This is a genomic window from Gordonia sp. CPCC 205515, assembly GCF_048537925.1.
Lineage (GTDB): Bacteria > Actinomycetota > Actinomycetes > Mycobacteriales > Mycobacteriaceae > Gordonia.
The window spans coordinates 627,243-741,972 of the sequence record NZ_JBCLVJ010000002.1 but is presented as its reverse complement, the minus strand read 5'-3'; the positions used below and the strand labels follow the sequence as shown (position 1 = coordinate 741,972).

The following is a 114,730-nucleotide window of genomic DNA, read 5'->3' as shown; positions in this document are numbered from 1 at the left end:
GGAAAGTGGTTGCCGTCGGCGGGAAAGTGGTTGCCGTCGGCGGAAAAGTGGTTGCTGTCAGCGAGAGGCAGGGGCAGTGCGGGCGTCGTGGCGGAATGTCTGGAACGCACGCTCACCCCACCACACGGTCAGCAGCGCGGCGGCCGACGCCCACATGGTGACCTGACCGGAACCGGTGACGACGAATGCGAGCAGCGCGACAAGGACCGCGGCGGCGACGGCGTGTGCCTTGTGCATCGGCCAGCGAACACCCGCGACGTCCACCGTCGGCGTGGCCGTCGACGAGCCACGGCGCGCAGAGTTCGACTCGATCAGTGCTGGCACGATGGCTGCGGTCACGGTCGACTCCCGAGGTGAGACGGTACTGACCGGCGGACGTTTCGTCTGCCGTGATCCTCAGTGTAGCGGGTACTGAATGAAAATGTTCGGGGTGCCGAAAACTTTCGCTCAGATCACACGAAGTCGCGGTGCGGCGGACAAAGTCAGCCACCCATGCAGGTGGGGCCGAGGAGTGCCTTCAGGTCGCCCATCAGCGCCGAACTCGGGGTGACGCGCAGCGCCTCGGTGAGGCGTAGCTGCGTCTGGCGCTGCTCGCTGATCAGGGTGACGTGCACGTCCGCGGTGCCCGGATGTCGGGTGAGGACCTGCTTCAGAGCCTGCACCCGGTCGGGGGTGCAGGAGCGTGCGGTCAACGTCAGCGCCACCGGTTTGGCGGTGCCGACCGCCGCGAGGTCGGGGACGGCGAGGTCGTTGGCCGAGATCATGGTGCTGTCGTCGCGGGCATTGACCCGGGCTTTGACGAGCACGATGTTGTCGGCGACGATGTCGAGCCCGTACACCTGGTAGGCGCGGGGGAAGAAGTAGACCTCGACACCACCGACCATGTCCTCGAGGGTGACCACCGCGTACGGTTCACCCTTCTTGTTCACGCGCCGGTTGACCGACGAGATGATGCCGCCGATGGTGATCTGCGCGCCGTCGGGCACCGTGCCCTCGAGCAGCTGGGTGATAGAGGTGTCGGTCTGCGAGGCGATCGCGTGCGCGACTCCGGCCAGCGGATGGTCGGAGACGTAGAGTCCCAACATCTCTCGCTCGAGCGCGAGTTTGTGTTTGGAGTCCCACTCCTCGTCAGGCACCTTGACCGCGAACACCTCGGCCATGCTGTCGTCGGCTCCGCCTGCATCGCCGAACAGGTCGAACTGTCCGATGGCCTCGGCCTTCTTGGTGCCGATGACCGATTCGACGGCATCGGTGTGTACCAGGAACAGGCCCTTGCGCGGATGGCTGAGCGAGTCGAAGGCGCCGGCCTTGATCAGCGATTCGGTGACCTTCTTGTTGCAGGCTGTCACGTCGATCTTGCCGAGGTAGTCGGAGAAGCTGGTGTACTTCCCCTTCTCGTCGCGGGCGGCCAGGATCGACGACACGACGCCGGTGCCGACGTTGCGGATGGCGGCCAGGCCGAAGCGGATGTCGGCGCCGACGGCGGCGAAGTTGCGTTGCGATTCGTTGACGTCGGGCGGCAGCACGGTGATGCCGAGCTTGCGACAGTCGGCCAGGTAGATCGCGGCCTTGTCCTTGTCGTCGCCGACCGAGGTGAGCAGGCCGGCCATGTACTCGGCGGGATAGTTGGCCTTGAGGTAGGCGGTCCAGAAGGAGACGAGCCCATAGCCTGCCGCGTGCGACTTGTTGAACGCGTAGCCGGCGAACGGCAGCACGGTGTCCCACAGTGCGGTGATCGCGGCCTGGGAGAACCCGTTGTTCCGCATGCCTTCGGCGAAGCCGTCGTAGGCCTCGTCGAGGATCTCTTTCTTCTTCTTACCCATCGCGCGGCGGAGCAGGTCGGCCTGTCCGAGCGAGTAGCCGGCGACCTTCTGCGCGATCTGCATGATCTGCTCTTGGTAGACGATCAGGCCGAAGGTCTCCGACAGGATCTCCTTGAGCGGTTCCTCGAGCTCCGGATGGATCGGCTTGATGTCCTGCAGACCGTTCTTGCGCTTGGCGTAGTCGGTGTGCGCGTTCACGCCCATCGGACCCGGGCGGTACAGCGCGAGCACCGCGACGATGTCCTCGAAGCCGGTGGGCTGCATCAGTTTCAGCAGTTCGCGCATGGCCCCGCCGTCGAGCTGGAACACGCCGAGGGTGTCACCGCGGGCGAGCAGCTCGTAGGTCTTGGGGTCCTCGAGCGGCAGGGTGTCGAGGTCGATGTCGACGCCGCGGTTGTTCTTGATGTTCTCCAGGGCATCACCGATGACGGTGAGGTTGCGCAGACCCAGGAAGTCCATCTTGAGCAGGCCGATGGCCTCGCACGACGGGTAGTCCCAGCCGGTGATGATCGCGCCGTCCTGCGCGCGTTTCCACACCGGGATGGCGTCGGTCAGCGGCTCCGACGACATGATCACCGCGCAGGCGTGCACGCCGGCGTTGCGGATCAGGCCCTCGAGACCGAGGGCGGTGTCGTAGATCTTCTTGACGTCGGGGTCGGTCTCGATGAGCGTGCGGACCTCGGAGGCCTCGGCGAACCGCTCGTGCTCACTGTTGGTGATGCCCCAGACCGGGATGTCCTTGGCCATGATCGGCGGCGGCAGTGCCTTGGTGATGCGGTCGGCGATGGCGAAGCCGGGCTGGCCGAACTGGACGCGGGCGGAGTCCTTGATGGCCGCCTTGGTCTTGATGGTGCCGAAGGTGATGACCTGGGCGACCTTCTCGCTGCCCCAGCGTTCGGTGGCGTAGCGCACCATCTCGCCGCGGCGGCGGTCGTCGAAGTCGATGTCGATATCGGGCATCGACACACGTTCGGGGTTGAGGAATCGCTCGAAGAGCAGTCCGTGCGGGATCGGGTCGATGTTGGTGATCCCCAGCGCCCACGCGACCAGCGACCCGGCGGCCGAACCACGGCCCGGGCCGACGCGGATACCGACCTCGAGGGCATGCCGGATGAGGTCGCCGACCACCAGGAAGTAGGCGGGGAAGCCCATCTGGATGATGACGTCGAGCTCGTAGTTGGCGCGCTCGAGGTACTCCTGCGGTACCTCGGTACCGGCGAACCGGCGCTCGGTGAGTCCCTTGGCGACCTCTTTGCGCAGGAAGGTGTCCTGCGACTCGCCCTCGGGCACCGGGAAGATCGGCATCCGGTCGCGATGGGTGAAGACGTCGGCGTAGGACTCGACCCGCTCCCCGATCTCCAGGGTGTTGTCGCAAGCGCCGGGCACCACCGAATCCCATTGCGCGCGCATCTCTTCGGCGGACTTGAGGTAGTAACCGTCGCCGTCGAACTTGAAGCGCGTCGGATCGGTCAGCGTCTTGCCGGTCTGGACGCAGAGCAGCGCCTCGTGGCTGGCGGCGTGATCCTTGGTGACGTAGTGGCAGTCGTTGGTGACGATGGGTTTGATGCCGAGTTTGCGGCCGATCTCGAGGAGCCCGTCGCGGACCCGGCGTTCGATCTCGAGTCCGTGCTCCATGAGCTCGAGATAGAAGTTGTCCTTGCCGAAGATCTCCTGCCACTTGGCTGCGGCCTCGAGCGCCTCACGCTCGTGACCGAGCCGCAGCCGGGTCTGCACCTCACCCGACGGGCAACCGGTGGTCGCGATGATGCCCTCGGCGTGTTCGGCGATGATCTCGGCGTCCATCCGCGACCACTTGCCCAGCTGACCCTCGATGGAGGCCCGCGAGGACAGCTTGAACAGGTTGCGCAGACCGGTGGCGTTCTCCGCGACCATGGTCATGTGGGTGTAAGCACCGCTACCGGAGACGTCGTCGCTCTTCTGATCGCGGGTGCCCCACTGGACACGCTTGGTGTTGAACCGGGAGTCCGGCGCGATGTAGGCCTCGATGCCGATGATCGGTTTGATGTCGTTCTTGATGGCCGTGTTGTAGAACTCGCTGGCTCCGAACATGTTGCCGTGGTCGGTCATGCCGATCGCGGTCATCTCGAGCCGTTTGGCCTCGGCGAACAGCGGCGACACCTTCGCGGCACCGTCGAGCATCGAGTACTCGGTGTGGTTGTGCAGGTGAACGAACGACGAGGTCGAGGACATCGGCAGGCTCTGGTCACTTTCGATGGGCGGATGGGGATCTGTTGGCTGGGATTCACTGTATGACGGGGTACCGACAGCGTCGGGCACGCACACGCCGCGTGTGACAGATGAGGCGTTCGGTCCCGGCGTGTCCCCGGCGCGTCGCCGCACCGGCCGCGGGCGTCAGCTCACGTTCGACACGATCAGCACGAGGATGATCACCGCGATGACGACAAGCGCCAGCAACGCTGCGACCAGTCCCGCGTACGACGACCCGGTGTCGGGACCGTGCGGCCCGGTCGAGGGCGGAGCCGGTCCGCGGTGCGTCGGCGCGACCGGGTGCGCGGCCCCGTACTGCACCGGCTGATGCCCGGGTTGCCCGCCGACGCCGACGGGCACGGCGTGCGGTCCGGACCGGCCATGCACCGGCGGCCCCGACACCGGTCCGGAGGTCCCGCCGGAATGTCGACCGTGGGGTGTCACCGAGGATTGTGGGTGGCCCGTGCCGCTCGACGACGAGGTGCGCAGCGCCATGGTGAGTGCGTCGGCGAACTCCCGGCACGAACCGAAGCGGTCGGCCGGTGCCTTGGCCATCGCCTTGGCGATCACCGCGTCGACCGCCGGCGACAGCCCGGCGACCTCGGCCGAGACCCGCGGCACCGGCTCGCTCAGGTGCGCCCGGATGACCGCGGAGGCGGACCGGTCAGCGAACGGGACATGCCCGGTCAGCATGTGAAAAGCGGTGGCGGCCAGCGAGTACTGGTCGGTGCGACCATTCAGTGCGGCACCGTCGAGCTGCTCGGGCGAGGCGTAGGACAGGGTGGCCAGGACGATCCCGGCGACGGTCAGGCTGTCCACCTCGTCGGCCGGTTTGGCGACGCCGAAGTCGGTGAGCAGGACGCGTTGTTCGTCGAAGGTCGCGTCGTCGTCGATCTGCGAGAGCAGGATGTTGGCCGGTTTGATGTCGCGGTGCAGCAGCCCTTTGCGGTGAGCGTAATCGACGCCCTTCGCGGTCTCGGAGATGATGCGGGCGACCCGTTTGGGGTCCATACCGCGGCCGATCGCGGCGAGTTCGGCGGCGCAGTCGCTGCCCGGGACGTACTGCATGGCGATCCACAGTTGGCCGTCGGGATCCTCACCGGAGTCGGCGCGCCCGCGGTTGTAGATGGTGACGATGTTGGGGTGATCGAGGGTGGCCGCGACCTCGGCCTCGCGCAGGAAACGTCGACGGAACTGCTCGTCGCCGGAGGTCGTCGAGGTCAGGATCTTGAGTGCGTCCGAGCGTGGGAGTTCGGGATGGCGGGCCAAGTACACCGCGCCCATGCCGCCGCTGCCCAGCAGACGCTCGATGCGGTAGCCGGCGACGAACGACCCTGGTTTGAGCACTGTCCACCTCCCCGAATCGACACGCCTGCTGTCCTGATCGACCAGGCTACCCAACCGACGCGCACGAGCGCGCATCGTCGACCCGCGCGCGTCAGCCCTCCCGCAGCAGATCCAGGGCGCGTTGCAGATCGGCCGGATACTCGCTGGTGAACGTGACCTGCCGGCCGTCGGCCGGATGGGCGAACGAGAGCGACCGCGCGTGCAGCCACTGCCGCTCCAGCTGCAGCCGCTTGGCCAGCACCGGATCGGCGCCGTAGGTGAGGTCGCCGCAGCACGGGTGATGCAGCGCGGAGAAGTGCACCCGGATCTGGTGCGTGCGACCGGTTTCCAGGTGGACGTCGAGCAGCGACGCCGCGGCGAACATCTCCAGCGTGTCGTAGTGGGTGACGCTGGGCTTGCCCTTCGCGCTCACCGCGAACTTCCAGTCGCTGCCCGGGTGGCGACCGATCGGTGCGTCGATGGTGCCCTCGGGCGGATCGAGATGTCCCTGCACGAGAGCGTGATAGACCTTGTCGACCTCACGGTCCCGGAAGGCGCGCTTGAGCAGCGTATACGCGTTCTCCGACACGGCGAGGACCATGACGCCGGAGGTGCCGACGTCCAGCCGGGACACGATGCCCTGCCGTTCGGCCGCGCCGGAGGTGGAGATGCGGAACCCGGCGGCGTCGAGAGCACCGACGACGGTGGGTCCGGTCCACCCCTGCGACGGATGGGCGGCCACCCCGATGGGTTTGTCGACGACGATGATGTCGGAGTCGTGGTAGATCACCTCGAAACCCTCGACCGGGGTCGGTTCGACGCGCAGCGGTTCCGCCGGTTCGGGCAGGGTGACGTCGAGCCAGCTGCCGCCCTTCAGTTTGTGTGACTTGCCGACGGTCACCCCGTCGACGCTGATGTCGCCGGCGTCGGCCAGCGTCGCGGCGACCGTGCGGGACAGCCCGAGGATACGAGCCACGCCCGCGTCCAGACGCATGCCGTCGACGCCGTCCGGGACCGGCATCGACCGTGATTCACGCATCTGCGTCCTTGGCGTTCGCGGACTCGGCGTCCTCGTCGGCGGTGTCGTGGCGGGCGGCCCATCCGGTGCGGGAGCCGTCGTATTCGAAGCCGAGCAGCGAGAGCACCACCAGCAGCACCGCGCCACACACCACCGCGGAATCGGCGACGTTGAACACCGGCCACCAGCCGACGGAGACGAAGTCGACGACGTGTCCGCGCAGCGGCCCGGGCGCCCGGAACAGGCGGTCGATGAGGTTGCCGCACGCCCCACCGAGGACCAGGCCCAATCCGACGATCCACCACATAGACCGCAGCCGACTGCTGTAGCGGAAGATGCCGATCACCACGATCAGCGCGATGATCGTCAGCACCCACGTGTAGCCGGACGCCATGGAGAACGCGGCACCGCTGTTGCGGATGAGTCGGAGGGTGACGACGTCGCCGATGATGTGCACCGGATCCGCGGGGTCGAGTTTTGCCACGGCCAGCGTCTTGGTCAGCACGTCGAGCGCCACCACGCATACCGCGATGAGCGGTAGGGCCCAGACGACCTTGCGGGTTCCCGATGAGTTCGATGCAGGGGCGTTGGATGCGGCAGGGCTATCCGATCCCGTCGCTTCGGTCATGACTCCATCATCCACCCCATCATCATCCACGAGCGCTGCAATACGCTGGCTGCCGTGTACCCCCGCCCACTGTCCCTCACCGTCGCGGCGGTGCTCTTCCTCGGCCTGACCGGTTGCGGTTCGGACGCCACCGACACTCCCGCAGCCTCGTCGTCGGCCGCCCCCGGATGCACCACCGACACCACCACGGGACGCGAGGACGCCAAGCTTCTGCCCATCCCGCCGGCCACGGTCACCGTGCTCGACGCAGGTCAGGGTGCGCGCCGGACCGCGGGCGCGGCCCCGAACCGCGACTCTGCGCAGTCGGTGACGCTGGTGACCACATCGTCGGTGGCCTCGGCCGGCGAGCGTGACGCGCAGACGGTGGAGATGCCGTTGCGCGCCCAGTTCTCCTGCACCGACTCGACCGATCTGGAGATGACGCTCGGCGCGGTGACCGCTCCCGACCCGATTCTCGCCGAACAACTGCAACCCGTGGAGGGATCGCGCGCAGGCCTGGCGATCGGGCCGGGTGCCATGCCCATCTCGCTCCGGCTGCTGCCGGCGGAGCAGGCCGGCCCCGAGGCGCGGTCAGCGGTCGAGCAGTCGCTGATCCAAGCGCTGCAACTGTCGGTGCCGCTCCCCACCGAACCGATCGCGTCGGGCGCGCGGTGGCGGGTCGAACGCACCATCAACGCCGCAACCACCATCACCCAACACATCGACGCGACGCTGACGTCGTGGACCGATGACCGGCTGGTGATCGATGTCACGGTGGATCAGACGCCGACGAACTCCGTGTTCGCCATCCCCGGGTCGGCCGACACTCTCACCATCGGCCGCTACACCGACACCGGCACGGGGCAGATCACCGTCGACCTCGGCCGCGGACTACCGGTCGCGGGCACCATCACGATGTCCGGGGCGCGGGAACTGGTCGGCGCCGATCCGAACAAGCCATTGCTGCAGCAGACCGGGTTGTCGGTGCAGTGGCGCTGAACTGACCACATCGGGGCACGAAACAGGCCGGGGAGCAATGTGCTCCCCGGCCTGTTTGCCGTCGTTGTCTACCGGGTCAGCCGGCGGCCTTGGTGGTCGACGACGTCGACACGCACATCGGCGTGGTGACGTTGTTGGCGGTCACCAGCGGGCACACGGTGTCCTTGGCCAGCTTCCAGCGGCCGTCGGTGTAGACGATGCCGGCGTCGAGCTTGGTCGGCGGGTTCTCACCGATCTTGACCTGCACCTTCACCGACGCCTTGTTCGGGCCGGCCGGGATGACCGGCGGGTAGATCTCGTAGGTGACGTCGGGGTTGTCCTTCTTGGCCTGGACCAGCTTGTCGAAGACGTCGGGATCGGCTTCGGATCCCTCGACGAGCTGCGTCTTCTCCGAGTTCGGCACGTTGGGGTCGAGGGCCTCGTTGAGCATCGCGTTCAACTGGGCGACCGTCGGGCGCGTGTTGGGGTCGGTCACCGAATCCGAACCCGCGGCCGCGGACGCCGTCGTGGACGCGACTGTCGGCACCGATGGCACGTCGCTGTCATCACTGCCACACGCCGCCAACGACGTAATCGACGCCGCGATGAATGTGGCGGTCAGGATCTTCCGAAACTTCACCGATCTCCCTCACTGTTGTTCGTCCGGCAACCCGCGACATGCGTCGCCGGTTGCGGTGGTGGTCGCCGGCCAGGTTCCCCTGTGGGGCGGCCAGAACTCACACCACTATGCCAAATGCGTCGAAATGCCCCAATTGAGCGCGCCGACGGGGTGAGTAACGGTTGACGCGCCCAGCGGGTTCCCCAACGCTGTAGTCCATGCCGAGCACACGGATCGTCCTGATCACCACCGGCGGCACCGTCGCGTCACGGACGACGGCGGGCGGGGCGGTTCCGGTCCTGTCCGCCGCCGACCTGCTCCCCCGCGCCGAGGCGGACGGCCTGGCGATCGACACGGTGGACGTGATGTCGGTGGACTCCTCGGCAATGACCGTCTCACAGCAGTTCGCGATCGTGACCACCATCACCGACGCGCTCGCGGACCCGTCGGTCGACGGAGTGGTCGTCACGCACGGCACCGACACCATGGAGGAGACGTCGTATCTGGCGGACATCGTCGTCACCGGTGACCGGCCGGTGGTGTTCACCGGCGCGCAGTATCCGGCGGACTCGCCGCACTCGGACGGCCCAAACAACATCGCCGCCGCCGTGCGGGCGGCCGCGGATCCGGCTCAGCGCGGGCGTGGTGTCCTCGTCGCCCTCGGCAGTGAATTGCGGTCCGCTCGGGGAATCTTCAAGGTGTCTACGACGAAACTTGCCGCCTTCGACAATGTTTCGGCCGATCTTGCTCGTCGCACGGTGTCCGGGCCACTGGGCCACCCGGTACGCGTCGATCTGTTCGGGCTCTATCCGGGGGTGTCACCGGGCATCATCGCGGCGGCAGTCGATCAACGCGCGGCGGGAATAGTGTTGGCGGCCACCGGTTCCGGCAACACGCACCCGGACATCACGGCCGAAGTGCTCGCGGCGACGCGGGCGGGGGTGGTCGTGGTGGTGACCAGCCGGGTGCCCTACGGCGAGGTGATCCCGACCTACGGCGGCGGTGGCGGCGCGGTCGATTTGGAGCGGGCCGGGGCCGTCGTCTCGCGATGGCTCCGCGCTCCGCAGGCACGCATCGCGCTCATCGCACTGCTGTCGACCGGCGCGGACGTCGAGGGGGTGCGGGAGTTCTTCGCCCGGACCGGCCCCACCTGAGCTCGCACTTCAGTCCGCCCCTGGGCCGAGATCGGGCCAGGCCAGGCTGTCGAGTGGGTCGGCGCGCCGCAGGTCCGGGTCGTCGACGCCGTAGGTCACCGCACGTCCCGGACCGGTGCCGCGGGTCTCGAAGCGCACGGTGACCACCCCGTGGCCACTGCCCTGCACCCAGCCGTGGCCATGCTCGGGGTGGGTGACGTCGGTGCCGGTGGGCCAGACGGGCGTGTCGTCCGACGGCTCGGCGGGTGCGGCTGCGGTCGCGCCGATCTCGTCGTCGACCGAGCCCGCCGCGACGAATCCGGCCTCGATGTCATCGGGTTCGGCCGACTCGGCCGGGGCCGGCCCGTCGAGTTCTTCGAACAATGAGAACTGTTGTACCGCAGTCAAACCCGAGTATCCGACGCCGACGAGACGGATCGGTCCGATGCTGCGCGGGTCCAGTGCGAGGCGTTGCGCGGCGGCGGTCAGAGTGGACAACTCGGTGGTCGCGGCGGGCAACGTCAGTGATCGGGTCAGCACCGACATGTCGGACCGCTTGAGCTTGAGGACGATGGTACGAGCGCCGCGCCCGTCCCCGAGCAGCCGACGATGCGCGCCTTCGGCGGCCGAATCGATGGCGGGCCGCAGCTCGGCGAGGTCGACGAGGTCGACGGCAAAGGTGGACTCGGCGCTGATCTGCTTGGCCGAGGCGCGCTCCGCGACCGGACGGTCGTCGACGCCCTGAGCGAGTCGGTGCAGCGCCGGACCGAGAGTGCCGCCGAGTACCGAGGCGACCTCGACGTTGGACATCGCGGCGAAGTCGCCGATGGTGTCGATGCCGAGGCGGGCCAACTTGTCGCCGGAGACCGGGCCGATCCCCCACAGTTTGCGGACCGGTAGGTCGTGCAGGAACTCCAGCTCATGACTCGGCGGAATCGCCATCACCCCATCGGGTTTCGCGAGGCCCGAGGCGATCTTGGCGATCTGCTTGCCACTGCCCAACCCCACCGACGCGGCGATGCCGACGGTGCTGCGGATCTGCGCTCGGAGTCGTTCGGCGAAGGCGGTGACCTCGTCGACGGTGGCGCCGGCGAGTTCCTCGGGTTCACCGAAGGCCTCGTCGAAGGAGAGCATCTCGATGACCGGGACGGCGTCGCGCACGAGGGCGAAGATGCGGGCGCTGACCGTGCGGTACACCGCTCCGCGGGGCGGTAGGACGACCGCCCCGGCGCCGACGAGACGTCGGGCCTGATGCATCGGCATCGCGGATCGGGCGCCGAAGGCGCGGGCGGCGTAGCTGGCACCGGCGACCACTCCCCGCCCGCCGGCACCGCCGACGAGCACCGGACGACCGGCCAGCGTCGGGCGGGTCAACTGCTCGACGGAGGCGAAGAACGCGTCCATGTCGAGGTGCAGCACCCAGCGGGTGCTGCGCTCCTCACCCGACCAGGCACCGCCATCCACCACAGTGGGCCAGCCTACTGTCGGCTCCGGACACTGCCCTCAGGACAGCACCTCGAACACCGGCAGTGCGTCGGCGTACTCGGCGAGGGTGGTGTCGTCGGCGTCGGTGTCGAGCCCCTCGGGCAGGAACCGCGAGACCTCCCACCCCCATTTATCGAGATAGCTGCGCAGGATCGGAACCCGTTGCTCGGCAGCGACTTCCACCAGGCGCACGGTACGACTGCGACGCCCGCGACGCAGTTCGCCACCGCCGGCGACCCGGGCGTTGCGCACCCACTGCGTGTTGCCGCGCGGTGCGACGAGGTATTCGCGGCCGTCGATGGTCAGCGGATTGACCGGGGTCCGCTGCGGGGTGCCCGAGGTGCGGCCGAGCACTGTCAGAGTCTGCGCGCCGGCGAGGTTGACCCCGTGATCGGCGAGCCAGCGGACCGCAGTGTTGAAGAAGCGGTCGGAGCGATTGACGGGCGGACGGTAGTGGGCGGTGCTGTTCATGTCTCTGCCTCTTCCTCGGGGACGTTTGGCGAGAGCACTGCTCTCGAATTCGAGTATGCACCGACAGCGAGGTGAAATCAAGAGCACCGCTCTCTTTTTATGGAAGGATCGGGTCATGGCACCGAAGGGCACTCGCGCGGAGAATCGCGCCGCGATGGAATCCGAGATCCGACGACTCGGCCGGGAGCATCTGAGCACGCACGGGGCGGCCGGGTTGTCACTGCGGGCCATTGCCCGGGACCTGGGCGTGGTCTCGTCGGCGGTCTACCGCTATGTGCCGAGTCGCGACGACCTGCTCACCGCGCTGCTGGTCGAGGGCTACACCGATCTCGCCGATGCCGTCGATGCCGCGGTGGCCGATGTCGTCGCCGCGGATCGCCGCGCCCGCCTGCTCGCCGCGGCCGAGGCGCTGCGCGCGTGGGCTGTGGCCGATCCGGCGCGATGGGCATTGCTCTACGGCAGCCCGGTCCCCGGGTATGCGGCGCCCGCCGAGGTGACGGTGGAACCGGGCACGCGGGTCATTGGCGTGTTGATCGCCGAACTCGGTGCCGCGCATCGCACGGGTCTCCTGCGCGAGGTGAGGGATGCCCTGCCGCCGGCCACCCTCGGCGACCTCGACGCCATCCGGACCGAGTTCGGCAGCGATCTCCCGGACGCGGTGCTTGCCGCCGGGATCACGGTGTGGGCGGTCGTGATCGGCGGAACGAGCCTGGAGGTGTTCGGACAGTATGGTTCGGGCACCTTCACCGATCCGGCCGGGCTGTTCCGAGCGCAGGTGGACGGGGTGCTCGGGTTGATCTTTGCGGCCTGATCCGCGCCGTGCAGCGGTGGCTGCGCAGCGGCCCAACGTACCGAAACGGTTGCACTGCACCGCGCACCGTCTCCCAGCGCCTAGAGTGATGAAAGTACTTGCAGCAGCGTCGAGTGCCGGCCTTATCGATCTACGTCAGCTCCGAGAGAGGCATTCCGTGATCATCCTGGGCATCATCCTTCTGGTTCTCGGCTTCATCTTCAGCATTCCGATCCTCTGGACGCTGGGCATCATCGTGCTGGTCATCGGTGTGATCCTGGCGATTCTGGGCGCGACCGGGCGGGCCGTCGGCGGACGACGGCACTTTTACTGACGGCCCTTCGAGCCGCCACGGCGGTCGGCGGTTTCAGCAGCGTGGCGAGCGTGCGGTCGACAGCATCGCGAGGTCGACCGCACGCGCCATCGCACGGTAGCCGTCCGGGCTCGGATGCAATCGGTCCGGACTCGAGTACTCGTGCGCCATCACCGTCGGGTTGCGCGGATCGCGGAGCGCGACATCGAAATCCACGAATCCGTCGGCGAGCTTCTGAGTGCGGATCCATGCGTTGATCTGCTGTCGATAGCGCTCACTGGACGGCGCGATCACGGTTCCGTCGACGAGCGCATCCGAGGCGGGGACGATCGTGCCGAGCCAAATCGCGACGCCGGCGCGGTGCGCCTCGGCGATGGCCTGACGGAATCCGGCGATCATCTGCTCGGCGGTGGCTCCCGGCGGGAAACCGAGATCGTTGATGCCCTCGAGCAGTAAGACCCCGGCGACGCCGCTCTGCTGCAGCGCATCGCGGCGGAATCGGGAGAGTCCGCGTGGTCCGAGCAGTAGTGGTTCGCCGCTGGTCAGCAGGCGGTTACTGCCGATGCCGGCGTTCACCACGGAGATCGGCAGATGCGCCTGGTCCAGCCGATGCTGGAGAAAGTCCGGGTAGCGCACGTTCCGGTCGGCTACCGCGGTGTCGGCAGGCACGGAGAGTCCGGTGGTGCCGACGAATCCGTCGGTGATGGAGTCGCCGAAGGCAACCACCGTCCGGGCGGTGTGGGGCGCACTGACGTCGAGCGCATCGACGTAGAACCAGGATTTGGTGCTCGCCGTGTAGCCGGTGGCTGCGCGACGCCGGGTGAGGTCGCCGGTGCCGGGCGGCGAATAGTACGAGGTGGCGTTCGCGTTCCAGTGTTTGGTCGGTGGGCCGGCGTTTCCCGGCACGAACACGGAGATCGCCAGCGGTCGAAACGCTTTCGCACGATGTGCGATGGGATCGCTGAGGATGTCGGCGCCCGGCGCTACCGTGACCGATTCCCGGCCACCGAACCGCAGCGGCGTCGTCGCGCCCACCTGCGCACCGTGAACTTGGGCTGCGACCGTGGACCGATCGAAAGTGATGGGCGCCGAGCCAAATCGGTTCGAGAGTCGGACGCGCAGCCGGTCACCACCGAAGTGCGGCGTGATGATCATCCGGAAGGTCTGATCCCGCACGGCGAGTGGGATCACTCCCCCGGAGGCGTCGAGCGGGGTCAGTGCGTCCGTCGGGCTCGCCGCCCACGACGCGACGAAGTGCTCGCCACCACATTCCGGAGCCGCGATGGCAGGTGTGGCGGTCACGGTGCCGGTCAGCGCGGTGAGCAGACACCCCGCTGTCAGCATCAATGCTCCCGCGCGCATTCGGACAGTACGAAACATCAGCGTTCCCCCTCGAGTTGTCACTCCCCGGAGAACACCCTAAAGCACGTGACTTACGTTGTGGTGCGGATTCGCGCTATCGACCGTTGCCGCTCGAGTCCGCCCAACTTGTCCGGGTTGCGGGTGGCGTACATGTGTCGGATGGCACCGTCGACGACGTGCAGGACGAACACGCCCTGCAACTGTCCGTCGAAGTGGACGATCATGCCCGGCAGGCTGTTGATGATCGCGGGTTCGACGGCGAGGTCGTCGAATCGGCCACCGAGGCGGGAGAACCCGGCCATGAGTTTCGCGACGAGTTGCGCGCCCTCGATGGGTCGGCGTACCGCGCTGGCCTTGCCGTCGCTGTCGGCGGTGAAGACCACGTCGGGGGCGAGCAGCGCCATCAGGTCCTCGAGATCACCGGAGGTGGCCGCGGCGAGGAAAGCCGCGGTGACCTCGGCGGCCCGCGCGTCGTCGACCGGTTCGAAGCGCTGACGTCGTGCGTGCACGTGATTGCGGGCGCGGCTCGCGGTCTGTCGCACTGCGGCACTGGACTTCTCGACGATTTCGGCGATCTCGTCATGGGTGAACCCGAACACCTCCCGGAGCACGAAAACAGCTCGTTCGTCGGGGGTGAGGCTTTCCAGCACGACCAGCATTGCGGTGGAGACGGATTCGGCGAGAACGACATCGGCGGCTGCGTCGTGCTCGTCGACCAGGATGGGTTCGGGCAGCCACGGTCCGACGTACTGCTCGCGACGTCGTGACGCGGCCCGCAGGCTGTTGAGCGCTTGGCGGGTCACCACTTTCGCGAGATACGACTTCGTGTCACTCACACCGGCGAGGTCAACGTCGGCCCATCGGAGATAGCTCTCCTGCAGGACGTCGTCGGCGTCGGTCGCCGAGCCGAGGATCTCGTAGGCGATGGTGAACAGCAGCGGCCGCAGTTCGGTGAACCGGCGGGTATGGTCGTCGTCGATCATTGCGCCGCCGTTGGTTCCGGCACGAGCGCACGTTCCTGCCCGCCGACCCGCGGCGTGATCCCCGGGCGGCGTGCCTCCATCCGCAGGCCCCAGATCACACTGCGGCACACCAGCTCCTTGATCGCTGCGGCGGTCCGGCCGGTGACCACGATACGGCCGGGCGCATCGTCGCGATGGGTCAACTGGACGGTTGCACCGCGGCGGCCCAGCGAGGTGCACTGGCCGACGAACGCGACACTGACTGGTGTCGGCTCACTCCCCGCCACGTGCGCGCGCACAGTGTCGGCAGCCTGTGGCCCGAGTTGGTTGGCGGCCTGGCAGCTCATCCGGAACGGCCGATTCGACGGGGCCACCGCATCGCCGGCACCGACGATGCGTGGATCGTCGACGCTGGTGAGGGTGTCGTCGGTGAGCAGGCGGCCGAGCGGGTCGGTGGTCAGCCCGCTGCGCGCGGCGAGGTCAGGGACGCCGAAACCGGCGGTGATGATGGTCGCCGCACTGGGCAACACACGCAACGCGCCATCTGTCCCCATGACCGTGACACTATCGGGTCCGACCGCGGTCACGCGATGGTCTTCGGTGACGTCGACACCCAAGCGGGTGAGACGGTTCCGCGCCGCCTCGCGGGCGCGATCGCCGAACGACGGAGCGATCGAACCGCCGCAGACCAGCCTGATCGGGCGACCGGTGTCGGCGAGTTCGGCGGCGGTCTCCATGCCGGTCAGCCCGCCACCCACGACGACAATCCCCGCGTCGGCCGGGATGGTCGTGAGGTGAGCCCGAAGTCGTTGCGCGGCTTCCCATTCACCGAGCAGGAAGCCGTGCTCCCGGGCACCCGGGATGCCGTCGCCCACCGCTGCGGTCGACCCGACCGCATAGACGAGATGGTCATAGGGCAGCCGCTCCCCGGAGGCCAGTTCTACGCATCCGGTGGCGGTGTCGATCCGAGTGGCGGTGTCGACCACGAGGCGGACGCCGTCGGCGAGCACCTCGGCGAAGTCGTGTTCGGCCCGCCCGGTCCCGGCCACCCACTGATGCAACCGGATTCGGTGCACGAACTGCGGGCGTGGGTTGACCAGGGTCACGGTCGCCGCTACGGCCGAGAGCCGATTGGCGGCCATTGTTCCGGCGTAGCCGCCGCCGAGCACGACGATGTGGGTGGTGTTCATGGTTGCTCCGTTTCCTTTGGGACAACCTCGAGACACCAGCCGGGCGGGAAGTGTGACAGGCGGTCGACCTCGGGTCAGCCGGCGGCGACCGCCTTGGTGATGTCGGCGGTCACGCCGTCGCCCAACTCGATCGCACCGACCGGGTCCGTGACCACGTCGAACCGCACGGCGAGCACCTCGCCGGCGATCATGTCGGCATGGCGGGTCGCCCACTCCAGACGTTCCTCCGGCACGGCGAAGCGCACCTCGATGCGATCCGACACGTCGAGACCGAGGTTGCGGCGTGCGTCCTGCATCTCGCGCACCCGGTCCTTGGCCCAACCCTCGGCCTCCAGCTCCGGGGTCACGTGGGTGTCGAGGACGACGAGCCCACCGCCGCTGGGGAGTTCGGCCGTGGAGTCGGGCTCCACCGCGACCAGCTTGCGGGTGTACTCGCCATCGTGCAGTTCGATGCCGTCTGCGACGATGACCTCGGTGCCGTCGGCGCCGGACTGCACCGCCCAGTTCCCGGACTTGACCGCCTTGATCGCCTTCTGCACCTCCTTGCCCAGTCGGGGCCCGGCGGCGCGGGCGTTGACCGCGATCTCGTACCGGCCGTAGGTGTCGGCGTCGGTGGCCAGCGTCACCGACTTGACGTTCATCTCGTCGGCGATCAGATCCTTATACGGGGCAAGGCGTTCCGCCTCCGGCGAGGCAACGGTCAACCCCTGCAGCGGCAGTCGCACGCGCAGCTTGTTGGCCTTACGGACACTCGACGCAACCGAACACACTTGCTGCACCGAGTCCATCGCGGCGACGAGTTCGTCGTCGGCGGGCAGATCATCGACACTTGGCCAGTCGGTGAGGTGCACCGACCGCTTCCCCGTCAACCCACGCCAGATCGCCTCGGTGGCCAGCGGGAGCAACGGCGCGGCCAGCCGGCTCGCCACCTCCAGCACCGTGTACAGCGTGTCGAAGGCATCCGGATCGGCATCCTGCCCCGCCCAGAACCGTGAACGCGACCGGCGCACATACCAATTCGTCAACGATTCGACGAACTCGCGGAACGCGTCGCACGCGCCCGCGATGTCGTAGACGTCGAGCGCGTCGGTCATCACCGTGCGGGTGGAGGCGAGCTTGGCCAGGATGTAGCGGTCGAGCACGTGGGTCGAGTCGGTGCGCCACGTCGCCGGACGCTCCGCGTAGAGCTGCAGGAAGCTGTAGGAGTTCCACAGTGGCAGCAGCGCCTGGCGCACACCCTCGCGGATACCGCGTTCGGTGACAACGAGATTGCCGCCGCGCAGCACCGGCGAGGCCATCAGGAACCAGCGCATCGCGTCCGACCCATCGCGGTCGAAGACCTCGTTGACGTCGGGATAGTTGCGCTTGGACTTGGACATCTTCTGCCCGTCGTCGCCGAGCACGATGCCGTGTGCGATGACGCTCTTGAACGCCGGCCGGTCGAACAGCGCGGTGGCCAGGACGTGCAGGTTGTAGAACCAGCCGCGGGTCTGTCCGTTGTACTCCACGATGAAATCGCCCGGATTGTGCGGCAATACGCCATCACCACCGTCGAACCAGTCGGCGTTCTCGAACGGGTAATGCACCTGTGCGTACGGCATCGACCCCGACTCGAACCAGCAGTCGAGCACCTCGGGTACCCGTCGCATCGTCGAATTACCGGTCGGGTCATCGGGATTCGGCCGGGTCAGCTCATCGATGTAGGGGCGGTGCAGATTGTCCGGGCGCACGCCGAAGTCGCGTTCGAGGTCGTCGAGCGAGCCGTACACGTCCACGCGCGGGTACTCCGGGTCATCAGAGATCCACACGGGGATCGGCGCACCCCAGAACCGATTTCGGCTGATGTTCCAGTCGCGGGCACCCTCGAGCCACTTGCCGAACTGGCCGTCGCGGATGTGTTCGGGCGCCCAGGTGATCTGCTTGTTGAGCTCGAGCATCCGGTCCTTGATCGGATCCACGGCCACGAACCACGACGGAACGGCCATGTAGATCAACGGCTTTCCGGACCGCCACGAGTGCGGATAGGAGTGCTCGATGGTCTCGTGACGCAGGATTCGTCCAGACGCCTTGAGATCCTTGATGATCACCGGGTTGGCGTCGAAGACGTTGAGGCCCTCGTACGGCGGCACCTGCGCGGTGAACCGGCCCCCCGGATCGAGCGGCTGCACCACCTCGATGCCGTTGGCGGTGGAGAGCTCCATGTCCTCCTCACCGAAGGCCGGCGCGAGGTGCACGATGCCGGTGCCGTCCTCGGTGGTGACATAGCTGCCGAGCAGCACGCGGTGGGCGTTGGGATGTCCGAGGAAGAAGTCGAACGGCGGTGTGTAGGAGAGGCCTTCGAGATCCGCGCCACGATAGGTACCGAGCACCTCGGTCTCGCCCAGCTCTTTCGCATAGGCACCGACGAGCGCCTGCGCCAGCAGATACTCCTGCCCGTCAGCGGCTTTCACGCGCACGTACTCGACGTCGGGGTGGACGGCAATCGCCAGGTTCGACGGCAGGGTCCACGGGGTGGTGGTCCAGATGACCGCATTGACGCCGTCGAGTTCGGTGTGGGCGCCGTCTTTCACGACGAGCGGCATCCGCACGGTGACCGCCGGGTCCTGCCGCATGCGGTAGGCGTCGTCGAGCTTGGATTCCTGATTAGACAGCGGCGTCTGTTCGTACCAGCTGTAGGGCAGCACGCGGTAACCCTGGTAGATCAGGCCCTTGTCGTGCAGCCGCTTGAATGCCCACATGACCGACTCCATGAAGTCGAGATCGAGGGTCTTGTAGTCGTTGTCGAAGTCGACCCAGCGGGCCTGGCGGGTGACGTAGTCGCGCCATTCGCCGGTGTAACGCAGCACGGAGTCACGGCAGAAGTCGTTGAACTTCTCGACGCCCATCTTCTCGATCTCCGACTTGTCGGTGATCCCGAGTTGGCGCTCGGCCTCGAGTTCGGCGGGCAGACCGTGCGTGTCCCACCCGAATCGGCGGTCGACCTTCTTCCCGCGCATGGTCTGGTACCGCGGTACCACATCTTTGACGTAGCCGGTGAGCAGATGACCGTAGTGCGGCAGGCCGTTGGCGAACGGCGGGCCGTCGTAGAAGACGAACTCGTCGGCGCGGTCACCATTCGGCCCGCTCGCTCCGCTCCCGGCGCCGGTGCGGTTGGCGATCGACGCCTTGAAGGTGTCGTCACCGTCCCAGTAGGACAGGACCTTCTGCTCGACGTCGGGGAATGACGGGGTGCCGCTGACCGCGCCGGTCATGTCGACCAGCGGGTACACGCGCGCATCCGCAGCGCGTCCGCTTGCCTCGTCGTTGGTGTTGACCATGTCGGTCATCGTGCGTCTCCTCGTGCCCGGACATGTCCGCCTGCTCTGACGTGTCTGTCTGTTCTGGCACGGGGACGCATCTCGTTGATGCGCGGTACCACCCCGCTTGCGCCGGTGTGCGGCGCCTCTCACCGATACGCGGCCAGGGGCCCCGTATCCACGGCTGTGACGGGCCGCTGCCGCCCGGGTCTACTGAGGACAACCATGTGTCCTGTTCTTCCGGGTGCTCCCCGGTGATGGCCGGATCAACGCAGCATCGAGTGTAGCCGCGCACCCGCCGTCGGGACCAATCGTTTATCCCGAGGGCGGTGCCGACGGCGCCGTCAGTCGAGCGGCGGACGCCAGTTGGGATCGAGTGGATCGAACTTGCGGGTGGTCGACCGGTCGGCCGGTTCGACGTGTGGGGTGATGGCGGGCTCGTCCGGCACACCATTGTCGCTCGCCGCCGACTGATCGTCGGCGAGCCGATCAAAGGACGGCGGCCGGAACGGTTGCGCCTGCGGGGCGGGCTTTTCTGGGATGTCGTCACCGCCGACCGACCGCAGGTAGTCGTCAAGAGTGCCGTCCTGGGCGCGGAGCGATCCGGTCGACGTCGAGGGTTCCGTCACGTGATGGGGATCGGAGTCCGCCGGAACCGCGGAGATCGGCCCGGTGGACGCCGGCGGCGACACCCGTGCGGCCGAGTCCGGCGCCTCATGACGGCCGTGGTGCGGAGGGGTGTCGCCGGATACCAGGCTGCCGAGATCACCTCCACCGATGGTGTTCCCATCGGCGGAGGTGTCGACCGTGACATCGGCCGGTCGTGCGGTGGCGGCCGCGTCACTGCCGACGAAGTCGGCGAGGGTGCGTTCCTTGCGTCGCCTGCCCACCCCGAGGACATCGGCGATCAGGAAGGCCAATCCGAGGAGGCAGATGACGATGCAGGCCACGGCCAGCCAGACGGTGCCGGTGATCAGACCGACAACGAGCAGCACGAACCCGACAAGCGTCGCCGCCAGGGCCAACGTCAGCACGAGGTGTTCCCTGCTGTGGCCGGACTAGCTCGGGGAGTAGCTGGTGTAGCCGCTGTTACCCGGATCCGACGAGAACGAGTCGGCACGGCCGCCCCCCTCGACGGGCGCAGCACTGCCGCGCTGCTGCAACTCCTCGAGCTGCGACTCCAGGTAGGTCTTGAGGCGGGTGCGGTACTCGCGCTCGAAGGTCTTGAGCTGTTCGATCCGACCCTCGAGGACGGTCCGCTGCTGGTTGATGGTGCCCATGATCTCGCTGTGCTTGCGCTCGGCGTCGCTCTGCAGCGCATCGGCACGCTCCTGCGCCTGGCGGACCTGAGCTTCCGACCGCGTCTGCGCGTCGGCGAGGATCGCCTCGGAACGCTGGCGGGAGTCGGTGAGCAGGGAGTCCGACTTGGACTGGGCTTCGGACACCATCGCATCGGCGCGCGACCGGGCGTCGGCGAGCAGGGACTCGGCTTCCTGACGCGAGGTGTCGGTCAGGCGGTCCGCGGTGTCCTGCGCCAGCGCGAGCACGCGGGCGGCGCGGGTGCTGGCCGCATCCTCGTCGAGGGCGGCCGGCGCCACCGGGGCGGCGGCGGGAGTCGGGGTCGGCGCCGGGGTGTCGGCGACCGGAGCGGTCGCGAACACCTGGGTACGCTCGTCGGCGGCCGGCGTCACCGCGGCCGAACCGGAACGGGCTTCGGTCAGTTCACCCTCGAGCTCGTCGACGCGCTGCTTGAGGTCGTCGTTCTCCTCGATCAGCCGAGCGAGCTCGGCCTCCACGAAATCGAGGAACTGATCGACTTCGTCCTCGTTATAGCCGCGTTTACCGATAGGCGGTTTGCTGAACGCGACGTTGTGCACATCAGCTGGTGTCAGCCGCATGTCGGTTCCCCTCATATGGTCGGTCGAGCTCGATGGTGTCTTCTGTTGGCGTGAGTTGCAGTCCGCACAGGGCGCACTGCAGCTGTCACTGTTTATTCATACCAGTCCAATTGGTAACTGGCGTCAAATCCTGTCACACGGGAACCGTTCGACACGCCGGACCGATGCGTTCCTGATATGTAACAGTCACCTGATCATGACACTTGGACTCAGGCGGTCGTTACGGTACCCCAGGGTATTGATGCGACACAGGTCACAGCGACACCCTGGCACTGGCGGCTCAGGCGAGACCGAGGAATGCGGTGGCCGAGCTGCGGCTCAGTGAGCTGGTGATCTGCATGGCGATCAGCACCACGATCATCACGATCATCAGCGACAGGTCGAGCCGCACCGGGCCGAGGGGAATCGGCGGCAGGATGCGGCGCAGAGCGCGGATCGGCGGGTCGGTCGTGGTGAACACGATCTCGATGATCACCACGGCGATTCCGGTGGGCCGCCACTCCCGAGCGAAGGCACGCACCAATTCGACGACGAGGCGTGCGAGGAGCAGCAGCCAGTAGATGAAGAGCAGGTAATAGAGAACCTGGAACAGGATTGTCACGCTTCAAGGGTGCCTGAAAGATCCGACAGTCGCCCAACCGCGTCTCAGCTGTGGTTGTAGAAGCCGGTTTCGGCGATCTTGCGCCGGTCCTCCGGCGACACGTCGACGTCGGCCGGCGAGAGCAGAAAGACCTTGGTCGCGACCTTGTCGAAAGAACCGCGCAGCGCAAAAGCCAGGCCGGCGGCGAAGTCGACGAGACGCTTGGCGTCGTCGTTGCTCATGTCGACGAGATCCATGATGACCGGGTTGCCGTCGCGGAACCGCTCACCGATGGTGCGGGCCTCGCTGTAGTCCGACGGACGCAGCGTGGTGATCTTGTGCAACGGTCCGTCGGCGAACACGGTCTCGAGCTCCCTCTGGTCGGTCTGCACGGCTACCGGGCGCATCGGTGCGGCGCGCAGTGCCGCACCCCGCTGCAGCGGCTCGAGGCGTCCCGCCGGGCGGCCCGGGTCCCCCGAGTGCCGTCCACCGGCGTAGGCGTACTCCGGAACCTGCTCGTAGGCCGGCTCGTAGCCACCGGCCGGGTAGGTCGCGGGCGCCTCGTACTCGCCCGGGTAGCGCCGATCGTCGACGTAGGCCCGATCGTCGACGAAGGCATAGTCGGCGTCGCGCGGACCCTCGCGGTAGGCGGGCTCCCCGTAGTAGTCGTCGCGGTAGCCGCGACCGCGCGGGGCGCCGGGCTCCTCGAGGTAGTCGTCTTCGTACTCGCTCGGAGGCACCATGCCGAAATACGCCTTGAACTTCTGCATCGTGGTCATAGCTGGCCTCTCTCTGGTTCCAACGCCGCCGGGGAGCAGTGGGGTGTTATTCGTGTTTTCGTTGGTTCTCGTGTGACCAATGTGATTACTGAGAGATTAGCGGCCGCGAACCCATGATCGCGGTACCGACACGCACGCATGTCGAACCGTGTGCGACCGCCGGTTCCAGGTCACCCGACATCCCGGCGGACAGTTCACGGGCGTCCGGGTGGTCGGCCAGGAAGCGCTCGCGGATCTCCGCGGTACGGGCCATCCATTGCTCGGCAACCCCCTCGACCGGCGCGATGACCATCAATCCCCGCAACGCCAGGCCGTCCGCGCCGATGACCCGGTCGGCCAGCGCCGGCAGGTCTTCGACCAGGACACCGCCGCGGGTCACGTCGCCGTCGAGGCTCACCTGGAGCAGCACCCCGAGCGGTGCGGTGCGCACGCCGTCGTCGAGTGCGGTCACCGATGCCCGCGACAGCGCGTCGACGACCTTCTCGCGGTCGACCGAATGCACCATCCGCGCCCATGACGCAACGGATTTCGCCTTCTTGGACTGCACCGAACCGATCATGTCGAAGACGGCACCGGAGTCCGCGAGCTGGTCGTCGGCACGCAACTCGGCGATCTTGCGACTCGCCTCCGGTTCGCGGGACTCGCCGAAGGACCGCTCCCCCAGGCTGATCAGCCGGGCGACGTCGTCCGCCGGGAACCATCGGCCCCCCTCCCGCGCCCCCCGTCCCCCCGCCCCGCCGGCCGCCGCCGCGACCGCCTCGTCGAGGCGCCGGCGGACCGCCGAAAGGTGTTCGGCCAGTTCACGTGTCCGTGAGTCCTGGCTTGCCGGATCAGACTCGGTCATCACCGTTCCCGGTGGAGTCGATCCAGATCACCGAGGCCAGCCGACCGGTGGGTGCGCCGCGTCGATGACTGAACAGGTCGGGATCGTCGACGGTGCAGCGTGGGTCCGCGGCCACCGCCGCGACACCGGCCGCCAGCAACTGCCGCCGGATGCCGGCGCGCAGATCCAGACCTGTGGTGCCGGTGGCCGTGACGCAGGCACTGCCGGGCAGGTGTTCCTCGACGTCGCGCTGCATGTGCGGTGGCACTTCGTAATTCGCGCCACTCGCGGCCGGGCCCAGCAGTGCCCCGATTCGCTGTGGGCGGGCACCGAGCTCGATCATCGCCCGTAGCGCGGCACCGATGATGCCGATGCGGGCGCCCACCCGCCCGGCGTGGACACCCGCGATGACCCCGGCCTCGTCGTCGCTCAGCAGCACCGGCACACAATCGGCCGAGAGCACCGCGAGCGCGAGATCGGGCACCGTGGTGACCAGTGCGTCGGTGGCCGGCACCGGTCCGCTCACCGGTTCGGTGACCACCGTGACGTTGCGACTGTGGATCTGTTCCATCCAGACCACCCGCTGCGCCGGCAGACCGATCTGCTGTGCCAGTCGATCACGGTTGGCGGCAACGGCTTTCGGATCGTCACCGACGTGATCGCCGAGGTTGAACGAGTCATATGGCGGCAGCGAGACGCCACCGGAGCGACCGGTGACCACGCGGCGAACCCGCATGGTCACGCCCTCAGCGCTTCATGAACGACGGCACATCGACGTCGTCGTCGTCGAGGGTGACGTTGTTGCGGCGCGGCGGCTCGGCGGGCCGGTCGGCGAACGGGTCGCCCGCGTTCTCCGGCATCTTGCCGAACAGTGGGTCGTTGGCCGCGGCGGTGGTCGGGGCGGCACCTGCCTGGGCCTGCGAGACCGACGATGCCGCCTTCTGTGTCGCGGTGGGCACCTCGACACGCTTCCGTGGTGTGCCGCCGTCGAATCCGGCCGCGATCACGGTGACGCGGACCTCATCGCCGAGGTTGTCGTCGATCACGGTGCCGAAGATGATGTTGGCGTCCTCGTGTGCCGCCTCCTGCACCTGGGTGGCGGCGTTGTGGATCTCGAACAGACCCAGGTCGCTGCCGCCGGCGATCGAGATCAACACGCCCCGTGCGCCTTCCATCGATGCCTCGAGCAGCGGCGAGTTGATGGCCGACTCCGCGGCCTTCTTCGCGCGGTCGTCGCCGCGGGCGGACCCGATGCCCATCAGCGCCGAGCCGGCGTCGCTCATGACGCCCTTGACGTCGGCGAAGTCGACGTTGATCAGGCCGGGAGTGGTGATCAGGTCGGTGATGCCCTGCACGCCGTTGAGCAGCACTTCGTCGGCGCTGCGGAACGCATCCATGAGGCTGACCTGCGCGTCGCCGAGCTGCAGCAACCGGTCGTTGGGGATGACGATCAGGGTGTCGCAGGACTCGCGCAGCGCGGTGATGCCTGCCTCGGCCTGCCCACCGCGGCGCTTGCCCTCGAAGGAGAACGGCCGCGTGACCACACCGACGGTCAGCGCACCGAGCTTGCGGGCGATCGAGGCGACGACCGGTGCGCCGCCGGTGCCGGTGCCGCCACCTTCGCCCGCGGTCACGAACACCATGTCCGCGCCCTTGAGGAGTTCCTCGATCTCGTCGCGGGCGTCCTCGGCGGCGCGACGTCCGACCTCGGGGTCGGCCCCGGCACCGAGGCCGCGGGTCGAGTCCCGACCGACGTCGAGTTTGACGTCGGCGTCGCTCATCAGCAGAGCCTGGGCATCGGTGTTGATCGCAATGAACTCAACACCTTTCAGCCCCTGCTCGATCATGCGATTGACGGCGTTGACGCCGCCACCGCCGATGCCGACGACCTTGATCACGGCCAGGTAGTTGTGCGGTGGCGTCATCTGCCCGCCTTTCTCGTTTCGGTTGATAAAACCCTAAACCTGAACCATAGATTTAGAGTTATGTCAAGTAGATCGGTGATGGGGAGAACGCTAGGCATCCACCGGCCACGTGGCCAGCAACACCCGCGGCGTGTCGCGAAGTCACTGCCAGATTTTCTGCGCGCAGATCACTTGAAAGCCGGAAACTCCGGGCTGGAGACGTTGAACATGGTCGCGTCACGGGTCATCAGCGCGCTGAGAGTGCGCGCTTTTTCGGCTCCATGGGAGCTGTCACCCCACACAACTGTCTTGTTGCCCTTGAGGGTGAACTCGATGTCGACCGGTGACGACGCGGTCACGCGGACCAGCTGCCGGGAGATGGCCGGCGGCAAGTCGGCGACCGCGCTGAGGGTTGCGGTGGTGGTCGGGTCGCTCGGTCCGGGGTTGGGGGTGGAGAACTCCGGCAGGGCCGCCATCTCCGGCGGCACCCCGGTGGCGGCCTTGAAGGTCAGATAGCCGACGCCGGTGCGGTCGAGGACATGCGTCTGGTCGCCGTCGGTGATCTTCACGACGGGTGTCCGTTCCGCGACGGTGATGGTCAGCGCCGACGGATAGCTACGCTGCACGCGCACCGACGCCACCGACGGGATCGCCGCGATCCGCGCGGCCACCGCCGCGGTGTCCACCTGCAGCAGCGGTGTCCCCTCCGGAACCTTGGCTGCGGCAACGATCTCGTCCCGCGACACCGCGCTGACCGCGTTGACGTCGGTGGAGCGCACCGACATCAGCGGGGTCAGGTAGGCGATCAGGATCAGGCCGACGACCACCGCGATGACCGCGAGGGTGCCCAGCAGCAGACGCGGACCGCGTCGTCGAGCGGCCGGGCGCGCGGTCACGACGGCTGTCCCGACACGTCCGGGGTGCGGCTGCCCAGGGCGGCAAGGATTTCCGGTCCCTGCATGGTGATGTCGCCGGCCCCCAGGGTCAGCACCAGATCCCCGGGCCGCGCGAGATCGGCGACGGTGGCGGCGAGCGCGGACAGATCGGGCGCGAAGACGACCGGCTTGGTGACGCGGTCGGCGATGGTGGCACCGCTGACGCCGGGCACCGGTTGTTCACGCGCGCCGTAGACGTCGGCGAGCACGACCTGATCGGCGAGATCGAGGGCCGCGGCGAACTCGTCGGCGAAATCCTGGGTGCGCGAATAGAGATGGGGCTGGAAGACGGCGATCACCCGGCCCGGTGTCGCCGTGCCGGCTTCGTCGGCGGTGCTGCGTACGGCGAGTTGGGCGGCGGTGAGAACCGCGCGCACCTCGGTCGGGTGGTGGGCGTAGTCGTCGTAGACGTCGACCTCGCCGACCCGTCCGCGGAACTCGAATCGGCGATGTACACCGCTGAACGCCGACACCCCGGCGAGTACCTCCGGGAGCGCGCCCCCGGCGCGTACGCATCCGAGTGCGGCGCCGATGGCGTTGAGCGCCATGTGTTTTCCGGGCAGGGTCAGGGTGATGGTGTGCTCGGCGGCGGGGTCGACGATCGGTGCGGAGAACCGGACCCGCGCCACTCCGCCTGCGCCGCGGGCGGACCACGACTCCAGGGTTGCGGCGTGCACGGCGCGCGGCGCGAGATGCGCGAATCGCCCTTCGCCGTAGCCGAGGACGGTGATGTTGCGCTCGGCGAGTCGGTCGGCGCACCGGCCGGCCAGCGCGGCCGATCCCTCGTCGTCGAGACAGACGATCAGCGAGCCGCCGGGGGCGATCTTGTCGGCGAACTCGTCGAACACCGCGACGTAGGCCTCGCGCGTGCCGAAGTAGTCGAGGTGGTCGACCTCGATGTTGGTGACCACGACGACGTCGGGGGTGTACTCGAGCAGCGAGCCGTCGCTCTCGTCGGCCTCGGCGACGAAGACCTCGCCGCTGCCGTGATGGGCGTTGGTACCCGACTCGTTGAGCTCACCGCCGACCGCGAAGGACGGGTCCATGCCGCAGTGCTGCAACGCGACGACGGCGATCGACGTGGTCGACGTCTTGCCGTGGGTGCCGGCGACCAGCAGGGTGCGGTAGCCGGCCATGAGATCGGCGAGCACGTGCGGGCGCAGCAGGATCGGGATGCCGCGGGAGCGGGCGGCCACGAGCTCGGGGTTGGTCTTGGGGATCGCGGCGTGCGTGGTGACGATCACCGACGGCCCGCCCGGGATCTGGTCGAGCGCCGACGGGCTGTGGCCGACCTGGATGCGGGCACCGCGCGTACGCAACGCGAGAATGCCGCGACTGTTCTTGGCGTCGGAACCGGAGACCTGACCGCCGCGGGCGAGCAGGATGCGCGCCAGACCGCTCATCCCCGCCCCGCCGATCCCGACCATGTGGACCCGGCGCAGTTGTTCGGGCAGCTCGCCGGTCATCGGTCCACCTCCCAGTCGATCGTCATCCTCGTGCGCGTGTCAATTGTCACCGCTACGCCTCGGATCCGGGTGAGCGAAACGCGGCACGCAGCCGACGCCGGTAGGTGCCGGCGCGGTGCTCGGCGGCGAGCTCCAAGGCGGCACGGGCCACCGCGGCGGCGGCGTCGCGATGCCCGGACCCCGTGGCGGCGACCGACATCGCGGCGAGTCGATCCGGGTTGCCGAGCAGGGCGGGCACCTCGCGGGCGATCCACTCCGGGGTGAGGTCGGCGTCGTCGACGAGGATGCCGCCACCGGCCTCGACGACCGGCAGCGCGTTGAGCCGCTGTTCGCCGTTGCCGTGCGGCAGCGGGACGTAGATGGCCGGGAGCCCGGTCGCCGAGATCTCCGCGACCGTCATGGCGCCGGACCGGCACACGACGAGGTCGGCGGCGGCATAGGCGAGGTCCATGCGCTTGAGGTAGCCGACGCCGCGATAGGGCGGGGCGTCCGGCGGCGACACCGGGTCGATGGTGTTCTTCGGTCCGTAGGCGTGCAGCACGCCGATCCCGGCGGCGCCCAGGGCACCGGCCGCACCTTCGACGGCGTCGTTGAGTCGTTGCGCGCCTTGGGATCCGCCGAACACCAGCAGGGTCGGTGCGTCCTCGTCGAGACCGAAGTAATGCCGGGCCTGCGCCCGCAGGGCCGGCCGGTCGAGTTCGGCGAGAACCCCGCGCACCGGGATGCCGACGACCTCGGCGTCGAGGCCGGAACCGGGGACCGCGGCCATGATCCGGTCGGCGAAGCGCGCCCCGACCTTGTTGGCGATGCCCGCCGAGGCATTGGCCTCGTGGATGACGATGGGCAACCGGCGGCGCGCCCGGACGTGAGTCTGCGCGGCGAGGTAGGCGGGGACGGACACATAACCGCCGAAGCCGACGACGACGTCGGCGTGCACCGACGACAGCACCGACCGGGCGGCCGAGATCGCCCCCAGCAGCCGCCCCGGCGTCTTGGCGAGCTCGAGCCCGGGCTTGCGGGGCAGCGGCACCGGCGGGATCAGTTCCAGCGGATAGCCACGCTCGGGCACCAGGGTGGTGTCGAGGCCCTTCGTCGTGCCCAGCGCGGTCACCCGTGCGGTGGGGTCGAGCAACGCGACGGCGTCGGCGACGGCCAGCGCCGGCTCGATGTGTCCGGCGGTTCCGCCACCCGCGACCACCACCGACAACGGCCGGTCCGTACCGGACCGGCCCACATCTGCACTCACCGCTGCCCTACTCCATCTCGCATTCACATCGCCGGTGTCACCACCTCACGGTGACACCACGGCGACTCGCCGAACTCGTGGTTCGGCCCGGTTATCGTCTGGTCCAGTCCGGGCGTGGCGGGGGCCGCCACCCGGACGCGGACGACGTGGGACCCGCCCCGTCCGACCGCGTGTCCGTCGGCCGTCCGGCCGATCCGGAATACCCCGTACGGTAGTCGACTCGTACCGGCGCCGGGCGCCCCGCCCGCGACGGCGTCGTCGATCGGCGGGCCGCGGTGCGCGGCGGATTCGCCTCCGGACGACCCCAGCGAGCGGTCCGGGGCTGCTGCGGCGTCTGTGCCTGCGGTGTCTGCTGCGGACCCGAGGGGCCACCGAGGCCGAACCAGCGCCGCAGCGCCCCCGGCCCGGAACCCGCGTCGGACTGCCGCTTGTCGAGGCGATCCCGGGGCCGGTCGGCGCGGGGCGGCCGGTACGCGACGGGTGCGGGCAGGCGCAGCAGGCGGTTCATGCGTCCGCGGTGGGCGCCCGACAGCGCGATCACCGCCTCGGGTTCGTGGCGGGCGGCGTTGGCCAGCAGTCCCATCATCGCGAGCACGGTCAGTGTCGAGGTACCACCCGCCGACAGCAGCGGCAGCTGGATACCGGTGACCGGCAGCAGGCCGATGACGTAGCCGATGTTGATGAAGGCCTGTGCGGTGATCAGCACGGTGATGGTCGCGGTCATCAGCCGCAGGAAGGGATCGACCGAGCGGACCGCGATGCGGAACCCGACGAACGCCAGGAAGGCGAACAGCAGCACCACCAGCAGGCCACCGACCAGCCCGAGTTCCTCGCCGATGATGGCGAAGATGAAGTCGTTGTGGGCGTTGGGCAGGTAGTTCCACTTCGCCCGGCTCTGGCCGAGGCCCACGCCGAACACGCCGCCGTTGGCCAGCGCGTAGGTGGCCTGGCGCGCCTGGTAACCGGCGCCCTGCGGGTCGTCGATGTTGCCCAGGAAGCTCATCACCCGCTGGGAGCGGTAACCCTCGACGAGCGAGAGCACCACCGCGATGGCCGCGCCACCGACGACGAATCCGAGGAAGACCTTGACCGGCAGGCCCGCGAACCACAGCAGCGCGCCGACGATGATCGCGATGGTGATCGTCGTCGACAGGTTCGGTTCCAGGATGATCAGCAGACAGATCAGCATGGTGACCGGCAGCAGCGGGATCAGCAGTTCCTTGAGCGACGCGTTCTCCCGGCGCCGCGAGGCCAGCAGGTGCGCACCCCACACGCAGAGGGCGACCTTGACCAGCTCGGACGGCTGCACCGACAGTCCGCCGATGACGAACCAGCGTCGGGCACCCTGGCTCAGCGTGCCGATGCCGGGGATCAGCACCAGCGCCAGCAGGGTCGTCGTGAGCACGATCATCGGCAGCGCCAGGCGCCGCAGCACCCGCACCGGCACCCGCAGCATTGCGTAGAAGCAGCCGAGGCCGAGCAGGGCGAAGATGACCTGGGTGGCGAACAGGCCGTACGCCGACCCCTCCTTCGAGTACCCCTCGACCGACGACGCCGAGAGCACCATCACCAGACCGAAGGCGGTCAGCAGGAACGCGATGGTCAGCACCAGGTGATACGACGCGAGCGGTCGCGCCAGCAGGCTGCGCGCCGCCTCCGCGACCACCGCAGGCCACGACGTCGCCGCCTCCTTGGCCGGAGATTTCTTCTGTCCCCCAGCCCTTTTCGTCGACGATGAGGTCGCCGACGACGAGGTGCGGTTGCGACGTTCGGTGGTTTCCGTGCTCATCGCGCGGGCCGGGCGTCGATCGCTCCGGGCAGGGCGCAGGCCGCGTCGGCGAACGCGTCGCCGCGCCGCCCGTAGCCCGCGAACATGTCCAGTGACGCCGCGGCCGGCGCGAGGAGCACCGCGTCAGGTGTGTCGGCGGCGGTGCGCGCAAGGTGCGCGGCCACCGCGACCGCGTGGTCCATCACCGCCACCGCGGCATCCACCTCGGCAGCATCCACTTCAGCGACCTTGCCCCGGTCCCCGGGGAGGTCCTGCTCCGTCATCGCGCCCTGAACCGTCACGAGCCCATCGTCCCCTGTGAATACTGTGACGGTTGGGACTTCTGGGGCGTGTCGCGCGATCGCGTCGACGATCTGCTCGCGATCTCGACCGATGGCGACGACACCGGCGAGTCGGTCGTGGGTCGCGCGAATCATGTCGTCGACCTCGGCTCCCTTGAGGAGTCCGCCGGCGATCAGCACAACACGCCGATGCGCGCGGATGGCCGCCTCGGCGGCGTGCGGGTTGGTGGCCTTGGAATCGTCGATGTAGTCGACCTCGTCGACCCGGGCGACCACGTCGCCGCGGTGCGCGCCCGGGGCGAAGTCGCGCAGTGCGGTCGCCGCGTCGTGCGGGGATATCCCGATCGCCAGGGCGAGTGCGGATGCGGCCAGTGCGTCGGCGACGCCGGACGGACCGGCGGGGGTGATCTCCTCGGCCGCGAGGAGGGTGCGGGGCTGTGCGTCGGGACCGAACGCACGGTCGACGAGCTGTCCGTCGAGCACGCCGAGTTGGCCGTCGGCGGGCGGGCCCAGCGTGCAGCCGACGCGCCGCCCGCTGACGGGTAGGTGCGCGGCCACCGGATCGTCGAGGCCGACGACGCCGATCGGCCCACGTAGCGCACCGGTCTTCGCGTCGGCGTAGGCGTCGAAGGAGCCGTGCCAGTCGAGGTGGTCCTCGGCGACGTTGAGCACCACCCCGGCGGCCGGCACCACCGACGGCGCCCAGTGCAGCTGGAACGACGACATCTCCACGCACAACACCTCGACGCGCGGCTCCCGGGTCATGGCGTCGAGCACGGGCAGGCCGATGTTGCCGCAGGCCGCGCCCTCGCGGCCGGCCGCGGCGACGATGTCGGCGAGCATCGACACGGTGGTGGTCTTGCCGTTGGTGCCGGTCACCACCAGCCACGTGCGCGGGGCGCCGAGTTGTCCGGACCGGTCGACCTGCCAGGCGAGTTCGACCTCACCCCAGACCGGTACCCCGGCCGCGGCGGCGGCCGCCATCAGTGGATGGGTGGGCGCGAAGCCGGGTGAGGTGATGACGAGGTCGATCTGCGCGAACCGGGCGTCATCGTCGAGCACGGTGGCGATGGCGACGAGGTCGGCCCCGAGGTCGGTGAGCAGGTCGTCGCCCTCGCCGTCGGTGAACCGGGCGTCTGCGACGGTGACGCTCGCGCCGATCCCGCAGAGGTAGCGGGCGGCCGACCGGCCCGCGGTGCCCGCGCCCGCGACCAGTACCCGGGCCCGGGTCAGGTCGATGCGTTGGTCAGCCCGCGCGTTATCCACTGACGGCCAGGAACTCGCTGTAGAACAGAGACAGTCCGAGCGCACAGGCGATGGCCGTGAGCAGCCAGAACCGGATGATCACCGTGGTCTCGGCCCACCCGCCCAACTCGAAGTGGTGATGGAAGGGAGCCATCCGGAACACGCGTCGGCCGGTGGTGCGGAAGAAGGCGATCTGGATGACGACCGAGATGATCTCGGCGACGAACAGCGCCCCGATGATGACGGCGAGCAGTTCGGTGCGGGTGCAGATGGAGATGCCGGCGAGCATGCCGCCGAGCGCCAGCGACCCGGTGTCACCCATGAAGATCTTGGCCGGTGCGGCGTTCCACCACAGGAAGCCGAGGCAGGCGCCGCCACCGGCGACGGCGATCAGCGCGATGTCGAGTGGGTCGCGCACGACATAGCAGCCGGGGGTGATGTCCGCGGGCGCCTTGGGTCCGCCGGCGCAGGCGTTGCGGTACTGCCAGAAAGTGACCAGCACATAGGACCCGAGGACCATCGCCATCGAGCCGGCGGCCAGACCGTCGAGGCCGTCGGTGAAGTTCACCGCATTCGACCAGGCGGCCACGACCAGCCAGCAGAAGATGACGAACACGGCAGGCCACATGGAGATGGCGTCGATGTCGCGCACGTAGGACAGATGGGTGCTGGCCGGGGTGTAGCCGGCATCGTTGCGGAACTGCAGCACCAGGACGCCGAACAGGATCGCGGCGACGAACTGTCCGATCGACTTCGCGGTCTTGTTCAGCCCCAGGTTGCGGTGCTTGCGGATCTTGATGAAGTCGTCGAGGAAGCCGACGCCACCCAGTGCGGTGGCCAGGCCGAGGATCAGCAGGCCCGACGCGCTGACGCCGGTACCGTCGATGAACGCGCCGACGATGTGGGTGCCGAGGTAGCCGGCCCACAGCGCGACCAGGATGGCCACGCCTCCCATCGAGGGGGTGCCCCGCTTGGTCTGATGGCTCTCCGGTCCCTCGACTCGGATCTCCTGGCCGAATCCCTGCCGGGAGAACACCCGGATGAGGATGGGGGTCAACAGAATCGACACCGCGAGCGAGATGGCGCCCGCGATCAGGATCTGGGTCACCGGCTCATCCCCGTCCGGCGTAACTCACGTGCTCGCCCCACTGTCCCACCCGTTCGTCTCGTCATCATCGCTTGGCCCCGTCATCGGTACCGCCGCGCCACAACTCGGCCACCGCGATCACCCCCGGGTCGCGTCCGGCGATCAGCACCACGTCACCGGCCGCCGGCGTCCAGTCCGGCTCCGCGGTCAGCAGTGCGCGGGCATCGGCGGCGGTGGCGACCAGGCGCACCTCGTCACCCCAGGAGCCTTCCATAACCGCCCCCTGATGCAGCGCACGCACGGCGCGCGAGTCGCCCACACACACCGTCTTGTCCACCGCCAGCCGGACGGCCTGCCGGCCGACACGGTCGTGCTCGACGACGGCGTCGTTCTCCGAGAGTCCGTCGTCGACGCCCAACTCACCGAGCACCGCCCAGGTCCGCACCGGCGTGCCCGGGCTCGCGGTGCGTGCGGCCGACCCACGCTCGGCAAGCGTCCGCAGGGCCAGCCGGACGTCGTCGGTGGTGGCCGGGGCGACGATCACCTCGACGGCCCTCATGCGTCGGCCGTCCCGGCGCCGGACAACGTGTCGAGAGCCTCCCCGGCAACCACCCGGTCGTCGAACGGATGCTTCACGCCGTCGATCTCCTGCCCCGTCTCGTGCCCCTTGCCCGCGATCAGCACCACGTCGTCGGTCTGCGCCCAGGCGATCGCCGTCGCGATGGCCTCGGCACGGTCACCGATCTCACGCACCTCGCCCTGCGCGTCGTCGATTCCCCGGGCACCGGCCAGGACCTCGGCGCGGATCGCGGCCGGGACCTCGGTGCGCGGATTGTCGTCGGTGATGATGGCCAGGTCGGCGCCGCGGGCGGCGATCTCCCCCATCATCGGACGTTTGCCGGTGTCCCGGTCGCCGCCGGCACCCACCACGACCGCGATCCGGCCACGGGTCTGCTCGCGCAGGGTGGCGATGACGGCGTCGAGGGCGGCCGGTTTGTGGGCGTAGTCGACGACGACGAGGAAGTCCTGACCCCGATCGATGCGTTCGAGCCTGCCGGGCACCGCGACGGTCGCGACCGCGTCGACCGCGGTGCTGGTCGGCACCCCGGCGCCACTGGCGATCGCCACCGCCAGCAGGGCGTTGGCCACGTTGTAGCGTCCCGGCAACCCGACGCCGAGTTCCACGCTGCCGCCGGTGGGAGTCGTCACGGCCGCGTGTTGGACACCGTCGGCAGCGATGGTCGACGGTCCGGCATGCCAGTTGGCGGCGACTGGCCCGGTCGACACCGTCACCGGCTGCGACTGCCGATCACCGCGGGCGACGTCGACCATCCGCCGGCCCCACTCGTCGTCGACGCAGATGATCGAGCGCACCGCATGGGTCGACGAGGTCGGCGCGAACAGCCGCGCCTTGGCGTCGAAGTAGGCGCGCATCGAATGGTGGAAGTCCAGGTGATCCTGCGACAGGTTGGTGAACGCGCCGATGGCGAACTGTGCGCCGTCGACCCGACCGAGGGCGAGCGCGTGACTGGACACCTCCATCACCACCGCGTCGACGCCGCGCTCGAGCATGGCGGCGAGCATCGCCTGCAGCGTCGGCGCCTCGGGAGTGGTGAGGCTGCTCGGCTGGGCGACTCCGTCGATCCGGGTCTGCACCGTGCCGATCAGTCCGACGGAGTGGCCTGCGGCGAGCAGTGCGGCCTCCACCATGTAGGCGGTACTGGTCTTACCGGAGGTACCGGTGATGCCGATCAGCTTGAGTCGCTGGGACGGATTGCCGTAGATCCGGGCGCTGACCGGGCCGAGCGCCGCGCGTGGGTCCGGGTGGATGAGCACCGCGCAGGACGCATCCGGGCCGAGGATTCGGGTGAGTTCCGCGCGGCCGTCGGGATCGGTGAGGACCGCGGTCGCGCCCGCGGCGATCGCCTGGTCGGCATAGCGCGCGCCGTGGGTGCGGTCGCCGGGAAGTGCGGCGAACAGATCGCCGGGCTGCACGTCCTGGGCACGCAGGGTCACGCCGGTCACCGCGACCTCCGCGTCGACGGCCCCGACGAGGTCCATCCGTGCGCCGGTGGCCACCGACAACACCGACACCTTCGTCGGTGTGACGGTGTTCGGGCGTAGTGGGCCGGTGACCTTGCTGGTCTTCGTGCGATTACGGCGAGTCGACGCCATCGTTGTCTCTCCCGCCTTCCTCGATCATCATCGCGACCGCCGGTACCGGCGGTCGGCAGAACGCACCCACGATACCGTCAGCGCGTTCGGTGGCCCGGACGTGTCGTCAGCGGGCCTCGAGGACGAGTCGAGGAGCAGGTCCGGCCGACAGCGGCACCCGGTCGCGCTGCAGCATCCAGGAGGCGATGGTGCCGAACATCGGTGCCGCCGACTGGCCGCCACTGCCGTCGGAGCTGCGCTTGGGATTGTCGAGCATGATGCCGATCACGTAGCGCGGATTGTCGGCCGGGGCGATACCGGCGAAGGTGATGTTGTAGCTGTCGTTGGAGTAGCAGCCGCAGTTCGGGTTCACCTGCTGGGCGGTACCGGTCTTGCCCGCGGTCTGGTAGCCGGCGACGGCACCCTTGGAGCCGGTGCCCTGCTGGTAGCCCATCGGGTCGGACTGCATGATCGCGCGGAACATGTTGCGGACGGTCTTGGCCGTCTGTGGGCGGACCACCTGTACCCCGGCGGGCTGTTCGGCGGTCTCGGGTCCCTGCCCATCGCGCTGCTCGGAGAGCATGATGCGCGGCGGAATCCGCAGGCCGTCGTTGGCGATCGCCTGATACATCGCGGTCATCTGCAGCAAGGTCATCGAAAGCCCCTGTCCGATGGGCAGGTTCGCGAACGAGCCGCCCGACCACTGGCTGAGTGCGGGCACCTCGCCGCCCGACTCGGCGGGCAGTCCGACGCCGGTGCGCTTGCCGAGCCCGAAGCGGTTGACCATGTCGGCGAACCGCCTCTCCCCGACCTTCTGCGCGAGCATCAGGGTGCCGACGTTGGAGGACTTCCCGAAGATCCCGGTGGTGGTGTAGGGCTCGACGCCGTGCGACCACGCGTCGTTGACCGTGACACCGGCCATGCGGATGTTGCCGGGCACCTTGTGCACCTGCGTCGGGGTGGTGACGCCGTATTCGATGGCTGCGGCGGCGGTGATGATCTTGTTCACCGAACCCGGCTCGAACGGCGAGGTGACCGCACGGTTGCCCAGATCGGCATTCTTCTGGTCGCTCAACGGTTCTGACGCGTTGAAGGTGTTGTCGTTGGCCATCGCGAGCACTTCGCCGGTGTGTGCGTCGAGGACCACCGCCGAGGCGTTGCGCGCACCCGAGGCGGCCTTGGCCGCCGACACCTGGCTCTGCACGAACCACTGCACGTCGGAGTCGATGGTCAGCCGCACCGCAGCACCGTTGAGCGCGGGATGCACGTTGCGGGTGCTGCCCGGGATGACCGCACCGTCGGAACCGCGGTCGTAGGTCTTGGAGCCGTTGGTGCCGGCGAGCACCGAGTCCAGCGATGCCTCCAGACCGATGAGTCCGATGCCGTCGTAGTTGACATCGCCGATCATGTTGGCGCCCAACGAACCTCCGGGATACAACCGGATGCTCTGCGGATCCGCGCCGACCTCCGGGTACTCGGAGGTGATCTTGTTGGCCGTCTCCGGGCTGACCGACCGCGCGAGATAGACGAAGGTGTCGTCGCTGCGCAGCTTGGTGAGCAGGTCCTGCTCGCTGATGGAGCCGCCGAGCGCCGACGAGACGCCCTTGGCGATCTCCGAGAGTCGGTCGTCGACGTCGGGCAGGGTCGCGTCCTTGCGGTGCGCGTCCTCGATTGTCTTGCGAACGGCCTTGGGCAGGAAGGTCAATGCGCGCGCCTCGTCGGTGTAGGCCAGCGGACGCCCGTTGCGGTCGAGGATCGCGCCCCGCTTGGCGGTGAGCACCTGGGTGTACTCGCGCTGTTGCGCGGCCTGCGCGGAGATCGACGACGCCTCGATGGTGTGCACGATCACCATGCGGATCGCCACGGCGATCACCGCGAGGATCACGATCAGTCCGGCGACGCGACTGCGTCCGAGGAACGACTGCGGTCCGCGCGGACCGCCGTTACCGGCCGAGGACGAACCACCGCGAGGTGGACGACCATCTCGGCCACGTCCGGGTCGACCCGTGTCGAGGCGTTGGAAGACGGCACGTGTCATGGTTGCCAATTGTCCACTGGATTACCGCGATTGCCCCGAATTTGCGCCCGGCGCGTTGGGAGTCGGGTTGGTCTGCGGCTGGGCGGGCAACACGTTCGGCGCCGGTGCGATGACGCTCGGGGCGGGCTGCGGGACTGCGCCGGCGTCGCCTGCGGCCGGCGCGGGAGTGGCAGCGCCGGTGGGCGCGGTCGCCGGTGTCGTCGGAGCGCCGGGTGCCGGGGTTGTCGCGGAGTTCGAATCCGGTTGTGCAGTAGCCGATTCCACAGCTCCGCCGGGAAGACCTTCGGAGTCGTCGACCTTCTTCGGGTCGATCTTCTCCACCGGGTCGGGGCCGACCGGCGGATTGATGGTGCGCATGCCCTTGCCCTGGGCCGGCTGTGGGTCGCCGACGAGTCGCGGCTTGCCGTTGGGTCCGACGATCATCCGCGGCGGATTCGACGCCGGGATCATGCCCAATTTGGTTGCCTTATCCGACAATTCGGGCGCCGAATCGCCGGATTCGTAGTCCCGCTTGAGCGAGTCACGCTTGTCGACGAGCGTCTGGTTCTCCTGCCGCTCGACCCCGAGCCGGTAGGAGTCCTGTGCAGCCTTGGTGGAGAGCCACAGGCTGGTCCCGAGTCCGATGACCAACAGGGCTATCACCGGCACCACGAACGGGATTCGGGTGATGCGAGTACGCAGCGAGGTCGGCCGAGCGGTGGTCGGCACCGCACGTGTGCGACCCGCCGTCGCCGGCTCGTCGCGCTCGATGCGCTTGCGCCTGCGGTCGATCGCCCGTTGGGCGGCCTTCGATCGGGTGGCCCGCTCACCGGTGACCGCGCCCCGCGCTCGACGCGGCCGGTCCTCGACGACCTCGTCGGTGGCCCGGTCGGCGACGTCGATGTCATCCAGCACCGTCATGCGCGATCCTTTTCGTCGATGCGTTCGATGGCCCGCACCCGGACCGGGGCCGAGCGCGGATTGATCTCGAGTTCGGCGTCGTCCGGTCGCTCGGCGCCGCGGGTGACCAGCCGGAAGTCCGGCGACGATCCGGGCAGTTCCACCGGCAGCCCGGCAGGCGACGTGGACTTGATCCGGGAGGCGAACTCCCGCTTGACAATTCGGTCTTCAAGCGATTGGTAGCTCATCACCGCCACCCGACCGCCGACCCGCAGCGCCGCCAGTGCGGCCGGGATCGCACGACGCAGTGCGTCGAGTTCATGATTGACCTCGATGCGCAGCGCCTGGAAGGTCCGCTTCGCGGGATGACCGCCGGTGCGGCGGGTGGCCGCGGGAATCGTTGCGTACAGCAGCTCGACGAGCCGCCCGCTGGTGGTGAACGGTTCGCGTTCACGCTCCCGGAGGACCGCCGATGCGATCTTGCCTGCAAAGCGCTCCTCGCCGTACTCGGAGAGGATGCGCGCCAACTCCCCATGTGGGTAGGTGTTGAGAACCTCTGCCGCGGTAAGTGGTTCGTCGTTGTTCATACGCATGTCCAGGGGCGCGTCGACGGCGTAGGCGAATCCCCGATCGGCCCGGTCCAGTTGCATCGACGAGACGCCCAGATCGAAGAGGGCGGCGTCGATACGGTGCACCCCGGCGTCGACGAGGACGTCACCGATCTCGTCGAACCGCGCCTGGTGGAAGGTGATCCGGTCGCCGTAGGCCGACAGGCGGTCGCGGGCGATGTCGAGTGCGCTGCGGTCGCGGTCGATGCCGATGACGCGCACCTGCGGGTGGGTGGTCAGCATCAGTTCGCTGTGGCCGCCGGCACCGAGGGTGGCATCCACGAACACGGGCGCGGAGTCGGTGTCGGTGAGCGCGGGGTCGAGGAGTTCGATGATGCGGGCGGCCATCACCGGTACGTGACCGTGTTCGCCGGAGCGGCGGTCACCCGCCTCGCCCTGCGTGTCATCGCCCGCTGTGTTCACCGACCTACTCCTGCGACTGTGCTGTTCGACTTGTGTCCGGAAAAGACCGATGGGTCGGGGTCTCGGCCCGATCACGCACCTGGCGTTGGGGAAGTACGCCAGGGTCGTCCCGGGCCGAGGCCTCGACCCACCCGATTCCTTATTCACTTGTCCGCTTGCTCATCGGCTCGCTAGAGCACCGAGTCCAGCGAGGCCGAGCCCGCGGTGGAGAAGTTCTCCTCGTGCTCGTCCTGGTAGGTGCGCCAGGCTGTCGCATCCCAGATCTCGAGGTGGTCGAACGCTCCGATCACCACGCATTCCTTCGACAGGTCCGCGTAGGTCCGGTGGTCGGCCGACAGGGTCACCCGACCCTGTCCGTCGGGGCGCTGTTCATCGGTGTTCGCGAAGAGCACCCGCTGAAAGGCCCGCGCCTCGGGATCGTTCCGCGATGCCGCCATGGTCCGTTCGGCGATCGCATCGAACTCTTCGGCTCGATACACCGACAAGCTGCGGTCCTGGCCTCTCGTGACCATGACACCTCCTGCCAACGCGTCGCGGAACTTGGCGGGCAACGTGAGTCGCCCCTTGTCGTCCAGCTTGGGCGTGTAGGTGCCGACGAACCGTACGGACACGTCGCCACCTCCTGCCCCACTGGAAGAGAGGTCCGATCCGTCGAGGTCCGGTCCGTCTCAGCCAGTGATGCCCACAGTACCCCACTTTCCACCACTTTCCACCCCCATGACCCCCCTGGTTCCCCACCCGGCATTATTACCGCAGTTCAGTGCCCATAAATCGGGTGGGGAAGATTGCGGCTCGCGGCGCGTCAGCTGGCGGTCAGCTCGTCACCAACGAGGTAAAAACTCACCAAAGTGACAGTTGAGGAACTCTCAATTGCCACTGTGGGGCGAAGTGGGGCAACTAGGTGGGGCGCGGTGGGGCATCCGGGTGAGAGCATCCGGGACACACAAAAAACAGGCCGCACACCTGGTGGTGTGCGGCCTGAGGAGGTCACGTGCCGATCGTCGACCGGCGCAGGACAGCGTTCAGTACTGGGGGCGCCTCAGCGGAGGCGCGGGGTCACTCCTGTTCGAAGCGACGGTTGAAGCGGTCCTCCATACGTTCGGAGAACTTGCGCTTGGGACCGCCGGCGCGCGGTGACTTGCCGCCGCGTCCGAGTCCCTTGCTCGAGGAGCCGGGTGCGCCCTTGTCACCGCCGCCGCCCCAGAGGGCGAACAGGCCGGCGCCGAACATCACCAGGAAACCGATGAGACTGATGATCGGGAATCCACCGATCCGAACATCGATGATCAGTCCGCCGACCAGCAGGACAAGACCGAGAACGAAGATGGCAGCGGCTTGCAGCCGACGACGACCGCTGGACCGTCCGAGGCGACGACGCTTGACGCTCGACGCGAACTTCGGGTCTTCGGCGTACAGAGCGTTCTCGATCTGTTCGAGCATGCGCTGCTCGTGCTCCGAAAGAGGCACCGACCCTCCTAACCTCAACTCCACCGGCCCCCGACCACATGTTCGTTCCGATCAACGATCACGTGCGCTGTCGATGCCGTTCAGCCGCCGACTACGGCCTGGTAAATCCATGATACGAGCTGATTCATTCGGCGACCACCATTACCCCAGGTTGCGTTGGAACTCTCAGCCGGTTCATGGGTCCGATTGTCCCGTCTCCGTCATGCGGTGCGGTTCCCCGGCGCGGCCACCTCGCCCAGCTTTCCCTGCTCATAGGCGATGAGCAGGGCATCGACGTCGTCGAGCAGGTCGATGACCCGCCCGCGCATCGCGACAACAAGTGCCAGGTCGACCGTGCGGCGCAGGCCGGTCTCGACGTCGGAACGGATCACCGATCGCGCCGCGAAGTACTCGGCCGCCCCGGACATCCCGGGGACCAGCGCGGACAGCCGACTCCAGGCGTTGCGGGAGGTACGACGCCGCACCGGACGATTCGACGGCTCGTAGACCTCGATGGCCGCTCCCGCGGCGCGCAGGGACGCCAGGTAGTACTGCCGGAACCGCTCGGCGGAGTCGTCGATGCCGTCGGCGTTCTCGAACAGGATCTCGGCGCGGTCGAGGAGATCGCGGCTGCGTCGAACGACCACCGGGTCCACCTCGACCGGGGTACGGGCAGCCGGGGCACGAGGAGCCGGGTTTCGGGTCGCCGGGACGGGCCTCACCATCGGGTTTCCACCTCTTCTTGTCGCGTGGTGGTCGGTACATCTCATGTTCTACAACGGGGGTCCGACAATTCCGCTTCCGAACTCCCGCGACCATCTCACCCGCGATGGGCGATGCGCCGCGGACGGCGTCTGCCAACACTTGCCACAACATGCGCGGCCGTATTCGGCACCGGTTCCGGTGCGGGGCACGCGTGGTGTCGGGGAACCGATCGAGAAGGGGCGTCAGTCTATGCGGGTCGCAGTTCTGGGGGGAGACGGCTTCTGCGGGTGGCCGGCCGCGCTACATCTGTCCGCGAACGGGCACGACGTGTCCATCGTCGACAGCCTGGTGCGACGGCGCGCAGACGAGGAGTTGGGTGTGCAGTCGCTGACCCCGATCGCCTCCCTGGCCGACCGGGTCGCCGCGTGGCAGGAGGTGACCGGCCGCCAGATCTCCACCGTCGAGTTCGACGTCGCCCACGACTACGACGCCCTGGTCGCTTTCCTCGACGACACCCGCCCGGATGCGGTTGTCCATTTCGCCGAGCAACGCTCGGCGCCCTATTCGATGAAGACGCCGTGGCACAAGCGCTACACCGTCGACAACAATCTCAACGCCACCAACAACCTGCTCGTCGCGCTGATCGAGCTCGGACTCGAAACTCACGTCATCCACCTGGGCAGCATGGGCGTCTACGGCTACGAAACGGTCCCCGTCGACCTGCCCGAGGGCTATCTGACCGTCAGCTATCCCGATCGAAACGGCGAGATGCGCAGTCGCGACATCCTCTACCCCACCAATCCGGGGAGCGTCTATCACATGTCGAAGTCGCTGGATCAGCTGCTGTTCCAGTTCTACGGGCGCAATGACGACATGCGCATCACCGACCTCCATCAGGGCATCGTGTGGGGCACCCAGACCGACGAGACCGAACTCGATCCGCGCCTGATCAACCGCTTCGACTACGACGGCGACTACGGCACCGTCCTCAACCGGTTCATCATCGAGGCCGCCATCGGCTATCCGCTGACCGTGCACGGCACCGGCGGCCAGACCCGCGCGTTCATCAACATCCGCGACACCGTCAAATGCATCCGCATCGCCGTCGAATCCGGCGACCAGGTGACCGGCCGGGTGCGGGTGATGAACCAGATGACCGAAACCCACCGGGTGTCCGAACTGGCGGAGTTGGTGGCCGACACGCTCGGCGCAGAGATCAACATGGTCGCCAACCCACGCCAGGAGGCCGACGCGAACGAACTCGTGGTTCGCAACGACCATCTGCTCGGCCTGGGGTTGGACCCGATCACCCTGGACTCCGGATTGCTGGTCACCGAGGCCGATCTCGCGCGGAAGTACGGCGATCGGATCGACCAGAGCCGCATCCCGGCGAAGTCGTACTGGAACTCCAACCGTAGGTCCGCGGTCGAAGGAAGCAGCGATTGACTGACAGCGAGGGGGGATCGTCGCAGGTTCCGGCACCGGATGACCGGACGCCGGACATCGAGCCGGTCGGCAAGCGCGCCCGCTCCGTACCGGCGTGGGCGTGGTTGGTACTGGCGCTGGCGCTCGTCGCGTTGCTCGTGTTGCTCATCGTGCGGCCGGCCTGGTCATCCAACCGGGACAGCGACTCGGCGTTCGGTGCCACCGCGCCGGACCGTCAGTTCACCAAGTCCCTGGCGGCCTCCGGGCACGCGGACGGCATCTGGCTCGACGACAGTTCGGCGTCGTCGAGCTACCTGGTGACGCTGCCCGCCGACACGCCGCGCGAGCAGACTCGGCTGCACGTGACCGGGACATCGCAGGTGCCCGACGACAGTACGGTGTTCCTCAGCGTGACCATGGACGGCCAGCAGGTCTACAAGCAGGAATTGGCCAAGGGCGACAACGAGATCTCCGCCGACATCGATGTGCCCACCGGCCTGGCCGACGACGGACAGGTGCGGATCGCGTTCCGCGCGGACGGCACCCGCAACGTCGAGCAGTGCACGCTGGATCATTCGGCGGGCATGCAGATCCATCTGGATCCGGAGACCGCGATCCAGGCGGTCCTCGCCGAACCCATCCACACCGTGCGCGACGCGGTGGTGGCGTGGGACCGCGACGTCACCATCGTGCTCGCCGATACGGGATTCGACTGGCGCACCGCCGCCGCCCAACTCGGCATGGCGCTGACCCGCGACGGCCATCGGGTGACCTACGCCGACGCCATCCCCGGCGACGACGTGCACGACGCGATCCTGCTCGGTCCCGCGGATTCACTGAACGGCAAGTTGGGTTGGTCGGCGTCGCAACAGGATTCGGGCGAACCCATCACGGTGGGCAGCGCCGGCGGCGTCCCGGTGGTGGGAGTCACCACCACCGACGGTCCGCTCATCGCAACCTTCCTGACCCAGCCGACGGTGTCGACCGCCGACTCGGCCGAGAACGCCCCGAAGGCCGTCACGCCCGCACCGGTGGCCGGGAACTCGGTTCCGGTGGATCTGCTCGATGCCGACACCTCGGTCGGCGACATCACCGAAAGCCGCGACTGGCACATCAGGTACACCCTCGGCGAGTTGCCGGGAGGCCGTCTGCCGCAGGCGATCCGCGTCGCGATGACACTGCCGGCATCACCGTCGGATTTGACGTGGATGCTCAACGTCGAACTCAACGATCAGCTCGTCGGCAGCCGGCCGTTGAACCCGACGAACGGCCAGGTGACGATTCCGCTGCCGCCGCAGGGCCAGCTGGTGGAGAACACGGTGACACTGTCGGTCAACCGCGATCGCGATCTGGGTGGCTGCGACGTCCGGGTGACCACGTATCCGATTCAGCTGCAAGCGAGTTCGGCCCTGCTGTTGGGTGACGATCCCGGCGCCGGATTCACCGCACTCCCGCGCGCCCTGGCACCCGGGTTCGCGGTGTACGTCCCGAACACCGACGGCGTGGATGCGATCGACGAACTCAATGCGATCGTCCCCACCCTCACCACTTTTGTTCCGGCACAATATAATCCGGACTTCCGCTGGAACACCCAACCGGCAGCCGGCCAGCCGTTCATCGTCGTCGGACCATCGTCGGCGGTGAATCCGACGGTCCGGATCGACGACGGCCGCATCGTGGCCGGGCCGGACAACACCACCCTGGACATCCCCACCTTCGACAACGGACTGCTGGTCGAGGCGACCCGCAGCACCACCAAGGCAGCCGGCCTCTACCTGCAGTACCAGGGCAGCATCGGCACCACGGCGTTGCCCGATTTCGGCCGGGAGACCGCCCAGGTGGTGACCACCCAGCGCAGCTTCACGATCAACGCCGACGGTACCGTCGCACCACAATGACATCGATCCCCACCGAACTCCTCATCGACGAGCATCCCCGCCGATGGAATGCCTGGCGCCAACGGCACGGCGAGGACAGCGTCGACCTGGGCGGGGTGAACCTCGCCGGCAAGGCGCTCTTCGGCGCCAACCTGTCCGGGGTCAACCTCGTCGGCGCCACCTTGGTCGGCTGCGACCTCACCGACGTCGATTTCTACCGGGCGTATCTGTCCGGGGCGAACCTGAGCGCCGCCACGCTGACCGGCGCCACGCTCACCGGCGCCAATCTGGGCGCGGCGACGCTGCATGACGCCAACCTCACCGACGCCACGCTGACCCGCGCCACCCTCAACAGCGCCGACTTCACCGGTGCCGACCTGACCGGCGCCAATCTCACCGAGGCCACCCTGTTCCGGGTGACCATCGCGCGCGCGACGCTGACCAACGCGAACGTCATCGGTGCGAACCTGGTGGGCGCCGATCTGAGTCGCAGCGTGTTCGACGGCGCGAACCTCACCGACGCCAATCTCACCGGTGCCGACCTGACCGGCGCGAATCTCTCGCACACCGACCTCACGCACGCCAATCTGTCGCACGCGGATCTGACCGGCGCGAACCTCAGCCGCGCGGACCTGACCGGTACCACGCTCGACGGTGCCAACCTGAGTCGCGCCAACCTCGACGGCGCCAACCTCACCCACGCCGACCTGACCCACGCGAATCTCACCGACGCCACGCTGAGCCGCGCCCTCGGGCTCTCCGGGGTGGGCACCGAACTCCTGTTCCTGCCCGACGACGCCGTCGCCGCGGTCCGTCTCGAGGTGGAGATGGGTGCGGCGACCCCGCCCGCCGACCTCGCCGCGGTGATGACCGCCTGCACCGAACTGTGCCGACTGGCCACGACCCTGGCCACGCCGTACGCCGTGCAGATCGCCGCCGCCCACCTGCGCTACGAACGGGTGTTCCGCCTCGACCTCACCGAACGCCGGCTCGGTGACGAGTCCTCCTCGGCACCCGACTCGCTGACCGCGGGCACCGACAGCCGCATCGTCGACCTCCTCGAGCACCTGGCCCGGCTCTCCGGGCACACCGCACCCGGGGATCACACGTCGCTCCCCCATCGACGGGTGGAGATCCTGCCGATCGACGACGCCGAGTTCCGGCACCGGATCGCCGACGACGCGGCCGTCGATACGAGCGCGAAACGGGCACTCGAGGAGTCGACGCCGATGCTGACGCCGTTGTTGGTGCGCGGGATCAGCGTGGAGATCGCCGAGCGAATCAGGTCGGGCGACTGAGACCGCGACCACCGCAGATACGAAAACCGGGGCGGAACCAACGTCTTCCCCCGTCGGCCCCACCCCGGTCATCAGTTGTCGGCGGGCGGGAGAACAGCTTGCGGAGGCTGGTTACTCGAACACCCGTTCGACCTATTCAATATAGCTGGAAGCCCGCCGACCTTCAAGCGATACCCCGCGCGAGACGAGAGGACAGACGTTCGTTGACGATCCGCCTCGTTGAGCTGACCGGTCAGGACTCCGCCTTCTGGCTCGAGCCCGCGCTCGACATCTATGTGACGGCGATGAACTATCCGCGGGGTACCGAGGTCCATCGGGCACCGTTGTGGCGCGAGCATATCGCCCGGCCCGGATGGCGAGCCGTCGGTGCGGTCGCGACGATGGCACCCACCGAGGTCCACCGGCCGCATGCGGCCCGGCGCCGAATCCCCCGGCCGCTCGCGGCAGCCGACAACGAGGTGCTCGTCGGCATCGCCTACGGGTACCGGGGTGCGCGTGACCAATGGTGGAACCAGCAGCTGCGGTTCGGCCTGCGTCAAACCGGCCGGTCCGACGCCGACGTCGACGAGATCACCCGCGACTACTTCGAACTGACCGAACTCCACGTGCATCCGTCGGCACAGGGCCATGGGATCGGCCAGTGGTTGCTGCGCACCCTGCTGACCGGCCGGCCGGAGAGTGCCGTCCTGCTCTCGACCCCCGAGATCCCGGCCGAGGACAACCGGGCGTGGTCGCTGTACCGGCGTCTGGGTTTCGTCGACGTGCTGCGCCACTTCACCTTCACCGGCGATCCTCGCCCGTTCGCATTCCTGGGCCGCAGGCTACCGCTGCCCACCGACATCCGGCCCGCACGGCATGGGTGACCATCAGGTGCTGGACGCGGTTGTGGTGGGTGCCGGCCACAACGGCCTGATCGCGGCCGCCTACCTCGCGCAGGCGGGCCGGTCGGTCACGGTGATCGAACGCGACGAGGTGCCCGGCGGCGCGGTCTCCACCGTCGAACGCTTCCCCGGCTACCGGGTCGACCGTGGGTCGTCGGCACACCTGATGATCCGGCACTCGGAGATCCTCGACGAACTCGCGCTCGCCGACCACGGGCTGCGCTACCTCGACTGCGATCCGTGGGCGTTCAGCCCGGGCACCGACACCTCTGCGCCGATCATCTTTCGCACCGATCTCGACGCCACCTGCGCGTCGATCGAACGCGCGGTCGGCAGCGCGGACGCCGACGCCTACCGCCGGTTCGTCGAGGTGTGGCGGCCCCGCGCCCGCGCGGTCATGCAGTCGTTCTACACGCCCGCGACCTCGGGTCGGCTGGCCACCGCGTTCACCGGCCTGACCGGTACCGCGACCACCGCCCGCACCGGACTCCTCGGTCGCCGCTCCGGCGCGATGCTCTCCCTCACCCAAGAGCTGATGGCCTCGGGCGACGCGCTACTCGATCGGTGGTTCACCGCCGAACCACTCAAGGCGGCGCTGGCGTGGTTCGGTGCGCAGTCGGGTCCGCCGATGAGCGCGCCCGGCACCGCACCGATGATCGGGTTCGCCGCGATCCAGCACGACATCCCGCCGGGACGTGCGGTCGGCGGCAGCGGCGCCCTGACCGAAGCCCTGCTGCGGCGCCTGGCCGCCGACGGCGCCGAGGTCATCCTCGGCACGCCGGCCACCGCGATCCGCCGGTGCGGCGACCACTGGCAGGTGGGCACCGACAACGGCCCGCGCTGCGCCCGCAGGGCGATCGCGGCCTGTCATGTGCGCGCCACGCTCGACCTGCTGGAGGCCGGCGGATACGACGCCACCCCGCTGGCCCGGTGGCGCCGGGAGATCGCGATCGGCGACGGGATCGGCATGGCCGTGCGCCTGGGCACCGACGCGTTGCCCACCTATCGCGACCTGCCGTCGGATCTGCCCGCGCATGGTGTGCATTCCGGGCTCGGTCTGCTGGTCACCGATCGGGCGCAGCTGCGGCGGGCGCACGCCGCAGCGTCGGTCGGCGAACTTCCGCCGCGACCGGCGTGTCTCACCATGGGTTTCTCCGCGCTCGATCCGTCGCTTGCCCCGGCGGGTAAGCACTCGGTAACCGTGTGGGCGCAGTGGCATCCGTCTCGTCTGGCCGGCGGTTCGTCGTGGTCGGAGCAGGGGTCGGCGGCCGCCGCCGCGATCATCGCGGAGGTCGACCGGTATGCCCCAGGCTTCGGTGACCACATCGAGCACACCCACGTGCAGACCCCGGAGGATCTCGAACGCGAGCTGGGGCTGATCGGCGGCAACATCATGCACGTCGACATGAGCATCGACCAGATGTTCTTCTGGCGTCCGACCGCCGACCTGTCGTCGCATCGGGTACCGGGCGCCGACGGGGTGCTGCTGGCCGGCGCGTCCACCCACCCGGGCGGCGGCGTGACCGGGGCGAGCGGGCGGATCGCGGCGCATCTGGCGTTGCGTCGCTGAACTCGTCGGTGGCGTCTGGCACCATGAGCAGCGTGCGTTCGTCATCTCGCTGGTCCGCGATCCTGATGCTGCTGTGCCTGGTGGGTGCGGTTCCGCTGCTCTCCGGCTGTCTGCAGCGTTCGACCAGCGTCGGTGACCGCTATTCGGGCACCGTCGTGGTGGCGACGTCGCCGGACAATCCGCGGGGCGCGCCGCAGCTCGACATCCCCGAGTCGATGTCGTCGCGGGTCACGGTGAGCGAGTACTCGACGGGACTGACGTCGGGGACGGTCGCCGCGCCCGCGCCGAGCGCCGCCCCGGGTGAACCCGAGCCCACCCCGCCGCGCGTCGGCACCCAGGCGAGTTTCAGCGAACTGACCGCCGGACAGTTCAGCCAGCTCGGCGACATCATCGCCGACTCGTTCGGCGATTCGGCGATGAGCATGACGCTCACGTCCAAGCGCAGCGGCGATGTGGTCCGTTTCCACGGCACCGCCGACCTCGGCGAACTCGACCCGAACCGGGACCTCGTCGAACTCACCGTCACCTTCGACGGTCCGGTCACCGCCGCGCCGGAGAAGAGCCAGACCGGCGACAAGACGGTGAGCTGGACGCCGGCACCCGGGCAGTCCGGACGGTTCGTCGCCGAGGCGAAGTACGCCGATCCGGCGACCGCCGCGGTCGGCAGTTGGTCGTGGTTCGTCGCGCTGCTGTGCCTGATCACGGTCGCGATCGTGGCGCGCCTGGCCTATGTGAAGCGTGACCGCAGTCCCCGCCCGGGCCGGCCGAAGTACTCGACGAAGCCGGACGAGACCACCGATTCGTCCGGCAACCCAGACGACACGACGCCGACAGAGAAAACCCCGAGCAAGACCAGCACCAGCTGATTCCGCCCGGGGTCGGATCGAACAGACTGCTCAGGATGCGGCGGGGGTAACCTGCAGTACCGCGGAAGTATCCACGCCGAGTCGTTCGAGGACCTCGGTGGTCGCCTTGGCGAAGTTCAGGCTGCAGAAGTGCAGGCAGGGTGCGCCCTCGGCGATGAGGCGTTCGGCGGTCTCGGTCGCGAAGTCGATACCGACTGCACGCACGGCGGCACGATCCTCCTCCGGTCCGGCACCGGCGGCGAGCGCGAAGCGTTCCTGCACGTCGTCGGGGATCACCGAGCCGGACAGTTCGGCCATCCGGCGAACCGTCGCCAGCGAGGTGATCGGCATGATGCCCGGGATGATCGGCTTGGCCCCCTGCTCGGGGTCGGCGGCCACCAACCGGTCACGCAGCCGCAGGTAGTGCTCGACGTCGAAGAACATCTGGGTGATCGAGTATTCGGCGCCGGCGCGGAGCTTGTTCACCAGCGCGCGGGTGTCGTGCTCGAGGTCGGGTGCGCGGTGGTGGCCTTCCGGGAACGACGCGACGCCCACGTGGAAGTCGCCGAGGTCGTCGATCAGACGGACCAGGTTCTCGGCGTACTCGACGCCGTCGGGATGGCGCACCCAGTCACCCAGCGGGTCGCCGGGCGGGTCGCCGCGCAGCGCGAGGATGTTGGTGATGCCCTGGTCGGCGTACGCACCGACGAGGGCGCGCAGTTCTGCGACGCTGTGATTGACCGCGGTCAGGTGAGCAACGGGCAGCAGGGTGGTCTGGGCGGCGAGTTCCCCGGTGATGCGGACGGTGCGGTCGCGGGTGGAGCCACCCGCACCGTAGGTCATCGAGACGAAGGCCGGTCCGAGACGTTCGAACGTCCGCACCGCACGCCACAATCGGGCTTCGGCCTCGGCGTCCTTGGGCGGGAAGAACTCGACCGAGAACGGGATCGGGCCACGATGCGGCGCGGCGAGCCGTTCGATGATCGAGGGAGCCGGCACAGAGCTTGAGGTCACCCGGACAGTGTACGGAACCGCAGGTAGGGGTCGTCACTCCATGCCTGCGGCTCCTCTAGCCTGGGAGGCGTGAGAACAGCCCAGCCGGTCCCGGCCTCGCTCGACCAGGTGCCCGCGGCCGTCGAATCCATGCTGGGCGACTTCTTTGCCGACGCCGTGCCGGCGGCCGCCGCCATCGATCCGCGGGTGGGGCAGGCCGCGGAGGTGGTACGCGACTTCGTGCTGCAGGGCGGCAAGCGGGTGCGTCCGGTGTTCGCGTTTGCGGGGTGGATGGCCGGATCGACCGGCGACGCCGAGACAACCGGCCCCCTGGTTCCGGACGCGACAGATGCGCTGCGGGTGGCGGCGTCGCTGGAGTTGATCCAGGCGTGCGCGCTGATCCACGACGACATCATCGATCGCTCCGACACCCGCCGCGGCCACCCCACCATGCATCGGGTGTTCGAGGCCGATCACCGCGACCGGGGCTGGGCCGGCGATGCGGGCCACCACGGCGCATCGGCCGCGATCCTGATGGGTGACCTCGCGCTTGCCTGGGCCGACGACCTCGTCCACGGCCACCATCCGGGCGGCGACTCGGGCGAACCCGATCCGCGTCCGCTGCCGGCGCCGGTGGGTCGGGTGTGGTCGGCGATGCGCACCGAGGTTCTCGGCGGGCAGTACCTCGACATCGTCAACGAGTCCAGCGGCGACGAGACCACCGCCTCGGCCCTGCGGGTGATGGAGTTCAAGACCGCCGCCTACACCGTGGCGCGCCCCCTCGAGCTCGGTGCGACGCTCGCGTCCGCCCCGTCGTCGTTGATCACCGCGTTGCGGTCGGTGGGCCACGACCTGGGTGTCGCCTTCCAGCTGCGCGACGACCTGCTCGGGGTGTTCGGCGACCCGGTCCGCACCGGCAAACCGTCGGGCGATGACCTGATCGCCGGCAAACGCACCGCGCTCCTCGCGGACGGGCTGTCGCGGGCGGCCGACCGCGATGCGGCACTGGCCGATGAACTGCGCGGACTGATCGGACGTGACCTCGACGACGCCGAGGTCACCCGCGCCCGCGCGATCCTCACCGACGTCGGTGCGGTCGACGAATCCGAACGGCAGATCTCGGACCTGCTCGCCTCCGCGCTCACCACCCTGGACACCGCGACGATCGCGGAGCCGGTGCGTGCGGAACTCACCGCGTTCGCCCGGCGGATCGCCCACCGCGCCACATGAGTATCCGCGACGACGCCATCGCGGCCGGGCCGCCGCGCACTCCGGCGCTGCGCGACGAGCCCGGATTCGCCGACCTGATCCTGGGTTTCGTCGGAGCCCTGCTGGTCGGTATCGGCAGTTTCGGCGTCGGCGACATCGCCCGCAACAACACCGTCGCACAGGATCTCGGACTGTCCGTGATCACCTACGGGCACGGAAAGACGTTGTTCGGCAGCATTTTCTGGATCGGGGTGGCGACCCTGGTGGTGGCGTGGGTGCGGATCGGGCGGCGACTCTGCGGCGACGGGCCCGGTCCGTCGGTCCGCGCGATGCGGTACGCGGTTGTCGCCTGGGCGACCCCGCTCGCGCTCGGGGTGCCCGTCTACAGCCGCGACGTCTACGCCTACCTCGGGCAGGGCGCAGTGTTCGGCGCCGGCTACAACCCATACGCCGACGGCCCCGCCCATCTCCCCGGACCGCTGGTGGATTCGATGGCGCAGGTGTGGGCGGCGACCACCGCTCCCTACGGCCCGCTGTTCGTGGGGTTGACGCGGGTGGTCACCGAAATCACCGGCGAGCACGCCATCGCCGGTGTCTATGCCATGCGGCTGGTGCTGCTACCCGGACTCGTGTTGGCGCTCTGGGCGATCCCGCGCTTGGCAGCGCACTTCGGGGCCTCCGGCGCCGATGGCCTGTGGCTGGCGCTGGCCAATCCGATGGTGCTCATCCATCTGGTGTCGGGCAGTCACGTGGAGCTGTTGATGATGGGCGTCGCGGTCACCGGCGTCGCCCTCGCGGTCACCGGGCGGCACGTCCCGGGCCTGCTGCTGCTCGGGGTGGCGATGTCGATCAAGATCACCGCGGCCATCGCCATTCCGTTCGTGGTGTGGATCTGGCTGTCGCACATTCGTTCTCGACGCCCCGTCGAACCGCGTGACCTGGTCGGGGTGTTCGCCGCGGTGGCGCTGATCCCGCTCGCGGTGTTCGCCGCCTCGACCGCCGTCGTCGGCCTGGGACTGGGCTGGCTGACCGGACTCGGCTGGGCCGATCGGATCATCAACTGGTTCACCCTGCCGACGCTGGCCGCGCATCTGGTGACGCTGGTCGCCGCACCGTTCACCGCGCTGAATCTGCAGTCGGTTCTGCCGATCACCCGCGCGATCGGCTGGGCAGTGACCGCCATTGTCCTGGTCACGCTGTGGTGGCGGCACCGGCGCGACGAACGCAGCGCGATGGCCGGCATGGCGTGGGCGATGCTGGTCGTGCTGGTGCTCGAACCCTCAACGCTGCCTTGGTATTACACCTGGGTGCTGTATCTGGCGGTGGCGTTCACACTCCCGCGCCGGGTTCGCGCGATCGCCGTCGGGGTGTCGGTGTTCATGCTGATCGTGTTCCAGCCCGACGACTCGATCCTGTTCTACAAGCTGCCCGAGGTGCTCCTGGCGACCGCGTTGTCGGCGCTGGCCGCGTTCGCCCTGCTCTACCCGGACCCGCTGCGACTACGACGAGCGGTCGACTGGTTCCGCGCGGAGTGACCGCGCGACGACTCAGAACGCCTGCGCCTGCGCGCGCCGGATGACCTCCCGCGCGGAGTGGGTGTGCAGGGCGGCAGCCGGATGCATGCCGAGGTCGTCCTGCTCGGTGAACAGCCACTCCATCGCCTCGTCACGGGTGTAGCCGCCGTCGAACAGCACCGCGACGAGACCGTTGAAATGCTTGGCGATACCGAGATCGTCGAAGAACACCGCCGGGACGGCGGGCGCCCCACCGCGCGACACCGCCAGCAGGTGTTGGTCGCGGATCAGGGTGCGGACGCGGTTGGTCGACACCCGCAATCGAGCGGCGACCTCGTCGACCGTCAGGGTTTCGGTATCGGACGGGAGGAGTGTCTCTGCGGACAGCGGAACGGAACCCACGTGCCAGAGCGTACCGGCTCGACCGCGATGCGTTCGCGGAGAATCCCGTTTACCTCTCACATCCACGGCCCCCGACCGTTCAGCCGGTAGATTCAGGCGGGTGAATGCCACCGCCGACACCCTCGTGGGCTCGACCATCGAGGGGCGCTACCGCATCGACGCGCCGATCGCGCGTGGCGGCATGTCGGCGGTCTATCTGGGCGTCGATCTGCGGCTCGGCCGCTCGGTGGCGGTGAAGGTGATGGACTCCCGCTACAGCGGCGACCCATTGTTCCTGCGGCGCTTCGAGTTCGAGGCGCGGGCCGTCGCCGGACTCAAGCATCCAGGTCTGGTGGCGGTGTATGACCAGGGCATCGACAACGGCATCGCGTTCCTGGTGATGGAACTCGTCGAGGGCGGCAGTCTGCGTGAACTGCTGCGCGAGCGCGGTCCGATGCCCCCGCACGCGGTGGTGGCGGTGGCCGATCCGGTACTCGGCGGCCTCGGTACCGCCCATCGCGCCGGTCTGGTGCATCGGGATGTCAAGCCGGAGAACGTGTTGATCTCCGACGCCGGGGAGGTGAAGGTCGCCGACTTCGGTTTGGTGCGCGCCGTCGCCGAGGCCGGGGTCACGTCGGCCAGCGTGATCCTGGGCACTGCCGCCTATCTGTCGCCCGAGCAGGTGGAGGCCGGTGACGCCGACGCCCGCAGTGACGTGTACTCGATGGGCGTCATGATGTTCGAGTTGCTCACCGGCCGAACACCTTTCCGCGGCGACACCCCGCTGGCGCTGGCCTATCAGCGGCTGAGTTACGACGTGCCCGCCCCCGGCGACGTGGTCGACGGGGTGCCCGAGGAGCTCGACGAGATCGTGCTGCGGGCCACCGAACGCAATCCGGCCGATCGCTACGTCGACGGGTTCGCCATGCGCGAGGCGCTCCTCGCCGCCGCCGAGGACCTCGACCTGCCGCCGTTCACCGTGCCCGCACCGCGTCGTTCCGCCGAACGCGAGACGATCGCCCGCTACCGCGCCGCGCACGCCCAGGCAGGCCCACCGCCCGCGCAACCACAGCAGCAGCCGCCGCAACATACGCGGATGCAGTCTCGGCCGGGGGTGGCGCCGTCGACACCGCCGCCCGGCCCGGTGGGTGCATCGACGGTGCGCCGCCCCCCTGCCGATGCCCCGCGGGTAACGCCGTCGGAGTCCCGGCGGATGCCGGTGGAGCCCGACGAGTCACGCGCCATGGTGGCGCTGGTGTGGATCGTCGTCGTACTGCTCATCGCCGCTGCTGTCGGTGCCGTCTCCTGGTGGGCCGGCGCAACCTACTTGAGTTAACAGCGCCCCAGATCCCGTCAACAGCGCCTTGGGATTCATCGACAGCGCCCAGGCAGGACGCCGTCGACGCAAAACCAGGCGCCGTCAACGAAATCTGGGGCGCTGTCGACGTGGACGAGCTCAGCCGCGCAGCATCTCCGCGACGAGGAACGCGAGTTCCAGCGACTGCTGGGTGTTGAGCCGCGGATCGCAGGCGGTCTCATAGCGACCCGCGAGGTCGAGGTCGGAGATGTCCTGGGCGCCACCGAGGCACTCGGTGACGTCCTCGCCGGTGAGTTCGATGTGCACGCCGCCGGGATGGGTGCCCAGCGCGTGATGCACCTCGAAGAAGCCCTGGACCTCGTCGACGATGCGGTCGAAGTGCCGGGTCTTGTAGCCGGTGGACGCCTCGTGGGTGTTGCCGTGCATCGGATCGGACTGCCAGATGACCTTGTGGCCGGTCGCCTCCACCGCCGCGACGATCGGCGGCAGCACGTCGCGCACCTTGTTGTTACCCATGCGCGCCACCATGGTCAGACGGCCGGGCTTGTTGTGCGGGTCGAGGCGTTCGACATATTCGACGGCCTGCTCGGGGGTCGTCGTCGGTCCGATCTTGACGCCGAGCGGGTTGTCGATGAGTTCGGCGAACGCGATGTGGGCGCCGTCGAGCTGGCGGGTGCGCTCCCCGATCCACAAGAAGTGCGCCGACAGGTCGTAGAGCACCTTGCTGTCGGAGCCGTTGTGATTCGGCCCGCTCGCTTCGCTCCCGGCGCCGGCAGGGTTGTCCGCCAGGCGCAACATGGCACGCTCGTAGTCAAGGACCAGCGCCTCGTGGGAGGCGAAGATCGCGGCGGACTCCAGGTTGGAATCGGTGACCCCGCACGCCTCCATGAACCGCAGACCCCGGTCGATCTCCGAGGCCAGCGCCTCGTACCGCGCGCCGGCCGGCGAGGTGCGCACGAACTCGCGGTTCCACAGGTGTACGCGGCGCAGGTCGGCTTCCGACCCGGTCAGCGCGCGCACGAGGTTCATCGCGGCGGCGGCGTTCGCGTAGGCACGCACCAGACGCGACGGGTCGTGCGCACGGACGGTCTCGTCGGCGGGGAACCCGTTGACCATGTCACCGCGGTACGACGGCAGGCCGAGGGCATCGGTGTCCGACGACCGCGGCTTGGCGTACTGCCCCGCGATGCGGGCCACCTTCACCACCGGCAGGCTCGCGCCGTAGGTCAGGACGACGGCCATCTGCAGCAGGGTGCGGATATTGCCCTTGATGTGCGGTTCGGTGTTGTCGGCGAAGGTTTCCGCGCAATCGCCGCCCTGCAGCAGGAACGCGCGCCCCTCGGCGACCTCGGCGAGCTGCGCGGACAGATCCTGCACCTCGGCGGGCATACAGATCGGCGGCACGCTCTCCAGAACGGTGCGCATCTTGCGCGCCTCGTCGGCCGGCCAGGACGGTTGCTGCAACGCCGGCCGCGACAACGCGTCGTCGAACCGTGCCTGCAGTCCACCGGGCAACGGCGGCAGTTCGGGGAGTTCTTCGATCGGAACGTCTACGGTCCAGTTGGTCACCACGCGTACAGGGTAGATCAGCGGGCTACCCGCAGGTCGAAAGGGTCGAGCACGGTCAGCGTCGGTGCGCGGCCTGGATCGTCTGCCAGCGCACCAGGTTGTGCCGGGCGTCGGCGAGCGCGTCGTGGGCGTCCCGCGGCGACGGCGGCAGCGATGGTCGCCCGGCGGCCTCCCAGTGCTGGCGCAGTTCGCGGGTGAACCGGGGCAGTGCCCGCGGCAGGGCGGTCATCGGCCCCCACAACTGGCACAGCACGACGTGGTCGTAGGCACCCACCCACGCCCACAGTTCGACGTCGTCGTCGGTCTCGGTGAGGAAGTCGTAGAGGTCCTCCCGGATGCGCCGGCGGCTCCGCCAGGCCGACGACGACGGCGACGGAAGCTTGGGCAGTACGTTGGCACGTACCCACTCACCGGCCCGCCCGGGATCGAACTCGGTGGACACCGCGTAGAATTCACGTCCGTCCTCGGCGACGACACCGATCGAGATGAGCTCGATCGTGGTGCCGTCCTCGATAAACTCCGAGTCGTAGAAGAAACGCATACCGACAAGTATTCACATACCCACCAGTGAGCAGAGAATCGCCGAGATCATGACCACCCTGACGCGCGCCGACAACCGGCTGCGGCGATGGACGCCGTCGACCGGTGCCCGGGCCGTGGTCGCCGCGCTGTTCGTGCTCTCGGCCACCCTGCAGATCGTGGGTGTCCCGTTCACCGCCAGCTTCGGCACCCGCACCCGCATCGACCTCGATGTTTACCGTCTCGGCGCGCAGATCTGGCAACACGGTCAGAGTCTCTACGCGGACGGTTCGATGCCGTTCACCAGCGACGGGATCTGGCTGCCGTTCACCTACCCGCCCTTCGCGGCGCTCGGTTTCGTCCCGCTCGGCGCACTCGAACTCGACGTCGCCGGGTGGCTCATGTCACTGCTGACGGTCGCGCTGACCGTGGTGATCATCCACATCGTGCTGAGCATGTTGTCGGTCGGTAACCGCGCGAACCGGTGGTGGTTGGCACTCGCGGTCGCCGCCGGTGCGGTGTGGCTCAATCCGATGTGGATGACGCTCGGGTTCGGCCAGATCAACATCATCCTGATGGCGATGATCGTGGTGGACATCTTCGTCATCGGTCGCGGCCGAGCACGCGCGGGCGGCCCGTTCCGGGGAGTGCTGACCGGGGTGGCGGGCGCGGTGAAGCTGACGCCGATGGTCTTTGTGGCGGTCTTCCTCGCGGCCCGGCAGTGGCGCGCGGCGCTCGCCGCGATCGCGGGGTTCCTCGGCGCCGGCCTGGTCGCGTGGATCTGGCTCCCCGGCGATTCGGTCGGTTACTGGACCCACACGCTGTTCCACACCACCCGCATCGGCGATCCCGCCGGCCGCATCAACCAGAACCTCAACGCGATGTGGATTCGACTGGTCCCCAGCGACACGACGGCGCAGCAGTTGCTGTGGATCGCGAGCTCACTCGCGGTGTCGGCGCTCACGGTGGTCGCGGTGCGCGCCTGCCGTCCGGTGACCGCGTTCGCAGCGATCGCCGATCCGGCCGGCGACACCCCGGCGCGGGTGTCCGCGGTGCTCATCACGTGTGTCATCGCGGTGTGGGGCCTGTTGGTGTCGCCGACGTCGTGGGCCCATCACTGGGTGTGGTGCATCCCGCTGATGCTGACGCTGGCGGTGATCGCCGCGCGCACCACCGATCGGCGTGCCGCCACCGCCTACGCGGTGCTGTGCGTCGTGGGCCTGGCGATCTTCGCCCTCGGCCCGTTCCAGTTCCTGTCCCCCAACGTCCGCGGGTGGTCGGTGCTCGATCACCTCATCGGGAACGCGTACTCGCTGTGGGGACTCGCGGTGCTCGTGGTGGCGTGGCTGCTGCCGCCGCATCGGACCGCACCGGCCGTGGGCACCGAACCGCCCGTGCGGCGGCGGTCCCCTGAGATCGTCTGACGTAGAGGCCCGGAGTCAGGCCGCCGACGCGGGGGCGTCCGACGACGGCTTGTCGTCCTTGCGCTCCTTGAGCGATGCGGCGTAGATGTCGACATACTGCTGACCGGACAGCTGCATCAGCTCGTACATGATCTCGTCGGTGATGGCGCGCTCGATGAACCGGTTGCCCTGCATGCCCTCATAGCGGGCGAAGTTCAGCGGCTTGCCGATCCGGACGACGATGCGGGCGGGACGCGGCAGCACCGATCCGGGCGGGTTGAGTTTGTTGGTGTTGATCATCGCGACCGGGATCACCGGTACCCCTGTGTCGAGGGCGACCCGCGCAAGCCCCGTCTTGCCCTTGTAGAGGCGGCCGTCGGGCGACCGGGTGCCCTCGGGGTACATGCCCATCAGCTTGCCGGCCTCGAGCTGACGCCGGGCCGCGGTGAGCGCGCCGGCCGCGGCCTCGGCACCCGAGCGATCGATCGGGATCTGCCCGACCGAAGTGAAGAACCACTTCTTGAAGCCACCCTTGAGTCCGGGCTCGGTGAAGTACTCACTCTTCGCGAGGAAATAGATGCGACGCGGCACCATCAGCGGCAGGTAGAAGCTGTCCATCACGGCGAGGTGATTGCTGGCGAGAATGGCCGGTCCGCGCGTCGGAATGTTTTCCAGCCCTTCGACCTTCGGCCGTCCGAGAACCCGCAGCAGCGGGCCCAGAAACACGTGCTTGAACGCCCAGTACCACATCGCAGACTCCGAACTCTCGCCTCGCCACTATCCGCTTACGTCCACCAGAGGATAACCGAACAATACCCGCGGGTTCGGAGTCAGCCGCCCACATTGTCGAGGGCGGCTGCGATACCTTGCCGCGCAACCTCGGCCGCGCCCACCACGCCTGCGCTCTCGCCGAGCTGGGTGCCGCGGATCCGGGCGAGCTGACGGTGACCGGCGCCGGTGACCAGCCGCGCGTAGTGTTCGCGCGCCTCGTCGAGGAACAGTCCCGACGACGCACCGACACCGCCCGCGAGGACGATCAGGTCGGGGTCGAAGATGTCGGCGATCATCGCCAGTCCCTGTCCGAGTGAGGCGGCGAAGGCGGCGTAGGCGGCGATCGCGACAGCGTCGCCGTCGGCGGCCGCACGGGCCACCCGACGACCGGTCAGCGACCCCGGGTCGGCGGCCACATCGGCGGCGAGCTGCGAGCGACCCCAGTCCCCGTCGGCCAGCAGTTCGACCACCGTGTCCACCAAAGCCGTTCCGCTGCAATAGCGTTCCCAGCAACCGAGTTTGCCGCAGGAACATGGGCGGCCGCCCGGCACGATGGTGAGGTGACCGAGTTCGGGCGCCACCCCGTAGCTGCCGCGGTAGATCTCGCCGTCGAGCAGCAGGCCGGCGCCGATACCGGTACCGATCGCCAGCACCAGCGAGTTCTTGCCGCGTGCGGCCGCGCCGAAGCGCCATTCGGCAACCGCCGCGGCATTCGCGTCGTGTTCGAGGAAGACCGGGATACCGGTCCGCGCGGTCATCTCCTCGGCGACCCGCGCCTCCCGCCACGGCAGGTGCGGGGCGAACCGGATGACCTGCCGGTCCGGGGTGAGGAAGCCGGCGATCGCCAGGCCGACCGCCTTCGCCGCCCAGCGGGAGACGAGTTCGGCGACGAGTCGGTCCAGGCAGTGTTCGAGGGCCTGCGCGGTCGGCGGGGTGGCCGCGCGCAGGGTGTCGAGCATCGCACCATGCGGATCGACCACCGAGGCGCGCACGCTGGTGCCGCCGATGTCGATGCCGATTGTCAAGTCGCCCATCAGCTCTCACCTTCGGGATCAAGGATTCGCACCGCGATGGCCTGGTAGTGCGGCATGTCCGGCGACCCGGATGCCGGGGTGGACCGCAAGGCGGCCGCGACCGCTTCGAGGACCGCGATCAGCGCGGCGATCAGCCGTGCCAACACGTCACCGAGTTCGGCGATCAGCGAGGTGATCTCCCCGGAGATCTCCCCTATCGTCGACATCCCGGCCGCTGCGCCGTCGGCGGCACCGGCCGACGCCGTACGCGGCGCCGGGGCGAACATGGCGGCGAGTTGGTCGATCTGGGCGGCGACCCCGAGGAACAGGTCCCGCACCGGGTCGCCGGCCGCGCTGCGCGATCGTGCGCGCCCGTCGTCGTCACGACCGGTCGTGTCGTCCGAGGTCATTGAAGGAAGTTCTCCTGTCCGAGTCCGGCAGTAGTTTACGCGACCGCCACCGCACCATGGCGGGACCGGCCGGACCTGCATGACCACGGTCTTCGAGCGGTCAGCGGCGTTGCGGCCAGAGGCCCGGGTCCGGGACGAACCGGACAGTGAGGTCGGTGCCATCCCAGGCCGCATCGGTGACGATGCAGCGGCGCAGCACCGACGGCAACCGCACCGGATGCCGGAACCCGCCAACGGTGACCAGCAGATCGTCGCCGGAGCGGCCGAGTCGCAGGGTGTCCGGCTCGGGAAGGCGCTGCCGCCAGGTCAGTTCGTAGGTCGGGTGATCGTCGTCGCCCGACCCCGCGTCGGTCACCTCGGTGACGCGCGCGGCACCCGAGCCCGACGGGCGCCCATTCGGGGTGGGCAGGGCCACCGCCAGCTTGCGCAGCCGCGCCGCCCGGTCGATCGGCTCGGCGAGCCGGGGGATCTCGGCGGTCTGCACATCATTGTCGGTCCCCACCATCGCACGCAGGGCGTCGGTCCGCACATCGGCGGCACCGGCAGCGGTGCCCTGGTTGACGATCACCGACCGCAACGCCAGCCCCATCACGTCCACCGTCGCCAGGAAATGCGGCAGCACCTGCGCGCCGCGGCCATCGCCGGAGACGACGAGGTGCACGGCCACGCTGTGCGGGTCGGTGAGGAGTTCGGCGATGTCGATACAGTCGCGGTCGATCGCGTCGACCGCCGCCGTCAACTGGGCGAGCACCGGCCGCTCGGCCGCCATCGCGAGCCGACGATGCCTGGGCCACAACCGATTCAGCGTCTGACTGAGCACCGACGCGGAGCGCAGGAACTCGAACGGGTCACCGAGTCCGGAGCCGTCGACGATGATGCGGCGCCAGCGTCCGCTGATCGCCTCGTCGCGAATCCGCCGCAGCAGCAGGAAATCCTCGACACCGGGCAGGGTTGCCAGCTCCCCCGCGTCGATGTCGGCGAGCGCACCCACTCCCGGCAGCACGACCTTGGACCGGGCGATGGTCTCCGCGAGCACCGTGGTGAACCCCGCCCAGGTCTCCTCGAGCAGGGCGAGCCGATCCAGCGACAGCAGATGCAGTCGGGTCGACACCACGACCGGCTCGTTCGGCGTCCGGAACACGCCGAGTAACCCGGCTGTCGGGGAGCGCCGGTCGGCGGTGATCAACAGGGTGTCCGCGTCGGGCGCGCCCAACGACGACACACCTGCGGCGCCGCGTCGTCGACCGCCGGTCGCGTTCAGGGCCGCGGCTGCCGCGGTCATCGAGACCCCGGCGCCACCCGGCCCGATCACCACATGGATTCCGGTGAGATCGATCAGCCTTCGACCCTCTTCTTGAGGTCATTGAGCGCAGCCTCGGTGATCGCCTTCTCGGCGCGCCGTTTGAGCTGGCCGATCATCGGCACCAGCAAGTCGACCATCAGCTCGTAGGTCACCTTGGTGGAACCCGGAACCTGTTGCACCACAACATATCTACCCCGCTGATCACGCTGGAGGTCGCTGCTGACCAGCCGCCAGGACACGCCCCGCCCGTCGGCGTCCCAGTCGTAGGTCAGCACGTAGGTGTCCTGCAGCACCCCGGCGTCGAGCACGAACCGCACCTCGGTCGCACGGCCGTCGGTGCCGGACTCGGTGACGGAGACCTCGCGGGCCGCCGACACCCAGTCCGGGTAGTGCTCGAAGTCGGCGATCACCGCCATGATGTCGGCGGCGTCGGCGTTGATGACGATGGAGCGCTCGGTGTGGTCGACCATCACGCCACCGCCGCATCGTCCGCGATCGCCGGACCACCGACGATGCGGCCCGCCTCGAGTCGGTCCTTCACCTCGAAGGACATGATCTTGCCGACCGCCCGACGGTCCCGGTTCTGCTCGGCCAGCCAATCCCACCGGGCGCGATCGTCGCCCGCGGGGACTCCGCCCGTCGGCTCGGCGTGGAGAAAGTAGTGCAGCACAAAGCCGTCGAGCACCGGCTCACACCAGATCTCCATGGTGCCGGTCAACGGTCCCCCGACGCTCCAACGCACCCCCTGCTCCCCCCGGTCCTGTGTCACGGTGAGGTCGAGATCGGGCCACCAGCGACGCCAGTTCGCCCGGTCGCCGACCACCGCAGCCACCAACGACGGTGCGGCGGCGACAAAAGTCTCATCGGCCACCTGAATACTCGTCACGACCACTAGCTTCACACATGAGGGCGTCCCCCGAACAGCGGACCTGGCAGAGGCCGCTTCGGTTCGGACCGCAAGGTCTACCATCGCACCTGACACATCCGGCGAAAGGTCACTAGATGAGCGAGTTCAGCGTTCCCGCACACTTCTCCATCCCCGCGAACGCCAATTGCACCGACATCATCTTCGGACTCGCCGAAAAGAACCCGGACAAGACCATCGTCCGCCGCAAGCAGGGGTCGGACTGGGTGCCGATGCGCGCGGCCGACTTCGTCGACCAGGTGACCAAGCTGGCCAAGGGTTTCATCGCCGCAGGGGTGCAACCCGGCGACCGCGTGGCCATCCTGTCGGGCACCCGCCTCGAGTGGTCGCTCATCGATTTCGCCATCTGGTCCGCAGGCGGTGTGCCGGTGCCCATCTACGAATCGTCGTCGGGCCCGCAGATCGAATGGATCATGGAGGACTCCGCGGCACAGGTCATCGTCGTCGAAACCGCTGCGCACCGCACCACATTCGAGACCGTCGAGGGACTGTCCGCGGTGAAGGTGTACCAGATCGACGCCGCCGGTCCCGGCGGTGCGGTGGCTGCGCTGACCGCGGCCGGTGCCGACATCGGCGACGACGAGGTGGCCGCGCGACGCGCCGGCGTTGGCGCGGCCGATCCGGCGACCCTCATCTACACCTCGGGCACCACCGGTCGGCCGAAGGGTGTCGAACTCACCCACGCCAACATGCTCTCCGAGATCCAGGGCGTGCTGGCCAGCAACATGCGGACCCTGCTCGGGCCCGACAAGCGGATGCTGATGTTCCTGCCGTTGGCCCACGTACTGGCCCGCGCGATCACCCTGGTCGCCATGGAGGCCGGCGTCGAGATCGGCTTCTACGGGGACACCAGGAACCTCGTCCCCGAGTTCGCGAACTTCAAGCCGTCGCTGATCCTGTCGGTGCCGCGGGTGTTCGAGAAGGTCTACAACACCGCACGTCAGGGCGCGCACGACGGCGGCAAGGGCCGGATCTTCGATCTCGCCGCCTCCACCGCGGTGGAGTATTCGACGGCGAACGAGAAGGGTTCGGTGGGGCTGCTGCTCAAGGCCCGTCACGCGCTCTTCGATCGGCTGGTGTACAGCAAATTGCGGGCGGCGCTCGGCGGCGAATGCGAATGCGCGATCTCCGGCGGCGCCCCCCTCGGCGCGCGTCTGGGCCACTTCTTCCGCGGGGTCGGTATCCCGGTGTACGAGGGCTACGGCCTGACCGAGACGACCGCCGCGATCGCGGTGAACACCCCCGGCGCAGTGAAAGTCGGCACCGTCGGAAAGCCATTGCCCGGCAACAGTGTTCGGGTCGCCGAGGACGGCGAGATCATGCTCAAGGGTGGCGTGGTGTTCGCCGAGTATTGGCGCAACGAAGAGGCAAGTGCCTCGGCGCTCGAGGACGAGTGGTTCCACACCGGTGACCTCGGCAAGGTCGATGCCGACGGCTTCATCACCATCACCGGCCGCAAGAAGGAGCTCATCGTCACCGCCGGCGGCAAGAACGTCTCACCGGCCGGTCTCGAGGATGTGATTCGTGCGAATGCGCTTGTCTCCCAAGCACTGGTGGTCGGTGACGCCAAGCCGTTCATCGCCGCGCTGATCACCATCGACCCCGAGGCCTTCCCGGCGTGGAAGGAACGCAACGGCAAGCCGACCGACGCGACGGTCGCTGATCTCCGTGACGACGACCAGCTGCTCGCCGAGGTCCAGTCGGCCGTCGACGAGGCGAACAAGACTGTCTCGCACGCCGAGTCGATCAAGAAGTTCCGCATCCTGCCCGACGACTTCACCGAGGAGACCGGCGAGATGACGCCGACCCTGAAGGTCAAGCGCAACGTGGTGGTGGACAAGTTCGGCGACGACATCGAGGCCATCTACCAGAAATGAGCCTCAGAGCAACTGCCGCAGCCGCGCGGCCATGTGCCGCCACTGCCAGGAGTCGACCGCGTACTCGCGGCCGTGGCGGCCCAACTCGGCGGCCGCGGCCCGGTCGGCGAGGATGCCGGTGACCGCGAAGGCGACCGCATCGATGTCGGTGCCGTCGACGACGGTGCCGGTGACGCCTTCCTGCACGGTTTCCGGTGCGCCGCCGGATTGTCCGGCCACCACCGGGACACCGCAGGCCGACGCCTCGAGGTAGACGATGCCCAGGCCCTCGACGTCGAGGCCGCGGCCGCGGGTACGGGCCGGCATCGCGAACACGTCGGCGACGTTGTGGTACGCCGGAAGTTCGTCGGACGGAACCGATCCGGTGAAGATGACGTGGTCGGCCATGCCCGTGGTGCGGGCCAGTTCACGCAGCTTCTCGGCATAGGGGCCGCCGCCGACGATCAGCAGCGTCACGTCGCCGATCTCGCGTCGGATCAGCGGCAGCGCGCGGATGAGGACGTCCTGCCCCTTGCGCGGCACCAGCCGGGACAGGCACAGCACCACCGGACGATCACCGAGTCCGTGGCGTTCCCGAATACGTTCGCGCGCTGGGAGATCCGGCCGGAACCGTTCGGTGTCGACGCCGGGCGGCAGGTATTCGAGGGCGGCGCCGGCGCCGAACGCCGAGGCGAACCGACCACGCGTGTACCGGCTGACGAAGGTGATGACGTCGACGTGGGCACCGATGTAGCCGAGAACCTGACGGGCGATCGGCAGCATCGACCAACCGACCTCATGGCCGTGGGTGCTCGCGATGACCCGCGACGCACCCGCGCGCCGCATCGCCGGCGCCAGCACCGCCAGCGGCGCCGCCGCCCCGAACCACACCGTCTCGATCTGGTGTGCCTTGATGATTTTCGCGGCGCGCCGCGCGACGAACGGAGTCGGCAGCATCAGCGTTGTCCGGTGCCGTACCACGGTGTAGGGCACCGCGGCGTCGAACTCCGCACAGCCACGCCAGCGCGGCGCATACACGACGACGTCCTCGGGCGGGAGCAGGTCGATCAGGTTCTGCAGATACGACTGGATACCGCCGGGTCGCGGCGGAAAGTCGTTGGTGAGCAACAGTGTTCGACGCATCACTGCACCTGCTTGGTGAGCCAGGCACGCCAGTCGGCGACGAATTGCGCCCGGGTGCGACCGGTGACCTCGGTGATGGCGGCGTCCTGACGCTTCGTGTCGCCACCGGCGGCGACGCCCGTGTAGAGCTTCTTGAGCCCGTCCTCCCCATACCGCTCCGCCACATAGGCGGCCACCGACCACGCCGACTGGTAGGCCAGGCGCGCCTGCTCCGAATCGACGGCGAACTCACCGTCGGCGGGCAGCGCGGTCGGGAGGTTCTGCGCGCGGATCTCTGCGGCGAGATCCGGTGCGGCGTCATCGAATCGGGTGTAGGTGCCGGTTCGGCCGACGTATTCGGCGACGCCCTCGGTGATCCACAGGGGTGCCGAGGAGGAGGTCACCGATCGGGCCGCGACGTGGGTCAGTTCATGGCGCAGCACCACGCCGAGCGCCGGTTCGGGCAGATCGCCCGCGCTCGGGGTGAGCACGATCCGCTGGCCGATCGCGGTGTGGTGCTCGGTATCGACCCGGGAGAACACCGTCGCGGCCGCCGCACCGGTGATGTCGGTGGCGGAACTGGCTGCCAGACCGCGGAATTCGGCCGGCCGGTCGGTGGCCACCACAACTGCGCGCCGCGGCCAGTCGTCGCCCCAGAAGGCGGAGACCGACGCCACCGCCCCCGGCAGCAGGTTGCGCAGATGGGCCACCGTGGTGGCGGTGCCCGGGTACGAGGTGATCACCGACTCCCCGCCCGCGGTGCGGACGTCGTCGGCGGCCAGTCCGGGGAAGTCCCACACCGTGATCGGTGCCGGAGTGCCGCCGATCGCCGCCGCGTCACCGACGACCGTCCAGTCGTCGCCGTAGCGCGCCATCACGAATTGGGTGGCCAGCACGATTTCCGGCTCGTCGACGCCGGGCAGCGCGGAACCGCCGAGGGCATAGTGCAATTCCACCGGCGCCACCCAGGAATCGGAGCTGCCCTGCGCGTCGAGGCGGCGCTGGAGTTGCGGCGGCACGAGTGTCTCGGCTTCCTCGGTGGGCGCCAGCTGGTAGCGGAACTCCTTGAGCTGCAATCGGTGACCGCGCACCGGTGACGGCTCGGCGGCGGCCGAGGCCGACGGGGCGCCAGAGGTGGACGGGGCGCCGGAAGTGGACGGTGCGGGAGATGGTGGCGGGGGCGCCGGATCGGCAATCACCCCCGCGCGCGACAGGTTGGTGGCCCCGGTCTGCACACGCTGGCGGAATGCGGGGGTCGCGGCGTCGTCGACGAGTTGGTCGAGACGCGCGGTGTCGCCGCTCACCATCGCCTTGCCGAAGGCGTCGAGCGCAGTCTGGACCCCCGCGGTGCGCTGTTCCTCGTAGACATTGGGCGCGGTCGTCGCGCTCGCCACGGTCGTCGAACTCACCGACGGCGCAGGTGACGCATCGTCCTGCGCGCAGCCGACCGCGACGGTGGCGACCAGCAACAGTGAGCTCACCGCGGTGAGTCGGACACGCACCAGTCAGTACCGGCGTGCCGAGTTGAAGGGTCCCGCCTCGTCGATCGGGACGACCTTGACCGGTACCCCGAAGGTGGAGGCGTGGATGACGTAACCGTCGCCGACGTACATACCGACATGATGGGCGTCCGGGTAGTAGATGATCAGGTCGCCGGGCCGTAGATCGTTGCGCGCCACCGACGTTCCGGCGCCGTTCTGCGCCTCGCTGGAACGCGGCAGGGTACGGCCTGCCTGCTTGTAGGCCCACACCATGAGGCCGGAGCAGTCGAACGAACTCGGGCCGGTGGCGCCCCAGACGTACGGGTCGCCGATGCGCGTCAGCGCGGCCTGCACCGCAACCAGCTCGGGTGCGGTGCCGCGCGGCACGATTCGCGGGTCGAAGTCGAAGCGGGGGCCGGCGAGTGCGGCCAGCTGCTTGCCGGTCATGGAGCCGTAGATCGCCCGGATGCGGATCGCCTGCAGTTGCAGGTTGGCCTGCTTGGCCTGGAGTTCGCCCCGGGTCTTCTCCGCGGCGGCGACGGCGGTGGTGGCCTCGTCGGCGGTCTGATCGGCGGCGGCCTTGGCCGCCGTCGTCTTCGCGCGAGCGGCCTTGAGACCCTTCAGATCCGCGGCGGCCTGACGTGAGACGACCTCGAGGCCCGACATCTGATCGAGCAGTGACTGCGGGGAGTCGCTGGTGAGCACGGCGTAGAGCCGATTGACCCGGGCGCCCTTGTAGCTGGCGCGAACCACCGAGTCGACCCGGTTCTGGTAGGCGTCGAGGCGTTTCTGGGTGGCGGTCAGCGTGGCCGCGGCCGCGGTCGACGACGCACGGGCCCTGGCGACGATGCCCCGCTGCTTGTTGTACTCGATCTGCGCGTTGTGCATCGCCTCGGCCGACTTCTCGGCGTCGGTGCTCAGTTTCCGGTACTGGACGAGCAATTGGTCGGCGCTGCGGACCGGGGCGGCAGTGGCGACGGGAGCCGCCGGCCCGAGCTGTCCGGCCACGACGACGCCGGCCAACCCGGCGGCGGCGAACATCGCCGGGACCGACCGCCCAGACCACCTACGTCCGGACCGCCAACCATCGGTCCACCATCCGGATACCACGGACTTCACTACTCCTCCACCGCTTTCCCCCACGCCCGGCATCGGCCGAAAGACTGTTCGGGCGGATCACGCCGTTCGCGTGATCCGCCCCAACACAACGCTCACCCTATCGGGTTACTCAGTAACGCCGGACGGCGGTGACGTTCCAGTTCTTGACGGAGTCCTTCTGGACCGGGACACCGTAGGTGGAGGCGTGCACGAAGCGACCGCCGCCGATGTACATGCCTGCGTGGCTGCCGCCGTTGAAGATCAGTACGTCGCCGGGCTTGGCGTCGGCGAGCGAGACACCGCGGCCCCCGCCGAGCTGTCCGTAGCTGTCGCGCGGGATGGTCTTGCCGGCCTGCTTGTACGAGTAGTAGACGAGACCCGAGCAGTCGAAGGCGTTCGGTCCGGCCGAGCCGTACGAGTACGGGGCGCCGATCTTGCTCTCCGCGATGCTGACGGCCTTCTGGGCAACGGTGCGCTTGCCGAAGAGACCGGCGCCGCCCTTGGGCTTGAACTGGTCCGGGATCTGGTTGTTGTTCAGGCCCGGCACGGTGAAGGAACCCAGGTTCGGGATCTCGACGGTGGCGCCCGGCGAGGTCTTGGCGGCCGGTGACGACTTCACGGCCGGGCCCTTGGGCTGCTGGAACTGCTGGGGGATCTGCTTGGTATCGACCCCAGGCAGTTCGAAAGTTCCGATATTCGGCACATGCACCGGCGCAGCAAGCGCCGGTCCGGCGACAGCGGCCAGCGAACCGACGGTGATCGAGCCGGCGACCACTGCACGCTTGGCCACCTTGCTGCCGCGGTTGGGCTGTTCCAAACGATGTTTGGCCACGAAGCTAGTTCTCCTTGTTCTCCCGCTACCGCCTACCGAGTTAGCTGTCGGGTTCGGGCCGGAAGAATGGCCCTACGTTTCTGCTCCGCTACCGTGAAGACACGGCTGTGGGCAGGCACGATTCACCCCCATCGGATTGCTCCGAAAAAGATGGTTCCCCGGTTCGCCCGTGAGGGCGATTGAGCGGTGACCTATCCAGACCACTCCGGTCGGAGCGGGACGCTCTGCAAAGGTCTCGGAAAGGTTACGAAACCGGATGCGGGTCTGTCCACCGGTCCCGGAATAGGGACGAACGACCCACTTTTCAGCCGGCTCGCAGAATTCGCAGAGATTTCCCCGCAGCGCCGCCCTGACGTGTGGTTTTCCCATTTCTTGCAGATAGTGCAGCGGAATTGGAGATCATTGCAGCAGAAGCGAATACATCGATCGCAGCGTCGATTTCGGCATCCGGTCCAGCGGGTGCGGCAGGGGTCTTTCCATACTCTGAAGAACGGCCATCGTCGCAGTTAGGGGCACCAAACAAGGTCTGCATCATGCACCCGTCACAGGCGAGCGGACGGGCCGGGCAGGACTGGCAGTCGATATACATTTGTGATCTCCATCTCATTTGCCTGCGGTCGGGTATGTCGCCGCGGTCCGACCTGGTGAATCGGACCTGCGTCTCACATGCCCCGGACACTAGAACCACCCACCGACAATTCCGTTTGTCACAGCTTTCCCGGGTGTCACACCAGTCACTGTCGGACCGTCGAACTAGTGTTCGCACCGTGGCCAGCAGCACCCTCAGCCCGCCCGGTGGGCAACTCACCTTCGCCGACCTCGACGACGGCGGCGACGACTATTCGGACCGCTCCCTGTTCGACACCACCCTCGTCGTCGTCGACCTCGAAACCACCGGCGGCAGCCCCACCGAGGACCGGATCACCGAGATCGGTGCGGTGAAGATCCGCGGCGGCGAGGTGATCGGCGAGTTCGCCACCCTCGTCGACCCGGGCTGTCGCATTCCCCCGCAGATCGTCACACTGACCGGCATCACCGAGGCGATGGTGTACGACGCTCCGCGGATCGGTGCGGTGCTGCCGGCATTCGTCGAGTTCGCGCGCGGCGCCATCCTCGTCGCGCACAACGCCCGCTTCGATATGGGGTTCCTGCGCCAGAACGCTGCTCGTCTGGATATCGACTGGCCATTCACCGTGAGCCTGTGCACCGTCACCATGGCCAGGCGCATCCTCACCCGCGACGAAGCGCCGTCGGTGAAGCTCTCGGTCCTGGCCGACCTCTTCCATGTGTCCGTGCGACCCACCCACCGTGCGCTCGACGACGCCCGCGCCACCGTCGAGGTGTTCCACTGTCTGCTCGAGCGGGTCGGCAATCAGGGTGTCGGCACCTTCCGTGAGCTCACCGCCTATCTCCCCCGGTCGTCTCCCCGCCTGCGGGCCAAACGGAGCATGGCCGAACACCTCCCGACCCGGCCCGGGGTGTATCTCTTCCGCGGCCCGTCCGACGAGGTGCTCTATGTGGGCACCGCGAGTGATCTGCGTCGCCGGGTGATGTCGTACTTCACCGGCAACGATCCGCGGCCGCGCATGGCCGAGATGGTCATGCTCGCCGTCCGCGTCGACCACGTCGAGTGCGCCCACGCCCTCGAGGCAGGCGTCCGCGAGCTGCGACTGCTGGCCGCGCACGCCCCGGCCTACAACCGCCGGTCCACCCAGCCCCATCGCGGGTGGTGGATCGTGCTGACGCCAGAACGATTCGGACGACTGAAGATCAGTCGCACGCCCGGCGAGGTGTCACTCGGACCGATCGGCAACCGGACGACGGCCGCCACCATCGCCGACCTCATCGGTCAGGCCGCCGGGTTGCGCAGTTGCACAACACGATTGGGACGCGCGACGCACCACTGGTGCCGGTCGGAGGACGTGGGCGGCCCGCGGATCGGCGGTTGCCACGCCGCGTCCGACCGGCCGCTGACGCTGCCCGACTACCTGCCGCGGGTCACCGCGGTCCGCGATCTCTTCGCCGGCGACTCCGATACGGTGATCGACACCCTGACCGCCCGACTGCACCACCTATCCGACGCGCAGATGTTCGAAAGTGCTGCGCGCCAACGGGATCGGATCTCATCGACCATCGACACGCTGGCTCGCTGCCAGCGGCTGGCCGCGTTGTGCACGATCGCCGAGCTCGTCGTCGCCCACCCGGACGGTGCGGGCGGTTGGGAGTTCGCGGTGATCCGGCACGGACGGCTGGCGAGTGCGGGTGTCGCCCGGCGGGGTGTCGCCCCGATGCCCGTCGTCGACCTGCTCGTCGCCTCCGGGGAGACCGTGCTGCCTGGAGAGGGGCCGTTGCGCGGTGCCCCCGTCGAGGAGGCGGGACTGCTCTATCGATGGATTCAGGAACCACACGTGCGGATCGTCGCGACGACCGAGGGGCTCGCGCTGCCCGCATCGAGTGCCGAACGTCGCCTGGACTGGTCGGCCGCGGCCCGTTCGGCACGCGAGCCGCGCCGCGCGGGGTGAGGCACCGGTCGGCACGCGACCGCAGCACTACTGTGTCAACCATGATCACCGCCATCGTCCTGATCCACGCCGACGTTCATCAGATCCCGGAGACCGCGCAGGCCGTCGCCGACATCGCGGGTGTCTCAGAGGTCTACTCGTGCGCCGGCGACGTCGATCTGATCGCCAAGATCAAGGTGCGCGACCACGAGGAGATCGCCGAGGTGGTCACCGGCAAGATCAACCGGCTGCCGGGTGTGCGGCACAGCGCCACCCACATCGCGTTCCGCAGCTACTCACGCTCGGACGTCGAGGGCGGGTTCTCCATCGGCGAGGAGTAAGAGGAGCCGCTAACCGGCCAGCGAGTTGCTCAGGGCGCCCCAACGGTCGAGCAGCGCGGCCGCCGAGCCGTCGTCGAGCACCGCGGCGGCGCGACTCATCGCGTCGCGCATGGCGTCGGTGAGTTGCGCCGACGTCAGCACCGCGCTCTGTTCGAATGCGACGATCGCGCCGGCCGCATTCAGCAGCACCGCGTCGCGGACCGGGCCGGGCGTACCGGCGAACAGGTCGCGGGCGATGACCGCGTTCGCCGCCGCGTCGCCGCCCTGCAGGGCCGAGAGCTGCACCCGCTCGATACCCAGGTCGGCGGGATCCAGGCTGAGTTGGTGCACCTGTCCGTCGACGACCTGCCAGACGGTCGAGGTGGTCGTGGTTGTCAGCTCGTCGAGACCGTCGTCGCCGCGGACGATCAGCACCGCACTGCCGCGGTCGGCGAACGCCTGTGCCAGCACCGGGGCGAGGTCCACGAACGCGCAGCCGATCAACCCGCGGTTCGGACGCGCCGGGTTGGTCAGCGGCCCGAGCACATTGAAGACCGTCGGGATACCGATCTGGCTGCGCGGCGGGCCGGTGAACCGGAACGCGGGATGAAAGACCGGGGCGAAGCAGAAACCGATGCCGAGTTCCTCCACACACCGCGCGACCGCAGGCGCGCCGAGAGTGATGTTGACGCCGAGCGCCTCGAGCACGTCGGCCCCGCCACTCTTCGACGACGCCGCCCGGTTCCCGTGCTTGACCACCGGCACCCCGGCCGCGGCGATCACGATCGAGGTCATGGTGGAGATGTTCACCGTGTGCGACCGGTCACCACCGGTGCCGACGACGTCGACCGCGGGGCGCGACACGTCGACCAGTGTGGCGTGGTCGAGCATCGCGGCGGCCAGGCCGCGCAGCTCGGCCGGTGCGGCGCCCTTCATCTTGACGCCGACACCGAAGGCGGCGATCTGCGCGCCGGTCGCGGCGTCGCTCATGATCTCGTTCATCGCCCACGCCGCCTCGTCCACACTGAGATCGATGCGGTCGGTGACGCGCCCGAGGATCTGCGGCCAGGTGTAGGTCGCCGAATCAGCGGTCGTCGATTCTTCGGGGGTGCTCACGGCACAAACAGTAGTGCGCGACATCGTCGTCGAACGACTCAACCCGGGCGCTGCAACACCTGCCAGCCGATCGCCGCCCCGCCGTGCCGGGAACCGAGGCTGGCCATCCGCGACCGTTCCTGCGACAGGTGCATGGCGTCGAGCAGTTGCACCCGGGCCAGCACCACCGTCGTGCGGTCCGGCTCGGCGACGGCACCGGTCAGCGGGTACGTCGTCGAATCCACCGCCCGATACTCGTCGAGACCGGCCGTGGCGATCGCCTCGGCCCCCCGCGCCGCCGGCAGCACCAGGACGTGCCGGACGACGACCTCCTCCTCCGCCCGCCACCGCGAGGCGTCGAGCACCGTCGACGACGCCGCGGCCTCGTCGACGGATTCGGCGACGACGATCAGGCCGTCCTCGACGACCTCGAGCGGGGCGTCCTCGGCGCGGCCCGCCACCCGATCACGCAACCGGGCCCAGCGACCCCGCTCCTGGGGCCGGCCATTGAGATCTCGTCGCTCCACACCCACCAGCAAAGCACGTCCCATGACACGCCGAAAAGAGCCGTGTGACCGGCCTTAACCAGCGATAAGAGAAATAGTTCGGACGAATATCGGCCCCGAGTGGTCAGCGCTTACTACGAACCGTCATACTTCACTTTGTGACTAGCGCGGTAGGTACTTCAGGGACAGCCATCACCTCGCGCGTGCACTCGCTGAACCGCCCCAACATGGTCAGCGTCGGCACCATCGTGTGGCTGTCCAGTGAGCTCATGTTCTTCGCTGGCCTCTTCGCGATGTACTTCGTCGCGCGAGCCAATTCTGCGATCGGGTGGCCACCAGAGCCGACCGAACTGAACCTGTACCTGGCGATCCCGGTGACCACGGTCCTGATCTTGTCGTCGGTGACCTGCCAGATGGGTGTGTTCGCCGCCGAGCGCGGCGACGTCTTCGGTCTGCGTCGCTGGTATCTGCTGACCTTCTTCATGGGTTCGTTCTTCGTCGCCGGCCAGGCCTACGAGTACTACCACCTGGTGCACGAGGGCACGACGATCTCCTCGAGCGCTTACGGCTCGGTGTTCTACATGGCCACCGGCTTCCACGGTCTGCACGTCATCGGCGGTCTCGTGGCCTTCATCTTCCTGCTGATCCGGACCAAACTCTCCAAGTTCACTCCGGCACAGGCCACCGCCGCGATCGTGGTGTCGTACTACTGGCACTTCGTCGACATCGTGTGGATCGGCCTGTTCGTCACCATCTACTTCATCAGGTAGTCATCCCCTCCGGGATGACCCTCCTGCACAACAGCAAACAGTCCGTCCGCTTAGTAGAGAGTCACAGATGAGTTCATCTCCACCGCGATCGTCGGATAGCGACGACGGCCAGGCCGGCACCACCGCCGCGCCCACCGCGCAGTCGGCACGTAAGGCGAAGTCGCGACGCAAGCTCCGTCGTCGGGCCAGTGGAACCCTGCTGCTGCTCGTCGGTCTGCTGACCGCCGGTGTGCTGGCGTCGATCCTGACGCCCAAGCCGCAGGTCGCCGTCGCCGACGAATCCAATGCCGCGCTCATCGCCGACGGCAAGAAGCTCTACGAGACCTCCTGCATCACCTGCCACGGCGCCAACCTGCAGGGTGTGGCCGACCGTGGTCCGGGATTGCTCGGCGTCGGCGATGCCGCCGTCTACTTCCAGGTCTCGACCGGCCGTATGCCCGCCGCCCGCGGTGAGGCCCAGGCCCAGCGCAAGCCCCCGAAGTTCACCCAGGCACAGATCGACCAGCTCGGTGCCTTCGTGCAGTCCCAGGGTGGCGGACCGCAGGTCATCTACGAGCGCAACGCCGACGGCTCGGTGAAGATGGAGGACGGTCTCCCCGTCCTCGCGCAGGAGTCGTTGCGTGGCAAGAACCTCGGTCGCGGCAGCGAGCTGTTCCGCCTGAACTGCGCGTCCTGCCACAACTTCACCGGTCGTGGCGGTGCGTTGTCGTCGGGTAAGTACGCCCCGGTCCTCGACCACGTCAAGGAGCAGCAGATCTACACCGCGATGCTCACCGGGCCGCAGAACATGCCGAAGTTCTCCAACCGTCAGCTCACGCTCGACGAGAAGAAGGACATCATCGGCTTCATCAAGTACGTCACCGAATCCAAGCCGCAGGGCGGTCTCGGACTGGGCGGCTTCGGCCCGGTCAGCGAGGGCATGGTGATGTGGGTTATCGGAGTCGTGGCGATCGTCGCCGGTGCGATGTGGATGGGATCACGGGCATGAGTGCAACCGGCGGGAACGACGTTCCGTCGCAGGACGAGCTCGACCAGATGAGCAAGGAAGACCTGGTCAAGCTCGGAACGAACCTCGACGGCGTGGAGATCATCCACCGTGCCGAGCGCTTCCCCGAGCCGGGTTCCGGCGTCGAGAAGCGTGCCGAGCGGCAGGTCGCGATCTGGTTCACCATCGCGGGTATCTCCGCGCTGGCCTGCTTCGTCATCTTCATCTGGAATCACTGGGAGTTCGCGCTCCCGGATTCGGTCGACTACTGGCGCTACACGCTCAACACTCCCCTGCTGGGTGTGACGTTCGGTCTGTCGGTGCTCTCGATCGGCATCGGCATGGTGCTCTTCACCAAGAAGTTCATCCCGTCGGAGATCTCCGTGCAGGACCGCCACGACGGCGGCTCGTCGGAAGCCGACAAGAAGACCATCGTCGCCGAACTCAACGATTCGCTGGTCACCTCGACGCTGCCGCGCCGCAAGATGATCATCGGCTCGGCCGCCTTCGGTCTGGGTGCCTTCGCCTTCACCGGCCTGATCGCCGGCCTGGGCGGATTCATCAAGAACCCGTGGGCGCAACGCGAAGATGCTCCGCTGTGGCACACCGGGTGGTCGCCGATCTACAACCCGGCCGACGACCCGAACGAAACCGTGTTCCTGCGCCGCGACACCGGCAACCCGCTGCAGGTCGCATTGGTCCGGCCCGAGGACCTCGACTCCGGCGCAATGGAGACGGTGTTCCCGTGGCGCGTCTCCGACGGCTATGGCGAGACCGAGGAGTCGCGGCACAAGCTGATCGAGGGGCTGCGCTACGTCAGCAACCCGGTGATGCTCATCCGTCTGCGTCCCGAGGACGCCGCCCGCGCCATCAAGCGCAAGGGTCAGGAGAGCTTCAACTACGGCGACTATTTCGCCTACACCAAGGTGTGCAGCCACCTCGGCTGCCCGACCTCGCTGTACGAGCAGCGCACCAATCGCATCCTCTGCCCGTGCCACCAGTCGCAGTTCAATGCTCTCGAGTTCGCCAAGCCCGTCTTCGGTCCGGCCGCGCGCGCACTGGCACAGCTGCCGATCACGGTGAACAATCAGGGGTACATGGTTGCCGCAGGTGACTTCATCGAACCCGTCGGACCGGCATTCTGGGAGCGTAGATCATGACCATGGCCGACCGTCTTGCCAAGCAGGGCGAGGAGCTCGACTCTCGTTACCACCTGTCTCCGGGCATCCGCCGACAGATCAACAAGGTGTTCCCCACCCACTGGTCGTTCCTGCTGGGTGAGATCGCGCTCTACAGCTTCATCATCCTGCTGGTCTCCGGTGTCTACCTGACCTTGTTCTTCGACCCGTCGATGAGTGAGGTCATCTACGACGGCGCCTACCAGCCACTCAACGGCGTGATGATGACCCGCGCCTACGAGACCACCCTGAACATCTCGTTCGAGGTACGCGGCGGGCTCTTCGTCCGGCAGATCCACCACTGGGCGGCACTGCTGTTCGCGGCGTCGATCATCATCCACATGATGCGCATCTTCTTCACCGGTGCGTTCCGTCGTCCGCGTGAGGCCAACTGGATCATCGGCTGCCTGCTGCTGATCCTGGCGATGTTCGAGGGCTTCTTCGGCTACTCGCTCCCCGACGACCTGCTCTCGGGCACCGGCGTCCGCGCCGCGATGAGCGGCATCGTGCTGGGCATCCCGTTGATCGGTACCTGGATTCACTGGGCGCTGTTCGGTGGCCAGTTCCCGGGCGACATCATCATCCCGCGCCTGTACGTCATGCACATCCTGCTGTTCCCGGGCATCATCCTGGCGCTGATCGGCGCGCACCTCGCGCTGGTCTGGTACCAGAAGCACACCCAGTTCCCCGGCCCCGGCCGCACCGAGAAGAACGTCGTCGGCGTGCGCATCCTCCCGGTGTTCGCGGTGAAGTCGGGCGCATTCTTCGCCATCACCACCGGCGTGCTGGGCATCATGGCCGGCATCTTCCAGATCAACCCGGTGTGGGTGATCGGCCCGTACAACCCGGCGCACGTGTCGGCGGGTTCGCAGCCCGACATCTACATGATGTGGACCGACGGCCTGGCCCGTCTGATGCCACCGTGGGAGCTCTACCTGGGTAACTACACGATCCCGGCCATCTTCTGGGTCGTCGTGATCATCACGATCATGTTCGGTCTGATGTTCTCCTACCCGTGGATCGAGAAACGCCTGACCGGCGACGACGCGCACCACAACCTGCTGCAACGGCCGCGCGACACCCCGGTCCGTACCGCGATCGGCGCGATGGCCCTGTCGTTCTACGTGATCCTCACGTTGTCCTGCATGAACGACATCATCGCGTACAAGTTCCACATATCGCTGAACGCGACGACGTGGATGGGCCGTATCGGGCTGATCGTCGTGCCGCCGCTGGCCTACTTCATCGCCTACCGCTGGGCGCTGGCCCTGCAGCGCAGCGACCGTGAGGTGCTCGCACACGGCATCGAGACCGGCATCATCAAGCGGCTGCCGCAGGGCGAGTACATCGAGGTGCACCAGCCCCTCGGCCCGGTCGACAGCCACGGCCACCCGATCCCGCTCCCCTACGAGGGTGCAGCCCTGCCGAAGCGCATGAACAAGCTCGGTTCTGCGGGTGCCCCGGGTACCGGTTCGATCCTGGTCGCAGACCCGCCGGAGGAGCAGGTCCGCAACGTCGAGCAGGATCACGTGAACGAACGTGCCGAACAGCAGGCCCTGCGCGAGTTGCAGGCCAAGGGCGCCAACCCCCTCGCCTACCCCCCCCCCCCAAACCCCCCCCCCCCCACCCGAATTCGGTTGTGGGGGAGGCCGGTTTCGTCTGTCGATAGCCGATTAGGATCGACGGTGATGACTAGCAATCAAACACGCTGGACCACGCTGCGGCAGATCACCCAGGGACTCGGTCACCTCGACGCGGAGATCTTCGACAGCATCGCCCGCTCCCCCAGCCCCGGCCTCGACGCGACGATGCCCACCCTGACGCGCGCCGCCGATCACTCGAAGCTGTGGATGGCGATTGCCGCGGGCATGGCGATGTCGGGTAAACCGGCGGCCCAGCGGGGTGCCGCCCGTGGACTCGCCACCCTCGCCGTCACCAGCCTGGTCACCAACCAGGTCGCCAAGCGATTCCGCAATCGTGCCCGTCCCGCAGTCGGGTCGGTACCGTTCGAGCGACGCTCCCGACGACAACCCACGTCGAACTCGCTGCCGTCGGGACACTCGGCGAGCGCCGCCGCATTCGCGGTCGGTGCAGGCCTCGAGCATGCCCCCACCGGACTGGTCCTCGGCGGCCTCGCCGGGCTGGTCGGACTGTCGCGGGTGGCGACCGGTGCCCACTACCCGGGTGATGTGCTCGCCGGATTCGCCATCGGGTCCAGCATCGCCGTGCTGGGAGCCCGATTGGTGCCACCGATCCACCAGCACTCGATCGCGGTCGCCGAAGCGACGACGGTGCCCACAACGGCTCGACCCACCGGCGCTGGCGTGGTGGTCGTGGTGAATCCGGAATCCGGCGACGGCACCGGTCGCCGCGTCATCGACGAGATCCGCCGAGAATTGCCGGACGCCGAGATCGTCGAGACCTCCCCCGACGACTCCGTCGAGCAACTGCTGCGTGACGCGGCGTCGCGCGCCGAGGTGCTCGCCGTCGGCGGCGGCGACGGGACCGTGGCCACCGCCGCCCGCATCGCCTTCGAGCAGGAACGTCCGCTCGCGGTCTTTCCGGCCGGCACCTACAACCACTTCGCCCGCGACGTCGGCGTGCCCACCGTGGCCGACACGGTCGCCGCGATCCGCGACGGTGACGTCACCCGCATCGACCTGGTGCGGCTCGGCGACAACACGATCATCCTCAACACCGCGAGCATCGGCGCCTACCCGCATTTCGTCCGCACCCGAACTCGCCTGCAGCACAAGCTCGCTCGACCATTTGCCACCGCCATGGCGCTCGTCGCGACGTTCCGCAGCGACGAGCCGGTGCGCATCGAGACCAACGGCAAGGTCATCGAGACGTCGCTGTTCCTCCTCGGCAACTCGATCTATCTGCCGGCCGGTTTCGCACCGTCACGGCGGCTCCGGATCGACGACGGCCTGCTCGATGTCCGGATACTCGACCACGGACCACGCTTCGCCGGACTACGGCTGGCCGGTGCACTGCTCGCTGGGCGTCTGGAACGATCCCCGCTGTATCACGAACTGCACGTACCCGAGTTCACCTTCCGCGCCGTCGACGAACCGATTGTGGTGGCCCATGACGGTGAGGTCGGCGACTCCTATCAGGAGGCGACATTCCGGGTGCTCTACCGGGCACTGCCGGTGTTCCGGCCACACACGAAGTCCTGAGACCTACGAGTACGACGACGGCCGCACCCGGAGTCCGGATGCGGCCGTCGTCGAGAAGACTTGCTGATCAGTGCTTTTCGGGCCCGACGTGGTATTCGAACACCAGCCCGGCAGCGGTACCGATGATCACCAGCGCGGCGAAGATGGCGAACCAGAAGTTGCCCGTCGCGAAGCCGATCGCGAACATCGCGGCACCGGAGGCGAGCAGGACCGGCCACCACGAGTGCGGGCTGAAGAAGCCCAGTTCACCTGCGCCGTCCTCGATCTCGGCGTCCTCGTAGTCCTCCGGACGGATCTCGACGCGACGCGCGACGAACCGGAAGTAGGTGCCGGCGATGAGTGTCAGACCACCGCTGAAGAACATGCATGTCACGCCGGTCCACTCCACGCCCTTGCTGGAGAACACGGTGAACAGCGTGTAGGCGATACCCGCGAGGAAGAAGAACGCGGTCAGTAGCTCGAAGATCCGGGCTTCGATTTTCATCCGTTTGCTCCCACCGTGCAGTTCTGCAGGGACGTGTTGAAGCTGTCGCCGAGATCCTTCGGCGTGTCACCGTTGGTCTTACGCCGGGTCTCGAACGGCACCGTGGTGACCGAGGTGGGCACCTCGCAGATCGCTTGCAGCGCCTGGGCGTTGGTCGCCGTGGGGTTCTGGTCGCGGTAACGGATGTAGCTGTCGAACTTCGCCTTGCTCACGGCACGGACCTCGAAGTTCATCATCGAGTGGTAGGTGCCGCACATCTCCGCACAACGGCCGACGAATGCACCCGGTCGATCGATGCTCGAGATCTGGAAGATGTTGTCGGTGTGGTTCTGCTTGGGGAACGGCATCACGTCGCGCTTGAACAGGAACTCCGGCACCCAGAACGAGTGCACGACGTCGGCCGAGGCGATCTCGAACTGGATACGCTCGCCGATCGGGAGCACCAGGATCGGGACCTCGGTCGACGAACCGACCGTCTCGATCTTGTTGAAGGTCAAGTAGTTACGGATGTCGTCGTCACGACCACCGGCGGGCAGCGGCTTGGGCATCTCCTCGCCGCCGTGCTCGATGCGCTCGCTGACCTGCAGGTCGAAGGGGCTACCCATCCGCTCGAAACCGTTGTACGTGCCGCCGTCGGCGAACTCGACGTTCTTGTAACCGAACTTCCAGTTCCACTGGAACGCGGTCACATCCACGGTGACCTTGGAGTCGTCGGTCTTGGATTCGACGTCGTTCTGCACGATGACGGTGAAGTAGAACAGCACCGCGATGATGACGAACGGGATCGCCGTGTACGCCAGCTCGAGCGGGACGTTGTAGGCCGTCTGCCGCGGGAACTCGTCGTGCTCGGTGCGCTTCTTGTTCGCGCGGTGGAAGGTGATGGTCCAGAAGATCAGGGCCCACACCAGGATGCCCATGATCAACGCCGCGATCACCGACCAGGTCCAGAGGTCGCCCATCTTCTTGGCCTCGGGCGTGACGCCTGTCGGCCAGCCGAAGCGCATCGCCTGCCGCGCATCGCAACCCGACATGAGCAGCGCACCGATACCGAGTGCAACGACTACGCCGACCTGCTTGATCGCCCGCGATGCGGATCGGGGCTGTCTCGCCCGCGGCCGTCCACCGTGTGCCAATTTCACGCCTTCCCGCTCGCTCGGAACCGGCACGCCGTGCCGACCGAGTTGCCATGCCACATGACCCGCACAGTGCCTTCTTTGCCTAAGCCCGGGCATTTCTCACCCGGCGCCAAGGCAATTCTTGCACCTAGTACTACGCAGCGTAGACCAACACGGCGAAGCTTTCGTGATTGGGGTTTGCAGTGGCGGCGCCGCGTTGCCCGCACTCGGTCGCCGCGGCCTGTCTGAGGCATACTCGACCCGTTGGAAGCGTGTGTGTTCATGGAGAAAGAGGGCTCGTCAAGGTGTGTGGTCTGCTCGGTCTGCTGACGTCGGACGGAACGGCGGCCACCGCTGTCGACCTGGTGTCCGATGCGTCCCACTGCATGCGCCATCGCGGCCCCGATGAGCCCGGGACCTGGCACGACGACGATCTGGTGCTCGGATTCAACCGGCTGTCGATCATCGACATCGAGCACTCCCATCAGCCCCTGCGGTGGGGTCCGCCGGAGAGCCCGGAGCGCTACGCGCTGGTGTTCAACGGCGAGATCTACAACTACCTGGAGATCCGGGAGGAACTGCGCCGCGACGTCGACGCGCAGTTCCGCACCGAGGGTGACGGCGAGGCCATCGTCGCGGCCTTCCATTACTGGGGTCCCGACGCCGTCCGCCGGCTGCGCGGCATGTTCGCCTTCGCGCTCTGGGACACGCAGGAGCGGACATTGTTCGTCGCGCGCGACCCGTTCGGCATCAAGCCACTGTTCATCGCGACCGGTCCCGGCGGCACCGCCTTCGGCAGCGAGAAGAAGAGTCTGCTGGAGCTGATCGACCGCCTCGGCCTGGACGAGAGTCTCGACCCACGGGCCATCGAGCACTACACCGTGCTGCAGTACGTCCCCGAGCCGGAGACGCTGCACACCGCGATCCGACGACTCGAGTCCGGCTGCCACGCGACGATCCGCCCCGGTCAGGCACCAAAGGTACAGCGCTACTTCACCCCGCAGTTCGGGGTTCGCCCGGTCACCGACGCCACCCGGCAGCGCCGCTACGACGAGATCGCCGCGGTGCTGAGCGACTCGGTGGCCAAGCACATGCGCGCCGACGTCACCGTCGGATCGTTCCTGTCGGGCGGTGTCGACTCGACCGCGATCGCCGCGCTGGCCATCCGGCACAATCCGGACCTGATCACCTTCACCACCGGATTCGAGCGCGACGGCTATTCGGAGATCGACGTCGCCGTCGAGTCGGCCGAGGCGATCGGTGCGCGACACATCGTCAAGGTCGTCACACCCGACGAGTTCATCGCCGCGATCCCGGAGATCGTCTGGTACCTCGACGACCCGGTCGCCGACCCGGCCCTGGTCCCGTTGTATTTCGTGGCCAAGGAAGCCCGCAAGCACGTCAAGGTGGTGCTCTCGGGTGAGGGCGCCGACGAACTGTTCGGCGGCTACACCATCTACAAGGAGCCGTTGTCGCTGCGCGGCTTCGATCACCTCCCCCGCGCCCTGCGGCGACTCGCCGGCAAGGCGTCGGACCGCATCCCGGAGGGCACCCGCGGCAAGAGCCTGCTGCACCGCGGATCGCTGACGCTCGAGGAGCGCTACTACGGCAACGCCCGCAGCTTCGACGACGCCCGACTGCGCGCGGTGCTGCGCGATTACCGCCCCGAGTGGACCCACACCGATGTCACCGCACCGATCTACGCGATGTCGGAAGGCCTCGACCCGGTCGCCCGGATGCAGCACATCGACCTGTTCACCTGGCTACGCGGCGACATCCTGGTCAAGGCCGACAAGATGACCATGGCCAACTCACTGGAACTCCGGGTGCCGTTCCTCGATCCCGAGGTCTTCAAGATCGCCGAAACGCTCCCCTACGACGAGAAGATCGCGCACAACACCACGAAGTACGCGCTGCGCAAGGCACTCGAGCAGATCGTCCCGGCCCACGTGCTGCACCGCAAGAAGCTCGGCTTCCCCGTCCCCATCCGTCACTGGCTCGCGGGTCCCGAGATGTACGACTGGGCCCACGACACCATCGAGAAGTCCCAGACCGATCACATCCTGAACAAGGCCGCGATCCTGGTGATGCTCAACGAACACCGCGACGGCGTCGTCGACAACAGCCGCCGGCTCTGGACACTACTGATGTTCATGGTGTGGCACGGGATCTTCGTGGAAAAAACCATCGTGCCCACCATCGAGGACCACAGTTACCCCGTGCGTCTGTAACGGACGTAACGCTCCCCCCAACGCCATCAGCACGAACGTCGAGAGCAGCTGAGCGCGTTGGGTGCTAAAGGTGCGTCGCGATGTCTTTTGCTGCGTCGTCCCCGTAGGCTTCCGCGATACGCTTGATTGCCAGGTCGCGGTCCCAGGCCCAGTCTTGGGTGGAGACGGTCTCGAGGACCAGGACGGCGACCATCGAGCCGACCTGGGCGGCGCGTTCGAAGCCGAAGCCCTTGGTCAGCGCGGTGAGGAAGCCGGCGCGGAAGCCGTCGCCGACGCCGGTCGGATCGACCTTCTCGGTTTCCGGCACCACCGCGACGTGGGTTCGGGTGCCGTCGGACTCGACGATCTCCACGCCGTCCTTGCCGAGCGTCGTGATCCGGGTGCCGACCAGTTCGGCAACCTGCGCCGCGCTCAGTCCGGTCTTCTGCTGCAGCAGGCCCCACTCGTATTCGTTGGTGAACAGGTAGGTCGCGCCGTCGATCAGGGCGCGCGCCTGCTCACCGTCGAGCCGGGCGAGCTGCTGAGAGGGATCGGCGGCGAACGGGATGCCCAGTTCGCGGCATTCGGTGGTGTGCCGCAGCATCGCCTCGGGGTCATCGGCGCCGATCAGGACGAGCTCGGGGGTGCCGGTCTGCGCGATGACGTCGGCGAGCGCGATCTCGCGGGCTTCGCTCATCGCACCGGCGTAGAAGGTCGCCAGCTGTGCCATCGTCTGATCGGTGGTGCACATGAAGCGGGCGGTGTGCTGGGTGTCGGAGGTGCGGACCCCACGGCAGTCGACGCCGTGCGCCTCGAGCCACTGGCGGTAGTCGTGGAAGTCGGCGCCTGCCGCGCCCACCAGGACGGGATTGCCGCCCAGTTCACCCATCGCGTAGCAGATGTTGCCGCCGACCCCGCCGCGTCGCACCACCAGATCCTCGACGAGGAAGCTCAGCGAGATGTGCTCGAGGTGATCGCCGAGGAGCTGCTCGGAGAACTTCCCGGGGAAGGTCATCAGATGGTCGGTTGCGATGGAGCCGCAGACAACGATTGCCACGAGGGATTCGCCCTTCGGTACTAGCGGGTTGGACAGCTGTTCACGGTACCCAGGGGGTCAGACAACGCTGACCGCACCCCCGGATGTCGGGGATGCGGTCAGCGGAAGAACTGTGTGTGAACGCGCGGGAGGCGTCAGTTGAACGAGTCGCCGCAGGCGCAGCTGCCGGTCGCGTTCGGGTTATCGATGGTGAAACCCTGCTTCTCGATGGTGTCGACGAAGTCGATGGTCGCGCCCTGAACGTAGGGTGCGCTCATCCGGTCCACCGCGAGGGTGACGCCGCCGAAGTCGGAGATGACATCTCCGTCAAGGCTGCGGTCGTCGAAGAAGAGCTGGTACCGCAGGCCGGCGCAGCCACCCGGCTGGACGGCGATGCGCAGCGACAGATCGTCGCGGCCTTCCTGGTCGAGCAGGGCCTTGGCCTTGGCCGCGGCCGTGTCGGTCAGAATGACACCGGTCTCGGTGGCAGCTCCGGATTCGTTCTGAACGGTCATCGATGCTCCTCAAGTATCTCGACTCGCCGGTCGTTGCGCAGGATCCTCCCCGCGATCTGACCACGTGCTGTTCTCAACGGTACCCCGTCGGAGTCTATTCCTGCCCATCAGAGAGTCCGCGGTCAGCACGATGAGCGCGAGCCATACCACCGCGAAGCCGATCCATCGCTCGATCGGCATCGGCTCGCCGAGCACCCACACGCCGATGATCAACTGCATGATCGGCGTGATGAACTGCGCGATGCCCAGCACGGTCAGCGGAACCCGCCGCGCCCCAGCGGCAAACAGCATCAGCGGCGCCGCTGTCACCACCCCGGCCAGCGCGAGCAGGGTCGCGTGACCGGCACCCGCGCTGCCCATCGTCAGCCCGGAGGTCGCGCCGACGACGATCAGGAGCCCGGTCGCCAGTGGTGCGAGCCACAGCGATTCCAATGTGAGTCCGCTCAACACGTCGACCGACGGCCCGATGTGCTTCTTCACCAGCCCATAGAAGCCGAAGGAGAACGCGACACCGAGCGCGAGCCATGGAAAGGAGCCGTAGCCCACCACGATGACCACCGCGGCCACCGCGGCGAGGCCGATGGCCACCCACTGCAGGCGACTCAGGTGCTCACGTAACACGGTGACGCCGAGCAGCACGGTGACGATCGGGTTGATGAAGTAGCCGAGGCTCATCTCGATGACATGCCCGGTGAGTGTCGCGATGAGGAAGATCTGCCAGTTCAGGTAGATGAGGACGCCGGCGACGCCGGTCCACAGAACCAATCGGCGCTGCCGCAGCACCGCCCGCAATCGCGGCCAGCCGCCGACGATCGGGATCGCGATCACGTAGAACACCAGCGACAGCAGGACGCGCCACGCGACGACCTCCCATGGCCCGGTCGGCTCGAGCAGCACGAAATAGAGGGGTAGGAAACCCCAGAGAACGTAGGCGCCGACGGCGTAGGCGGCGCCGACGAGACGTTGCGACGCCTCGTCCAAGTTGTCGGTCACCGGTTTGCGGTCACCACCGGACCACTGTCACTGCGTCGACGCCCATTGGGACGCCACCTGCTCGGCGAGTCGGGTCAGTTGATTGTCGGCATCGGTCATCGCCACCTCGACCGACCCCGCGACGTCGACGATGGCGTGCGCCGAACGGATACCGGCAGCCGCGATCTCCTCGTCGCTCAGCGCCACCTGTCCGGCGAAGACAACGGTCGGGATGCCCGCGGCCTGCGCGGCTCCGTTCAACGCGGACACCACCTTGCCGCGCAGCGTCTGCGAGTCGAACTTGCCCTCGCCGGTGATGACCAGGTCGGCGGCGGCGATGTCGGCGTCGCGGTCGGTGGCCTCGGCGACCACGGTCGCACCGGAGACACGCTTTCCGCCGAGGGCCAGCAGCGCCGCCCCCAGCCCGCCGGCGGCACCGGCGCCGGGTTCTGCGGAGATATCGCGGCCGGCGAGTCGGCCGAGCACCCGCGACCACTGCGTCATGCGTTCCTCGAGCCGCCCCAGCGCGTCGGGGTCGGCACCCTTCTGCGGTCCGAACACCGCGACCGCCCCGAGCGGACCGAGCAGCGGGTTCTCGACATCAGAGGCGGCGATGATCGTGACGTCGGCGAGTCGCCGGGCCGCTGCGTCGGGTCCGCCGAGCGCGTCGATCATGCCGCGACCGCCGTCGCTGGTGGCCGAGCCGCCGAGTCCGACGACGATCGTGGTGACACCGTCGTCGAGTGCGGCCGCGATCAGTTGACCGACCCCGGTGGTGTCCGCCGACATCGAGGTGCGCGGTGTCGGGCGGCCCCCGAGCTGATGCAGGCCGCAGGCCTGGGCGCATTCGATGTAGCCGGTCGGCCCCGCTCCCCGATCCGCATAGAGCCAGGAGGCGGTGACCCCGGCACCCAACGGACCGACCACGTCCGCGCTGCGGACCTCGCCGAACCGCGCGGCGAGGACGTCCACGAACCCCGGCCCGCCGTCGGACTGCGGGGCGGGTGCCAGCACGTCATCGGGCCGCGCCCGGGCCCAGCCGCGGGCGATGGCGGCGGTGGCGTCGACAGCCGAGAGTGTGTCGCCGAAGGAGTCCGGCGCGATCAGTACCCGCATGGGCGGAAGTATAGGGAGGACCGGCGACGTCGGCAGCACCATGGCCTACGCTCAATTGTGTGAAGTTGCCATGGAAGTCCAACGACGATTCGGCCGCAGAGGCCGCTGACGACGCGGTGTCCGACACCGTCGAGGACGTCACCTCGACCAGCACCGACGGCGATTCCAAGGGCAGCGCCTACACCCCGGGCAAGGGGCGTGCGACGCCGAGTCGCCGCGAGGCCCAGGGACGCAAGCGCGGCCCGGTCGCGCCGCCCCCGACGACACGTTCCGAGGCCCGGGCGCGCAAGAAAGACCTCAAGACCTCGATGACGAAAGAGGAGAAGCGTCAGGCCTCCGACGAGCGTCGATCGCAGCGCATGGAGCAGCGCGAGCGGATGATGGCCGGCGACGAGAAGTATCTGCCGGCGCGCGACAAGGGCAAGGTCAAGCGATTCGCCCGCGACATCGTCGACTCCCGGCGCAACTTCGCCGGACTGTTCATGCCGTTCGCGATCCTGCTCATCGTCGTGATGTTCGTACCGTCGATCGCGATCTACGCAAACTTCGTGCTGCTCGCGTTCGTGCTCTGCATGGCGATCGACTCGTACATCCTGGGCCGCATCGTCAACCGCCGGGTGCGCGAGCGCTATCCCGATGTCGATCCGTCCGAGACGGGCTTCCGCCTCGGCTGGTACTCGTTCACTCGCGCCATGCAGCTCCGTCGGATGCGTGCCCCCAAGCCTTCGGTGTCACCGGGCGACGAGGTCTGATCGGTGGTGTCAGGGGGGAACACCACCCGCACGCTCGTGCTCGGTGGGGTGCGATCGGGCAAGTCGTCGTACGGCGAATCGTTGCTCGCCGACGCCGCGCTCGTCCGCTACGTCGCGACCGGGCCGACCACCTCGTCGGACACTGAGTGGGTGGCGCGGGTAGCCGCGCACCGCTCCCGTCGTGGCGATCGGTACACGACGGTCGAATCCACCGACCTTGCAGGCACGCTGCGCGACGACCGGGAGACCCCCACCCTCGTCGACGACCTCGGCAACTGGCTGGCCGCCCACCTCGACGCCACCGGTGGCTGGACCGCCGAGCACGTCGACCTGAGCGCCGCCCGCGACGAGATCTGCGCGGCGATCACCGCTTTCGACGGCGATCTGGTGCTCATCAGCCCCGAGGTCGGACTGTCGGTGGTGCCCCCGACCCCCGCCGGCCGCCGCTTCCAGGACGAACTCGGCGCCCTGAACGAAGCGGTCGCCGCCGCGTGCGACCGGGTGGTGCTGGTTGTCGCCGGCCGAGTCCTCGAGCTCCCCCAATCAGCCCCCACCGCAACCACTCCTACGCCGACAGCCCCCAAAGCCCCCAAAGCCCCCAGCATCACCCCCACAGCAACCTCTTCCCCGCCCACAGCAACCAAAATCTCGCCCACAGCAACCACTTCCGCGCCCACAGCAACTACTTCTGCGCCCACAGCAACTACTTCTGCGCCCACAGCAACCACCCCCGCCGCGACAGCAACCACTTCTGCGCCCACAGCAACCACTTCCGCGCCCACAGCAACCACCCCCGATGCGACAGCAGCCGAGGTGTTCGGCCTGATCGAGGGTCCCGATCTGGTTGCCGAGTCCGCCGCCCGTGAGCGGCACGCGACCCTCACCAAACCCCCGGGCTCGCTGGGACGCCTGGAAGAGATCGGCATCTGGCTGGCCGCCTGTCAGGGAACCTGTCCCCCACGACAATTCACTCAGCCGACAGTGGCGGTGTTCGCCGGCGATCACGGCGTTGCGCAGGGCGGTGTGTCGGCGTTCCCGCCCGAGGTCACCGCACAGATGGTGGCCAACATCTCCGCGGGTGGCGCCGCGGTCAATGTGCTGGCCCGGCGGTCGGGTGCGACGGTCCGCGTCTACGACATGTCCGTCGACGCCGAGACCAGCCCGGAGGTCTCGGGCTACAAGGTGCGGCGCAGCAGCGGTGATCTCCGATTCACCGATGCGCTGACGATCGACGAAGCGCGACAAGCACTTGCGGCCGGTCGGGCGATCGCCGACAACCTCGTCGACGGCGGCGCCGACCTACTGATCGTCGGCGATATGGGCATCGGCAACACCACGCCGGCGACCGTGCTGGTCGGCACCATCACTCGTCGCGAACCGGTGGAGATCGTCGGCCGCGGAACCGGCATCGACGACGCCGGCTGGATCCGGAAGACGGCCGCCATCCGTGACGGTATGCGTCGCGCCAAACGCCATCGTCACGATCCGCTCGCGCTGCTGGCCACCGTCGGCGGCGCCGACCTCACCGCGATGGCCGGATTCCTTGCGCAAGCGGCGGTGCGTAAGACCCCGGTGATCCTCGACGGCGTGGTCGTCACTGCCGCGGCACTCGTCGCCGACGAACTCGCGCCCGGCGCAGTGCGCTGGTGGATCGCCGGCCACCGATCCGAGGAACCCGCGCACACGATCTCCCTCGAACATCTCGACCTGACACCGCTGGTCGAGATGTCGATGCGTCTCGGCGAGGGCAGCGGCGCGCTCACCGCCCTGCCGATCGTGGCGTCGTCGATCGACATCCTGTCGTCGATGGCAACCTTCGACGAAGCCGGCGTCAGCGACCGCGACGACGTGGCAGCACCCGCGCCCACCGGCGTCTGACCCGCGTCGAGCGATGCCGCATCCGATCCGGGCAGCCCATGTCGCGGTCAGCTGGCTGACCGTGTTCCCGGTGCCGCAGCCTCGGATCGCGATGGACCGAATCGCAGGCGGCGCCGCGATCAGCGCCACCCCCGTCGTCGGCATGCTGCTCGGAATACTCTGCGCGGCAATCGCCTTCGGCCTCGATCACACGGATCTGCCGACCGCGTTGATTGGCGTCCTGCTGGTGACCGTTCTCGCGATCGCCACCCGGGGCATGCATCTCGACGGCCTCGCCGACACCGCCGACGGCCTCGGCTGCTACGGCCCGCCGGAGCGGGTCGCCGAGGTGATGCGCAGCGGTACCGTCGGCCCGTTCGGGGTCGCCACCCTGGTCGCGGTGATGCTCGTGCAGGCACTCGGATTCGGTGCGCTGACCGATCAACATCGGTGGTACGACCTCGTTTTCGTCGTCGCGCTCGGCCGACTCGGTGCGGTGATCGGTGCACGGCGCGGACTACCCCCCGCCCATCCGACCGGGTTCGGCGCACTGGTCGCCAACACCCAGCGGGTGTCCATCGCGGTGTGGGCAACCCTTGCCGCACTCGGCGCGTTCGCCACCGGATTCTTTTCCGGCACAACCGCCTTCGACACCCACGTCGCGATCCAGTCACTCGTCGTCGTTGTGGTCGTCCTCGGCATCACCTGGGGGTTCACCAAGCACTGCGCGCGCCGCGCCGGTGGTGTCACCGGCGATTCTTTGGGCGCGGCAATCGAACTCGGCACCGCGATAGCCGTCGTCGGACTGCTGCTCTGATCGTCAGAAGGGCGCCTCGGGTCCGTCGTTGAGTCGTCTGTGGTTGCGATTCCTTTCTGCCCTCCTGCGGGCATGTTTGTTCGCCGTCCGACTGCGAGTGCGTGTCGGGCGTTCAGGTTGTCTGTGGTCGTCGGTCGGCGGCGCCTGCGGCGGTGCGGTGTAGCGGATACGACGGAGTCCGGGGAAGAGTTCTTCCATGGTCTCGGCCTCACCCGAGATCACCAAACCCTCGGGAGTCACCGTCTCGGTGCGAAGCCGCCCGTCGTCGTCACGCCACTGCGAATCCAGCCATTCCCCAAAGGTTTTCAGCAGGTGCCACGGCCGGCACTTCGGATTCATGTTCTCTGAGGTCGTCTGCCCACCCGCAGCGGGATCGACGTGGTCGAATTCGTCGACATGCTCGCCATCGCATTCCCAGGCGCTCTTGGTGCAGCCGGGTTCGCTGCAGTAGCCGTGGCGAATGCGGATGAAGGCGTCGAGCGAGGTGGTCGGCCGGTACGGGTCCGATGGCAGTGACCCGGGCAGGGTGAAACTGCCGTCCGCGTTCATCGGCGTCCCTGGCGGGATCAGCGGCGCGACCCGTGCGTTGGGGCGAGCGGCGAGTTCGCGCACATGCTCGGCATCGATCACCCCATGCCCGTCCATGAAGCCCGGGTTGTCGGTCCGGCTCTCGAGGGTGGCCTCGTCGCAGACGACGTGGATGACGACCTTCGGCGCGACCGGCACCAACTCGGTGGACGGTGCATGCTCGGCCGAATCGTCGAGAGTCAACGCGGTGACCGAACAGTCGTCACGTCCGCATTCGCAGGCGAACTCGCTGCCGGTCAATAGCGCGAACTCCAGGTCCGATTCGCGTTGCGGCTTGGTCCGGCCGTCGTGGTCGCACACCCGCGCGGCCGCGGTCGCTTCCAGGGTTGCGTATGCAATCCGGGCGTTCTCCGCCGACATCACCGCAGTGAGTTCGGCGGTTCCGTCACGGTTGTTCTCGACCCAGACGCCACGCTTGTCCATCGCATCCTTGCGGCGTTCGCGCACCGCGTCGGGGTCTTTGCGGAAGATGATCCGATCGACCATGTCGCGCAAGCGCTTCGCCGAATACGCTCCCGAGCGCAGCCGCTTGGCGATCTCGGCGTCCACCTCGGGCGCATACGGCTGACCGTCGACCAATTCGGTATCGACGATGATCTGCTGGGCCTGGCGTTGAGTGATCACCCCATCGCCGAGGCATTCGAACACCCGGGGTAACCGGTCACGCAGAGCGGTCGCCTCATTGAGCAGGACTTCGGCCTGGTGGCGGGTGATCGTGCGCACCTGCGCGATCCTGGTCGCCGCATCGGCGAAGCCGTCGACGACGAAGCCATCGGTGTCGGAACGACCCGCGACGAGTTCGTCAAAGATGACCGCAGCGGACCGATATCGGGCGTAGGCGAGGTACGACTCGCCGTGGTCCATCTCGACCATGCCCAGCAGCAGCTGATTGATCGAGGAGTCTGCGGGCCTGGCGACCTCCACACCGCCGACATACTCAGCCGGCAACCCGCGCCACAACGGCGCATCAGGTGACGACCCAGCAGACGCAGACACGACAGACCTTCCAGAGATGCGGACACGGCTGCAGGACACCCACATTCATCTCTGTGCGACCCCCGTACCTCGGGCGGTCGCGACCCTTCGTCTACTTCGACTTCCTGCTGACAACACCATACGACCGCCCACCGACAACTTCCGTCGCCGCCGCCCAGGGCCGAACAAAACGCCCCGCCACCCGAATTCTCTCGGGTGGCGGGGCCTGTGTCCTTGCTATGTGAGAGGCGGCGTCAGCGCCGGTAGAGCTCGGTCATCCAGCCGTGCGTGTCGGCGAAGGTGCCGCGCTGGATGCCGGTGAGCGTGTCACGCAGCGCCTGCGTGACCTCGCCGGTGGTGCCGTCGCCGATGACGTAGTCCTCATGGTCGCCCTTGACCCGGCCGACCGGGGTGATGACCGCGGCGGTCCCGCACGCGAACACCTCGCTGATGTCGCCCGAAGCGACACCCTTGCGGAGTTCCTCGGTGCTGATCCGACGCTCCTCGACGGCGAAGCCTGCGTCGGTGGCCAGCTGCAGCAACGATTCCCGAGTGATGCCGGGCAGCAACGACCCGGACAGTTCCGGGGTCACCAGGCGCGCGTCGGAGCCGGAGCCGAACACGAAGAACATGTTCATGCCACCCATCTCCTCGATGTAGCGGCGTTCGATGGCGTCAAGCCACACCACCTGGTCGCAGCCGTTCTCCACGGCCTGCTGCTGGGCAAGGAACGCCGCGGCGTAGTTGCCGCCGCACTTGGCGAAACCGGTGCCGCCGGGAGCGGCGCGCACGTACTCGGTCGAGAGCCACACGCTGACCGGTTTGATGCCGCCCGAGAAGTAGGCGCCGGCCGGCGAGGCGATCAGTGCGTAGATATAGGAGTTCGACGGTGCGTTGACGCCGAGTCCGGCCTGCGAGGCGAACATGAACGGACGCAGGTAGAGAGCCTCTTCACCGCCGGCTGCCGGCACCCATTCGTTGTCGGCCTCGAGCAGCGCCCGCAGCGAGCCGAGAAAATCCTCGACGGGGAACGGCGCCATCGCGAGACGTTCCGCGGAACGCTGCAGCCGCAGTGCGTTGGCCTCGGGACGGAACGCGGCGATCGACCCGTCGGGCTGACGGTAGGCCTTGAGCCCCTCGAACACTTCTTGCCCGTAGTGCAGGACCATCGCCGACGGATCGAGCGCGATCGGACCGTAGGGGCGAACCTGCGCGTTGTGCCAGCCGCGGTCTACGTCGTAGTCGACCATCACCATGTTGTCGGTGAAAAACTTGCCGAATCCGGGGGCCGCGAGAATCTCGGCCCGACGGCTCTCGGACACCGGGTGGGGATGTTCGGTACGCGTGAACTGCAAGGTCATTGGGCAATCGTACCGCCGCGCGGCAAACGATTTCCGACCCGGTCAGACGTGCGACTCCACGAACGGCAGCGCCACGATCTCGCACGGCAGCTCACGGCCACGCACGTCGACGACGACCTCGCCACCCACCTGCGGGTCCGCCGCGGTGTCGAGCAGCGCAAGCGCGATGCCCTGCTTGAGCGTGGGCGAAAACGTGCCCGAGGTGCAGCGGCCGATGGGGGCGCCGCCCGACTCGGCCAGCACCGCACAGTCGGCCCGCAGCACGCCGCGGCCCTTCGCCTTCAGCGCATAGAGCCGTCGCGAAGGCCCGGCCGCCTTCTCCGCGGTCAAGGCGTCGCGCCCGAAGAACTCGGGCTTCTTCCACCCGACGGCCCAGCCGACCCGCGCCTGTACCGGGGTGATCTCGGTGCTCAGTTCGTGGCCGTGCAGCGCGTAGCCCATCTCGGTGCGCAGGGTGTCTCGGGCACCCAGGCCTGCGGGCTGGCCGCCGTGCTCGGTGACCGCGGCGAGCAGCGTGTCGAACACCGGGCCCGCGTCGGCCCACCGCGGCAGCAGCTCGTAGCCGCGCTCACCGGTGTACCCGGTGCGGCAGACTCGGACCGGCTTCGGCCCGTCCGCGGTGGCCAGCTCGGCATCGGCGAACGCCATGTATTCCATGTCGATCGGTAATCCCAAGCCGCCCAACACCTCCGGAGCCTTCGGCCCTTGCACCGCGAACACCCCGTACTCACGGTGCTGATCGGTGATGGTCACACCGTCGGGCGCCACCGCCGACAGCTGTGCGACAACGGCGGCCGTGTTGGCGGCGTTGGGCACCAGGAAGACCTCGTCGTCGCTCACCAAGTAGGCGATCAGGTCGTCGACCACGCCCCCGGAGTCGTTGCAGCACAACGTGTACTGCGCTTTGCCGACGGCGATCTTGCCCAGGTCGTTGGTCAGGGTGCGGTTGATGAACTCGGCGGCACCCGGCCCGGCGACCAGCGCCTTGCCGAGGTGGCTGACGTCGAAGATCCCGGCCGCCTCGCGCACCGCGGTGTGTTCGGCGACCGTGCCGGCATACGACACCGGCATGTTCCAGCCGCCGAACTCGGCGAAGGTGGCGCCGAGCGCTTCGTGGCGATCGGCGATGGGACCGGCGAGCAGTTCAGTCATGCGCTGCAGGTTACCGAAGGGCACCGACATCGCCTCTGGCCGCACCTTTAGGTTCTGGCCGCACCCGCAGCTCCAGGCCACAGTCGGCTACTGCGGCCAGAACCGGGCTCAGGCGGCAGGCACCCCATAACCCTGAATCCCAGCCTCGCCACCCACCCGATACGTCCGCAACGTCACGCCTTGTCGTTCGTTGCCGCCCACGGTGATCACCTCATCCCCACGCCGCGCGACAACAAGATTCGTGTGCTGCCCCAGCGGACTCGGCACGTCATAGAGCACTACATCGCCCGGCTGAGGCGAACGTTCAGCGGAACGCAACCGGCCGGTAGACTGGTAGTAGTCAGTCAATGTCGCGACCCCTGGAATCCGCCACGACCCGGAGTTCGGATTCGACAGCGGCACCCCGGCCGCGCGCATCGTCGAACTGACGAAATCGGCGCACCACGGCTGCTCCTCACCCTCGGAGAACGCCGTGCCGGGCGGGTTGCGCAGGTACTCGTCGCGAGCGACGGCCAGGATGCGCGCACGGACCGGGACGAGTGCCGGATCGATTCCGGGGAACTCGGGACGCGCCGCGGCGCCCGTGCCCGTCGCCCGCTCGATCACCGAGCCGGACTCGCCGTGCGGCCACCACAGGGCAAGAGCCGCAACAACAACCACCGCAACCACAACCCCGGCCACACCGAGCCGCCTCGTCCGCACATCGCCGACCCTACGACCGCCATCCCAAGCCCGATCCGAATGTCATTCACTGTGACTACAGTTGTGCCGTGACCAAGAACGAGAACGCGGACCGCGTGCGCGGTCCCGAACTGCAGCTGGCAACTACTCTCGACAAGGCCGACACGGCTCTGGTGATCGGATTGATCGCGCCCGACAAAAGTGAGGACGGCGCCGAACCCACGCTCTCCATCACCGACGGCATCCTCGACGACGCGCAGGCCGAGGCCATCGCCGCCGCCGTCCGCGCACTCGGTGCGTCCGGCTCGCACGGCGAGATCACCCGCCTCCCCGCACCCGCAGGCCTGACTGTCGATCTGGTCGTCGCCGTCGGTCTCGGCAGCGCCGACGATCTCGACAACGCCGACAAGATCCGCCAGGCCGCCGGAATCGCCGCCCGCGAACTCGAGGGCATCACCCAAGCCGCCACGACACTCTCAGCGGTGAACCTCGGTGCGGCCGCCGAGGGATTCTTTCTGGGGGCCTACCGGTTCGACACGTTCCGCACAGACAAGACCGCGCCGAAGAAGTCACTGCCGACGACGATCACGCTGCTCGTCGAGGACAAGGGCCGCGACGCCAAGGCCGAACTCGCCCATGCGGTGGCGGTGGCCGACTCGGTGGCGATCGCCCGCGACTTCGTCAACACCCCGCCGAGCCACCTCTACCCGGAGGAGTTCGCCGAGCGCGCCCGCTACTTGGGCAGCGCGGCGGGCCTCGGTGTCGAGGTGCTCGACGACAAGGCCCTCGAGAAGGGCGGCTATGGCGGCATCATCGGCGTCGGCAAGGGCTCATCGCGTCTGCCGCGCCTGGTCCGCCTGACGCATCAGGGCAAGAAGGGCGCCAAGAAGGTGGCACTCGTCGGCAAGGGCATCACCTTCGACACCGGCGGCATCTCCATCAAGCCCGCCGCCAACATGGACCACATGACCTCCGACATGGGCGGCGCGGCCGCGGTCATCGCCGCAGTCATCCTGGCGGCCCGGCTCGATCTCGACGTCACCGTCATCGCGACCGTGCCGATGGCCGAGAACATGCCGTCGGGCACCGCGCAGCGCCCCGGCGACGTGCTCACCCAGTACGGCGGCACCACCGTCGAGGTCCTCAACACCGACGCCGAAGGCCGCCTCATCCTGGCCGACGCCATCGTGCGGGCCGGCGAGGACGAGCCCGACTACCTCATCGACACCGCCACCCTGACCGGTGCGCAGATGGTCGCGCTCGGCGCCCGCACCCCCGGCGTGATGGGTACCGACGAGTTCCGTGACCGGGTGGCCGCCCTGTCGGCGGAGGTCGGCGAGAACGCCTGGGCGATGCCGTTGCCCGCCGAACTGCGTGGCGATCTCAAATCCCGGGTCGCCGATCTGGCGAACGTGACCAACCACCGCAACGGCGGCATGCTCTCGGCCGGACTGTTCCTCAAGGAATTCGTGCCGGAGTCTGTCGGCTGGGTGCACATCGACATCGCCGGACCGGCCTTCAACACCGGCGGCGCCTGGGGTTACACACCCAAGGGCGGTACGGGCGTGCCGGTGCGCACCATCGCGCGGGTGCTCGAGGATATCGCCGACAACGGCTGAGTCCGACGCCGCGGAGTCGAGTTCGACACACGCCACATCCAGCGTGACGTGCCCGGGTAGGGTTATCCGAGGACGGTCAGCTCACCCCCGCTACCCCGTCCGTGCACCCGCGGCGCACACACCAAAGGCGCACAGCCCCACTGACCACACGTCGAGTTCAGGAGTCAATAACGATGGCCTTCTCCGTCCAGATGCCCGCCTTGGGTGAAAGCGTCACCGAAGGAACAGTCACCCGGTGGCTGAAGGAGGAGGGCGACACCGTCGAGGCCGACGAGCCCTTGCTGGAGGTGTCCACCGACAAGGTCGACACGGAAATCCCCGCTCCCACTTCCGGTGTGCTGACGAAGATCATCGCCGCCGAAGACGATGTGGTGGAGGTCGGCGGAGAGCTGGCGCTCATCGGTGAGGAAGGCGAAGCGGCCGATTCCTCCGACGACGAAGACGAGCCCGCCGAAGCTGAAGCCGAAGCCGAGGAAGAGCCCGCCGAGGAGCCCTCGACCGACACCGAAGAGCCCGCGAAGAAGCCGTCGGCCGAGTCCACCTCCGGTGGCAGCTCCGCAGAGGGCACCGATGTCGTCATGCCGGAACTCGGCGAGTCGGTCACCGAGGGCACGGTCACCAACTGGCTCAAGCAGGTCGGCGATGAGGTCGCCGCCGACGAGCCGCTGCTCGAGGTCTCCACCGACAAGGTCGACACCGAGATCCCGTCGCCGGCCGCCGGCACCCTGCTCGAGATCGTCGCGCAGGAAGACGACGTCGTCGAGGTCGGCGGCAAGCTGGCCGTGATCGGTGACGCGTCTGCGGCACCGGCGAAGAAGGAGCCGGAACCCGAACCGGAGCCGGAGCCCGCCAAGGAAGAGGCGAAGCCGGAACCGAAGAAGGAAGAGTCCAAGCCGGCCCCCAAGAAGGAAGAGCCGAAGAAGGAAGAGCCGGCCAAGACCGAGGTCGCTGTCACCAAGTCCGAGCCGGACACCGTCGAGTCGACCCCGTATGTGACCCCGCTGGTCCGAAAGCTGGCCGCGGAGAACAACATCGATCTGAACTCGATCAAGGGCACCGGCGTCGGCGGCCGCATCCGCAAGCAGGATGTGCTCGCGGCAGCCGAGTCCGCCAAGGCACCGGCAGCTCCCGCGGCATCGGCACCGGCCGCGGCTGCCCCCGCTGCAGCGTCGTCGTCACCCGAGGTCAAACCGGAACTGGCGGAGCTGCGCGGCACCACGCAGAAGATCAACCGTATCCGGCAGATCACCGCGAAGAAGACCCGCGAGTCGCTGCAGTCCAGTGCACAGCTCACCCAGGTGTTCGAGGTCGACATGACCAAGATCGTGACGCTGCGCAAGGCGGCCAAGGAGCAGTTCAAGGCCTCCGAGGGCGTCAACCTGACCTTCCTGCCGTTCATCGCGAAGGCTGTCGTCGAGGCGCTGAAGCTGCACCCGAACGTCAACGCGTCGATCGACGAGGACAAGAAGGAGATCACCTACTACGACAAGGTGAATCTCGGTTTCGCCGTCGACACCGAGCAGGGTCTGCTGTCGCCGGTGATCCACAACGCCGACGATCTGTCGATCGCCGGGCTGTCCCGCGCGATCGCCGACATCGCGGCCCGCGCCCGCAAGGGCGTCGGCGGCCTCAAGCCCGACGAGCTGGCCGGTGGCACGTTCACCATCACCAACATCGGTAGCCAGGGCGCGCTGTTCGACACCCCGATCCTGGTGCCGCCGCAGGCGGCGATGCTGGGCACCGGTGCGATCGTCAAGCGTCCGGTGGTCATCACCGGCGCCGACGGTTCGGAGTCGATCGCGGTGCGCTCGATGTCGTTCCTGCCGCTCACCTACGATCACCGACTCATCGACGGCGCCGACGCGGGCCGCTTCCTGACCACCATCAAGAAGCGCCTCGAAGCCGGCGAGTTCGCCGCCGAACTGGGACTCTAGGACGTAATGCGGGTTGTCGTCGCCGGCTCGCAGGGACTGATCGGCTCGGCCCTGGTCCCCGCCCTGCGCGGGGCCGGGCACGACGTCGCCCGCCTGGTGCGTCGCGAGGCCCTCTCGGATGACGAGTTCAGTTGGGACCCGGAGACTTTCGGTGTTCCCGACGAAGCGCTCGAGGGCGTCGACGCGGTGGTCTCACTCGGCGGGGTCGGTGTCGGCAACCAGCGGTGGACCGGACGGTTCAAGCAGGAACTGCGGGATTCCCGGATCACCCCGACGGAGGTGCTCGCCGAGGCGGTCGCCGCCGCGGGTGTGCCCGCATTCCTCAGTGCCAGCGCCACCGGCTTCTACGGAGACACCGGAACCCACGCCGCGACCGAATCCGATTCGGCCGGCGGGGGTTTCCTGGCGGGGCTGGTCACCGACTGGGAGCAGACTGCCACCGAGAATGCCCGTGCCGACACCCGCGTGGTGCTGTTGCGAACGGCACCCGTCCTGTCCCGCAAGGGCGGCCTGCTGGCCAAGCTGCGACCGGTTTTCTGGACCGGCCTCGGCGGCTCGATCGGCGACGGCAAGCAGTTCTTTTCCTGGATCACCCTGCCCGATGAAGTGCGGGCGATCGCCTACCTGTTGGAGTCGGACATCAGTGGACCGGTGAACCTCTCGTCACCAGGCGCACTGCCGTTCGGCGAGTTCGCGAGTGCCCTCGGTCGTTCCATGCACCGCCCGACGATCATGTCGGTGCCGGGTGTGATCGCCAAGACGCTCGGCGGCGAGATGGCCGAGGAAATGATTCTGTTCAGTCAGCGCGTTGCACCCAAGGTGCTGACCGAACACGGATTCACCTTCGACCATCAGTCGATCAACGATGCTTTGGACTATCTCAATGCGTGAACAATCTCTGCGGGCGTCCAGTGCGCCCATCGAGGTCCGGCGACTCGGCGTCGTCGACTACCTCCCCACCTACGAACTGCAGCACCAACTGGCCACCGATCGCGCCGACGGCGTCCTCGACCACGACGTGCTGCTGCTCCTCGAACATCCGTCGACCTACACCGCGGGCAAACGCACCGAGGACGCCGACCGGCCGACGAACGGCTCGCTGGTCATCGACGTCGACCGCGGCGGACGGATCACCTGGCACGGCCCCGGCCAGATGGTCGGCTATCCGATCATCAAGCTGGCCGAACCGCTTGACGTCGTCGAGTACGTGCGGCGTTTGGAAGAGGCGCTCATCAACGTCAGCGCCGCCGTCGGCGTATCGACCGAACGGGTCGACGGCCGGTCCGGTGTCTGGGTCGACAACGGCGCCCGCAAGCTCGGCCAGATCGGCATCCGCGTCGCCCGCGGCGTCGCCCTGCACGGCTTCGCTCTCAACATCGATCCGGACATGTCCGCATTCGAGGCCATCGTGCCGTGCGGCATCGCCGACGCCGGCGTGACCTCACTGAGCCGCGAACTCGGCCGCTCGCTCACCGTCGACGAACTCTTCGATCCCGTCGCCGACGCCGTCGCGTCGGCCCTCGACAGCCCCCATCGCGCACCCGATGCGCGTCCCACCGCAAGCGTAGGATCCACACAGTGACAGCCTCACCCTCCACCGATAACTCCACCGCACCTGACGGCCGCAAACTGCTGCGCCTCGAGGTGCGCAACGCGCAGACCCCGATCGAACGCAAGCCGGGGTGGATCAAGACCCGCGCGACGATGGGCCCGGAGTACACCGAGCTCAAGGGTCTGGTGAAGCGCGAGGGCCTGCACACGGTGTGCGAGGAAGCCGGCTGCCCGAACATCTACGAATGCTGGGAAGACCGTGAGGCCACCTTCCTCATCGGCGGCGAGCAGTGCACCCGACGCTGCGACTTCTGCCAGATCGACACCGGCAAACCCGCCGAACTCGACCGCGACGAACCCCGCCGCGTCGCCGAGAGCGTCCAGGCGATGGGCCTGCGCTACTCGACGATCACCGGTGTGGCCCGCGACGATCTGCCCGACGAGGGTGCCTGGCTCTACGCCGAGACCGTCCGCGCCATCCACCAGCTCAACCCGGGCACCGGCGTGGAGAACCTCATCCCGGACTTCCACGCCAAACCGGATCTGCTGGCCGAGGTGTTCGACGCCCGCCCCGAGGTGCTCGCGCACAACCTGGAGACCGTGCCGCGCATCTTCAAGCGCATCCGCCCGGCCTTCCGGTACGAGCGATCCCTCGACGTCATCACCCAGGCTCGCGACTTCGGCCTGGTCACCAAGTCGAACCTGATCCTGGGTATGGGTGAGACCCCCGAGGAAGTGCAGTCGGCGATCGTCGACCTGCACGAGGCGGGCTGCGACATCCTCACCATCACCCAGTACCTGCGGCCCTCACCGCGGCACCATCCGGTGGAGCGCTGGGTCAAGCCCTGGGAGTTCGTCGACCACTCCGACTTCGCCACCGAGATGGGCTTCGCCGGCGTGATGGCCGGACCGCTGGTCCGCTCCTCCTACCGCGCTGGCCGGCTCTACGCCCAGGCCATGGCCCGCCACGGCCGCGAACTCTCCCCCGCGATGGCTCACCTCGCCGACGAGGGCTCGGCCAGCCAAGAGGCATCGAGCCTGCTCGCCCGACTCGGCAAGTAGGGTCGCGGCGCGGGCCGGGTCACCTCGGCCCGCAGGTGGCGGAATCCGTCGGTGACAACGAGGTCGACGTCGGCCGCCAACGTCCGGTGCAGCGCGCGGGCCAGCGCACCCGGTTGCCTGCCGCTCATCCCGAGCACCACCGTCGTCGCGCCGAGGTCGGCGGTGACACCGGCAAGCACGGCCCGCACATCACCCGTGCCGGTGCGCGAGACGACCGAGGTGGCACCGGCGGCGCGGGCCACCTCGCGACCGCGCCGCACCATCTCATCGGTGGTCGCCGCGGCGGTCAGCAGGTAGGCCTCGGACTTCAGCGCATCGCCGTACGCACCCGGCGGACCGCCCCGGCGTCGTCGACGCAGCGCGGTGACCAGCACGATGTCCCGTGACCGATGGGTCGTCGCCACATCGGTCACCGCACGCAGCGATGCCGCGGTGCCGTCGTAGCCGACCACGACCGGCCCCAATGCTGGTCCGCCGACCGCCCGTCCGCCGGCCGCGCCGCCCACGGCCCAGTGAACTCGACCGCAACCGTTCATCATGATGCCTCTCTGGTCGAAAACCGTTCGGATTGATCACCTTTGACGCTAAGGATCACCGCGCACGGAATCTCCATGCCGGAGGAGGGGTGCGCGTCCACCCCTGGGTGGAGACAGCGGTCAACCGAGGGACGGATGAATCCGAGGTCAACGGCCATATAGTGGAGAGGTGACAAGCCTGGCAGCGACGTTGCGTCACCGGATCCAACTGGCCGGCGGCGATTACCCGCCCATCTACTCGGCCATCATGCTGTGTGGTTGCCTGGCGATCACCATCGTCGCTGTCGCGCAACGGTTTCCGTTCACCAATCCGTGGTGGGTGGTGGCCGGTCTGGCCTGGGCGCTGGCCTCGCTGGCACTCGACCTCATCCGTCCCCGATCCATCGCCTGCGGATTTCCGACGATCGTGGCGACGGTGTGCTTCCTGATGACGCCGGCGGCGACCGACGTCGCCCCACTGATGATGGCGCTGAGCACCGCGATCGCCGCCGCGATGTATTCACTGCGGGTGAGCCTGGTGATCGCGGGGTTGTCGACGTTGGTGATCGCGGTGTTCGCCGGTGCCGGGATGCTCGCGTCGCCGGCCGCCTATGTACTGGCCATCGCCGTCGGCTGGCTCGCCGGCTACATGGTGTTGATCCAGAAACGATTGGCCGACAATCAGATTCGTGTCGCCGAGGCGCGTGCGGAGCAGGCCGCCAGTGACGAACGACGACGCATCGCCCGCGAGATCCACGACGTCATCGCGCATTCCCTGTCCATCACGATGCTCAACGTCACCGGCGCCCGCCACGCCCTCTCCTCCGGCGGTGACCTCGACGAGGCACTCGAGGCACTGTCCGACGCGGAACGTCAAGGGCGGCGGGCGATGACCGAGATCCGCCAGATCGTGCAGGTCCTCGGGACCGACGGGTCGCATGCCCCGACCCCGGGCGCCGACGATCTGCCCGCGCTGATCGACGACTACCGCCGGGCGGGGATCGACGTCGACTTCGCCGTCACCGGCAGTCTCGACCGACTACCCACCCCGGTCGGTGCCGCGCTCTACCGCATCGTCCAGGAGTCACTCGCGAACGTCGCCAAACACACCGCCGCACAGCATGCTTCGGTGATCATCGAGGCCGACGGCGCCGATGTCGGGGTGCGCGTGGAGAATCCGTACGCCGACCTGGAAGCGGAGTCGACGGGCGACGGCAGCGGCATCCCCGGGATGATCCAGCGCGCGGAGACCCTCGGCGGACGGCTCGAAGTGACCCGCGAGAGCGGCATGTGGTCCGTGCGCGCGACGCTGCCGACCTCGATGGTCGCCGAGCACGGTGCCGGGTCGTGACCCTCGCCGACCGCGACGACACGGCCGCACCGATCCGGGTTCTCCTCGTCGACGACCAGGAACTGATACGCACCGGCTTGCGCCGCATCCTGCGTCCGCGCGACGGCTTCGACATCGTCGGCGAGTGCTCAGACGGTTCCGAGGTGCTCGCGGCGATCGCCGAGACTGCCCCCGACATCGTGGTGATGGACCTGCGCATGCGCAACGTCGACGGGATCACCGCCACCTCGATGGTGCGTACCTTGCGGGAACCGCCGCCGGTGCTCGCGCTGACCACCTTCGACGACGACAAGCTGCTCTCCGGTGTCCTGCGGGCCGGTGCGGCCGGGTTCATCCTCAAGGACTCGTCGGCCGAGGCGCTGATCTGGGCGGTGCGCGCGGTCGTCCGCGACGGGGCATTCCTCGATCCCGCGGTGACCGGCCGGGTACTACACGGCTACCGCCATCCCGCCCCCACCCGCGCCGCGTCGTCCGCCCCCGACCTCACCGACCGCGAAGCCGACGTACTCCGCCTCATGGCGCGCGGCCGCACCAATGCGGAGATCGGTACCGAGCTGTCCATCTCCGAGGTGACCGTCAAAAGCCACATCAACCACATCTTCACCAAACTCGATCTGCGCGACCGCGCCGCGGCCATCGTCTACGCCTTCGACCACTCACTCGTGTTGCCCGATTACGACCGGGAGTAACCGTTCACTGCCCAGACGGCGGGTCGTAGACTGGACGAATGGCAAAGGCGCAGTCGGTAAGCAAAGAGGCGAAGGCCGAAGCGAAGAAGGCCCGTAGGGCCGCATCCAAGGAGCGCCGCCAACAGCTGTGGCAGGCCTTCCAGATGCAGCGCAAGGAGGACAAGCGCCTCATCCCGTACATGGTCGGGGTGTTCCTCGTCATCGTCGCCGTCTTCGTGGTGCTCGGACTGATCTTCGGTGCGGTCTGGATGCTGCTGCCGATCGGCATCGTGCTGGGCCTGCTCGCCGCCTTCATCCTCTTCGGCCGACGCGTGCAGAAATCGGTCTACACCAAGGCCGATGGACAACCCGGTGCGGCCGGATGGGCGCTGTCGAACATGCGCGGTCAGTGGCGGGTCAAGCAGGCCGTCGCCGGCAACTCACACCTCGACGCCATCCACCGGGTGATCGGCAAGCCGGGTGTGATCCTGGTGGCCGAGGGTTCCCCCACCCGCGTCAAGTCGCTGTTGTCGCAGGAGAAGAAGAAGGCCGCCCGGATCGTCGGCGACACCCCGATCTACGAGATCATCGTCGGCAACGAGGACGGCCAGGTTCCGCTGAGCAAGCTGGAACGCCACCTCAACAAGCTGCCGTCGAACATCGACAGCAAGCGCATCGACACCCTCGACGGACGGCTGGCCGCGATCAGCGGTCGCCAGCCGGGTCCGGGCATGCCGAAGGGTCCCATCCCCGGTAACGCCAAGGTTCGCGGCATGCAGCGCACCGCCAAGCGACGCGGCGCGTAGCCTCCTCCCGCCGCTCGTTTCGACACGCCCCTCGTTCCTCGGGGCTGCTCAACGTTAGCGCGACCGGATGATGGCCGTGCCGGTCGCGCGGTCGTGTAGCGCGCGACTGTTGTAGTCGTTCATCAGAGCAGGCACGATGAACACGATCAGAATCTGCCGGGCCAGCGTCCGCACGATGCCGACCGCGGCGATCGGCACCTCTCCGGCGATCTCGGCGGCAGTGCGGTCGGGCCCGTAATCGACGCGGGCCGTCCGCAGGCCCAGGGCGAACTGTCCGGGCGTGAAGCCGAAGAGTGTCACCGAGATCACCCCGATGATGAACCAGGTGACCAATACCCAGGTGCCCAGAGTCGGCGATCCGAAGCGCACGAACAGCAGGGTGACGCCGCCGGCGAGCAGCCAGTCGACCAGCAGCGCGGCCACCCGCGGCCAGCCGGTGGCGATGGAACCGGGTCCGGATTCGGAAAGTCCCAGGTCCTCGCCGCGGTAGGCGCCCTCGGGACCCCCACCGATCTGCGGTCCTGACAACCACGACCCCGTCGCGCGTCCCATCTGACAACCTCCACCTCGATCGACTACCCGCTCCATGGTAGGCGCCGGTTCGAGGCAGCTTTTCGGCCCGTGCGCCTGTGCGCACCGGCCGGACATGGCATCGTTTCCTTCGGACGAAGGTTGTCACCGACCGTCGCGCCGCGTGTAACACAGGGGAAACACGGGCTTGACGAGCGGGCAACCTCACGTCCATACGGTTCTCGCTGAGATCCGCTGTTGTTTCTCGGTGGCGGATTCCAGGCGCGCCAGAGTTTCTGGCACACCCGAACAAGTGAAGGAGTCACCGGACGGTGTACAGCAGTAACGAAGAACTTCTCGAGGGCATCAAGTCGTCGGGCGTCGAATACGTCGACATCCGCTTCTGCGACCTGCCCGGCGTCATGCAGCACTTCTCGATCCCGGCGTCGGCCTTCGACGAATCGGTGTTCGAGGACGGTCTCGCGTTCGACGGTTCGTCGGTGCGCGGCTTCCAGTCGATCGACGAGTCGGACATGATGCTGCTGCCCGACCCGGCGACCGCGCGGATCGACCCGTTCCGCAAGGCCAAGACGATGAACGTCAGCTTCTTCGTCCACGACCCGTTCACCCGGGAGGCCTACAGCCGCGACCCGCGTAACGTCGCCCGCAAGGCCGAGGACTACCTGGCCTCCACCGGCATCGCCGACACCTGCTTCTTCGGCGCCGAGGCCGAGTTCTACATCTTCGACTCGGTGTCCTTCGACTCCCAGATGAACGGCACCTTCTACGAGGTCGAGTCCGAGTCGGGCTGGTGGAACTCCGGTTCGCCGACCGATCCCGACGGCTCACCGAACCTCGGCTACAAGGTCCGCCCCAAGGGTGGCTACTTCCCCGTCGCGCCCTACGACCACTACGTGGACCTGCGCGACGAGATGTCGACCAACCTGACCAACGCGGGCTTCACCCTCGAGCGCGGTCACCACGAGGTCGGCACCGGCGGCCAGGCCGAGATCAACTACAAGTTCAACACCCTGCTCCACGCGGCCGACGACGTACTGCTGTTCAAGTACATCATCAAGAACACCGCGTACCAGAACGGCAAGACGGTCACCTTCATGCCGAAGCCGCTCTTCGGTGACAACGGGTCGGGTATGCATGCCCACCAGTCACTGTGGAAGGAGGGCAAGCCGCTGTTCCACGACGAGGCCGGCTACGCGGGTCTCTCCGATCTGGCGCGCTACTACATCGGCGGCATCCTGCACCACGCCCCGTCGCTGCTGGCATTCACCAACCCGACGGTGAACTCCTACAAGCGTCTGGTCCCCGGCTACGAGGCACCGATCAACCTGGTCTACAGCCAGCGCAACCGGTCCGCCTGCGTGCGTATCCCGATCACCGGCAACAACCCGAAGGCCAAGCGCCTCGAGTTCCGCTGCCCGGACAGCTCGGGCAACCCGTACCTGGCGTTCGCCGCGATGATGATGGCCGGTCTCGACGGCATCAAGAACAAGATCGAGCCGCACGAGCCCGTCGACAAGGACCTCTACGAGCTCCCGCCGGAGGAGGCCAAGGGCATCCCGCAGGCCCCGACGTCGCTGTCGGCCGTGATCGACAAGCTCGAAGAGGATCACGAGTACCTCACCGCCGGTGGCGTGTTCACCGAGGACCTCATCGAGACCTGGATCGCGCTCAAGCGGGAGAACGAGATCGAGCCGGTGCAGATCCGTCCGCACCCCTGCGAGCTCTCGCCCTACTACGACTGCTGATCCACCGCGTCGGACGACGAGACGAGCGGCCGGGACCACGTGTCCCGCCCGCTCTTTTCGATTTCTTTACGTGATTGACATCACGTAAGGCCCTTGTACCCTGCCGTTTCACTCCCGTTGGCCTTATTTTGGGAGCATGACCGCCACCCTGCGCACCCGCTTCGTCGAAGACCTCGCCCCCGGCGATCGCATCGGTTACGACGGCCTGAAGGCCGTCGTCCACTCCGCGATCCCCAACGAGAACGGCGAGTTCGTCGTCCGACTCGTCAACAGCAGCGACGACACCCGCACCGAACTGCTGCTCGCCCGCGGCACCAAAGTCGAAATCCGCTAGTCACCAAATATCGCTGTGCCCGTGACCGTACGGGGCTAGTGTGCGGTCAGGGAGGTGTCACATGGACATCGGAAGTCTGATCGCAGCACTACTCCTCGGATTCGTCGCGGGCGCCATCGGACGGGCGCTGGTTCCCAACGATGCCTTCCGCGCCATGAGCGGCTGGAAATCGTGGGCGGCGTCCACAATCCTCGGCCTGCTCGGTGCCCTGCTGGGGTATTGGATCTTCACCGGCCTGTTCGGCATCGGCGACTCCGACAAGTTCGACTGGGGCGGCATCATCGGCGCCATCATCGGCGCCATCATCGTCGTCGCGGTCGGGTCGGCCATCATCAAGCGGATGGGCGCGAATCGCGCGGGTACGCCGGGGACCGGTCCAGCGGGGACAAACCGCCCGATCTGAGGTTCCGGTCGGCGTCGCTGCGCGACGACCACCACACCAGGCCTGCCGTCACCACCAGGACGGCGGCCGCGGTCCACGCGGCCACACCCAGTCCGCTGACGAATGCCTCGCGCGCCGCGGCAATGACCGTGCCGCGCTGGTCGGCGGCCAACCCGGGCAGCGAGGCCACCGCACCGGCCAGGCTCCGCGACGCCTCTCCCCCGATCAGGTTCGTCGGGAACTCCATGCGGAACACCGCATTCACCACACTGCCGAGCACGGCGATGCCCAGCGCGCCACCGAGTTCACTCGACGTCTCGAGCAGTCCGGACGTCGCGCCCGCCCGATCGATGGGCGCCACCGAGACGACGTAGTCCGCGATCATCGCCGATGCCGCAACGATTCCGGCCGCGACGAAGGTGGCGCCGACCAGCACGATCACCAGCGAGTCGACTCCGGTGAGGGTGGCCAGCACGGTGAACCCGATGGCGCTGGTGATCAGTCCGCTCACGATCACGGCCGGACGACCCACCCGCGCGGCCACCGCGGCTGCACCCGGCGCAACCGCACCGACCACCACCGACGGCGCCAGACTCCACAGCGCGGCACGCAGCGGCGACAAACCGAGCACCGACTGCAGGTACTGGGTCATCAGGATGCTGTTGCCGAGCAACGCGAACATGCAGACCAGGTTGGCCGAGATCGACGTGGCGAAACGACGCTCCGCCAGTAACCGCAGATCCAGCACCGGATCGGCCAGCCGACGTTGCCGCCACACGAAAACCGTTGCCGCACAGACTCCGACCGCGACGAGGCCGACACCGGAGAACGACCAGCCGTCCGCGGCAATATTCTTGATCGCCGCCACGATGGGCAGCATCGCGGCCAGGATCAGCACCGCGCTGAACGCATCAACCCGACGCCCCGGCACCGCGGTGTCCCCGGGCAGGACCGCCGGCGCCACCACCATCAGCGCCACCATGAACGGCACGTTGATCAGAAAGACCGATCCCCACCAGAAGTGCTCGAGGAGCAGCCCACTGATGATCGGCCCGACCGCGACCCCGCCGGCGAGCACGGCGTTCCAGATCGAGATGGCCTTGGCGCGCATCGCGTCGTCGTCGAACAGGTGCCGGATCAGTGCCAGCGTCGAGGGCATCAGCGTCGCCCCCGCCACCGCGAGCAGTGCACGCGCTCCGATGAGCATAGACGCCGAGGTCGCGTAGGCGGCCAACAGTGATGCGGCGCTGAAACCGGCGGCGCCGAGGAGCAGCAGTCGCCGATGCCCCACCCGGTCGGCCAGCGATCCCATGGTCAGCAGCAATCCGGCCAGCACGAAGCCGTAGACGTCGAAAATCCAGAGTTGTTGCGCGGGACTCGGTGACAGATCCGCCGCGATGTAGGGCACGGCGAAGAACAGCACCGAGACATCCATCGAGACGATCAGCATCGGTAGGCACAGGGCGGTGAGGCCGAGCCAGGGAGAAGTTCTCATCAGCAGGTCACTTTCTGTGTATTTCATAGACTGTTTATTACGTACACAGATACTACGACCTGACTGTGTACCGCACAAGCAATTAGTACGATCGGGCCATGACCTCACCGGACCGACCCGGGTATCCGCAGATCCCACGGCATCTCGCCCTGCTCTGGGACCGCCCGGACCCCGCACCGCGACGCGGCCCCCGACCGACGCTGACCATCCACGAAATCGGGCACGCCGCAGTTGCCATCGCCGACGGTGACGGCTTCGACGCGGTGTCGATGAAAGCGGTCGCCTCCCGGCTCGGCGTGACGACGATGTCGCTCTACCGGTATGTCGACAGCAAGGACGACCTGCTGGAGGTGATGGTCGACGACGCCTACGGGCCCGTCACACCCCTCCCCGAGACCGGTCCCTGGCGCGACCGCGTGACCGGCTGGGCGCTGGCAGTCACCGCGGTACTGCGTCGGCGCGCCTGGCTCGCGACGATGCCGATGAGTCGCCCACCGGTCGGTCCCAATGTGCTGTCGTGGACGAATGCGGGAGTGTTCGCGTTCAGCGACACCGCGCTGACCGGTCAGCAGAAGATGAGCGCACTGCTGCTCGTCGACGGATTCGTGCGGCACCATGTGCGGCAGGCCAGCCAGATGGGTCTACTCGACGCCGACGACCACGTCGGCCTCACCTATGAGCGACTGGTGGCCGAATTCGTGGATGAAGCACGGTTCCCGCATCTTGCGGAGGCGATCACCGCACTCGGCGACGACCCCGACGACGACTTCTTCGACACCGAACTCGCATTCGGTCTCGACGTCATCCTCGACGGTGTGCACGACCTGATCGAGTCCCGGCGGATCGAGCCGAAAACGTGACCCCGCGCCGCCCCGCTTCTATCCCCGATTCGTGATCGGCTGTGCTTACGATGAGCGCATGATACGCATCATCATTCGAGTAGGCGTGTACCTGCTATCCGCCGCGATCGGCATCCTGGTGGCCACCGCCATTCTGGACAAGATGACCGTCCACTGGGGAGGATTCATCCTCGCGGTGATCATCTTCGCCGCCGCGCAGATGATCCTCAGCCCGTTCATCACCAAGTTCGTGCAACGCAACGCCGAAGCCTTCATCGGTGGCGTCGGACTGGTGTCGACATTCGTGTCGCTGCTGCTGGCGTCCCTGCTCGGCAGCGACGGCATCTCGATCAGCGGCTTCACCACCTGGGTCGCGGCGACCGTCATCGTGTGGGTGATCACCGCCCTGGCGACCCTGCTGGTGCCGTGGCTGCTGGTGAAGGCAGGCGTCAAGCACGTTCGCGAGGAACGCGCCGAGGGCGCCGCCTAGTCTCAGCGACCGGCCAATTCGGCGAACAACCGCTCGTTGTGCTCGAACGCCGCCACCGCCTCGTCGATGAGGGCCTGCTCCTGCCCATCGGCGAGCGGTAGCGCGTCGAGGGTGTCGCGATAGGAATCCTTGTACCGCTTCAGTTTCGGCACGTCATCGAAGACGTAGAAGCTCAGCGCGTCGTCGGTGAGTCCGTAGTGCAGCTTCATCCGGCTCCGGATCACCTGTCCGCCACTGAGATCCCCGAGGTACCGGGTGTAGTGATGCGCGACGAATCGGGCCGGATCGTCGCGGGTGGCCTCGATCGCGGCGACGTAGTCGGCAACGGCGGGCAGCAACTCGACAGCTCCCGGATCGGTGCCGAGCACCGCCAGATCCGACGCGAGCCGCGGCAGCCGGCGCAACCGCTCGTCGACCACCGGTCCGGCGACCGGATCACCGGAGAGTTCGTCGCCGACGGATTCGAGTGCGCGATAGACGAAATAGAGTTGGCCGGCCATCGACCGATATGCGGCTGCGTCCAGCCGCCCGGACATCAGGTCGTCGACGAAGGTGGCGCGTTCGGCACGGTCGTGGGCCACGGCGGTGGCCGACCGCAAACCCTCCGACAGTGGCGGACGAGTATCCGGCATCGAGGTCATTGCTGCATCACGCTCCAAACACCTTGCGCACCACGGTCTTCGCTCGACGGGTGACGCGTAGATAGTTCTCCAGGAATTCTGCGGCCTGATCCTCGGGCCAACCGGCCGCGTAGGCGACGGCGCGCAATTGCTTACCGGGCCCGGGCAACTGATCGACCGGCTTACCGCGCACGAGCACCAACGCGTTACGCGCCTTGGTGGCGGTCAGCCACGCCTCCTTGAGCAACGACACGTCGTTCTCGGCCAGCAGTTCCGCCGCGCCAATGGCGTCGAGCGCCTGCAGGGTCGACGTGTTGTGCAGCGCGGGATGCCGATGCCCGTACCGCAACTGCATCAACTGCACAGTCCACTCGACGTCTGCGAGACCGCCGCGCCCGAGCTTGGTGTGAGTGGCCGGATCGGCGCCGCGCGGCAGACGTTCGGAGTCGACACGCGCCTTGATCCGCCGGATCTCCTTGACCGCATCCCCCGACACCCCGCCCTGCGGGTAGCGGATGCGATCGGCCATGTGCAGGAAGTCGATTCCGAGATCCTCGTCGCCGGCCACCTGATGTGCGCGCAGCAGCGCCTGGATCTCCCACGGCTGCGCCCACTGGTCGTAATAGGCGGCATACGCGGCCAGGGTGCGCACCACCGGACCGTTGCGACCTTCCGGCCGCAGTCCGGTGTCCACCTCGAGCGGCGGATCCTCGCTGGGTGAGCCCAACATGGAGCGGACCTGCTCGGCGATTGTCTGCGCCCACTTCACCGCAGTGGTCTCGTCGGCGCGGTGTTCCGGCTGGCACACGAACAACACATCGGCGTCGGACCCGTAGCCGAGTTCCCCACCGCCGAGACGTCCCATGCCGATGACCGCGATCCGCGCCGGCGCGGGTTCACCGCGTTCGGTCACCGATTCGGCGATGACCCGCTGCAGCGCCGCGTTGAGCACCGACGCCCACACGCTCGACAGCGCCCGACACACGGTCGGGACGTCCATCATGCCGAGGATGTCGGCAGAGGCGATCCGCGCCAACTCGAATCGACGATGCGAGCGGGCCGCGGCCACCGCACGTTTGAGATCGGGCTGCCGAACCGTCGAGGCGATGAGCCCCTTGGCCACATCCTCGGGCTGGGTCTCGCACAGCTTCGGACCGTTGGCGCCATCGGAATAGAGGTGGATGACCTCCGGTGACCGCATCAACAGATTCGCGATGTATTCCGACGTACCGAGCACATGCATCAACCGCTCGGCGACGACGCCGTCGTCGCGCAACAGCCGGATGAACCATTCCTCGTTGTCCATCACGTCGCACAGTCGCCGATAGTTGAGCAGACCGGCGTCCGGGTCGGGCGTGTTACCGATCCACTCCAGCAGCGACGGCAGGATCAGCAGCTGAATCTGCCCGCGCCGCAACGGGGCCGACGCCAACGCGCGGATATGACTCAGCGCGCGATCGGGTTTCGCGTACCCCAGCGCCGACAGACGGCGCTCGGCGGACTTGTCGGTCAGCGTCAACTCGTCGGCGTTGAAACGGGTGGCGGCTTCCAGCAGTGGCCGGTAGAACAGCTTTTCGTGCAGTCGACGAATGCGCGCCTTCTGCTTCTTCAGCTCGTCGTGCAGCGTCGCGGTGGGCCCGCGGTCACCCTCCTGCCGGATGTGCGCGGCCCGCGCGAGCCAGCGCATATTGTCTTCGTCGTCGAACGCGGGCAACAGGTGGGTACGCGAAAGTCGTTGCAGCTGAAGGCGATGCTCGAGGAGCCGGAGGAACTGATACGACGCGGTGAGATTCGCGCCGTCGTCACGGCCGACATAGCCGCCCGCGGTCAACGCGCTCAGCGCATCCACGGTGGCCTGCACCCGGAGACTCTCGTCGACGCGGCCGTGCACCATCTGCAGCAGCTGCACGGCGAACTCGACGTCACGCAGGCTGCCGCTGCCCAGTTTCAGGTTGCGGTCGCGCAATTCGTCGGGCACCAGGGATTCCACGCGGCGGCGCATCGCCTGCACCTCGGGCACAAAGTCGTCGCGTTCGGCCGCGGACCACACCATCGGGCTCACCGCGTCGATGTAGGCGTCGGCGAGCTCCATGTCGCCGGTCATCTGACGGGCCTTCAGCAGCGCCTGGAACTCCCACGTCTTGGCCCACCGGTTGTAGTACGCCACATGGGAATCCAAGGTGCGGGTCAGCGCACCGGCCTTGCCCTCCGGACGCAGCCCGGCGTCGACCTCGAAGAAGGCCAGGGTGCCGACCCGCATCATCTCCCCGGCGATGCGCGCGGAGATCCCGTCGGCCGGTTCGCTGACGAACACCACGTCCACATCGCTGACGTAGTTGAGTTCGCGTGCGCCGCATTTGCCCATCGCGATCACCGCGATCCGTGCCGGGATCGGCTTGTCGCCGCACACCTCCCGGAAGGCCACGGCGAGCGCGGCGGTCAGTGCCGCGTCCGCGGCGTCGGCGAGAAACGCCCCCACCTGCGGCAGATAGAGCACCGGCTGGTCCTCGACGGTCGCCGCCAGATCGTGAGCCGCCAACTGCAACAACAGATCCCGATACGCCAGACGCAACGCGACGACGGCCTTCGGTCCGGCGAAGCCCGCCCGGTAGACCTTGTTGCCCTTCTCCAGCTCACCGGGCTCGGGCACGGCGTCGACCGCCGTGAGCATCCGCTCGTAGACCTCCTCGACGGTGGGTATCTCGTCGACGGTCAGCAGCCGCCAACTCGCGGGCTCACCGACGAGGTGATCGCCGAGTGCATCGGAGCCGCCGACGACGGCGAACAGCCGACCGCGGAAACCCTTGTCGGTTCGGATCAGCCGATCGATCTCGGCCCAGTCGGACGGCTCGACGGCCCCCTTGAACCGGATGAGCGCACGCAGGGCGAGATCGGCGTCGGGTGCACGGGACAGCGCCCACAGCACGTCGATCGAGTCCTCGTCGGCCCACCCCAGGTCGGCGAGGTGGCCCGGCGCGGAGCTCTCGAGCAGCCCGAGCCGCCCGGCGCTGGGGACGCGTCCGCGTCCGCGAAGTGAAGTCACACCCCCAAAAATAGCGGGTGGACGTCGATCTCTAGAGCGGCAGGTAGCTCTTCAGCTCGAACGGCGTGACCAGGCT

103 protein-coding genes, 1 pseudogene and 1 riboswitch (1 of these 105 running past the window's edge) are annotated in these 114,730 nt (G+C 68.0%); of the genes and pseudogenes, 39 read left to right on the top strand and 65 right to left on the bottom strand.

Annotation, left to right across the window (positions count from 1 at the left end; all coding sequences use genetic code 11):
• Window positions 1-57: 57 nt before the first annotated feature.
• The 5 genes from AAFP30_RS03785 to lspA all read right to left on the bottom strand — a co-directional run bounded on the left by AAFP30_RS03785 (window position 58) and on the right by lspA (window position 7,024).
• On the bottom strand, window positions 58-339 hold the full coding sequence (locus AAFP30_RS03785; protein ID WP_419228482.1) for a hypothetical protein: 282 nt from the start codon (window positions 337-339) through the stop codon (window positions 58-60).
• 143 nt (window positions 340-482) lie between these two features.
• Window positions 483-4,034, bottom strand: coding sequence for a DNA polymerase III subunit alpha (gene dnaE / locus AAFP30_RS03780; protein WP_419228481.1), 3,552 nt, complete (start codon window positions 4,032-4,034; stop codon window positions 483-485).
• Between the two features lie 162 nt (window positions 4,035-4,196).
• Window positions 4,197-5,399, bottom strand: coding sequence for a serine/threonine-protein kinase (locus AAFP30_RS03775; protein WP_419228480.1), 1,203 nt, complete (start codon window positions 5,397-5,399; stop codon window positions 4,197-4,199).
• Between the two features lie 91 nt (window positions 5,400-5,490).
• Window positions 5,491-6,417, bottom strand: a complete 927-nt coding sequence (locus AAFP30_RS03770) for an RluA family pseudouridine synthase (RefSeq protein WP_419228479.1) — start codon at window positions 6,415-6,417, stop codon at window positions 5,491-5,493.
• Window positions 6,410-7,024 carry a signal peptidase II gene (gene lspA, locus AAFP30_RS03765; RefSeq protein WP_419228478.1) on the bottom strand — a complete coding sequence of 205 codons (615 nt, stop codon included), beginning with the start codon at window positions 7,022-7,024 and terminating at the stop codon, window positions 6,410-6,412. Before lspA ends, AAFP30_RS03770 begins: the two co-directional genes overlap by 8 nt.
• Window positions 7,025-7,078: 54 nt before the next feature.
• On the opposite strand from lspA, the gene AAFP30_RS03760 reads away from it, so the two are divergent.
• Window positions 7,079-8,002 carry a hypothetical protein gene (locus AAFP30_RS03760; RefSeq protein WP_419228477.1) on the top strand — a complete coding sequence of 308 codons (924 nt, stop codon included), beginning with the start codon at window positions 7,079-7,081 and terminating at the stop codon, window positions 8,000-8,002.
• Window positions 8,003-8,078: 76 nt separating this feature from the next.
• Here AAFP30_RS03760 and AAFP30_RS03755 read toward each other — a convergent pair whose 3' ends face one another.
• On the bottom strand, window positions 8,079-8,621 hold the full coding sequence (locus tag AAFP30_RS03755) for a hypothetical protein (RefSeq protein WP_419228476.1): 543 nt from the start codon (window positions 8,619-8,621) through the stop codon (window positions 8,079-8,081).
• A gap of 197 nt (window positions 8,622-8,818) precedes the next feature.
• Here AAFP30_RS03755 and AAFP30_RS03750 point away from each other — a divergent pair, with 197 nt between their 5' ends.
• A complete protein-coding gene (locus AAFP30_RS03750; RefSeq protein WP_419228475.1) occupies window positions 8,819-9,754 on the top strand; it encodes an asparaginase in 936 nt (311 codons plus the stop codon).
• Window positions 9,755-9,763: 9 nt separating this feature from the next.
• Here the strand turns inward: AAFP30_RS03750 and AAFP30_RS03745 are convergent, their stop codons facing one another.
• Together AAFP30_RS03745 and AAFP30_RS03740 are read right to left on the bottom strand one after the other, a co-directional pair.
• A complete protein-coding gene (locus tag AAFP30_RS03745; protein ID WP_419228666.1) occupies window positions 9,764-11,137 on the bottom strand; it encodes a DNA polymerase IV in 1,374 nt (457 codons plus the stop codon).
• 99 nt (window positions 11,138-11,236) lie between these two features.
• Complete coding sequence (locus AAFP30_RS03740) at window positions 11,237-11,689, bottom strand: nitroreductase/quinone reductase family protein (RefSeq protein ID WP_419228474.1); 453 nt, start codon at window positions 11,687-11,689, stop codon at window positions 11,237-11,239.
• A gap of 115 nt (window positions 11,690-11,804) precedes the next feature.
• On the opposite strand from AAFP30_RS03740, the gene AAFP30_RS03735 reads away from it, so the two are divergent.
• Together AAFP30_RS03735 and AAFP30_RS03730 are read left to right on the top strand one after the other, a co-directional pair.
• A complete protein-coding gene (locus tag AAFP30_RS03735) occupies window positions 11,805-12,500 on the top strand; it encodes a TetR/AcrR family transcriptional regulator (protein ID WP_419228473.1) in 696 nt (231 codons plus the stop codon).
• Between the two features lie 157 nt (window positions 12,501-12,657).
• Window positions 12,658-12,813 (top strand): DUF6131 family protein, encoded by a 156-nt coding sequence (locus tag AAFP30_RS03730; RefSeq protein WP_419228472.1) that lies wholly within the window; start codon window positions 12,658-12,660, stop codon window positions 12,811-12,813.
• Between the two features lie 33 nt (window positions 12,814-12,846).
• Here AAFP30_RS03730 and AAFP30_RS03725 read toward each other — a convergent pair whose 3' ends face one another.
• The 25 genes from AAFP30_RS03725 to AAFP30_RS03605 form a co-directional block, all read right to left on the bottom strand.
• Window positions 12,847-14,136, bottom strand: coding sequence for a GDSL-type esterase/lipase family protein (locus AAFP30_RS03725; RefSeq protein WP_419228471.1), 1,290 nt, complete (start codon window positions 14,134-14,136; stop codon window positions 12,847-12,849).
• A gap of 89 nt (window positions 14,137-14,225) precedes the next feature.
• The gene (locus AAFP30_RS03720) at window positions 14,226-15,137 is read right to left on the bottom strand and encodes an RNA polymerase sigma-70 factor (RefSeq protein WP_419228470.1); all 912 of its coding nucleotides are present in this window, start codon (window positions 15,135-15,137) and stop codon (window positions 14,226-14,228) included.
• On the bottom strand, window positions 15,134-16,306 hold the full coding sequence (locus AAFP30_RS03715; RefSeq protein ID WP_419228469.1) for an NAD(P)/FAD-dependent oxidoreductase: 1,173 nt from the start codon (window positions 16,304-16,306) through the stop codon (window positions 15,134-15,136). The genes AAFP30_RS03720 and AAFP30_RS03715 overlap by 4 nt, the downstream gene beginning before the upstream one ends.
• 74 nt (window positions 16,307-16,380) lie before the next feature.
• Window positions 16,381-19,623 carry an isoleucine--tRNA ligase gene (ileS, locus tag AAFP30_RS03710; RefSeq protein WP_419228665.1) on the bottom strand — a complete coding sequence of 1,081 codons (3,243 nt, stop codon included), beginning with the start codon at window positions 19,621-19,623 and terminating at the stop codon, window positions 16,381-16,383.
• A gap of 323 nt (window positions 19,624-19,946) precedes the next feature.
• Window positions 19,947-20,636, bottom strand: coding sequence for a hypothetical protein (locus AAFP30_RS03705; RefSeq protein ID WP_419228468.1), 690 nt, complete (start codon window positions 20,634-20,636; stop codon window positions 19,947-19,949).
• A 24-nt stretch (window positions 20,637-20,660) separates the two neighbouring features.
• A complete protein-coding gene (locus AAFP30_RS03700) occupies window positions 20,661-21,500 on the bottom strand; it encodes a DivIVA domain-containing protein (RefSeq protein WP_419228467.1) in 840 nt (279 codons plus the stop codon).
• 280 nt (window positions 21,501-21,780) lie between these two features.
• A complete protein-coding gene (locus AAFP30_RS03695) occupies window positions 21,781-22,101 on the bottom strand; it encodes a YggT family protein (RefSeq protein WP_419228466.1) in 321 nt (106 codons plus the stop codon).
• Between the two features lie 44 nt (window positions 22,102-22,145).
• A complete protein-coding gene (locus AAFP30_RS03690) occupies window positions 22,146-22,859 on the bottom strand; it encodes a cell division protein SepF (RefSeq protein ID WP_419228465.1) in 714 nt (237 codons plus the stop codon).
• Window positions 22,860-22,944: 85 nt separating this feature from the next.
• A complete protein-coding gene (locus AAFP30_RS03685; protein WP_419228464.1) occupies window positions 22,945-23,703 on the bottom strand; it encodes a YggS family pyridoxal phosphate enzyme in 759 nt (252 codons plus the stop codon).
• Entirely contained in the window at window positions 23,690-24,418 is a 729-nt protein-coding gene (pgeF, locus tag AAFP30_RS03680) for a peptidoglycan editing factor PgeF (RefSeq protein ID WP_419228664.1), read from the bottom strand. The genes AAFP30_RS03685 and pgeF overlap by 14 nt, the downstream gene beginning before the upstream one ends.
• A gap of 10 nt (window positions 24,419-24,428) precedes the next feature.
• Window positions 24,429-25,607 (bottom strand): cell division protein FtsZ, encoded by a 1,179-nt coding sequence (ftsZ, locus tag AAFP30_RS03675; RefSeq protein ID WP_419228463.1) that lies wholly within the window; start codon window positions 25,605-25,607, stop codon window positions 24,429-24,431.
• A gap of 167 nt (window positions 25,608-25,774) precedes the next feature.
• Window positions 25,775-26,482 (bottom strand): cell division protein FtsQ/DivIB, encoded by a 708-nt coding sequence (locus tag AAFP30_RS03670; protein ID WP_419228462.1) that lies wholly within the window; start codon window positions 26,480-26,482, stop codon window positions 25,775-25,777.
• On the bottom strand, window positions 26,479-27,987 hold the full coding sequence (gene murC / locus AAFP30_RS03665) for a UDP-N-acetylmuramate--L-alanine ligase (protein ID WP_419228461.1): 1,509 nt from the start codon (window positions 27,985-27,987) through the stop codon (window positions 26,479-26,481). Before murC ends, AAFP30_RS03670 begins: the two co-directional genes overlap by 4 nt.
• Window positions 27,988-28,039: 52 nt before the next feature.
• On the bottom strand, window positions 28,040-29,233 hold the full coding sequence (gene murG / locus AAFP30_RS03660) for an undecaprenyldiphospho-muramoylpentapeptide beta-N-acetylglucosaminyltransferase (RefSeq protein ID WP_419228460.1): 1,194 nt from the start codon (window positions 29,231-29,233) through the stop codon (window positions 28,040-28,042).
• Window positions 29,234-29,324: 91 nt separating this feature from the next.
• Complete coding sequence (ftsW, locus tag AAFP30_RS03655) at window positions 29,325-31,022, bottom strand: putative lipid II flippase FtsW (RefSeq protein WP_419228459.1); 1,698 nt, start codon at window positions 31,020-31,022, stop codon at window positions 29,325-29,327.
• On the bottom strand, window positions 31,019-32,569 hold the full coding sequence (gene murD / locus AAFP30_RS03650) for a UDP-N-acetylmuramoyl-L-alanine--D-glutamate ligase (protein WP_419228458.1): 1,551 nt from the start codon (window positions 32,567-32,569) through the stop codon (window positions 31,019-31,021). Before murD ends, ftsW begins: the two co-directional genes overlap by 4 nt.
• Window positions 32,562-33,656, bottom strand: coding sequence for a phospho-N-acetylmuramoyl-pentapeptide-transferase (gene mraY / locus AAFP30_RS03645; protein ID WP_419228457.1), 1,095 nt, complete (start codon window positions 33,654-33,656; stop codon window positions 32,562-32,564). Before mraY ends, murD begins: the two co-directional genes overlap by 8 nt.
• A 64-nt stretch (window positions 33,657-33,720) precedes the next feature.
• Window positions 33,721-34,194, bottom strand: coding sequence for a UDP-N-acetylmuramoyl-tripeptide--D-alanyl-D-alanine ligase (locus AAFP30_RS03640; protein ID WP_419228456.1), 474 nt, complete (start codon window positions 34,192-34,194; stop codon window positions 33,721-33,723).
• Entirely contained in the window at window positions 34,191-35,810 is a 1,620-nt protein-coding gene (locus AAFP30_RS03635) for a UDP-N-acetylmuramoyl-L-alanyl-D-glutamate--2,6-diaminopimelate ligase (RefSeq protein WP_419228455.1), read from the bottom strand. The genes AAFP30_RS03640 and AAFP30_RS03635 overlap by 4 nt, the downstream gene beginning before the upstream one ends.
• Window positions 35,811-35,916: 106 nt before the next feature.
• A complete protein-coding gene (locus AAFP30_RS03630) occupies window positions 35,917-37,827 on the bottom strand; it encodes a peptidoglycan D,D-transpeptidase FtsI family protein (RefSeq protein ID WP_419228454.1) in 1,911 nt (636 codons plus the stop codon).
• A 21-nt stretch (window positions 37,828-37,848) separates the two neighbouring features.
• Window positions 37,849-38,727, bottom strand: coding sequence for a hypothetical protein (locus tag AAFP30_RS03625; protein ID WP_419228453.1), 879 nt, complete (start codon window positions 38,725-38,727; stop codon window positions 37,849-37,851).
• Window positions 38,724-39,737, bottom strand: a complete 1,014-nt coding sequence (rsmH, locus tag AAFP30_RS03620; protein WP_419228452.1) for a 16S rRNA (cytosine(1402)-N(4))-methyltransferase RsmH — start codon at window positions 39,735-39,737, stop codon at window positions 38,724-38,726. The genes AAFP30_RS03625 and rsmH overlap by 4 nt, the downstream gene beginning before the upstream one ends.
• 170 nt (window positions 39,738-39,907) lie before the next feature.
• The gene (mraZ, locus tag AAFP30_RS03615) at window positions 39,908-40,348 is read right to left on the bottom strand and encodes a division/cell wall cluster transcriptional repressor MraZ (protein ID WP_419228451.1); all 441 of its coding nucleotides are present in this window, start codon (window positions 40,346-40,348) and stop codon (window positions 39,908-39,910) included.
• A gap of 445 nt (window positions 40,349-40,793) precedes the next feature.
• Window positions 40,794-41,204, bottom strand: coding sequence for a DUF3040 domain-containing protein (locus AAFP30_RS03610; protein WP_419228450.1), 411 nt, complete (start codon window positions 41,202-41,204; stop codon window positions 40,794-40,796).
• Window positions 41,205-41,404: 200 nt separating this feature from the next.
• Window positions 41,405-41,908, bottom strand: coding sequence for an SAV_6107 family HEPN domain-containing protein (locus AAFP30_RS03605; protein WP_419228449.1), 504 nt, complete (start codon window positions 41,906-41,908; stop codon window positions 41,405-41,407).
• 229 nt (window positions 41,909-42,137) lie between these two features.
• On the opposite strand from AAFP30_RS03605, the gene AAFP30_RS03600 reads away from it, so the two are divergent.
• From AAFP30_RS03600 to AAFP30_RS03575, 6 genes are all read left to right on the top strand, one after another.
• Window positions 42,138-43,334, top strand: a complete 1,197-nt coding sequence (locus tag AAFP30_RS03600) for an NAD-dependent epimerase/dehydratase family protein (RefSeq protein WP_419228448.1) — start codon at window positions 42,138-42,140, stop codon at window positions 43,332-43,334.
• Window positions 43,331-45,211, top strand: a complete 1,881-nt coding sequence (locus AAFP30_RS03595) for a hypothetical protein (RefSeq protein WP_419228447.1) — start codon at window positions 43,331-43,333, stop codon at window positions 45,209-45,211. Before AAFP30_RS03600 ends, AAFP30_RS03595 begins: the two co-directional genes overlap by 4 nt.
• Window positions 45,208-46,488 carry a pentapeptide repeat-containing protein gene (locus tag AAFP30_RS03590; RefSeq protein WP_419228446.1) on the top strand — a complete coding sequence of 427 codons (1,281 nt, stop codon included), beginning with the start codon at window positions 45,208-45,210 and terminating at the stop codon, window positions 46,486-46,488. Before AAFP30_RS03595 ends, AAFP30_RS03590 begins: the two co-directional genes overlap by 4 nt.
• Window positions 46,489-46,691: 203 nt before the next feature.
• Entirely contained in the window at window positions 46,692-47,351 is a 660-nt protein-coding gene (locus AAFP30_RS03585) for a GNAT family N-acetyltransferase (protein WP_419228445.1), read from the top strand.
• Complete coding sequence (locus AAFP30_RS03580; protein ID WP_419228444.1) at window positions 47,344-48,939, top strand: phytoene desaturase family protein; 1,596 nt, start codon at window positions 47,344-47,346, stop codon at window positions 48,937-48,939. Before AAFP30_RS03585 ends, AAFP30_RS03580 begins: the two co-directional genes overlap by 8 nt.
• 23 nt (window positions 48,940-48,962) lie before the next feature.
• On the top strand, window positions 48,963-49,805 hold the full coding sequence (locus AAFP30_RS03575) for an LppM family (lipo)protein (RefSeq protein WP_419228443.1): 843 nt from the start codon (window positions 48,963-48,965) through the stop codon (window positions 49,803-49,805).
• 30 nt (window positions 49,806-49,835) lie between these two features.
• Here the strand turns inward: AAFP30_RS03575 and AAFP30_RS03570 are convergent, their stop codons facing one another.
• Window positions 49,836-50,798 carry a methylenetetrahydrofolate reductase gene (locus tag AAFP30_RS03570; RefSeq protein ID WP_419228442.1) on the bottom strand — a complete coding sequence of 321 codons (963 nt, stop codon included), beginning with the start codon at window positions 50,796-50,798 and terminating at the stop codon, window positions 49,836-49,838.
• Between the two features lie 69 nt (window positions 50,799-50,867).
• On the opposite strand from AAFP30_RS03570, the gene AAFP30_RS03565 reads away from it, so the two are divergent.
• Both AAFP30_RS03565 and AAFP30_RS03560 read left to right on the top strand, forming a co-directional pair.
• Window positions 50,868-52,007 carry a polyprenyl synthetase family protein gene (locus AAFP30_RS03565; protein ID WP_419228441.1) on the top strand — a complete coding sequence of 380 codons (1,140 nt, stop codon included), beginning with the start codon at window positions 50,868-50,870 and terminating at the stop codon, window positions 52,005-52,007.
• Window positions 52,004-53,521 carry an alpha-(1->6)-mannopyranosyltransferase A gene (locus tag AAFP30_RS03560; protein ID WP_419228439.1) on the top strand — a complete coding sequence of 506 codons (1,518 nt, stop codon included), beginning with the start codon at window positions 52,004-52,006 and terminating at the stop codon, window positions 53,519-53,521. Before AAFP30_RS03565 ends, AAFP30_RS03560 begins: the two co-directional genes overlap by 4 nt.
• A gap of 12 nt (window positions 53,522-53,533) precedes the next feature.
• Here AAFP30_RS03560 and AAFP30_RS03555 read toward each other — a convergent pair whose 3' ends face one another.
• Complete coding sequence (locus AAFP30_RS03555; RefSeq protein ID WP_419228438.1) at window positions 53,534-53,902, bottom strand: Rv2175c family DNA-binding protein; 369 nt, start codon at window positions 53,900-53,902, stop codon at window positions 53,534-53,536.
• 100 nt (window positions 53,903-54,002) lie between these two features.
• Between AAFP30_RS03555 and AAFP30_RS03550 the strand changes: the two genes are divergently transcribed.
• Window positions 54,003-55,217: a protein kinase domain-containing protein gene (locus AAFP30_RS03550; RefSeq protein WP_419228437.1), complete on the top strand. Its 1,215-nt coding sequence runs from the start codon at window positions 54,003-54,005 to the stop codon at window positions 55,215-55,217.
• A gap of 120 nt (window positions 55,218-55,337) precedes the next feature.
• Here AAFP30_RS03550 and AAFP30_RS03545 read toward each other — a convergent pair whose 3' ends face one another.
• Entirely contained in the window at window positions 55,338-56,768 is a 1,431-nt protein-coding gene (locus tag AAFP30_RS03545; protein ID WP_419228663.1) for a class II 3-deoxy-7-phosphoheptulonate synthase, read from the bottom strand.
• A 55-nt stretch (window positions 56,769-56,823) separates the two neighbouring features.
• The gene (locus AAFP30_RS03540; protein WP_419228436.1) at window positions 56,824-57,309 is read right to left on the bottom strand and encodes a polyadenylate-specific 3'-exoribonuclease AS; all 486 of its coding nucleotides are present in this window, start codon (window positions 57,307-57,309) and stop codon (window positions 56,824-56,826) included.
• Window positions 57,310-57,358: 49 nt separating this feature from the next.
• On the opposite strand from AAFP30_RS03540, the gene AAFP30_RS03535 reads away from it, so the two are divergent.
• Window positions 57,359-58,711 (top strand): glycosyltransferase 87 family protein, encoded by a 1,353-nt coding sequence (locus tag AAFP30_RS03535; RefSeq protein ID WP_419228435.1) that lies wholly within the window; start codon window positions 57,359-57,361, stop codon window positions 58,709-58,711.
• Between the two features lie 15 nt (window positions 58,712-58,726).
• Here the strand turns inward: AAFP30_RS03535 and AAFP30_RS03530 are convergent, their stop codons facing one another.
• From AAFP30_RS03530 to AAFP30_RS03505, 6 genes are all read right to left on the bottom strand, one after another.
• Complete coding sequence (locus AAFP30_RS03530; RefSeq protein WP_419228434.1) at window positions 58,727-59,440, bottom strand: lysophospholipid acyltransferase family protein; 714 nt, start codon at window positions 59,438-59,440, stop codon at window positions 58,727-58,729.
• Between the two features lie 80 nt (window positions 59,441-59,520).
• Complete coding sequence (locus tag AAFP30_RS03525) at window positions 59,521-60,495, bottom strand: ROK family protein (protein WP_419228433.1); 975 nt, start codon at window positions 60,493-60,495, stop codon at window positions 59,521-59,523.
• Window positions 60,495-60,884 carry a hypothetical protein gene (locus AAFP30_RS03520; protein ID WP_419228432.1) on the bottom strand — a complete coding sequence of 130 codons (390 nt, stop codon included), beginning with the start codon at window positions 60,882-60,884 and terminating at the stop codon, window positions 60,495-60,497. The genes AAFP30_RS03525 and AAFP30_RS03520 overlap by 1 nt, the downstream gene beginning before the upstream one ends.
• A 100-nt stretch (window positions 60,885-60,984) precedes the next feature.
• Window positions 60,985-62,199 (bottom strand): ArsA-related P-loop ATPase, encoded by a 1,215-nt coding sequence (locus AAFP30_RS03515; RefSeq protein WP_419228431.1) that lies wholly within the window; start codon window positions 62,197-62,199, stop codon window positions 60,985-60,987.
• A gap of 20 nt (window positions 62,200-62,219) precedes the next feature.
• A complete protein-coding gene (locus AAFP30_RS03510; RefSeq protein ID WP_419228430.1) occupies window positions 62,220-62,657 on the bottom strand; it encodes an SRPBCC family protein in 438 nt (145 codons plus the stop codon).
• Window positions 62,657-63,088 (bottom strand): hypothetical protein, encoded by a 432-nt coding sequence (locus tag AAFP30_RS03505; RefSeq protein WP_419228429.1) that lies wholly within the window; start codon window positions 63,086-63,088, stop codon window positions 62,657-62,659. Before AAFP30_RS03505 ends, AAFP30_RS03510 begins: the two co-directional genes overlap by 1 nt.
• Before the next feature lie 101 nt (window positions 63,089-63,189).
• On the opposite strand from AAFP30_RS03505, the gene AAFP30_RS03500 reads away from it, so the two are divergent.
• Window positions 63,190-64,989, top strand: a complete 1,800-nt coding sequence (locus tag AAFP30_RS03500) for an AMP-dependent synthetase/ligase (protein ID WP_419228428.1) — start codon at window positions 63,190-63,192, stop codon at window positions 64,987-64,989.
• A 3-nt stretch (window positions 64,990-64,992) separates the two neighbouring features.
• On the opposite strand, the gene AAFP30_RS03495 is transcribed toward AAFP30_RS03500, so the two are convergent.
• From AAFP30_RS03495 to AAFP30_RS03480, 4 genes are all read right to left on the bottom strand, one after another.
• Complete coding sequence (locus tag AAFP30_RS03495) at window positions 64,993-66,111, bottom strand: glycosyltransferase family 4 protein (protein WP_419228427.1); 1,119 nt, start codon at window positions 66,109-66,111, stop codon at window positions 64,993-64,995.
• Window positions 66,111-67,571, bottom strand: coding sequence for a peptidase MA family metallohydrolase (locus AAFP30_RS03490; RefSeq protein WP_419228426.1), 1,461 nt, complete (start codon window positions 67,569-67,571; stop codon window positions 66,111-66,113). Before AAFP30_RS03490 ends, AAFP30_RS03495 begins: the two co-directional genes overlap by 1 nt.
• A gap of 24 nt (window positions 67,572-67,595) precedes the next feature.
• Window positions 67,596-68,612, bottom strand: coding sequence for a C40 family peptidase (locus AAFP30_RS03485; RefSeq protein ID WP_419228662.1), 1,017 nt, complete (start codon window positions 68,610-68,612; stop codon window positions 67,596-67,598).
• Window positions 68,613-68,799: 187 nt separating this feature from the next.
• Entirely contained in the window at window positions 68,800-69,501 is a 702-nt protein-coding gene (locus tag AAFP30_RS03480; protein WP_419228425.1) for a C40 family peptidase, read from the bottom strand.
• Between the two features lie 14 nt (window positions 69,502-69,515).
• Window positions 69,516-69,697: riboswitch (cyclic di-AMP (ydaO/yuaA leader) on the bottom strand.
• 571 nt (window positions 69,698-70,268) lie between these two features.
• On the opposite strand from AAFP30_RS03480, the gene AAFP30_RS03475 reads away from it, so the two are divergent.
• Window positions 70,269-72,023 (top strand): DEDD exonuclease domain-containing protein, encoded by a 1,755-nt coding sequence (locus tag AAFP30_RS03475; protein ID WP_419228424.1) that lies wholly within the window; start codon window positions 70,269-70,271, stop codon window positions 72,021-72,023.
• A 41-nt stretch (window positions 72,024-72,064) separates the two neighbouring features.
• Window positions 72,065-72,343 carry an Lrp/AsnC family transcriptional regulator gene (locus tag AAFP30_RS03470; protein ID WP_419228423.1) on the top strand — a complete coding sequence of 93 codons (279 nt, stop codon included), beginning with the start codon at window positions 72,065-72,067 and terminating at the stop codon, window positions 72,341-72,343.
• A 9-nt stretch (window positions 72,344-72,352) separates the two neighbouring features.
• Here the strand turns inward: AAFP30_RS03470 and trpD are convergent, their stop codons facing one another.
• Both trpD and AAFP30_RS03460 read right to left on the bottom strand, forming a co-directional pair.
• Window positions 72,353-73,438, bottom strand: coding sequence for an anthranilate phosphoribosyltransferase (gene trpD, locus AAFP30_RS03465; protein WP_419228422.1), 1,086 nt, complete (start codon window positions 73,436-73,438; stop codon window positions 72,353-72,355).
• A 38-nt stretch (window positions 73,439-73,476) separates the two neighbouring features.
• A complete protein-coding gene (locus AAFP30_RS03460) occupies window positions 73,477-73,968 on the bottom strand; it encodes a hypothetical protein (protein WP_419228421.1) in 492 nt (163 codons plus the stop codon).
• A 113-nt stretch (window positions 73,969-74,081) separates the two neighbouring features.
• On the opposite strand from AAFP30_RS03460, the gene AAFP30_RS03455 reads away from it, so the two are divergent.
• The 5 genes and pseudogenes from AAFP30_RS03455 (at window position 74,082) to AAFP30_RS03435 (ending at window position 80,038) form a co-directional block, all read left to right on the top strand.
• Window positions 74,082-74,693, top strand: a complete 612-nt coding sequence (locus tag AAFP30_RS03455) for a cytochrome c oxidase subunit 3 (RefSeq protein ID WP_419228420.1) — start codon at window positions 74,082-74,084, stop codon at window positions 74,691-74,693.
• Window positions 74,694-74,760: 67 nt separating this feature from the next.
• Window positions 74,761-75,681, top strand: a complete 921-nt coding sequence (locus AAFP30_RS03450) for a c-type cytochrome (RefSeq protein ID WP_419228419.1) — start codon at window positions 74,761-74,763, stop codon at window positions 75,679-75,681.
• A complete protein-coding gene (locus tag AAFP30_RS03445) occupies window positions 75,678-76,838 on the top strand; it encodes a ubiquinol-cytochrome c reductase iron-sulfur subunit (RefSeq protein WP_419228418.1) in 1,161 nt (386 codons plus the stop codon). The genes AAFP30_RS03450 and AAFP30_RS03445 overlap by 4 nt, the downstream gene beginning before the upstream one ends.
• Window positions 76,835-78,448, top strand: a pseudogene (locus tag AAFP30_RS03440) (cytochrome b); the annotation flags it as partial. The gene AAFP30_RS03445 and the pseudogene AAFP30_RS03440, both read left to right, overlap by 4 nt.
• A gap of 96 nt (window positions 78,449-78,544) precedes the next feature.
• Window positions 78,545-80,038, top strand: a complete 1,494-nt coding sequence (locus AAFP30_RS03435; protein ID WP_419228660.1) for a bifunctional phosphatase PAP2/diacylglycerol kinase family protein — start codon at window positions 78,545-78,547, stop codon at window positions 80,036-80,038.
• 67 nt (window positions 80,039-80,105) lie between these two features.
• On the opposite strand, the gene AAFP30_RS03430 is transcribed toward AAFP30_RS03435, so the two are convergent.
• Together AAFP30_RS03430 and AAFP30_RS03425 are read right to left on the bottom strand one after the other, a co-directional pair.
• On the bottom strand, window positions 80,106-80,522 hold the full coding sequence (locus AAFP30_RS03430) for a cytochrome c oxidase subunit 4 (protein WP_419228417.1): 417 nt from the start codon (window positions 80,520-80,522) through the stop codon (window positions 80,106-80,108).
• Complete coding sequence (locus tag AAFP30_RS03425; RefSeq protein WP_419228659.1) at window positions 80,519-81,601, bottom strand: cytochrome c oxidase subunit II; 1,083 nt, start codon at window positions 81,599-81,601, stop codon at window positions 80,519-80,521. Before AAFP30_RS03425 ends, AAFP30_RS03430 begins: the two co-directional genes overlap by 4 nt.
• Before the next feature lie 341 nt (window positions 81,602-81,942).
• Here AAFP30_RS03425 and asnB point away from each other — a divergent pair, with 341 nt between their 5' ends.
• Window positions 81,943-83,868: an asparagine synthase (glutamine-hydrolyzing) gene (gene asnB, locus AAFP30_RS03420; protein WP_419228416.1), complete on the top strand. Its 1,926-nt coding sequence runs from the start codon at window positions 81,943-81,945 to the stop codon at window positions 83,866-83,868.
• A gap of 64 nt (window positions 83,869-83,932) precedes the next feature.
• On the opposite strand, the gene AAFP30_RS03415 is transcribed toward asnB, so the two are convergent.
• The 4 genes from AAFP30_RS03415 to AAFP30_RS03400 form a co-directional block, all read right to left on the bottom strand.
• Complete coding sequence (locus AAFP30_RS03415; protein ID WP_419228415.1) at window positions 83,933-84,904, bottom strand: carbohydrate kinase family protein; 972 nt, start codon at window positions 84,902-84,904, stop codon at window positions 83,933-83,935.
• A 134-nt stretch (window positions 84,905-85,038) separates the two neighbouring features.
• Window positions 85,039-85,398: a HesB/IscA family protein gene (locus AAFP30_RS03410; protein WP_419228414.1), complete on the bottom strand. Its 360-nt coding sequence runs from the start codon at window positions 85,396-85,398 to the stop codon at window positions 85,039-85,041.
• A 9-nt stretch (window positions 85,399-85,407) separates the two neighbouring features.
• Entirely contained in the window at window positions 85,408-86,391 is a 984-nt protein-coding gene (rarD, locus tag AAFP30_RS03405; RefSeq protein ID WP_419228413.1) for an EamA family transporter RarD, read from the bottom strand.
• Between the two features lie 27 nt (window positions 86,392-86,418).
• Window positions 86,419-87,486, bottom strand: coding sequence for a glycerate kinase (locus tag AAFP30_RS03400; RefSeq protein ID WP_419228412.1), 1,068 nt, complete (start codon window positions 87,484-87,486; stop codon window positions 86,419-86,421).
• A 59-nt stretch (window positions 87,487-87,545) separates the two neighbouring features.
• Here AAFP30_RS03400 and AAFP30_RS03395 point away from each other — a divergent pair, with 59 nt between their 5' ends.
• From AAFP30_RS03395 to AAFP30_RS03385, 3 genes are read left to right on the top strand one after another with little or no spacing between them, the layout of a single operon-like run.
• The gene (locus AAFP30_RS03395) at window positions 87,546-88,238 is read left to right on the top strand and encodes a DUF3043 domain-containing protein (RefSeq protein ID WP_419228411.1); all 693 of its coding nucleotides are present in this window, start codon (window positions 87,546-87,548) and stop codon (window positions 88,236-88,238) included.
• Between the two features lie 3 nt (window positions 88,239-88,241).
• Window positions 88,242-90,116 carry a nicotinate-nucleotide--dimethylbenzimidazole phosphoribosyltransferase gene (gene cobT / locus AAFP30_RS03390; RefSeq protein ID WP_419228410.1) on the top strand — a complete coding sequence of 625 codons (1,875 nt, stop codon included), beginning with the start codon at window positions 88,242-88,244 and terminating at the stop codon, window positions 90,114-90,116.
• 13 nt (window positions 90,117-90,129) lie between these two features.
• The gene (locus AAFP30_RS03385) at window positions 90,130-90,912 is read left to right on the top strand and encodes an adenosylcobinamide-GDP ribazoletransferase (RefSeq protein ID WP_419228409.1); all 783 of its coding nucleotides are present in this window, start codon (window positions 90,130-90,132) and stop codon (window positions 90,910-90,912) included.
• 3 nt (window positions 90,913-90,915) lie between these two features.
• On the opposite strand, the gene AAFP30_RS03380 is transcribed toward AAFP30_RS03385, so the two are convergent.
• From AAFP30_RS03380 to AAFP30_RS03365, 4 genes are all read right to left on the bottom strand, one after another.
• Window positions 90,916-92,541 (bottom strand): DUF222 domain-containing protein, encoded by a 1,626-nt coding sequence (locus AAFP30_RS03380; RefSeq protein ID WP_419228408.1) that lies wholly within the window; start codon window positions 92,539-92,541, stop codon window positions 90,916-90,918.
• A gap of 188 nt (window positions 92,542-92,729) precedes the next feature.
• Window positions 92,730-93,836, bottom strand: coding sequence for a branched-chain amino acid aminotransferase (locus AAFP30_RS03375; RefSeq protein WP_419228407.1), 1,107 nt, complete (start codon window positions 93,834-93,836; stop codon window positions 92,730-92,732).
• Window positions 93,837-93,878: 42 nt separating this feature from the next.
• On the bottom strand, window positions 93,879-94,988 hold the full coding sequence (gcvT, locus tag AAFP30_RS03370) for a glycine cleavage system aminomethyltransferase GcvT (protein ID WP_419228406.1): 1,110 nt from the start codon (window positions 94,986-94,988) through the stop codon (window positions 93,879-93,881).
• Window positions 94,989-95,096: 108 nt separating this feature from the next.
• Window positions 95,097-95,690 (bottom strand): CHAP domain-containing protein, encoded by a 594-nt coding sequence (locus AAFP30_RS03365; protein ID WP_419228405.1) that lies wholly within the window; start codon window positions 95,688-95,690, stop codon window positions 95,097-95,099.
• A 68-nt stretch (window positions 95,691-95,758) separates the two neighbouring features.
• Here AAFP30_RS03365 and AAFP30_RS03360 point away from each other — a divergent pair, with 68 nt between their 5' ends.
• The 5 genes from AAFP30_RS03360 to lipA all read left to right on the top strand — a co-directional run bounded on the left by AAFP30_RS03360 (window position 95,759) and on the right by lipA (window position 101,835).
• Complete coding sequence (locus AAFP30_RS03360) at window positions 95,759-97,288, top strand: leucyl aminopeptidase (RefSeq protein ID WP_419228404.1); 1,530 nt, start codon at window positions 95,759-95,761, stop codon at window positions 97,286-97,288.
• A gap of 173 nt (window positions 97,289-97,461) precedes the next feature.
• Entirely contained in the window at window positions 97,462-99,222 is a 1,761-nt protein-coding gene (gene sucB, locus AAFP30_RS03355; RefSeq protein WP_419228403.1) for a 2-oxoglutarate dehydrogenase, E2 component, dihydrolipoamide succinyltransferase, read from the top strand.
• Between the two features lie 6 nt (window positions 99,223-99,228).
• Window positions 99,229-100,113 carry a TIGR01777 family oxidoreductase gene (locus AAFP30_RS03350; RefSeq protein WP_419228402.1) on the top strand — a complete coding sequence of 295 codons (885 nt, stop codon included), beginning with the start codon at window positions 99,229-99,231 and terminating at the stop codon, window positions 100,111-100,113.
• Entirely contained in the window at window positions 100,106-100,804 is a 699-nt protein-coding gene (lipB, locus tag AAFP30_RS03345) for a lipoyl(octanoyl) transferase LipB (RefSeq protein WP_419228401.1), read from the top strand. The genes AAFP30_RS03350 and lipB overlap by 8 nt, the downstream gene beginning before the upstream one ends.
• On the top strand, window positions 100,801-101,835 hold the full coding sequence (gene lipA / locus AAFP30_RS03340) for a lipoyl synthase (protein ID WP_419228400.1): 1,035 nt from the start codon (window positions 100,801-100,803) through the stop codon (window positions 101,833-101,835). The genes lipB and lipA overlap by 4 nt, the downstream gene beginning before the upstream one ends.
• On the opposite strand, the gene AAFP30_RS03335 is transcribed toward lipA, so the two are convergent.
• On the bottom strand, window positions 101,769-102,374 hold the full coding sequence (locus AAFP30_RS03335; RefSeq protein ID WP_419228399.1) for a universal stress protein: 606 nt from the start codon (window positions 102,372-102,374) through the stop codon (window positions 101,769-101,771). The genes lipA and AAFP30_RS03335 overlap by 67 nt on opposite strands.
• Before the next feature lie 166 nt (window positions 102,375-102,540).
• On the opposite strand from AAFP30_RS03335, the gene AAFP30_RS03330 reads away from it, so the two are divergent.
• The 3 genes from AAFP30_RS03330 to AAFP30_RS03320 are packed head-to-tail and all read left to right on the top strand — an operon-like array spanning window position 102,541 to window position 105,175.
• On the top strand, window positions 102,541-103,701 hold the full coding sequence (locus AAFP30_RS03330; RefSeq protein WP_419228398.1) for a sensor histidine kinase: 1,161 nt from the start codon (window positions 102,541-102,543) through the stop codon (window positions 103,699-103,701).
• Entirely contained in the window at window positions 103,698-104,390 is a 693-nt protein-coding gene (locus AAFP30_RS03325) for a response regulator transcription factor (protein WP_419228397.1), read from the top strand. Before AAFP30_RS03330 ends, AAFP30_RS03325 begins: the two co-directional genes overlap by 4 nt.
• 38 nt (window positions 104,391-104,428) lie before the next feature.
• Window positions 104,429-105,175: a DUF4191 domain-containing protein gene (locus AAFP30_RS03320; protein ID WP_419228396.1), complete on the top strand. Its 747-nt coding sequence runs from the start codon at window positions 104,429-104,431 to the stop codon at window positions 105,173-105,175.
• 54 nt (window positions 105,176-105,229) lie between these two features.
• Here the strand turns inward: AAFP30_RS03320 and AAFP30_RS03315 are convergent, their stop codons facing one another.
• A complete protein-coding gene (locus AAFP30_RS03315) occupies window positions 105,230-105,727 on the bottom strand; it encodes an RDD family protein (RefSeq protein ID WP_419228395.1) in 498 nt (165 codons plus the stop codon).
• Between the two features lie 290 nt (window positions 105,728-106,017).
• Between AAFP30_RS03315 and glnA (AAFP30_RS03310) the strand changes: the two genes are divergently transcribed.
• The 3 genes from glnA (AAFP30_RS03310) (at window position 106,018) to AAFP30_RS03300 (ending at window position 108,188) form a co-directional block, all read left to right on the top strand.
• Window positions 106,018-107,451, top strand: a complete 1,434-nt coding sequence (glnA, locus tag AAFP30_RS03310) for a type I glutamate--ammonia ligase (protein ID WP_419228394.1) — start codon at window positions 106,018-106,020, stop codon at window positions 107,449-107,451.
• Between the two features lie 136 nt (window positions 107,452-107,587).
• Complete coding sequence (locus AAFP30_RS03305; RefSeq protein ID WP_419228393.1) at window positions 107,588-107,785, top strand: hypothetical protein; 198 nt, start codon at window positions 107,588-107,590, stop codon at window positions 107,783-107,785.
• A 61-nt stretch (window positions 107,786-107,846) separates the two neighbouring features.
• Entirely contained in the window at window positions 107,847-108,188 is a 342-nt protein-coding gene (locus tag AAFP30_RS03300) for a GlsB/YeaQ/YmgE family stress response membrane protein (RefSeq protein WP_419228392.1), read from the top strand.
• On the opposite strand, the gene AAFP30_RS03295 is transcribed toward AAFP30_RS03300, so the two are convergent.
• Window positions 108,118-109,662, bottom strand: coding sequence for an MFS transporter (locus AAFP30_RS03295; protein WP_419228391.1), 1,545 nt, complete (start codon window positions 109,660-109,662; stop codon window positions 108,118-108,120). The two genes, AAFP30_RS03300 and AAFP30_RS03295, sit on opposite strands and share 71 nt — an antisense overlap.
• 98 nt (window positions 109,663-109,760) lie before the next feature.
• Between AAFP30_RS03295 and AAFP30_RS03290 the strand changes: the two genes are divergently transcribed.
• Complete coding sequence (locus AAFP30_RS03290; protein ID WP_419228390.1) at window positions 109,761-110,522, top strand: TetR/AcrR family transcriptional regulator; 762 nt, start codon at window positions 109,761-109,763, stop codon at window positions 110,520-110,522.
• A 58-nt stretch (window positions 110,523-110,580) separates the two neighbouring features.
• Window positions 110,581-110,991 carry a hypothetical protein gene (locus tag AAFP30_RS03285; protein ID WP_419228389.1) on the top strand — a complete coding sequence of 137 codons (411 nt, stop codon included), beginning with the start codon at window positions 110,581-110,583 and terminating at the stop codon, window positions 110,989-110,991.
• A 2-nt stretch (window positions 110,992-110,993) separates the two neighbouring features.
• On the opposite strand, the gene AAFP30_RS03280 is transcribed toward AAFP30_RS03285, so the two are convergent.
• The 3 genes in view from AAFP30_RS03280 to glnA (AAFP30_RS03270) are tightly spaced (at most 31 nt apart) and all read right to left on the bottom strand, a layout consistent with a single transcriptional unit that may run on beyond the window.
• Window positions 110,994-111,632, bottom strand: coding sequence for a heme oxygenase (biliverdin-producing) (locus tag AAFP30_RS03280; protein WP_419228388.1), 639 nt, complete (start codon window positions 111,630-111,632; stop codon window positions 110,994-110,996).
• Window positions 111,633-111,639: 7 nt separating this feature from the next.
• Window positions 111,640-114,654 (bottom strand): bifunctional [glutamine synthetase] adenylyltransferase/[glutamine synthetase]-adenylyl-L-tyrosine phosphorylase, encoded by a 3,015-nt coding sequence (locus AAFP30_RS03275; RefSeq protein ID WP_419228387.1) that lies wholly within the window; start codon window positions 114,652-114,654, stop codon window positions 111,640-111,642.
• Window positions 114,655-114,685: 31 nt separating this feature from the next.
• On the bottom strand, window positions 114,686-114,730 hold the 3' end of the coding sequence (gene glnA / locus AAFP30_RS03270) for a type I glutamate--ammonia ligase (protein ID WP_419228386.1). The gene runs 1,296 nt beyond the window's last position; 45 of the gene's 1,341 nt are visible here — the last part of the coding sequence; its start codon lies beyond the right edge, outside the window — the gene reads right to left on this strand; it ends in the stop codon at window positions 114,686-114,688.

What these genes read in the sequence shown, in the direction of transcription:
- ftsZ (WP_419228463.1), bottom strand. Translation starts at nt 25,607, where the DNA reads ATGACGCCACCGCACAACTACCTGGCCGTGATCAAGGTCGTCGGCATC.
- AAFP30_RS03295 (WP_419228391.1), bottom strand. Translation starts at nt 109,662, where the DNA reads ATGAGAACTTCTCCCTGGCTCGGCCTCACCGCCCTGTGCCTACCGATG.
- AAFP30_RS03740 (WP_419228474.1), bottom strand. Translation starts at nt 11,689, where the DNA reads ATGAACAGCACCGCCCACTACCGTCCGCCCGTCAATCGCTCCGACCGC.
- AAFP30_RS03335 (WP_419228399.1), bottom strand. Translation starts at nt 102,374, where the DNA reads ATGATGAACGGTTGCGGTCGAGTTCACTGGGCCGTGGGCGGCGCGGCC.
- lipB (WP_419228401.1), top strand. Translation starts at nt 100,106, where the DNA reads ATGCGTGAACAATCTCTGCGGGCGTCCAGTGCGCCCATCGAGGTCCGG.
- AAFP30_RS03320 (WP_419228396.1), top strand. Translation starts at nt 104,429, where the DNA reads ATGGCAAAGGCGCAGTCGGTAAGCAAAGAGGCGAAGGCCGAAGCGAAG.
- AAFP30_RS03300 (WP_419228392.1), top strand. Translation starts at nt 107,847, where the DNA reads ATGGACATCGGAAGTCTGATCGCAGCACTACTCCTCGGATTCGTCGCG.
- AAFP30_RS03560 (WP_419228439.1), top strand. Translation starts at nt 52,004, where the DNA reads ATGAGTATCCGCGACGACGCCATCGCGGCCGGGCCGCCGCGCACTCCG.
- AAFP30_RS03535 (WP_419228435.1), top strand. Translation starts at nt 57,359, where the DNA reads ATGACCACCCTGACGCGCGCCGACAACCGGCTGCGGCGATGGACGCCG.
- AAFP30_RS03430 (WP_419228417.1), bottom strand. Translation starts at nt 80,522, where the DNA reads ATGAAAATCGAAGCCCGGATCTTCGAGCTACTGACCGCGTTCTTCTTC.
- AAFP30_RS03375 (WP_419228407.1), bottom strand. Translation starts at nt 93,836, where the DNA reads ATGACCTTGCAGTTCACGCGTACCGAACATCCCCACCCGGTGTCCGAG.
- sucB (WP_419228403.1), top strand. Translation starts at nt 97,462, where the DNA reads ATGGCCTTCTCCGTCCAGATGCCCGCCTTGGGTGAAAGCGTCACCGAA.
- AAFP30_RS03720 (WP_419228470.1), bottom strand. Translation starts at nt 15,137, where the DNA reads ATGATCGACGACGACCATACCCGCCGGTTCACCGAACTGCGGCCGCTG.
- dnaE (WP_419228481.1), bottom strand. Translation starts at nt 4,034, where the DNA reads ATGTCCTCGACCTCGTCGTTCGTTCACCTGCACAACCACACCGAGTAC.
- AAFP30_RS03285 (WP_419228389.1), top strand. Translation starts at nt 110,581, where the DNA reads ATGATACGCATCATCATTCGAGTAGGCGTGTACCTGCTATCCGCCGCG.
- AAFP30_RS03470 (WP_419228423.1), top strand. Translation starts at nt 72,065, where the DNA reads ATGATCACCGCCATCGTCCTGATCCACGCCGACGTTCATCAGATCCCG.
- AAFP30_RS03770 (WP_419228479.1), bottom strand. Translation starts at nt 6,417, where the DNA reads ATGCGTGAATCACGGTCGATGCCGGTCCCGGACGGCGTCGACGGCATG.
- AAFP30_RS03460 (WP_419228421.1), bottom strand. Translation starts at nt 73,968, where the DNA reads ATGGGACGTGCTTTGCTGGTGGGTGTGGAGCGACGAGATCTCAATGGC.
- pgeF (WP_419228664.1), bottom strand. Translation starts at nt 24,418, where the DNA reads ATGCGGGTTCGCCGCGTGGTCACCGGTCGCTCCGGTGGCGTCTCGCTG.
- AAFP30_RS03520 (WP_419228432.1), bottom strand. Translation starts at nt 60,884, where the DNA reads ATGACCTCGGACGACACGACCGGTCGTGACGACGACGGGCGCGCACGA.
- AAFP30_RS03510 (WP_419228430.1), bottom strand. Translation starts at nt 62,657, where the DNA reads ATGGTCGACCACACCGAGCGCTCCATCGTCATCAACGCCGACGCCGCC.
- AAFP30_RS03600 (WP_419228448.1), top strand. Translation starts at nt 42,138, where the DNA reads ATGCGGGTCGCAGTTCTGGGGGGAGACGGCTTCTGCGGGTGGCCGGCC.
- AAFP30_RS03690 (WP_419228465.1), bottom strand. Translation starts at nt 22,859, where the DNA reads ATGACCACGATGCAGAAGTTCAAGGCGTATTTCGGCATGGTGCCTCCG.
- AAFP30_RS03400 (WP_419228412.1), bottom strand. Translation starts at nt 87,486, where the DNA reads ATGCGGGTACTGATCGCGCCGGACTCCTTCGGCGACACACTCTCGGCT.
- AAFP30_RS03450 (WP_419228419.1), top strand. Translation starts at nt 74,761, where the DNA reads ATGAGTTCATCTCCACCGCGATCGTCGGATAGCGACGACGGCCAGGCC.
- AAFP30_RS03750 (WP_419228475.1), top strand. Translation starts at nt 8,819, where the DNA reads ATGCCGAGCACACGGATCGTCCTGATCACCACCGGCGGCACCGTCGCG.
- AAFP30_RS03685 (WP_419228464.1), bottom strand. Translation starts at nt 23,703, where the DNA reads ATGACCGAGTCTGATCCGGCAAGCCAGGACTCACGGACACGTGAACTG.
- AAFP30_RS03485 (WP_419228662.1), bottom strand. Translation starts at nt 68,612, where the DNA reads ATGTTCGCCGCCGCCGGGTTGGCCGGCGTCGTCGTGGCCGGACAGCTC.
- AAFP30_RS03640 (WP_419228456.1), bottom strand. Translation starts at nt 34,194, where the DNA reads ATGAGGGCCGTCGAGGTGATCGTCGCCCCGGCCACCACCGACGACGTC.
- AAFP30_RS03315 (WP_419228395.1), bottom strand. Translation starts at nt 105,727, where the DNA reads ATGGGACGCGCGACGGGGTCGTGGTTGTCAGGACCGCAGATCGGTGGG.
- AAFP30_RS03280 (WP_419228388.1), bottom strand. Translation starts at nt 111,632, where the DNA reads ATGACCTCGATGCCGGATACTCGTCCGCCACTGTCGGAGGGTTTGCGG.
- gcvT (WP_419228406.1), bottom strand. Translation starts at nt 94,988, where the DNA reads ATGACTGAACTGCTCGCCGGTCCCATCGCCGATCGCCACGAAGCGCTC.
- lspA (WP_419228478.1), bottom strand. Translation starts at nt 7,024, where the DNA reads ATGACCGAAGCGACGGGATCGGATAGCCCTGCCGCATCCAACGCCCCT.
- AAFP30_RS03525 (WP_419228433.1), bottom strand. Translation starts at nt 60,495, where the DNA reads ATGGGCGACTTGACAATCGGCATCGACATCGGCGGCACCAGCGTGCGC.
- AAFP30_RS03630 (WP_419228454.1), bottom strand. Translation starts at nt 37,827, where the DNA reads ATGACACGTGCCGTCTTCCAACGCCTCGACACGGGTCGACCCGGACGT.
- AAFP30_RS03305 (WP_419228393.1), top strand. Translation starts at nt 107,588, where the DNA reads ATGACCGCCACCCTGCGCACCCGCTTCGTCGAAGACCTCGCCCCCGGC.
- AAFP30_RS03625 (WP_419228453.1), bottom strand. Translation starts at nt 38,727, where the DNA reads ATGACGGTGCTGGATGACATCGACGTCGCCGACCGGGCCACCGACGAG.
- AAFP30_RS03575 (WP_419228443.1), top strand. Translation starts at nt 48,963, where the DNA reads ATGAGCAGCGTGCGTTCGTCATCTCGCTGGTCCGCGATCCTGATGCTG.
- AAFP30_RS03725 (WP_419228471.1), bottom strand. Translation starts at nt 14,136, where the DNA reads ATGCTGACAGCGGGGTGTCTGCTCACCGCGCTGACCGGCACCGTGACC.
- AAFP30_RS03530 (WP_419228434.1), bottom strand. Translation starts at nt 59,440, where the DNA reads ATGTGGTACTGGGCGTTCAAGCACGTGTTTCTGGGCCCGCTGCTGCGG.
- AAFP30_RS03435 (WP_419228660.1), top strand. Translation starts at nt 78,545, where the DNA reads ATGACTAGCAATCAAACACGCTGGACCACGCTGCGGCAGATCACCCAG.
- AAFP30_RS03445 (WP_419228418.1), top strand. Translation starts at nt 75,678, where the DNA reads ATGAGTGCAACCGGCGGGAACGACGTTCCGTCGCAGGACGAGCTCGAC.
- AAFP30_RS03745 (WP_419228666.1), bottom strand. Translation starts at nt 11,137, where the DNA reads ATGGACGCGTTCTTCGCCTCCGTCGAGCAGTTGACCCGCCCGACGCTG.
- AAFP30_RS03735 (WP_419228473.1), top strand. Translation starts at nt 11,805, where the DNA reads ATGGCACCGAAGGGCACTCGCGCGGAGAATCGCGCCGCGATGGAATCC.
- ileS (WP_419228665.1), bottom strand. Translation starts at nt 19,623, where the DNA reads ATGGTCAACACCAACGACGAGGCAAGCGGACGCGCTGCGGATGCGCGC.
- AAFP30_RS03540 (WP_419228436.1), bottom strand. Translation starts at nt 57,309, where the DNA reads ATGCGTTTCTTCTACGACTCGGAGTTTATCGAGGACGGCACCACGATC.
- AAFP30_RS03380 (WP_419228408.1), bottom strand. Translation starts at nt 92,541, where the DNA reads ATGTGGGTGTCCTGCAGCCGTGTCCGCATCTCTGGAAGGTCTGTCGTG.
- AAFP30_RS03385 (WP_419228409.1), top strand. Translation starts at nt 90,130, where the DNA reads ATGCCGCATCCGATCCGGGCAGCCCATGTCGCGGTCAGCTGGCTGACC.
- AAFP30_RS03495 (WP_419228427.1), bottom strand. Translation starts at nt 66,111, where the DNA reads ATGCGTCGAACACTGTTGCTCACCAACGACTTTCCGCCGCGACCCGGC.
- AAFP30_RS03290 (WP_419228390.1), top strand. Translation starts at nt 109,761, where the DNA reads ATGACCTCACCGGACCGACCCGGGTATCCGCAGATCCCACGGCATCTC.
- murC (WP_419228461.1), bottom strand. Translation starts at nt 27,987, where the DNA reads ATGACCGGCGAGCTGCCCGAACAACTGCGCCGGGTCCACATGGTCGGG.
- AAFP30_RS03590 (WP_419228446.1), top strand. Translation starts at nt 45,208, where the DNA reads ATGACATCGATCCCCACCGAACTCCTCATCGACGAGCATCCCCGCCGA.
- AAFP30_RS03635 (WP_419228455.1), bottom strand. Translation starts at nt 35,810, where the DNA reads ATGGCGTCGACTCGCCGTAATCGCACGAAGACCAGCAAGGTCACCGGC.
- AAFP30_RS03500 (WP_419228428.1), top strand. Translation starts at nt 63,190, where the DNA reads ATGAGCGAGTTCAGCGTTCCCGCACACTTCTCCATCCCCGCGAACGCC.
- ftsW (WP_419228459.1), bottom strand. Translation starts at nt 31,022, where the DNA reads ATGAGCACGGAAACCACCGAACGTCGCAACCGCACCTCGTCGTCGGCG.
- AAFP30_RS03410 (WP_419228414.1), bottom strand. Translation starts at nt 85,398, where the DNA reads ATGACCGTTCAGAACGAATCCGGAGCTGCCACCGAGACCGGTGTCATT.
- AAFP30_RS03350 (WP_419228402.1), top strand. Translation starts at nt 99,229, where the DNA reads ATGCGGGTTGTCGTCGCCGGCTCGCAGGGACTGATCGGCTCGGCCCTG.
- AAFP30_RS03715 (WP_419228469.1), bottom strand. Translation starts at nt 16,306, where the DNA reads ATGAACACCACCCACATCGTCGTGCTCGGCGGCGGCTACGCCGGAACA.
- AAFP30_RS03580 (WP_419228444.1), top strand. Translation starts at nt 47,344, where the DNA reads ATGGGTGACCATCAGGTGCTGGACGCGGTTGTGGTGGGTGCCGGCCAC.
- AAFP30_RS03700 (WP_419228467.1), bottom strand. Translation starts at nt 21,500, where the DNA reads ATGCGGCTGACACCAGCTGATGTGCACAACGTCGCGTTCAGCAAACCG.
- AAFP30_RS03605 (WP_419228449.1), bottom strand. Translation starts at nt 41,908, where the DNA reads ATGGTGAGGCCCGTCCCGGCGACCCGAAACCCGGCTCCTCGTGCCCCG.